The organism is Streptomyces sp. NPDC088097, from assembly GCF_044741845.1.
Classification (GTDB): Bacteria; Actinomycetota; Actinomycetes; order Streptomycetales; family Streptomycetaceae; genus Streptomyces.
The window spans coordinates 284,375-399,717 of the sequence record NZ_JBIUTJ010000002.1 but is presented as its reverse complement, the minus strand read 5'-3'; the positions used below and the strand labels follow the sequence as shown (position 1 = coordinate 399,717).

Here is a 115,343-nt window from a genome sequence, read left to right as displayed (position 1 = left end):
TCCGCTCATGCCGACCGCTCCCCCGCCGTGACGCCCGCCGCGCTGCCGGCGTCGCTGCCCGTCGTGCCGCCCGCCGCCTGCGCCGCGTCCGCCGCGTCGGCCGCCGCGCGGACCTCCGTGCGCCAGTCGCATCCGGTCAGTGCCGGCACCGTACGGATGACCAGGTGGGCGGCCGCGTACCGCTCCAGCGGGCGGACGTCGCAGAGCGCGAGGAGTCGGTAGAGGGCGTTGGTGCAGGCCCGGTGGATCAGGTAGTCGGGGCGGCTCCACATGGTCCCGCGCGGGTCGGAGCGGCTCAGCAGGCGGTGGAACTCGCTGTAGCGGGTGCGCAGTTCGGGATCCCAGCGGGCGGTGGCCGCCGGGTCCCCGGTGGCGGCCGCCCGGTCCCGGTACGCGGCGGGTTGCCCGTGGAGGTCCGCGCCCGCCTCGTGCCGGGACCGGGTCAGGCGCCAGGCCCGCGCCGAGTAGGCCGCCCAGGCCCGCTCCCCGTCCCGCGCGCCGCCCTCGGCGATCCGTCCGACGAGGGCGGTCGTCGCGTCGCCGGAGCGCTCCCACTGGCGGTCGAAGGCGGCGCGCAGCCTGCCGTCCGGGTCCTCGTGGACGAGGAAGTCCTCCAGGTGGGAGACGTACGAGTAGTGGCCGCCCGCGAGGCCGCCCGGGTGGGCGGCGGCGTGCGCGGCGAGGGCGGTCACCGCGAGGCGCAGCCGGGCGGGCGCGCCGTCTCCACGCTCCCCGAGGAAGTCGGCCCCGGCCCGCAGGGCGTCGAGCCCGGCGCGCAGGAGGTCCTCGCGCAGGACCGCGCCGCTCTCCCCGAGCAGTTCGCGCAGGGAGCCGCGGTCGACGGGCTCGACGCGGACGCTGTTGTCCGGGGCGATCGGCCCGTAGGGCGGGGGGACGAGTTCGGCGCGGCCGGCCTCGGCGGCCCGCTCCAGCAGTTGGGATGCGGTGAGGTCGTCGCGCGAGGGGTGGGCGCGCAGCCAGTCCCGGATCCGGGTCGCGGCGGACTCGGCGACGTCGTGCACCCGCTCGGGCGGCCCTTGGAGGCGCAGCCGCAGGTGCGGGCCGTGCAGCCAGTGCCGTTCGAGGTGGGCGGCCACTCCGGCGGCGGCGCCGGCGGCGGCGAGCGGAAGCATGATCCCGCGCAGCAGGGGGGCCTTGACGGGGTCCCGGTAGTAGGCGATGACGTCCAGGGCTCCGGCGTCGCGGGCGTCCCCGTCCGCCGCCACCGCCCCTGCCACCCCCGCTGTCTCCCGGGCTCCGACGTCGTGCGCGTGCGGTGCTGTCACGGCCTCTGCCTCCGTCCGTCTCTTCGTGCTGCGGTGTGGTGTCTCGGGGTGCGGTGTCGTGGGTGTGGTGTCTCGGAGTGCGGTGTCTCGGGGTGCGGGAGCCGGGCGGTCACCGGTGGCGGCCGGCCCGGTAGACCTCCAGGACCAGCTCGACCGCGTGGGTCGGGGAGTCCAGGCCGCCGGGTGCGGGCAGCGCCTCCTCCAGGACCGCGCCGTCGGCGTGCCGGGAGAGCCACTTGGCGAGGCAGCGAAGGTGGAGCGCGTTGCCGAGGTCCACGAACTGCGGCTTGGGCCGGCCGAGGGCGTGGAGGAAGTCCTCGGCGGGCCGTCCCGCGGGCGCGGACGCGGCGGGGTGCAGGAACACCTGCTCGGGCAGGTCCAGCAGGACCCGCCATCGGGCCGCGGCCCGCGCCGGTACGGGGCCACCCGCGAGGAGGTCGGCCCGCAGCTCCCGCACCACCGCGGGAGGCAGCGTCCAGCGGCGGCGGCGGAGCACCACGTGGCGGTGGCGCAGCCGGGGCGTGAGGGCCACCCGGCCGCCGGGCGCGGGGAGGTGGCGGTGGGGGGTGAGCGGCCGGAGGTCGACGGCCCCGTGGGGCTGGTCGCACAGGTGGGCGCCGATGCGGCGGGGCAACAGGACGGGGGCGAGGAAGCCCGGGTAGAGCACGTCGAGGAGTTCGCCGCTCTCGCGCACCCGGAAGCGCACCTGGTCGGAGCCCTCGTCGTGGACGAGGTCGAGGTCGCTCTCGGAGAGGGAGGTCCGGGTGCGGTCGGGGCCGATCTCGTCCGGTACGAGGAGGGGGTGGAGGTTGGCGTTGAACCCGCCGACAGGGCGGATCTGCGCGGCCCGCGCGCCGGGGGCGAGGCCGGAGCGGACCTGCCGGGACACGGCGGCGGCCGCGCGGGGGTCCAGTGAGTCCAGGAAGCGGCTGGTGAAGCGGCCCCAGCCGCCGTACACGTGGTTCACGCAGAGCAGGCCCCGGTCGGGGTCGCGCTGGAGGAAGTAGGCATAGCTGAGGGGGCGTTCGACGGACCAGTCCGGCAGCCGGTCCCCGAGGGTCCGTACGAGGTCGGGCGGCAGGACGATCTCGTCCCGGTCGGCACCCTCCCCGGCGCCGGCCTCCCGTACGGCCTCGGCGACGTCGGCCCGCAGGGCGGCCCACCGCGCGACTGCGGTCGGCAGCGCGGCGGGGTCGCGGAAGTCGAGGCGGCCCGCGCTCTCCCAGGCCTCGGTGACCTCGGCTCCGAACTCCCACGGGCGCGGGCAGGTCCCGCCGGGACCGTAGCGCTCGACGAAGCGGTCGCGGACGACGCGGCGTACGAGGTGGCCGAGGTCGTGGAGCTCGGCCAGCGCCGTGGCCTCGCCGAGCGCCTCGTGGTCGGCGGGGCCGAGGAACCCGTCGAGCGACAACGGCTCGGGGGCGACGACGTCCTCGGAGAGCACCGACAGGGGCGCGGACACGGCCGGTACGGGGCGCCCGGCGGCGGCCAGTTCCTCGGACCAGCGCTGCGAGAGCCCGGCGAGCAGCGCGGGGCGCCGCGCGGCGGGCGCGTCCGCGAAGGCGGCGGTGGCCCGCCCGAGCGCGGCGATCCGGTCGGCGCGGGCCGCGTCGTGATCGGCGGGGCGATCGGGGTCCTCAGAGCCGACAGAGCCGACAGGCCCGCCAGGGCCGACGGTGCGCAGCCAGGCGGCGAGGGCGCCCAGGGGGTCGCCGGCCTGGGCCGGTACGGGTTCGCGGGGTACCAGGAGGCCGTTGTCCACGAGTCGGTCGAGGAACCCGGCGGCCGCGTCCCGGCCGGCGCCGTCGCGAGTCGCCGCGCCCCGGGCCTCGTTCAGCAGCGCGGCCAACTCGACCAGCGGGAGCGGGTCCTCGGCGTACCGGGTGACGAGGGAGAGGGGACCACCGAGGGCCAGTTCGACCTCGTCCTCCTCCGGGACGAGATAGCGGCCCCCCGCGAAGGCGGCGCGTTCCCGGACGTACGCGGCCCGCGCGCCCTCGATCCGGGCGGTGCTGGTGATGCGGTGCGGGAGGGCGGCGCGCCGGTGCGGGGCGTCCAGGAGGGCGAGGGTGAGGGCGGCCGTCAGGGTGCGGTTGACCTTGACCACGGCGCGCGGCGGCGTCGGGAAGAGCGGCGGGGCGCCCCAGACGGCGTCGGCGCGGGTCGACCCCTCGGGCAGGACGCCCCAGCCGACGGCGGTGAACCAGGACAGCGGGCTGGTCTTGGTGCTGGCCCGCAGGGCGTAGCGCAGGACGGTGGGTTCCTCCTTGCGCGCCTTGCGGTCGGACGGGCCCGAGCCCGCGCGTTCCACACCGCGCAGCAGGTCGGCGCTGGTCAGGGCGACGGCCTTGGCGAGGGCCGGTTCGCGGCACAGGGCGGACAGGGCGGCTCGTTCGGCGGTGAGGGCCGGCTCGACGAGCGCCTCGATCAGGGGGAGGAGCGCGGCCCGGCGCTCGCGCAGGTCCAGCCAGCCGGCGAGCCGGGGCGCGCGGGCGGGCAGGTCGCCGAGTCGGGTGAGGAGCGCGGGGCGGGGTTCGCGCCCGTTGTGCAGGGCGCGGCGCAGCGGGAGGACGACCTCGCGGTGGAAGGCGGCCGGGTGCCCCTCGCGGCTGTCGTGCAGCTCGTCGCAGAGGGGGTCGGTGGCGCGGGCCAGCTCGGCGTTGATCCCGTGCAGGCGCGCGAGCAGGGAGCGGAACGCGGCGGGGGCCGGCCGCTGCGCCGGGTGGGCGAGGACGGTGGCGCGGACCAGCGCGTAGGGCGCGGAGCGGACCCGGTACCCGTCGCCGCCCTCTCCGGGCGGCAGCGGAGTCGCCGGTGGCTGCGGCATCGGCCTCGTCTGCGGCATGGCGGTCCGTCCCCGTCCGTGTGGGTGGTGGCGCGGCGCCCCTCCCGCCGCACGCGGGGTGCGGCGGGAGGGGCCGGTGTGCGGCGTACGGGTGAGGGCGTTACAGCGTCGGAAGGTCCGTCGTCGGCTGCGCGCAGGAGGAGGAGCCCTGGCAGGAGCAGGAGCCCCAGGACGCCCCGCCCTCGGGCAGCGCGGCGGTGTCCCGCATCGAGGTGACGGTCAGGTCGCCCAGGTCGAGCGCCAGGTCGTCGAGGTCGAAGGCGGAGGTGGTTTCGGGTCGGGTCATGGGTGTCTCCTCTTGAGGGGCGTACGGGGTGTACGGATCTAGGGGGTGTACGGAGCAAGCGGGCGCACGGCCCGTGCGGAGCCGGCGGGCGTACGGGGCGTGGGCCCCGCAGGCCTAGAACCCGCCCGTCTCCAGCGCCGGCTTGGCGCAGGAGGAGGAGCCCTGGCAGGAGCAGGAGCCCCAGGACGCCCCGCCCTCGGGCAGGGCGGCGGTGTCCCGCATCGAGGTGACGGTCAGGTCGCCCAGGTCGAGCGCCAGGTCGTCGAGGTCGAAGGCGGAGGTACGTGCTTCGTCGGACATGCGTGTCTCCCGGAAGTGGAAGCGATAGCCGAATGTGCACCGGACGGAAAACGACAGGACCCGAATGCCGAATGACCCGCATTCGGGGCGATGCCTCCGTCGGGACGCCCCGGAGGGTGAAAGCGATATCTTTCGATCGTCCCGGATCCGCACTTTATCCACCCGTACGCGGGGACCGCAAGGATCCTCTGATGCACCCCCCTTGCACCGTCACTCCAGGGCAGCCCATCGCAGCAGCTCAGGGCGCACGCGAAGGGCGGCGACCCCACCCGACGAAATACTGCCGTAAAACAATTTGCGAGAGAAAGTCAGACGCGGGTCATCGGCCGGTCAGCAAGGGGTCAGCATTCGGTCAGCCCCGCACTTGAATTCGTTGGGATGAAATCCGCCTCGAAGGGTCCGGAAAATGTCCTGCCGGTGAATTCACGCATCCCCTCGCCCCCTCCTCGCCCCGCCACCGGCGGCGCACCGCGCCCCGGCGACGCGCCGCCCGCGCGCACGGGCGGGGGTTCGGCGCGCCGACTCCGTACGGTCGTACCGCACGCACTCCCACCCGCCCCGAGCGGAGATCCGCACCGATGACTTCCCCCCTCCTCCTGAAGCCCGGCACGGCCTGGTCGGACGCCTGGCAGCGCGCGCTCGCCGTCGCGCCCGAGGCGTTCCGCGACGATCACGCACTCAACCTGTGGGCGGGCTCCTGGCAGCCCGGCGGTCGCACCCTGCCCGCGACCAGCCCCGTGGACGGCAGTGCCGTCACGGGGCCTCCCCGGCTGGACTCCGACACCGCGACCGCCGCCGTGCGCGCGGCGCTCGACCAGCACCGCGCGTGGCGCGAGGTGCCACCGGCCGAACGGGGCGCCCGGGTCGGCGCCGCGCTGGACGCGCTCGACGAGCACCGGGACCTGTTGGCCCTGCTGCTGGTGTGGGAGATCGGCAAGCCGTGGCGGCTGGCCCGGGCGGACGTGGACCGCGCCGTGGAGGGCGTCCGCTGGTACGTGGAGAACATCGGGCCGATGCTGGAGGGCCGCTCGCCGCTGGACGGGCCCGTCTCCAACATCGCCAGTTGGAACTACCCCATGTCCGTGCTGGTGCACGCCATGCTCGTCCAGGTCCTGGCGGGCAACGCGGTCATCGCGAAGACCCCCACCGACGGGGGCCTGGCCTGCCTCACCCTCGCGTGCGCGCTCGTCCGGCGCGCGGGCCTCCCGGTCACCCTCGTCAGCGGCGGCGGAGCGGACCTCTCGCAGGCCCTCGTGCGCTCACCGGAGATCGGCTGCGTGTCCTTCGTGGGGGGCCGCTATACGGGCGCGCGGATCGCGACCGAGGTCGCCGACCTCGGCAAGCGGCACATCCTGGAGCAGGAGGGCCTCAACACGTGGGGGGTGTGGGAACACACCGACTGGGACGCGCTGGGGGCGGCCATCCCCAAGCTCTTCGACTACGGCAAGCAACGCTGTACGGCCTACCCCCGGTTCGTCGTCCAGCGCTCGGCCTTCGACGCCTTCCTGAGCGCCTATCTCCCGGCCGTACGGGCCGTCCGCACCGGTCATCCGCTCGCGGTCGCGCACCCCGACGACCCCCTGCCCGACCTGGACTTCGGCCCGCTGATCAACGCTGCCAAGGCCCGCGAGCTGGCGGAGCAGACCTCCGAGGCGGTCGCACACGGCGCGGTGCCCCTGTTCCGGGGAGTCCTGGACCCGGCCCGGTTCCTGCCGGGTCAGGACACGGGCGCGTACCTGGCGCCGGTCACGCTGCTCAGCCCGCCCGCGTCCTCACCGCTCTACCACGCGGAGCCGTTCGGCCCGGTGGACACCGTCGTGCTCGTGGACACCGAGGCGGAGCTGCTGGCGGCGATGAACGCGTCCAACGGGGCGCTGGTGGCGACCCTGTCCACCGACGACCCGGGCACCTTCGACCGTCTCGCCCCGCAGATCCGCGCCTTCAAGCTCGGCCACGGCAAGCCCCGCTCCCGAGGGGACCGGGAGGAGCTGTTCGGCGGGCTCGGCGCGTCCTGGCGCGGCGCGTTCGTCGGTGGGGAGCTGCTGGTGCGGGCCGTGACGCGGGGGCGGCCCGACGAGCGCCTGCCGGGCAACTTCCCGGACTACCAGCTCCTGCCCTGACCACTGCTCCCGCCCTGATCCGACGGGCGACGCGCGACGGGCGACGCAGAGGGCCCGGAACGCGGGCTGCCCCCGCCCGGAGGCGGGGGCAGGCACCTACGACTGCGGCAGGCACCCGGCGGGCAGGCCCGCGCGAGCCACCAGTAGTCGCTTGCTACCAATAGTGTCGTCTGCCGCCGACCGCGTGCCCGACGGAGCCCAGGATCCACAGGATCGCGCCCACGACGAGCAAGATGATGCCGATGGTCCAGAGGATGGAGATTCCGGTGAGCCAGCCGATGATCAGGAGAATGACTCCGAGGATGAGCATGGCGCTCCTCGTTCCCGTGGAGGAATGCGGCGGAACGATGGATCCGCTGCACTGAAGCAAAGGACTTATACCCGCAAATATGATCCCCATTACATCCGGGATCCGGCGGCCGGTCGCCCGGTCCGCTCAGCCTCGGAAGCCGCCGCCGAAGGGGCCGACGAAGCCGTAGTAGACGCCGATCTCCTCGCGGTAGCGCCGGTCGTCGAGGTGGACGTCCCGGACGAATTCCGGCGCCTGCTTGATCTGCTCCCTGGTGCGAGACACGTAGATCTTCCGCTCCTCGTGATCGACACGGGTCACCGTGCCCGCCGGCAGCAGGACCTCCTTGCCGAAGATCCACATACCGGTGTCGACGACCAGGTAGGCGTCGCCCATCTCGTACGAGTGCTTGTCGACCTTGCCGATGGCACCGTCGGTCGCCTCGACCTTGAAGCCGGTCGGATCGATCCCGTCCAGGTGTCCCGATCCCGGAGCGTAACTCCACATCTGCTCGGTCATGTGCGTCGAACTCCTCTGTTGGCAAGAGGTGGTGCTTCCTCACGGATGCTCCGGACGCCGCCCTCGGCGGGCGACCCCGCAGCGCTCTTGCCCGCGTCGCTCCACTCCATGCCTGCCGACCGGACCCCTCGCGGGGGGTCAGTTCGACGGGGGTTCGGCGCCGGCCGGGACCTCCCGGATGGCGCCGTCGACGCCCGCCCGGTAGAGGCGGCCCGCCGCGAACCCGCGCTCCCCCCTTCCGTAGGTGAACTGGGTCGACAGGTGGAGGCCCGATTCCACCGCGCACAGCCGCCCGCCCTCGGCCCGCCAGAGCTGCCCTGAGGCGTGGGTGGCGATCAGCGGGCGGCCCGCGCCGTCGAGGGCGAGTCCGTCGGGGAGGGCCAACGCGTCGAGGAGCGGGGCGGGGATCCAGAGCCGCGGGTGCGCCGGGTCGGCGACGGGGATCCGGTACAGCCCGGGGGCGACGGTGGTCTGCACGACGTACACCTCGGAGCCGTCCGGTGAGACGGCGATCCCGTTGGGCTGCGGCACGCGCGCCCAGGCGGGGTCGACCCGGCCGTCCGGGGTGACGCGGCCGATGTTCCGGCCGCCGAGGGTGGTGGTGTAGACGGTCCCGTCGGGCGCGAGGGCCACGCCGTCGATGCCGCCGAGCCCGGAGGCGTAGGTGGCGACGGCGCCCGACTCCGGGTCCACGTCCAGGAGGCGCGACACGGGGAAGAGGTCCCCGGTGAGGGAGTGCGCGAGGTCGTTGCCGGTGCCGACGAGGAGCCGGCCGTCGGCACGGACGACGATCCCGCCGTTGGCGCCGATGTCACCGGTGAGGGCCACGGGGGCGCTGCCCGGGGCGTCGATGCGGTAGACGCGTCCGCCGAAGTAGCCGGTGGCGAACATCCGGCCCCGCCGGTCGACGGCGATCGACTCGGCCCAGTCGGGCAGTTGCGCCACCCGCACCGGCGGGGGCGCCGCGCGGCCGGCGCCGCAGGGGGGCGCCGCCCGCGCGGGTGCGGGGGCGGCGACGAGCAGCCCCGCGGCCACGGCCAGGGCGGCCACCGCCACCAGGGCGCGACGCGGAACGCGCCGGGCGGGGCGGAGCAGGTCGGTCGGCCTCATCGTTTCCCCCCGTGACACGGCGTCGGGCCGGTGCGCCCAGGCGAAGTATCGGCACGGGGCAGCCCGTTGAACAGGGCGCGGTCGTACTCCCGGACCGATCCCGCCGGGTCCGAGCGGCTGGAAATACGCCGGCCGGAAATACCCGCGAGGACCGGCCAACATATTCGGCCACCGGAATTGCGTTCAGGCGCAGGCCGGACACAGTCCGCGATAGGTGACCTCGACCCCGGACAGTGTGAAACCGAATCGGTCCTCCGTCGAAAGACCGCCCATCGGGTCCCCCGTGGGATGGACGTCCCGGATCAGTCCGCACCGGACGCACACCAGGTGCTGGTGGGGGTGGTGCGCGTTGGGGTCGTACCGTTTGGCCCGGCCGTCGGTGGCGACCTCGGCGATCTCACCGAGGGAGACCAGTTCCCCCAAGGCGTTGTAGACGGTGGCCCGCGAGATCTCGGGCAACCGCCGCACCGCCAGGGCGTGCACCTCGTCGGCCGTGAGGTGGACGTGGTCGCCGTCCAGGACCTCCGCGACGACCCGCCGCTGGGAGGTCAGCCTCCAGCCGCGCCCCCTCAATCGTTCCAGCAGGTCACTCATGTCGGGTCACCCATTCGCGAGCGGTCGGACACCGAAGATTGCAGATGAACGTCCGGAATCCGAGGAGGTAGTGGTTTGGTGTTCTTCTTGACTTGGATTCGGTCCATCGTAGGATCGGTTTCGTAGATAGCCAAGCGACAGGATGACTCCAGAACGGCACGAGGGAACACCACCGTCCGCCGTCCTGAGCACCAGGACCCGCCCGGTCCGGAAGGATTCCGATGTCTGAGAACCACGATGCGATCGTCACGGACGACAAGCCGGAGGAGGGCGCAGGCGGCTGCCCCGTCGCTCACGGGCGCGCCGCTCACCCCACGCAGGGCGGTGGAAACCAGCAGTGGTGGCCGAATCGCCTCAACCTGAAGATCCTCGCCAAGAACCCCGCCGTGGCCAATCCCCTCGGTGAGGAGTTCGACTACGCGGCGGCCTTCAACACCCTTGACCTGCCCGCCGTCAAGCGCGACATCACCGAGGTGCTGACCACCTCGCAGGACTGGTGGCCCGCCGACTTCGGCCACTACGGCCCCTTCATGATCCGGATGGCCTGGCACAGCGCCGGCACCTACCGCATCAGCGACGGCCGCGGTGGCGCCGGCGCCGGTCAGCAGCGCTTCGCGCCGCTGAACAGCTGGCCGGACAACGCGAACCTCGACAAGGCGCGCCGGCTGCTGTGGCCCGTCAAGAAGAAGTACGGCCAGAACCTCTCCTGGGCCGACCTCCTCGTCCTGACCGGCAACGTCGCCCTGGAGACCATGGGCTTCGAGACCTTCGGCTTCGGCGGCGGTCGCGCGGACGTCTGGGAGCCCGACGAGGACGTCTACTGGGGTCCCGAGAGCATCTGGCTGGGCGACGAGCGCTACACCGGCGACCGTGAGCTGGAGAACCCCCTCGGCGCGGTCCAGATGGGCCTCATCTACGTCAACCCCGAGGGCCCGAACGGCAATCCGGACCCGATCGCCGCGGCCCGCGACATCCGCGAGACGTTCCACCGCATGGCGATGAACGACGAGGAGACCGTCGCCCTGATCGCGGGCGGCCACACCTTCGGCAAGACCCACGGCGCGGGCCCGTCGGAGAGCGTCGACGTCGACCCCGAGGCCGCGCCCCTGGAGCTCCAGGGACTGGGCTGGGCCAACTCCTTCGGTTCCGGCAAGGGTGGCGACGCGATCACCAGTGGCCTGGAGGGCATCTGGACCGACACCCCGATCGCCTGGGACAACAGCTTCTTCGACATCCTCTTCGGCTACGAGTGGGAGCTGTTCAAGAGCCCCGCGGGCGCGCACCAGTGGCGCCCCAAGGAGGGTGCGGGCGCCGGGACGGTACCGGACGCCCACGACGCGTCCAAGAGCCACGCTCCGACGATGCTCACCACCGACCTGTCGCTGCGGTTCGACCCTGCCTACGAGCAGATCTCGCGGCGCTTCCACGAGAGCCCGGCCGCCTTCGCCGACGCCTTCGCGCGCGCCTGGTACAAGCTGACCCACCGTGACATGGGCCCGGTCGTGCGCTACCTCGGCCCCGAGGTCCCGTCCGAGACGCTGCTGTGGCAGGACCCGCTGCCCGAGGCGACGCACGAGCCGATCGGCGCGGCCGAGATCGCCTCCCTCAAGGAGAAGGTCCTCGCCTCGGGCCTGCCGGTCTCCGACCTCGTGTCCGCGGCCTGGGCCTCGGCCTCCTCCTTCCGCGGCAGCGACAAGCGCGGTGGCGCCAACGGCGGTCGTATCCGCCTCCAGCCGCAGAGCGGCTGGGAGGCCAACGAGCCCGACCGGCTCGCCTCGGTGCTGCGCACCCTGACCGGCATCCAGGAGTCCTTCAACTCCACCCAGACCGACGGCAAGCAGGTCTCGATCGCGGACCTGATCGTGCTCGCGGGCTCCGCGGCGGTCGAGAAGGCCGCGAAGGACGCGGGCCACGACATCCTGGTCCCCTTCACCCCGGGCCGCGTGGACGCCTCGCAGGAGCAGACGGACGTGGAGTCGTTCGCCGCGCTGGAGCCGGTCGCCGACGGGTTCCGCAACCACCTCGGCAAGGGCAACCGCCTGCCGGCCGAGTACCTGCTGGTCGACAAGGCGAACCTGCTCAACCTGAGCGCCCCCGAGCTGACCGTCCTCGTCGGCGGCCTGCGCGTCCTCGGCGCGAACCACCAGGGGTCGCAGCACGGCGTGTTCACCACCGCGCCCGGCACACTGACCAACGACTTCTTCGTCAACCTGCTCGACCTGGGCACGACGTGGAAGTCGGCCTCCGGGGACCAGAACACCTTCGAGGGACGCGACGCCAAGGGCGAGGTCCGCTGGACCGGCACCCGTGCCGACCTCGTCTTCGGGTCCAACTCGGAGCTGCGCGCCCTCGCCGAGGTCTACGCGAGCGACGACGCCAAGGAGAAGTTCGTGAAGGACTTCGTCGCGGCCTGGGACAAGGTCATGAACCTCGACCGGTTCGACCTCGTCTGACGGTTCGACCTCCCCCGAGGTTCGACCCGTCCCACCCGTCCGATCGACACTGCCCGGTCCGGCCCACGCCGGACCGGGCGGTGTCGTGTCCAGGCGGTGTCGTGTCCGGGCGGTGTCGTGACCGGGCGGTGTCGTGACCGGGCGGTGTCGTGTCCAAGCTCCGCGCGCCGAAAGGGTTTTCTACAAACTGTTGACGCGCCTCTATGCGAACGGCCCTTGCCTGCCCCACGCTTGCGCTATCTTGCCCGCTTTCACCTGACGCCCCGTCGGCGCGTCCCCGCGGCAAGGCAGCTCGCGATCCCATCCGTGTCAGTCGGGAGGCAATCGCCATGGACCAGCTCACCGAATGTCCCGCCCCCGCTCCGCAGCCCCCCAGCCGTCGCGGTGTCCTCGTCGGCCTGGGGGCGGTCGCGGCCGCCCCCTTCGCCCTCGGCTCCGCCCCGAGCGCGCCCGCGTCGCGCGCCGCGGCGCCGGACGCGGGGAACACCGTGCTCAGGAACGCCTCGCTCGTGCTCACCATGGACCCCGCGCTCGGCGACGGCCCCCTCGGTACGGTCGAGGGCGCGGACGTCCTGATGCGCGACGGGAAGATCGCGGCGGTCGGCGCCCGGTTACCCGCGCCCCGCGGCACCCGGGTGATCGACGCGTCCGGAAAGCTCGTGATGCCGGGCTTCGTCGACATCCACACCCACCTGTGGCAGTCCTCGATCCGCGGGGGCTGCGCCGACCGCGACCTGTACGGCTGGCTGGCCGACTGCAACGCGCCGACGATCGCGCGGCTCACCCCGACGGACATCTACCGGTTCGTACGGCTGGGCGCCCTCGACTCCGTACAGGCCGGCGTGACCACGCTCGTGGACTGGGTGGACTCCCTCCCCTTCGACACGACGGCCGAGTACGTCCGGGCCCTGGACGACACGGGGGTGCGCTTCACCTACGCGATGTTCCAGCAGGAGGCCGGAGTCGGTCTCCTCCCCCGGGTGAAGCGGGAGCTGATCGACCCGCTGCCGCTGGCCTCGGCGCAGATCGCCACCCATGCGGCCCGGGACGTGGAGCGACTGAACCGGCTCCACTGGGAAGCCGCCCAGGACCTCGGGATCATGCTCAACAGCCATGTGCTCGAACGCCCCGCGTCCCCCGGCTACGAACCGCTGGAGACCCTCGCGGACATCGGCGCACTGGGACCGCGGCTGCTGATGAACCACGCGATCCACCTGGACGACACGCAGATCGCCACGCTCGCGGAGCGCGACGTGCGGGTCGCGCACTGCCCGCTCAGCAACATGCGCCTCGCCTCCGGGATCATGCGGCTGCCGGACCTCGGCCGGCGCGGGGTCCGGATCGGGCTCGGCCAGGACGGCGGCACCAACGACACCTCGGACTTCTTCGCCCTCATGAAGGCGGCCATCGGCCTGCAACGGGCCAGGTCGCTGGACGCCTCGGTGTTCCCCCAGGTCCATGACGTACTGCGGATGGCCACGCTCGGCGGCGCGGAGGCGATCGGCACGGCCGACACGGTGGGCTCGCTGACGCCCGGCAAGCGGGCCGACGTCATCGTGATCGACCCGGCCGCGCTGAACTTCGCCCCGCACGTCGACTGGGTGAACCAGATCGTCTTCAACGGGCGCCCCGAGAACGTCGACGCGGTCTTCGTCGACGGCCGGGCGCTCAAGCTCGACGGGCGCCTGGTGGGCGTCGACCCGACCCGCGTCGTGCGCGAGGCCGAGGTGTCGGCCGCCCGACTGCGCGCCGCCGCCTGAGGCCGCGCCGCCCACTCCCCCGCGGGCCGGACCCCGAACGGCCTTCCTCCCGCTGTCCGGGTGCTACTTCTGCAGCGCCCGGACGGCCTGTCCCTCCAGGTCCACGCAGCGGTCCACCCGCTCCGCGCACGCCTCGAAGAGCGCCCGGCGCCCCTCGGCGTCGGCCTCCGGGTCGGCGGCCAGGGCGAGCGCGGCCAGCTCCGACCAGTACCGGGCGGACTCCCGGAACAGACCGGCCGCCTCCGGGCGCCCGACGAGGTCCAGGAAGTCCGCGTACAGCGGCCGGGTCGCGCCGGGGGCCGTCCACTCCTCTTCCAGGCAGGCGTACAGCCGCCCGGTGCCGGCGCGGAAGGCCTCGGGGGATCCGCCGAAGCGGTGCTCCCAGCCCACCTGTGTGGTCCGGTCGCGCAGTTGTGCGGCGAACTTCTCCATCCCGGAGAAGCCGAAGTTCACGTCGAACTCGTTCCCCAGCACCGGACCCGTGAGGTGGGTGACGGTGGAGGCCACGGCCCCGTCCACGTCCGGCTCGCCCTCGGCCGGCCCGGTGGGGACGATCAGCTGGTGGCGGCCCTTGCGGTGCGCGGTCCAGGCGGTCCCGAACTCCTCGCGGTCGATCCGGTACGGGGTCTCGGCCCCGTCCTCGATCAGCAGGTCGTCGCCGTCGTAGCCGGCGATGACGACCGTGTACGGGTCGGCGCCGGTCCTCTCGGCGTCCGGGTCGCCGTCGTGCCAGGGCAGGGAGGAGCGGTCGACGACGCAGAAGGCGGGCTGCCCCTCGTCGAGCGCGGCGCGCACCCGGCCCCAGCGCGGCTTCATCGCGCGCGTGGCGTCGTACGGGATCCGCAGCCGGCCGAGCGCGACCTGCACCCAGGGCTCGGGGTGGGACTGGGCCACGATCGTGGGGATGGGCGTGCGGCCCGCGTACTCGAAGACGAAGTACATGAAGCCGATCCCCCCGGCCAGGCCGGCGACGAGTTCCTCGTCGTGGGCGCTGCCCAGGGCGTGCCGGATCAGGGAGGCCTCACGGTGGCGTCCGGTGCCGAAGTCTTCGTACACGAGCACAGTCATACGGTCAGCCTAGCCGCACCGCCGACGCCTCCCGGGCCGCCGGCGGGCGGCCCGGGTGGCCGGGTGGGTCAGGGGGCGACGGGGAGCTGCCGCTTGTGCTCGGTGAGGCGGTAGCGGCGCACGATCGTGGCGAAGGCCTCCTCGCCGACCGGCTTGCCCTCCAGGAAGTCGTCGATCTCGTCGTAGGTGACGCCGAGCGCGTCCTCGTCGGCCTTGCCCGGGTCGAGGGTCTCCAGGTCCGCCGTGGGCACCTTCCAGACCAGCGCGGCGGGGGCGCCCAGCGCGTCGGCGACGGCCCGCACCCGGCGCTTGGTGAGGCCGGTCAGCGGGACCAGGTCCGCGGCGCCGTCGCCGAACTTGGTGAAGAAGCCGGACACCGCCTCCGCCGCGTGGTCGGTGCCGACGACCAGGCCGTCGTGCGCGCCGGCGACCGCGTACTGGGCGATCATCCGCTGGCGGGCCTTGATGTTGCCCTGGACGAAGTCCTGGTGGTGGTCGTCCCGGAAGACGGCGCCGCCGGCCAGGCAGGCTTCGAGGGCGGCGTCGCCGGCGGGCTTGACGTCCACGGTCAACACCCGGTCGGCGCCGATGAATCCGAGCGCGAGCTGGGCGTCCTTCTCGTCGGCCTGGACTCCGTAGGGCAGCCGCATCGCGTAGAAGGTCGCGTCGTGGCCGGCGGCGCGGGCCCGCTCCACGGCGAGCTGGCAGAGCCGGCCGGCGGTGGTGGAGTCCACGCCCCCGCTGATGCCGAGCACCAGGGAGCGCAGCCCGGTGGAGGTGAGCCGCTCGGTGAGGAAGGCCACCCGGCGCTCGATCTCCTGCTCGGCGTCGAAGGTCTGCGACACCTGGAGTTCCCGGGCGATCTCCTGCTGCAGGGCGGTGGACGCCGGCTGGCTCACGGCTGCTCCTCGTGGTCGTTCGTGGTGGGGTGCGGCGGGGCGCGTTGTCCCGCCGACCCTAGTCGAAGCGGCCGGCGGTCGACTTCCGGGGGAACGGCCGTGAGAAGGGGCCTCGGGGGAAGCCGCCGAGGTGAGGTCCGGGCAAGCCCGCCTCACCGCCCGCGGCGATCTCGGGGCAGTCCCTTGTAACCCCGTGGTGGTGCCTCCCGTCACACGGGCGCAACAGGGGCTTCCTACGTTGGCGACCACGGGGACCGACCCGCTCCGGGCCGCCGCGGCCCGCAGCGGTGGGTGTCGGCCGGTGGCGCGAGGAGGTCCGCTGTGGCGGAGGCCGGGACGGATGACGGGGTGCGTACGGTCTGCTCCTACTGCGGAGTGGGGTGCGGGATCGTGCTGGACATCGCCAGGGGCCCCGACGGCCGGCGTACGGTGGCCGGGGTCCGCGGCGACCGACGGCACCCCGCGAACGCCGGGCGCCTGTGCACCAAGGGCGCCACCCACGCCGACATGCTGGCCGCGCCCGGCCGGCTGGAGACCGCGCTGGTCCGCGCCGAGCGGGGCGCCGAGCCCGCCGCCGTCGCCGTGGAGACGGCCGTCGCCGAGACCGCGCGGCGCCTGCGCGCGATCCTCGACGCGCACGGCCCCGACGCGCTGGCCCTCTACGTCTCCGGCCAGATGTCCCTGGAGGCCCAGTACCTGGCGAACAAGCTGGCCAAGGGCTTCCTGCGGACGAAGCACATCGAGTCCAACTCGCGGCTGTGCATGGCGAGTGCGGGCAGCGGCTACAAGCTCTCGCTGGGCGCCGACGGACCGCCCGGCTCCTACGAGGACTTCGAGCGGGCGGACGCCTTCTTCGTCATCGGCGCCAACATGGCCGACTGCCACCCCATCCTCTTCCTGCGGATGATGGACCGCGTCAAGGCGTCCGGAGCCAAACTCATCGTGGTGGATCCCCGGCGCACCGCCACGGCCGACAAGGCCGACCTGTTCCTCCAGATCCGGCCCGGCACCGACCTGGCCCTCCTCAACGGCCTGCTGCACCTCCTCGTCGAGGACGGCCGGATCGACGCCGCCTTCATCGCGGAGCACACCGAGGGCTGGGAGGACATGCCCGACTTCCTCCGGGACTACACGCCCGCACGCGTCGCCGAGACCACCGGCCTGGCGGAGTCCGACATCCGGCTGGCCGCCCGCTGGATCGGCGAGGCGGGCGAATGGACGAGCTGCTGGACCATGGGCCTCAACCAGTCCACCCACGGGACCTGGAACACCAACGCCCTGGTCAACCTGCACCTGGCCACCGGCGCCATCTGCCGCCCCGGCAGCGGCCCCTTCTCCCTGACCGGTCAGCCCAACGCGATGGGCGGCCGGGAGATGGGCTACATGGGGCCCGGCCTGCCCGGCCAGCGCTCGGTCCTGGTCGAGGAGGACCGCGCCTTCGTCGAAGGGCTGTGGGGGCTGGCGGCGGGCACCCTGCGGGGCGACGTCGGAAGCGGCACCGTCGAGATGTTCGAGAAGATGGCCGCCGGCGAGATCAAGGCGTGCTGGATCATCTGCACCAACCCGGTCGCCTCCGTCGCCAACCGCAGTACGGTCATCAAGGCCCTGGAGACCGCCGAACTGGTCGTCACCCAGGACGTGTTCGCCGAGACCGAAACCAACTCCTACGCCGACATCGCGCTCCCGGCCACCCTCTGGGCCGAGGCCGACGGCGTGATGGTCAACTCCGAGCGCGACCTCACCCTGGTCCGGGCCGCCACCGACCCGCCCGGACAGGCCCTGCCCGACTGGCAGTTGATCGCCCGAGTGGCCTGCGCGATGGGATTCGCCGAGGGGTTCACGTACACGTGCGCCGAGGAGGTCTTCGAGGAGCTGCGGCAGGCCTGGAACCCGAAGACCGGCTGGGACCTGCGCGGCGTCACCTACGAGCGGCTGCGCACCGGCCCCGTCCAGTGGCCGGCCGCCCCCGGCGGTCCGGACCGCAATCCGATCCGCTACCTCAACGACGGCGTCGGCGCACCCCCGGTCGAGCGTCCGGACGGCAGCCGTCCCCGGCTGGTCTTCCCCACCCCGACGGGTCGGGCCGCCTTCTTCGCCCGGCCGCACCTGCCGACGGGCGAACTCCCGGACGACGACTACCCGTTCGTTCTCAACACCGGGCGCCTGCAACACCAGTGGCACACCCTGACCAAGACCGGCAAGGTCGCCAAGCTGAACAGGCTGGCCCCCGGTCCCTACGTGGAGATCCACCCGCAGGACGCGGCCGCCCTCGGCATCACGGAGGGCGACGGGGTGGAGGTGGCCTCGCGGCGCGGGCGGGCCGTGCTGCCCGCCGTCCTCACCGACCGGGTCCGGCCCGGGAACTGCTTCGCCCCGTTCCACTGGAACGACCTGTTCGGCGAGTACCTCAGCGTCAACGCCGTCACGGACGACGCCGTCGACCCGATCTCCTTCCAGCCCGGGTTCAAGATGTGCGCGGTGACCCTGACGAGGACACGCACCCCTGTATCCGTCTCCCCACCGGTGAACTCGCCTGCGGTGACGTCCGGTTCGGGCGGAACGAGCGCGAGCGTGAGCGCGGTCGCGAGCAGGGCGCACCCCGCGACGTCCGCGCCGGCCACGGCCCTCGCCTCCGTGTTCGGCCTGGACGGGCACGCGCCGCCCGCCCTTTCCGACGGCGAGCGCCAGTACCTCGCCGGTTTCCTCGCCGGGCTCGCCTCCGCACCGCCCGGCCCGGGCGTGCCGTCGCTGCCCGCCGACGCCCCCTTCGCGGCCGGGCACGCGCTCTGGGTCGACGGTGTCCTCGCCGGCACGTACTCCCGTACGGCCACGGCCCTCGCCGCCGCGCCGGACCGGCCGGTCACCCGGCCGACCGTGGTCCTGTGGGCCTCCCAGACGGGGAACGCCGAGGGACTCGCCGCGAGCATCGCGACCGAACTGGGCGCGCACGGCGCCCCGGTGAGCGTGCACAGCATGGCGGACCACGACCCCGCGGCCCTGACCCCCGGCACGGACCTCCTGGTCGTCACGAGCACCTTCGGCGACGGTGAGGCGCCGGACAACGGAGCCGCCTTCTGGGACTCCCTCGAAGCCGCCGACGCCCCCCGCCTCGACGACGTCCGCTACGCGGTGCTCGCGCTCGGCGACTCCGCCTACGAAGCCTTCTGCGGCCACGGCCGCCGCGTCGACCGGCGCCTCGACGAACTCGGAGCCCGACGCCTCCTGCCCCGGCTGGACTGCGAGCCCGACTACGAGGAGCCCGCCGGCCGGTGGCTGGAGCAGGTGCGCGAGGCCCTCGCGACCGCCCCCCGCCCGGCGCCGGCCGCCACCGCCCCGGCGTCCCGACCCGCTTCGGACCGGAACGCCCCGGACCGGAACGCCCCGTACACCGCGCGACTGTCCGGCAACCGGCTGCTGAGCCTTCCCGGCGCCGGCAAGGAGGTCCGCCGGTTCACCTTCGACCTGGGCGCGGACGGCCCGGCGTACGAGGCGGGCGACGCCCTCGGCGTCCGACCCGTCAACTGCCCGGACCTGGTGGCCGAATGGCTCTCCGCCACCGGGCTCGCCGCGGACGCGGAGGTCGCCGTACCCGGACACGGCCCGATGCCGTTCGCCGAGGCCCTCCACCGGCACCTGGACATCACCCGGCTCACCCCCGACCTGCTGCGCTTCGTCACCGAGCACACCGGCGACCGCGGCCTCAAACAGCTCACACGGCCCGACAACAAGGACGGCCTCGCCCGGTGGACGTGGGGGCGCCAACCCGTGGACGTCCTGACCGAGTTCCCCGTCCGCATCGGTGCCCAGGAGTGGGCCGAGCGCCTGGGGCGTCTGCGGCCGCGCCTCTACTCGATCTCCTCCAGTCCCCTCGTCGACCCGCGCGAGGTCAGCCTCACCGTCTCGGTCCTGCGCTACGAGGGCCCGACCGGCCGGCGCCGCAAGGGAGTCGCCTCCACCTTCCTCGCGGACGCCGAACCGGGCACCCCCGTACCGCTGTTCGTCCAGCGCTCGCCCCACTTCCGCCCGCCCGCCGACGGGGACACCCCGGCGGTCATGGTCGGCCCCGGGACCGGCATCGCCCCCTTCATGGCCTTCCTCGACCACCGCCGCGCCCTCGGCCACCGGGGCGACAACTGGCTCTTCTTCGGCGAACAACGCAGCGCCACCGACTTCCACTACCGCGAGGAGCTGGCGGAACTCCACCGGCACGGCACGCTGAGCCGCCTGGACCTGGCCTTCTCCCGCGACCAGCGCACCAAGGTCTACGTCCAGGACCGCATGCGCGAGCACGGCGCCCAGTTGTGGTCCTGGCTCCGGGCCGGCGCCCACTTCTACGTGTGCGGCGACGCGAGCCGCATGGCGAAGGACGTGGACCGCGCCCTGCGCGACATTGCCGTGGCCCACGGCGGCCTCGACGAGTCCGAGGCCTCGGCGTACCTGAAGCAACTCGCGACGGAGAAGCGCTACGGACGCGACGTGTACTGACCGGCGGCCCGCGTCGGTCCGGGCGGGAGGGGGCGCCCGACGGCATCGACGCCGGAGGTCCGACCACACCCGGCTCCAGATTCCCTGACGGCACCTCAAAAGAATTGCGGGCGAAGCCGTTTGCCCGTGGTCCGTCGGGATAGACGCGGGATACCGGAAGCGCTCACAGCGAGATCGAGCGGCTTTCGGAGCGGGCCCGAGCCGCGCGGCGTTCTCCCCCCTCGCCGCGTGGCCCAGGCCGCACGACGGGCTGCCGCCCGGATCCGCACGGCAGCCGAACGGCCCCGATCCCCGGCCTGCCCTCCCCCGCCGGGAACGGGTCGGTCGGCGAACCCCCGAGGACGACGCTTCAGCCGCCGCCCCCGGGCTCCGGATCCCCGACGGCAGCGGCCCGGTCCGCACGACGAAGGCGGCGGCGGGCGCGATGCGCTCCGCCGCCGCCTTCCCGGTGGCCGTGGCCTCCCGTGAACCACGCGGGTGGGGCCGCGGCCGCCGTCGTCGGGCGTCAGTCCCGTCGTTCCGCGTCCTCGTCGGACTCGTGGGACTCGTGGGACATCGCCCGTTCCTGGAGCCGCCTCAATTCCTCGGGGGTCTTGCCGGGAACCGGCCTGCTGGCCTCGGGGTGCACCGGGTCGGGACCGGGGTCCTCCGACACCTGCTCCTCGCGGCCCGTACCGGGCTCCTGCCTCTTGTGATCCATGCCCTTCACGGCCGGCTCTCCCTTCGTCGTTCGTCCGTCCCGTCGGTCCGCCGATGGTTCGACGTCCCGTCCGTGGGGCGCCTGCCCGGTCCGCCCGGCCGTAACCGGGGCCGGGGGCGTGAGGGTGGTCAGGGCCTGGGCGTGAGGTGGTAGACGGCGTAGGCCCGGTTGATGACGGGCATGGCCACGTTCCTGACGCGGACTCCGCCCGCCGTGATCCCGTGCTCGGTCCCCAGGTGCGCGTGGCCGTGGACGGCGAGGTCGGCGCCCACCTCGTCGATGGCTTCGGCGAGGAGGTGGCTGCCGAGGAAGGGGTGGATCTCGGGGGGCTCCCCCACCAGGGTGTCCGGGACGGGCGAGTAGTGGGTCAGGGCGATCCGCAGGTCGGTGTCGGCCTCGGCCAGCTCGGTCAGCGCGCGGCGCAATCCGTCCGCGCACGAGCGGGAGTGCCGCATGAAGGCCTTCATCTCGGGCTCGCCGAAGTCGCTGCCGCAGCGACCGGCGTAGCCCCCGCCGAACCCCTTGGCCCCGGCCACGCCCACGGTGGTGCCGTTGAGGTGGAGGACCGTCGACTCTCCTTCGAGGACGGTGACCCCGGCGGCCGTGAGGATGTCGGTGACCTCGCGCGGTCGGTCGTCCTGGTGGTCGTGGTTGCCGAGCACGGCCGTGACGGGCACGGGCAGGCCGGCGACTTCTCCGGCGACCACGGCCGCCTCCTGCGGGGTGCCGTGCCGGGTGAGGTCACCGGCGAGGAGCAGCAGGTCGGCGTGGTCGGCGAGGGTCTCGAAGGCCGGTCGCAGGGAGCCCTCGCTGCCGGGTCCCAGGTGGATGTCCCCCACCGCCGCGACGCGGATCACGACAGGTCCTCGGCCCGGTCGGGCGGTCCTGCGGCGACGATGGTCAGGTCGTGGCGCCAGGCCAGCGGGTGGAGGGCCTCCCCGGCGATGCGCAGCACGGTCTCGCGGCATCGCGGGTCGGCCACCGCCCCCCAGACGAGGACGGTGTCGGCCCGCACTTCGACGCGGACCCCGAGTTCGGCGATGTCCTCGTGCGCGAGCCGGTCACGCAGGTGCTGCGCCTGGTATTCGGGTGGTGTGGTCGGGGGCGGCTGTGCCGTCATGGCGGGCCTCCTTACGAGCCGGGCGGGGCCTGGCGGGCCTCTTGGTCGGGCTCCTCGCGTGGCTCGATCACCCGGAGGCGTTCGAGGAGGTAGAGGAAGGCGTCGGGTAGCGGCCGGTCGCGGTGGCGGGCGGTGAGGAGCGGCCAGTCGATGCGTTCGCGGAGCATGCGGGCCATGGGGAGCAGGTCCGCGAAGTCGCAGTAGTGCTCGCACAGCGCGTTCAGGCGACTGTCCATGAGGTCGGTGGGAGCCAGGACCGGCATGCGAACGGAGTCGACCGCGCGGACGTCCGCGCGGTCGAGGAGCTCCATGGCGACGGGCCTGCCGGCCAGTTCCACGATCAGGTCGATGTCCTCGTCGCCGTCGCGTCCCTTGACCAGCCAGTCCTCGGGGGCATCGACGATGGTGATGCCCCCGGCGGACAGGGCCTTGATGGCGATGTCGACGTCCTCGGGGCGCAGGCAGAAGTCCGTGTCGTGGCGGAAGCGTGCCGGCAGGCCGTGGGCGAACGCGGCGACGCTCCCGGTGAGTGCGAAGGGCACGTCGGCTTCCTTGAGGATCGCGCCGACGCGCTTGGTCGACTCCAGGATGGCCTGGGTGTGGTCGCGGGGCAGGACGTCGGATCCGTCGGAACCGCTCACGGTTCACCGCCTCGGGTCGGGTGCCGGACGCACCGGCCGGGTTCCGCGTCTTCCCGCGCTGCCGACCGTCAAACGGACGCCCGCCCGGCGCCCGCTCCCGCGGGGGCCAGGGGTGGGGTGTCGAGGCCGGCTCCCTCCCGGAGGCCTTCGAGGAAGGCCGCGACGGCCTCGGTGGCGGTGTGCGTCGGGACCCACCCCAGCTCGGCGCGGGCCCGGCCGGCGTCGAGCAGGGGCAGCCGCAGGACGGCGTCCAGCAGACCGGGGGCGGTCGGTACGAGGTGCATGCGCCAGGCCGCGGCGAGTGCGGCGCGGGCGGCGCCCGCCGGGAGCGGCACCGTACGGGCGTGCAGGAGCTCGGCCAGGGCCGCCGTGTCCAGCACGGGGTCGGCGACGAGGTTGAAGGGCCCGTGGACGGGACGCACGACCGCGGCCCGGTACGCGGCCGCGGCGTCGTCGGTGTGCAGGGCCTGGAAGCGGAGCCCGGTCACCGCGGGCAGCGCGGGCAGCAGGCCCGGCCGGACCAGCCGCCACGGCAGGAGCGGGCCGGCGAAGATCCGGCGCTGCTCGCTCGCGGACTCCCGCTTGAAGAGGAACCCGGGCCGCATGCGCACCACCCGCAGGTCGGGGTGGGCCGGCTGGAAGGCGTCGAGGTAGCGCTCCAGGTAGGCCTTCTCCCGGGTGTAGGCGGCGCCCGGCCAGCCGTGGGTGGGCCAGGACTCGTCGACGGGCCGCCCGTCGGAGGGGCCGGGCGAGTACGCCCCGACCGAGGAGGCGTACACGAGGGCGCGCACGCCGGCGCGGGCGCACGCCTCGAAGACCCTGATGCCGCCGAGGACGTTGGTGCGCCAGGTGGTGGCGGGGTCGTGGGTCGGCTGGAACTTCCAGGCGAGGTGGACGACGGCGTCGGCGCCCGCGAAGAGCCGGGTCAGATCGGCGTGACCGGGGTCGATGTCCGCTTCGGCCCATCGCACTCCGGGGAGGGTGAGTGCGGGGCGCCGGCGGGCGACACCGAGCACGTCGGCGATCGTGCGGTCGGCGGCCAGGGCCCGTACGACGCTGGTGCCCGCGTTGCCGGTGGCGCCGGTGACGACGACCCTCATGACGCCCACCTCGCCCGTCCCGTCGGGCCGGGCCTGTGCCTGCCGTCGGCGCCGCCCCGGCCGGCGGGTGCGGGGGCGGTCTTCGCGGAGTCCACGGAGTTCACGGCGGGGGTGAAGGTGCGCCGTGCGGCTTCTCCCCGTAGCCGCTCCACCGTGGCCGCCTGCCGCCGCGCGCGGGCCAGGAGCCGGTCGACGGCGGAGCGGTCGAGGTGGTCGGCGGCGTCGGCGAGGCTGCCGAGCGACTGCCACAGGGACGCCTTGCCCTCGATGCCGAGGCGCAGGGCTTCCAGTTCGAGGACGTCGCTCAGGGGCGAGCGGGTCACCAGGCGGCCGTTGAGCTTGATCCGGCCCGCCTTCTCGGCCAGCCGGCCCACGACGACCCTGGACCACTGGGCGGGGACGTCGAGGGCGCCCATGACCTCGCGCAGGCTCTCGCGGTCCTCGGCGATCTGCCCGGCGAGTTCGGCCAGGGGCTGGCCGGCCGGGGTGCCCCGGTGCGTCCTGGCCATGCGGCGGACGAGGTCGACTCCGCCACTGGCGCCCGCGAGGTGGTCGTTGAGGTAGATCGCGAGGAGGCGGTGGCGGTCGGCGGGGGACGGGGAACGGGATTCCGGAGCGGTGGGGCCCGCGCCGGTACGACGTGCGGTCATGACACCTTTCCTCTCGCTCGGGCCTGGGCCGTCGAAGCGTGGTGCTTGGCGTCTGACCGGCCTGCCCCGCTTCAAACCGGGTTCCCGTCACACCCCGGGCAGTGGTGTGCGCAGGGCGCTGCGGCCCCGGGCCCACGCCTCGCGGATGTGGTGCGCCAGGCGGTCCTCCAGCAGGACGGTCGCCGCGCAGCCGAAGGCGATGTCGCCTTCCAGGTCGGGTTCGTCGGCGAGGAGCCCGCCGATGACCTCGTGGCGCACGACCTGTTCGTGGACGGCGTCGGCCTCGACGTGCTCGGCGTAGAAGTGTTCGGCGGCAGGGCCGGCGCCGCAGCGCCGCATGGCCGCGGCCAGGCGCCGGGACCCGGGCGAGGAGGTGACCTCGACGCACGCGAAGTGGCCGACGAGCGCGCCCCGCAGGGCCCGGTGGAGCCCGAACAGGGACATCAGGTTCACGGTCGCGAGCAGGGGCGCCGGGGCCTGGTCCAGGTAGCGGCCGTAGGTGGGGTCCAGTGCGAGGTCGCCCATGAGGTCCGCGAACAGCTTCGCGTGGATGCGGTCGGCGCGGCCGGCGCCGAACTCGTCGTACTCGATGGCGACCATGGCGGCCTTGGCCCGGCCGGTGAGCCGGGGGACGACCCAGACGTGCGGGTCGGCCTCCTTGAGGTGGTAGAGGGAGCGCAGGGCGGCGTACTCGCGCAACTGCCAGTGCAGGCCCTCGGTTTCGAGGTGGTGGCTCAGGCTGTCGGAGAGGTCGACGGGTTCGACGAGCAGCGGGGCGAAGGCGTCCTCGACCGTGTCGGGTCCGTCGGACAGTTCGGTGCGCAGGGCGTGCACGAACCGGGCTTCCATGGCTTGGCGCAGTTCGAGGAGGTGCGGGTCCCATTCGCGTGCGTCGTGGACGCCGTCGAAGCCGCGGTAGTGCAGTTCGTAGAGCAGGTAGAGGGCGAGCTGGAGGTCTTCGCCCCACGGGTCGGCCTTCAGTACGGCGCCGGGTGCGTAGACCGGCGGCCCGCCCGTCCGCAGGGCACGCGTGACGGCTCCGGACAGCTCGCCCCTGCCGTCGACGAGCCGGGGTCGGGACGGCGAGGTCGCCGTGGTGGCGGTGGTCGCGGTGGTCGCGGTGGCTGTCGTCGCGGTGGTGGTGCTGGTCGTCGTAGCCGGGCCGGCAGCGGTCATGACGGGCTTCCCTTCTCGGGCGGCGCGGCCGCTCGCTCGCGTCTGCGGTGACTGGTGTCGCACCACGGGTAGGAACGGCTGCGGCGGCAGGTGCAGAGCGCCACCGCGAACCGGTCGGACCGGACGACCGTTCCGTCGTCCAAAACGACCTCGACCGGGCCCTCGACGAGGACCGGGCCCTGGGGCTCCATGGAGATCCGACGGGCGGGTGCGCCGGTGGGCGCGGGCGCGGTGGCCCGTCGCGGGGTGTCGTCAGAGGTGTCGGGCACGGATGACCACCAGCTCCTCGCGGTCCTCGGCCTCGGCCGCCAGTCCCCGGCGTTCCAACCAGCTCCGCCGCGAGCGCAGGACGGGACCCCACGGCACGGACGCCTTCGCCGTCACCCGCGCGGCCAGCCCGGCTCCGGCCAGCCGCTCCAGGGTCTCCTCGGCCCCGCACATCCCGCTGTGCACCATGAGGAGCACGCCTCCGGGGCGCAGCAGGGTCGGGGCCTGCGCGCAGATCCGGTCGATGACCGCGCGGCCGTCGGGGCCGGCGTCCCAGGCCCGCTCCGGTCCGCGCGTCGGAGGCCGGGTGGCCGGGGCGGGGACGTACGGCGGGTTGGAGAAGATCAGGTCGTAGCGGCGGCCGGCCACGCGCGCCGCGAAGTCCCCGTGTTCGACGCGGAGGGGAAGCCTTCGGCGCAGGGCGTTCAGGCGCGCCGTGGCCACGGCGGGCCAGGAGACGTCGACGGCCGTGACCTCTGGCCCCCTGCCGGCGGCGTACAGGGCCAGGGCTCCGGTGCCCGTACCGATCTCCAGCACGTCCCGGCAGGACTCCAGGTCCTCGTGCGCGAGCGCTTGTGCCAGGAGACGGGTGTCCGCCTGCGGCTGGTAGACGCCCGGCAGGGCGATCAGGCCGGGAGGCAGCGTGCCCAAGGTCAGAGCCGTACTGGTCACCGCGTACCTCCGGGTTCGGATACGGCCCGCGCCGGCGGACCGCTGTCGGGGACGACAGGGGGCGACTGCCCCCGCCGGCGGGCCGCATCCGGGCTTTCCGCGATCTTTGGAGGATCGACCGAGAACGCGACGGCGGCGGCGTCGGCGCGACCGTGGGCGCCCCCCGGAAGCGCGTCGTGCGACCGACGTCTCATACGCGGGGCCCGTGGCCGCCCGCTTCCTCGTCGGGTGTCTGCCAGGAGTCCCGGCGCTCCTGGGCCACGGGGTTCTGATCGGCCGGACGGGCGGGGGCCGCGCGCCGCGCGCTGCGTCGGCTGCCGTACCAGAAGGCTCCGATCAGGAGGAGGACGACGACCACTCCGGCAATGACGAGCAGGAGCGGTCCCCGGGTTTCGGCTGCGAGGATCTCGGTGGCAATCATGAAACGCCCCTACCCCCGATCGACGGTCTTACGAGGTGGCCGCGGGGAACGGCGGCACGGAACCTCCTCTTCACCCGACCGGCCCCTTCGGGTCGCGCGAACGCCCCGGGCGGGGTGGGCCGACGACCTGAGGTCGTCTTCCCACCCCGCCCGGGGCGTTTCGGTCGCGCACCGTCAGGGACGCTGCGGACCGCCGTAGTAGCCGCCGACCTGACGGTGGTAGTCGTCGTCGCCGAGGTGCTTGTCCTTGTCGAACTCGGGAGCGTTCTTGATCTGCTCCTTGGTCCGGTCCACGTAGATCTTCTCGTCCGCGCCGTCGATCCTGCTGATCGTCCCGGCCGGCAGGAGGACTTCCTTGCCGAAGATCCACGGACCCGTGTCGACCACGATCCAGGACGAGCCGACCTCGTCCGAGTGCTTGTCGACCTTGCCGATGGAGCCGTCCGTGGCCTCCACCTTGTAGCCGCTCAGGTCGGAGCCGGCCAGTCGGCCGGACGTCTCGTGGTAACCCCACACATTCGCGGACATGAAAACAACTCCTTCATTTGTCGTTTCGGCGGATGGTTTTCTCACGGCCTTCGATGCCGTCCTGATTCAGTACGCAGCCGGGGCCATTTCCGCCGCATCATCGCCTTCCCGGAAGAATTCGCCTCACACTCCGGGGTCGAACTTTCCGCTCCGACCGGCTACCAGCGGTACCAGCGGCCACTGCCACCCTTCGGCCGGGCAACAAAGCCCACGAGCCACAGAACGAGCACCGCGATGGCGACCCACCAAAGAATCTTCACCGCGAATCCGGCGCCGAAGAGAATCAGTGCGAGCAGAAGAACAAGAAGCAGGGGAACCATTGTTATCAACCTCCGAAGAGCCGTGTGCCCGACATGCCTCCGACCATGCATTCGAAATTCACGAGGCGCCGGCGCCGGGGTCCGTTCGGGGAGATTGCCGGGCCCCCTTCGGGACAGACGCACGACGTACGGGTCCCACCCCGACACCCCCTGGCCCCTGGCCCCTGAGCCGTAAGCCGTAGCACCACCTTGACCCCGGAACCGGAGGAGAACCCCGTGACGCGCACTGTCGCCCGCGTGATCGTCGACGCCCTGAAGGACCTGGGCGTCCAACAGGTGTTCGGAGTCGTCGGAGACGCGCTCAATCCGCTCACCGACGCCATCCGCACCACGGACGGACTGGACTGGATCGGCTGTCGCCACGAGGAGGCGGCCGCCTTCGCGGCCGGGGCGCAGTCCCAGCTGTCCGGCAACCTCGGCGTGTGCATGGGCACCGTCGGGCCCGGCTCCGTCCATCTCCTCAACGGCCTGTACGACGCGGCGAAGAGCCGTACCCCGGTCCTCGCCGTCTGCGGGCAGGTGCCCTTGGCCGAAGTGGGCAGCGACTACTTCCAGGAGGTCGACAACGACCTGCTCTTCCGGGACGTGGCCGTCTACCGGGCCACCGTCACCTCGCCCGAGCAGATGCCCCGGATGCTGGAGTCCGCCGTACGGGCGGCGATCGGTCAGGGCGGCGTCGCCGTACTGACCGTGCCGGGCGACCTCGGAGACCAGGAGGTGAGCGACGACCGGCCCGCCCGGTTCGCCCGCGAACGCTCCGTCACCCGCCCGGACGACCCGGCGATCGACGCGGCCGCGTCGCTCCTGGGCGCGGCGTCGAAGTGCACCCTGCTCGTCGGGCGCGGGGCCCGGGAGGCGAAGGAGGAGGTGTTCCGGCTCGCCGAGCTGCTCGCCGCGCCGATGGTGCTGACCCTCAAGGCGAAGGAGGGCTTCGAGGGGGACAACCCCTTCGAGGTCGGCCAGACCGGGCTGATCGGCAACCCGGCCGCCGTCCACGCGCTCGACGGCTGCGACACCCTGGTGATGCTGGGCACCGACTTCCCGTACCGGGACTGGTACCCGACGGGCTGCAAGGTGATCCAGATCGACACCCGGGAGGAGCACCTGGGGCGCAGGGTGCCGGTGGACGCGGGGCTGACCGGTGACGTCGGGGCCACCCTGCGGGCGCTGCTCCCCCGGCTGGAGGCGGTTTCCGACCGCGGGCACCTGGACGACTCCCGCGAACGGTTCCTGCGGTGGCAGGCGGGGCAGCAACGGCTGGCCGATCCCGGTCACGACCACCGCTGGGTCGGGAAGCTGCGGTCGGCCCTGGACAACCGGGACCACGACATCCGCCCGGAGGCCCTCGCCGCGGCGGTGGACGCGCACGCCGCGGACGACGCGGTCTTCACCTCCGACACCGGCATGGCCACCGTCTGGCTCTCCCGGTTCGTCTCCATGCGCGGCACCCGGCGGCTGATCGGCTCCTACAACCTCGGCTCCATGGCCAACGCCATGCCGCAGGCGATCGGGGCGCAGCTGTGGGCACCCGGTCGCCAGACGGTCGCGTTCTGCGGGGACGGCGGCCTGAGCATGCTGCTCGGGGACCTGATGACCATCAAGACGTACGGGCTGCCGGTCAAGCTCGTGGTCTTCGACAACCGCCGGCTGGGCATGGTCAAGCTCGAACAGGAGCAGGCGGGTCTGGAGGAGTTCGGTACGGAGCTGGACAATCCCGACTTCGCGGCCGTGGCCCGCGCGCTGGGGCTCACCGGTATCCGCGTCACCGATCCGGCCAAGCTCCACGAGAGCGTGCGCCAGGCATTCGAGACGCCGGGGCCGGTCCTGCTGGACGTCCTGACCAACCCCGAGGAGGTGGCCGTGCCGGGGAAGCCGACGGTGAGCCAGGGGTGGGGGTTCGCCGTCGCCAAGATCAAGGAGATCCTGCCGAGCCACGAGGGCTGAGGCCCTCGGGGCCGAGCCCCTCGCACGCGTGAGCGACCCCGGACACCGAGAGGTGTCCGGGGTCGCTCACCCATCCGGCACACGTCCGGTGGGATCCGAAGGGGAGGCCTACGTCGGCCAGACGCCGGTCGCGCTGCGTACCGCCACGGCTCCCGACCGTTCGACGGCGGCCTTGACGACGGCGAAGACGGCGCCCTGCAGGGCTGCCGCGATGAGGATCTCGCGCCACCGCCGATCCTCGTCCGTGGCGTTGGGCGCGTCGTCGTCGTGGCCGGCCACCTTCCAGACCTGCTTGAAGAGCATGCCCGCCAACAGTCCCGCGCCCGCTCCCAGTGCGAGCCCGACGGGCCTGTAGGCGAGCGTCGAAGCCTTCATCGCCGCCTCCCCCGCAGGCGTGCCACCACGTACACGGCGACCAGCCCCGCGGCGGCGAGGTACAGGACCCGGTGGTCGCGGCCGGCCCTGCCGAACTCCCCGGCCTTGACCCGGAGCGCGGCGGGGACCGTGTCCTGCACCAGTTGTCCGGCCTCCGCGGCCTTCTCCCGCACCTCGGCGGCCTTCTCGCGGACTTGAGCGGTCGTCTCCCGGACCTGGGCGGTGGTCTCGCTCGCCTTGGCGGCGACCAGGTCGCCGACCTCGGCGGCCTTGTGCTGCGCCCGGGCCTTCACGTCGGTCTTGGCGGCCAGCGCCTCGACGGTCTTGCCCAGCGCGTCGCGCGTGGCCTCGACGTGTTCCCTGATCTCTTCGGTGGTCCCCGCCGGCGGGCGCGGGGTCTCGGATTCGTGGCTCATCGGTGTGCCCTTTCCTTGATCTCGGCGGCGTCGGCCTTGAGGCTGTCCAGGGTCTGCTCGGGTGCGGGCGGCGTGGCCCGGTCGATCCGCCCCTTGCCGAGGCGGGCCAGGACGAAGGCGGTCAGCGCCAGCACGGCGGTGACGACGAGCGCCGCCGCCCACAGCGGCAGCAACAGGGCCAGGGCCACCACCGCGGTCGCCACGAGGGCCTGGAGCGCGAGCACCCCGACCAGCCCGGCGCCGCCGAGCAGGCCGCCGCCGATGCCGAACTGGCGTCCCTTGTCCGCCATCTCCGCGCGGGCGAGGCGCATTTCCGCCCTCACCAGCTCGGAAAGCTGCTCGGAAGCCTGCTTGACCAGCGCGCCGGTCGGGTCGTGGGGGCCGGCTGCCCCGTGCTGCTCGTGCGGCGTGACCACTGCTGCGTCCTCTCCTCGGCGTCGCGTGCCGTGCCGGAGCGGTCGGCGCGGCCCTTCGCCCCACGTCTGCCCCCCCAGGCGGGGCGCACTCCGCTGATCGGCGGGAATCGTGGCGCGGACGGCCCCCACCCCGGCGTTTGCCACGGGCCGGAGGGGACAGGCGGCGGACATGAATCCCACAACGGCTGCCGGTCACCCCGGCGAGGGCGGCAATGGAGAAGCGGCGCCGGTCGGTCCCGGCCCCGCGGTGGAACGCGACCAGCCCGACGGACCGGCGGAAATGCCGCAGAAGTCGTGGTGGGCGGTCCTGAAACGGACCGCGAAGGAGTTCCAGACGGACGAGCTGAGCGACCGGGCCGCCGCTTTGACCTACTACGCCGTCCTGGCGCTCTTCCCGGCCCTGCTGGTCCTGGTCTCCCTGCTCGGGGTGGCCGGCCGCTCCGCCAGCGACTCGGTCCTGGACGACCTCACCCGGCTGACCCCCGAATCCGCGCGGGGCATCGTCACGGACGCGGTCCGTCAGCTCCAGGACAGCGGCGGTCTGGGATCGGTCCTGGCCGTGGTGGGCGTCCTGGCCGCCGTCTGGTCGGCCTCGGGGTACGTGGCCGCGTTCATCCGGGCCGCCAACGCCGTGTACGACCTGCCCGAGGGCCGCCCCCTGTGGAAGGTGCTGCCGCTGCGGCTGGCCCTGACGGTGGGCCTGATGGTGATGGCGTCGGCGGGCGCGCTGATCGTCGTCTTCACGGGCTCGCTGGCCCGGCGGGCGGGAGAGGCCCTGGGGCTCGGGGACACCGCCGTGGCCGTGTGGTCCGTCGCCAAGTGGCCCGTGCTCGTCCTTCTCGTCACGGTCATGATCGCGCTGTTGTACTGGGCCTCCCCGAACGCCAAGGGTCGGGGCTGGCGTTGGGTGACGCCGGGCAGCTTCCTGGCGCTGGTTCTCTGGATGATCGCCTCGGCGGGCTTCGCCCTGTACGTCGCGAACTTCGCCTCCTACAACAAGACCTACGGCACGCTGGCCGGTGTGATCGTCTTCCTCATCTGGCTGTGGATCACCAACCTGGCCGTCCTCCTGGGGCTGGAGTTCGACGCCGAGCTGACCCGCGAGCGCGCCATCGTCGGCGGCATGCCCGCCGAGGACCGGCTGTACGTGGAACCGCGCGACACGCGCGAGTGGACCGACGCGGAGAAGCGACGGGTCCAGGAGAGCGGCGGGCCGGAGTGCCCCTGAGCCGTCGCGCCTCTCCTCGCGCTCCCGCCCCCGGGGCTACCGTGGGGACCGGGGGCGCGAGGAGGTTGGTAGCCGTGTCCACGTCAAGCCACGAGGTGTTCGGCGCACCCTGCTGGGTCAGCCTCATGACCAGGGAGCTGGATGCCGCCCAGGCGTTCTACGCCGGCGTGCTCGGCTGGGAGTTCCGGGCCACCCGACTGGGCGAGGGGTTCAGCGTGGCCCTGCTCGACGGGGTCCCCGTCGCGGGCATCGGCGCGCTGGCCGGGCGGCTCGGCGTCCCGGTGGCCTGGACCCCGTACTTCGCCGTCGAGGACGCTGACGTCACCTCGGCCCGGGTGCGCGAGCGCGGCGCCACGATGGCCGTCGGCCCGCTGGCGTTCGGCACCGGCAGGGCCGCGCTGGCGGCCGACCCGGACGGGGCGGTCTTCGGGTTCTGGCAGGGCGAGGTGATCCCGGACTGGAGCGGCGACCGCGAGAACGCGGCCGTCGGGATCGAGCTGCGCACCCGGGACGCGTTCGCGGCCGCGGTCTTCTACGGGGAGGTCCTCGACTGGGCCTGCGAACGGCCCGGCTGCTGCGACGTCTCCTACGAGCAGGGCCACGTCGTGGTCCGCCGGGGCCGCGGCACCGTCGCCCGGATCAACGGCGGCGCCGTCGAGGCCGCACCCGACCCTCTGGTGCGGCCTCGGTGGCACGTCCACTTCCACGTCCCCGACCTGGAGGCCGCGATCGACACGGCGGCCCGGCTCGGCGGCCGGGCCGTCTCTCCCGTGCGGACGTCCTTCGACAGCCGCGCGGTGACCCTGAGCGACCCCGACGGCGGGCTCTTCACCGCCGTCGCCCCCCAGGACCCGCCGCGCTGACGGCCGTCAGGCCGCGAACTCCTTGACGAGGGCCGCGCAGAAGGCGTCGAGGTCGTCCGGGTTCCGGCTGGTCACCAGGGTGGCCGGGGTGGCCCGGCAGACCTGGACCTCCTCGTCGACCCAGGTGCCGCCCGCGTTGCGGATGTCGGTCTTCAGGCTGGGCCACGAGGTGAGCGTCCGGCCGCGCACCACCTCGGCCTCCACCAGGGTCCAGGGGGCGTGGCAGATCGCGGCGACGGGCTTGCCCTGCTCGAAGAAGCTCCGCACGAAGCTCACGGCCCGCTCGTTCGTCCTCAGCGCGTCGGGGTTGGCCACGCCGCCGGGGAGCACCAGGGCGTCGAAGGCGTCGGCGGTCCCGCCCGCGAGGATGTGGTCCACGGTGAACCGGCCCGCCTTGTCCAGGTGGTCGTACGCCTGCACCTGTCCCGCCTCCGTCGAGACGAGCTGCGGGTTCCAGCCCGCCTTCTCGACGGCCTTCCACGGCTCGGTGAGTTCGACTTCTTCGACGCCTTCGGGCGCGGTCAGGAATGCGATGCGCACCGCGTTCACTTCCTTCTGTCGCGGGGCTCCGGCGCGATCCCCACGCGCTGCGGGGGGGCTCGGGCCGGAGCCTGGGGGTTCGTTCGGTCCCCGTGCGCCTGCCCGGCCGACCCCGTCCTAATCAGGTGATTCCGGACGCTCGGGTCAGGGGGCTCCGGCCGCGGGGGTCGCGGGCGATTCCGGCTCCGGCGCCGCTGCGGATCCGTCGGCGAGCGGGTCCTCCAGGTCCTCGTCGTGCGCGTGGGCGCGCAGGTACCCGATCACCGTGTTGGAGACGGCGACGAGCGGTACGGCGACCACGGCTCCGCCGATCCCCGCCACGGTGGCGCCGGTGGCGACGGCCAGGACCACGGCCAGGGGATGGACCCGGACGGCGCGTCCCAGGATGAAGGGCTGGAGCACGTGCCCCTCCAACTGCTGCACCAAGAGCACCAACAGCAGGACCATGAGGGCGGTGAAGACCCCCTGGGTGACCAGCGCGACGACCACGGCGAGCGCCCCGGAGGCCACCGCGCCGACCAGCGGCACGAAGGACGCCAGGAAGATCACCACACCGATGGGCACGGCGAGGGGCACGCCGAGGAAGTAGATGCCCACGCCGATGAAGAGGGCGTCGATCATGGCGACGATCATCGTGCCGCGCACGTAGGCCGTGAGCGTCCGCCAGGCCCGCGGGCCCGCACCGGCGACGCCCGGTCGGGCCGCGGCCGGGACGAGCTTGAGCGTCCACTGCCAGATGCGCTTGCCGTCGTACAGCAGGAAGAGCGTGGAGAACATCGCCAACAGCATGCCGGTGAGGGCCTCCACCAGCACGGTCACGCCCTGGAGACCCTTGGAGGTGATCTCGCTCGAACTGGTGCCGATCGAGTCGCTCAGCTTCTTCGCGACGTCGCTGATCTGCTGCTCGGTCACGTGGAACGGGCTGTTCAGGAGCCACCGCTTCAGCTCCTCGATGCCTTCCTGGAGGCGACCGGAGAGGTTGTCCAGGTTGTCGAGCACCTGCCAGACCACGAACCAGCCGACCAGCCCGAGCACCACGAACCCGCAGATCGCCGTGACGGCGGTGGCGAGCCCCTGCGACAGCCCGCTCCGGCGCAACCGGGCCACCGTGGGCTGGAGCAGCGCCGTGACCAGCAGCGCGACGGCGAAGGCCAGGACGACCAGCCGTACGGCGCCGATCACCCGCATCAGCACCCACACCGTCGCCGCGAGCACCAGGAACCGCCAGCCCGCCTCGGCCGCCACCCGCACACCCCAGGGCACCGCCCGCGACGGGTCCGGGGTCCGGGGGCGCGCCCGCCGGGCCTCGGCCGCCCGCTCCGTCTCGGCGTCCGCCGCGTCCTCCGCGTCCCTGCGGGCCTGGACCTGCGCCCGCCGTTCGCCGAGCGCCGCCGAGCCCCGCTTCGCGCGGTCGAGCCATCCGTGGATTCCGGGCATCCGGAACCTCCCTCCGTATCGTTGCCCTCCTGCCCCCGATCTCCCCGCTCAGCCCGGTGCGCCCACGTACCGTTGACGCGCGGACGGGCGGGAGATCGGTAAGGCTCAGCACATGGTGCGATGCGGACACGCGATGACGAACGAGCCGGGCCGATCGGCCGCCGACCCGCCGCGACGGTACGTCGGATGACCCCCTTCGTACCGCGGGACCCGGAGACGCTCAAACAGGTCATCGCACGCGAGGTCGACACGCTGCGCGCCGCCGCGCGGCAGGCGGCGGGGCCCCCGCGGGAGATCACGGAACCGTCCGGGGAGCCCGACGCGCCGGCGGAGGAGGCCTGCTCCTGCGGGGGCGGCGAGGGCCCCGGGCACGCCTGCGGTGAGGGCGGGGACGGCCACGACCCGTGGGCCTGTGTGTGTGCCACCCTGCCCGCCGTACCGGTGTCGGCCGCGCTGCTCGAACCGGTGCGCGACGACTCCGGGCGGGTGGTGGACTTCCGGGTCAAGGCGGGCAACCACGTGCGCTCCGCCCACTGGCTCGACGCGCCCGACCGACAGGTCGGCCGGCGGCTGCTCGACGTCCAGCCCGGAGCCGCCGCGAGCGGCCTGCTCGACGCGCTGGCGGACGTGCTCGGCAGCGGGCGGGCGCTCAAGGAGCACGCGGTCGACTACACGGAGCAGCGCCACGACGGACTGCACCGGACCACTCTCCTGTACGGCGCGGCCTCGTGCGGCGACAAGGTCCTCGCCACCTGGCGGCCCGCCCGCAACCGCAACGAGCTGCTGTCGCTCGACGCGCAGTACATCGCGTCGATGGGCTGGGGCACCTGGGACCTGCTCTCCGGTGACGTCACCTGGTCGGAGGGACTGGCCTCGATCTTCCGCACGGAACCGTCACGGCCGTTGTCCCTGGCCGATCTGAGCGACGCCGTGCTCCTGGAGGACGTCCGCCGTTTCGCCGGGCTCGTGACGGCGCTGCTCGACGGGGAGGAGCCCTCCGGGGTCGAAGTGCGCTTCAGCGTGCTCGGCGAGGTCCGCACCCTGCACCTGGTGGGCCATCCCGTGGTCGCCACGGACGGGCTGCCGTGGGCCCTGCACCTGATCGCGCGGGACCTGACGACGGAGGTCCGCAGCCGGCACCGGCTCGCGGCGACCCGGCAGCAGTCCGACCGGCTGCGTCAGGAGGCCGCCGCCGAACGGCGCGTCGCCTCCGCGCTGAGGGAGGCACTGCTCCCGACGCACTCCGCGGAGCTCGCGGAGCTGGGGGTCGCGGTGGCGGCGGCGTACGTGCCGGCCGAGGAGCAGGCCGCGGTGGGCGGGGACTGGTACAAGTGCCGGCGCCTGCCCGACGGCCGGATCCTGCTCGCCATCGGCGACGCCTGCGGCCACGGACTGGGCGCGGTCGCCCGGATGGCCCAACAGCGGCACGCCCTCGCGGGCCTGGCCCACGCCCCGCGCACCGACGCGGGCCGGCTCACCACATGGTTGAACGAGCTGCTGTGCGCGGACCCCGCCGCCCAGACGGCGACCGCCATCATCGGACACATCGAGACCGGGCCCATCGACACCGCACGGAGCTTCCGCTGGGCCTGCGCCGGCCACCCGGCGCCCATGCTGCTGCGTGACGGCACGGCCACCACCCTGGACCCGGCCCACCGGGGGCCGCTGTTCGGGCTGTTGCCCGGTCACGAGTACGCGACCGCGAGCGTCCCCCTGGAACCGGGTGACCTGCTCCTGCTCTACACCGACGGCATGGTCGAGCAGCGCGGGGAGGACATCGAGGAAGGAATCGAGGCCCTGCGGGCGACCCTGGCCCGTTGCGCGGGCCTGTCCCCCCGGGAAACCCTCGACCACATCATGGCCACGCTCGCCCCCGAGACCAGCGAGGACGACACCTGCCTGGTGGCCGTCCGCCTGGACTGACCCGCACGGTCACGGACGGCCCGCACCCACCGGGGGTTCGGGGTCGGCGTCCACGAGCTCGGGCTCCAGCCCCTGCGCGGGCGTGGTGCGGGCGCGGCCGATGTCGGTCCGCCAGGCTTCGAACGCGAGGGTGGTCGCGGTGACCACGACGAGGCCCAGCAGCCAGCCGCCCATCACGTCGCTGACCCAGTGCACGCCCAGGGCGACCCGGGTGTAGGACACCCCGAGCACCGAGACGACGGCCAGGCCCCAGGCCACCGGCCGCCAACCCCGGGGCACCAGGGGCAGCAGCACCAGCAGCAGGACGGCGCAGGAGGTCGTGGCCGTCATGGCGTGGCCGGAGGGGAAGGAGAAGCCGGGCGCGGCGGCGACGGGATCCGGCAGGTGGGGCCGGGCCCGTTCGACGGCGTTCTTCACCAGCAGCCCCGCCAGTCCTCCGGCCGTGGCGGTGACCGCGGCCCAGGCGGCCAGACGCACGGCCCGGCGCACGAGGAGCCACACGACCAGCACGGCCACCAGCAGGCGCATGGTCATCGGGCTCCACACGACGTTCGTCAGGAAGTCGAGCACCTCCACCCGGCCGGGGCTGGCGACCGCACTCGCGTGGAGCCGCTCGGCGGTGTTGCGGTCCAGCCGGCGCAGCGGCGGCCACTGGGACTGGACCAGCACCAGTGCGAGGGCGAAGGGCACCGCGACCAGAGCGGTGACGGCGGCGGTGGACACCAGCCTGACGCCGAGCCTGGCATCGGGGCCGTGGCCGCCGCGGACGAGGGTCGCGGCGAACCGCCGCAGCCAGAAGATGCGCTGTGTCATCGTCGCCGCGCTTCCATTTCTTGAGGGGGGTGCGTGAGGGGTTTCGTGAGGGGGTTCCGTGAGGGCGGTGGACGGGCGTCCTTTCGGACGCCGCGTCGGCGGACGCCGTCCGCTCAGACTCCGGGGTCCGCCAGGACCGGCTCGGCCACTCCCGCCCGGGCGGCTTCCAACTGGGCGGCGAAGGCGAGCCCGAGGAAGAGCGCGAGCGAGGTGAGGTAGGCCCACAGCAGCAGCGAGACGAACGCGCTGAGCGGTCCGTACACGCTGGTGAAGGAGCCGCTGGCGCCGACGTAGACGCTCAGCCCCCAGGTCGCCACGAGCCAGAGCACCAGGTAGACGCTGGCGCCGAAGGCGAGCCAGGTGTAGCCGGGCTGCGTACGGCGGGGCGAGCGGCGGAATATGGCGCTGGTGGCGAGCATGGCCAGCAGGACGCCGACGGGCCAGCGCAGCAGTTCCCACGCCCGGGTGGTCGTCTCGCCGAGGTGGTAGACCTCCGCCAGTGCCCGGCTCAGGTCGGCGCCGAGGACGGTGACCACGAAGCTGAGCCCGAGCGGCAGCCCGGCCAGGACCGCCATCACCAGCCCACGGGTGTACTTGCGCAGGAACGGACGGTCTCGCTCCACGCCGTAGATGCGGTTGGCCCCGCGCTCCACCTGGCACAGGCTGGTGGTGATGTTCACGATCGAGAACAACAGGCCGAACCAGAGGGCGACCTGACTGCCGTTCCCGGACCGGCTCCGGGTCTGTTCCAGGGCGTCGTCGACCACGTCCTGGCTGGGCCCGCTGGAGAGGTGTCGGATCGTCAGTTCGGCGAGTCGTCCCACGTCTTCGGTGTGCAGCACGCTGGACAGGCCGATGACGGCGATGGCCAGCGGAACGATCGAGAGGACCGTCTGCAGGGCGAGGGCCCGGGAGTGGCTGAAGCCGTCGGCGTAGCGGAACCGGACGAAGGCGTCCCGTACGAGGGTCCATCCCCCGTAGCGGCGCAGGGCGGCCCACGCGTCCTCTCCGGAGAGTTCGGTGCCCTCCATCTCCAGGTCTGCCTCCACGGCCTTGACTTCGCTGCGCTGCGGTACTCGGGTAGCGGTGCCCATGGCCCGTCCCGTCCCCCTTCTCCGTCGGTGTGTCGCGGGTGATGGGCGCTCAGGCGCCGGTGGTGGACGCGGTCTCCCGGGCCTCGCCCGGCGGGCCCTGCGCGTCGTCCACGCCATCCACGCCGTCCGCGGCCTCCGCGCCGGGCGTCGGCCGGCGGGGCAGGTACAGGCGCAGCGCGCCGGGTTCGATCTCGGCGCTCAGGCGGGTGCCGGGCGGGACGACGTCGCCGTCGAGTTCGCGCGGTTGCGGCTTGGTGAACCGTACGTCGACCCGCGCCGCGGCGAAGTACTCCAGCGCGCCCCGCGCCACCGGCCCGCCGGGCCGGGCGGACGTCGTCGAGGGGGCGCCGGGCGTCATGCGGGACAGCAGGTGCCCGGCGGCGGCCAGCCAACCGACGGGTCCCCGGGGGTCGAGCAGGACCACCTCCAGCCGTCCGCTGTCGGGCCGGGCGTCCGGCAGCAGCGGCAGGCCGCCCTGTAGGGTGCCGACGTTGCCGATGACGACCATCCGGGCCCGGCGCTCCAGCACGGGGCCGTCGTCGAGCCGGATCGTCAGTCGCATCCGGGGGTCCTGGAGGTGGCGGACCGCCGCGAGGACGTAGGCGGGCCACCCCAGCCGCTCCTTGAGCCGAGCGGAGGCGTCACCGACCATGGCGGCGTCCAGCCCGGCACCCGCCATGACAGTGAAGCGGACGGGGTCGAGCCCGTCCCCCCGCACCCGGGCCACGTCGATGCCGACGCTCTCCCCGGACAGCGCCGCGTCCAAGGCCTCGGCGGGATCGGAGGGGAGCCGCAGGTTGCGTGCGAGGAGGTTGCCGGTGCCGCAGGGGACGATCGCCAGGTGGACGCCGCCCGACGCCACCGCGTCGGCGCAGGCGCGTACGGTGCCGTCCCCTCCGCAGACCACCACCAGGTCGGGCGCCGCCGCCTCGCGCAGCCGTGCGGCGAGGCCGCCGGAGGGGTCCTCGGCGGTGGTCTCGGTCCAGACCTGGTCGGTTCGGCCCCGGGCGTCGAGTACGGCCCGCACTCGATCGGCCAACACCGCGTCACAGGACAGGGGGTGACGGACCACCAGTACCCGGCGTCCGCCCGGACGGCCGGCGTCGTGCCCCTTCGCGGTACGGGCCGCCGGGAGCCGGGTGTCGCCGCCGCTGCCGGCGCGGGGCCCCGGCGGCAGCAGCGCGCTCCCCACAAGGAGCAGGGTGCAGGCGCCGTTGAGCAGGCCGCCGATCACGTCGGAGGGGTGGTGCATGCCCCGGTACACCCGGGAGAAGGCGACGGCCACGGGGATCAGCAGCAACACGGTGACGACCGCCCGCCGTCGGGCTCCGTGCAGCCGGGCGGCCGCGAGCGTGGCCAGCCCGCCGAAGAGCGCGACCGAGGCGCCGACGTGGCCGGAGGGGAAGCTGGAGGTCGGCGGAGCCCCGTCCAGGTGGGGGACGTCGGGGCGGGGCCGCTCCACGACGAGGGTGATCAGGACGAACACGGCCGACTGGACGGCCACCGACGCGGCCAGGAACGAGGCGTGGCGGTACCGGGAGGCGTGGGGCACCAAGAGCAGGACGACCACGCACAGGACGGTCAGTGCGATCACGCTCTGCGTTCCGGCCAGCAGGGACAGCCACCGCGTGGCCTCCGAGACGGGGGCCACGCGGTGTTCGGCGAGGGTGCGGTTGACGTCGTCCTCGGCCGAAAGGGGCCACCGGTCGGCGGCGAAGCCGGTGACCAGTGACCCCAGTGCGACCATCACGGCCAGTTGCACAGGCAACAGCAGCAGGGGGCGGCCGCGTCTCGCGGCCTCGCCTCGTTCGTTCGTCATTGACGCCGTGTTCCCGTGGCGGGGACGCGGAAACGGTGTCCCCCGCCACGGTCTGCGACTACAGCGGGAGGGTCCCCGCCACGGCGCCGCCCGGGTCGGCCGGGGCCGGCGGCGGGGCGGGCCTGCCCGTGGTCAGGCGTACGGCGTCGATCTCGGCCCAGACGGCCTTGCCGGCGTCGTGCGCCTGGGCGTCCCACCGGTCCGAGAGCCGCTGGACTATGTACAGTCCGTGGCCTCCCGGCGCCCCCTTCTGCTGCTTGGGGCGGGGCTTGGGAAGCTCGGTCGTGCCGTCGAACACCTCGATGCGCAGGGTGTCCCCGGCCGCGGTGACCACGAGTTCGTGGCAGCCGCCCGCGTGCATGACCGCGTTGGTCAGGAGTTCGGAGACGACCAGCAGGACGTCCTCGGCGGTCTCCTGCGCGTCCCAACCCCAGTCCCGCAGGGCTTCCCGGGTGAAGTCGCGACCCTTGGCAACCTGGCCGCCGGTCCCGCGCAGAGCGAGGCGACGCCGTTGCGTCATGGCCCTGCCTTCCGGACGTAGCGGATCGCTGGTTTCCGGTCCGATGGACTTCACTGTGGCCTCACCCCCGTTGGCACTGGTCTGGCCTTTGATGCCGTGCTCCCGTCGCTCCGATCCGCGCGAGCGACCGCGTGGATCCTGTCGGTGTCCCGGTCGGTGTCCCGGACCCCGCACATACCCGCCATGCCCCCGGGAACACCCCGCATGTCGACGAAATGGGTCACCGCGGTGCGAGGGCGTCCGCGACCGTGCGGTCGATGGTGAAGACCCCGTCCGCGCCGGTCAGTTGCAGCAGCCTGGACAACTGCTCGGTGAGGGCGGCCAGCCGCAGGGTGACGCCCTGACGTTCGGCGTCCAGGCGCAGGCTCAGCAGCAGGTTGAGGCCGGAGGAGTCACAGAAGCCCAGCCCGGACAGATCGACCACCAGCAGCGGAGCGCCCGAGCCGAGGGCCTCGTCCAGGGTCGGCTGGACGCGCGCCAAGGCGTCCAGGTCGAGATCTCCCACGAGGGCGCACACCACGGCGCCCGTCTCGCTGCGGCGCAGTGCGGCTCCGCTGGGTCCGGGAGGCGCGTAGTCGGCGCCCACCGGCGCGTCACTGTCCCCTTGGTCGCGAGTTCCCACGTCAGCCCCTCGATATCTTCTTTTCCGCTGTCATTCTTCGCACCTGCACTCTACAGATCCCGGTCGCCATTCTTTCCCTCTTCTCCCTGGTCAGCCGAGCGCCATGTGGAGGCGCAGGGTGAGCCCGGAGTCGAGCGCCCGCACCTCCACCAGATCGCAGAGCTGATGGATCATCCACAGGCCCCGGCCGCCGTTGCCGGAGGCGAGCCCGGGGCGCCGACGCCCTGCGAGGGGGTCCGTCCACCGGCCGCCGTCGCTGATCTCCGCCACGACGTCGCCCGTCGGCGCGGTCCACAACCGCAGCGACCCCTTCCCGCCTCCGTGCGCGATCGAGTTGGCCGCCGCCTCGCTGATCGCGAGGACGAGGTCGCCGCGCCGGCCGGCGTCGAGGGCCGTGCGCCCGGCCCAGGCCTCCGCCTGCTCGCGCACGTGGGCGAGCCGGCCGCCCGCGTAGTCGACGACGAGGGTCTCGGCGGGGGGCTCGGCCAGCGGGAGGTCGCAGTCGGCGCTGACGGTCGCCGCGTCCGTGTAGGCGGGGCTCGGGAGGTCGAGACCGTTCTCGATCAGCGTGGGGTGGGTGCGTCGGGCGTCGGCCACGACCTCGGGCGTCAGCGCCGTCGTGTCGTACGGGCACAGGATGGTCGCGGACCGGCCGGCGAAGGCGGTGTTGATCAGCGCTTCGTGGCGGGTGGCTTCCAGGACCTCGGCCCGCGAGCGGCCGGCCCAGATCGGCTCCCCCACGATCCGGGCGGAACGGTCGGGATGCCGGTCGGCGAACTCCCTCAGGGCCGACAGGATGCGCCCGGGGTTGCGGCCCAGCACCGTCATGTCCACGCCTTCGATGGCGTCGGCGTCCGCACCGAGGTGGTGGCGCAGCTCCTCCAGGCGGGGGCCGGGCACGGCGACGAGGACCGGCTCGTCGGCCGCCAGCGCGGCCCGGACGAAGCCGGTCACCCCGGTGAGGTACTCCCGCTGCCCCCGGTAGAAGAGGGCGGGGTGCACGAAGCCTTCGGGGAGGGCCGCCTCGGGGGAAGTCGTGTCGATCATCCTGCGACCTCCAGCGCGGCGCATTCGTCCGGGAACATCTGCGCCACCCTGCGCAGCGAGTGGGGCGGATTGTGGAGCAGCAGCCGGCGGTCCTGTCGGTTGAGCATGACAGAGGCCTCGACGAGCAGGGCGACCGCGCCCACATCGAGGAAGGCCATGTCCGCCAGTTCGAGGTGGACGACGGTTCCGGGCATCCGGGTCACGGCGGCCAGGGTCGTGCGCAGGAGGTACCGGCCGTCCTGGTCGCCGCTGCCGGTGAGCCGTGCGCCGGCGCGGCCCCGCAGCGGGGTCGCGGCCGGCGTCGTGCGGGGGCGTTCGGCCGCGCGGGCGTCCGTGGGTCCGGCGCCGGTGTGGGCACGGGCCAGCAGGTCGGCCGCCTCGGCGGGGACGCGGCGCCGGTCGAAGAGGCACAGGCCGGTCAGGGGCAGCCGCGCGTAGACCTCCCGGTCGAGCAGCAGCTCGTACTCCAGGATCCGGTCGAGGTCGGGGACGTCCGTCGTGGACCAGCTCATCTCACCGAGCACCCGCAAGCCCCGGTGGCCCGCTGCGAGGGCCTCGGCGCATGCCGTCCGGTACGCCGAGACGACCCGGTCGGGCTCGAAGGGAGGCCGGTGCAGAAACGATCCGTCGCCGCTCGTCACGGTCAGCAGCTCCGCGTGCCGCGCCGAGTCGACGTCGACCCCGCCGCGACGCAGGGCCCCGATGACCGCGCTCGGCTCCCTGCGGTCCGCGCTGTAGAGGACGCGCTGACCATCGGCCAGGCCCGTGGTCACGAACCGTACGACGGCCCGGGCCCACTCCTCGTCGTCCTCGTACGCGAAGGACGAGTGCCCACCGACGGGGTGCGGCGGTCGGTGGTGGTGCGGGGCGGGTGAAGTCACGCTCTTCCCTCGGGGGCGAACAGGACGGACGGCGATCGGTGTACGAGGCTACCGGCGGCGGGGCCGCCGCGGCACCCGTGTTCGCGACCGGCCGCGCGCGGGACGGGGCGCCGGGCGTCAGCCGGCATCCCGTCCCGCGCGCGGGACGCGGTGGTGGTGACGGGTCAGGCGGTCAGCATGCCGGTGCGCAGTTCGGCGAGGATCCGCGACAGGAGGCGGGAGACCTGCATCTGGGAGACACCGAGTTCGGCGCCGATCTCGGCCTGGGTCTTCTCCTGGCCGAAGCGCATCGTCAGGATCAGGCGGTCGCGCTCCTTCAGCCGACCCAGCAGCGGGGCGAGGGTGTGCATGTCCTCGAAGAGCTCCACGGCGGGGTCCACCTCGCCCATGCTCTCGGCGAGCGGGCGGGTGCGGCGACCGCTCGCCGTCTGCTCCTCCGACTCGGTCCCGGCGTCGAGGGAGCCGCTGGTGTAGCCGTTGGCCGCCACCAGACCCTCGATGACCTCCTCCTCGCCGAGTTCGAGGTGCTCGGCGAGCTCCTTGACCGTCGGCGCCCGGCCCAGCACGTCGGTCAGGTCCTCCTGGCTCTTCGCGAGCTCCGTGCGCAGCTCCTGCAGGCGGCGCGGGACGTGCACGGCCCAGGTGGTGTCGCGGAAGTAGCGCTTGATCTCGCCCGTGATGTAGGGGAGGGCGAGGGTGGAGAACTCGACCTCGCGGTCGGGGTCGAAGCGGTCGATCGCCTTGATCAGGCCGATCGTGCCGACCTGGATGATGTCGTCCATCTCGACCCCGCCGCCGCCGGAGCGGACGCGGAAGCGGCGCGCGGCGAAGTGGACGAGGGAGACGTTCATCTCGATCAGGGTGTTGCGGGCGTACTGGTACTCCCGCGTCCCCTCTTCCAGGGCGCGCAGCCGGATCAGGAACATCCTCGACAGCTCGCGGGCGTCGGAGGGGGCGACCTCACGGGCGTTCGTCACGTGGGGCAGCTCGACGAAGTGCTCCCCCGCCGTGTATCCGGGCGGGCAAATGGCATCGGTGACCGACTCGGACACCTGGCTCACGACTGCGACGGACCGCGACATGGTGACGGTTCCCTCCCTGGGGCGGTTGGCTTCGTTGCCGCTCATGCCCCGACTTCCGGCCCGCACACAGCTCATGCCGCACGAGATCAAGCCAGTTTTGGCTTGATCACGTAGGTTCCGGGTCGAGAAGCCCTTCTGGCGGTAGCAAGCGGAACCGGAGGGGGCGGGAGGTAATGTTCACGTGATTTTGCGGACCGCACGATCAGGACCAAGCGGGGGACAGATGGCCAAGGCAACGGGCGGGCGCCCGGGCGTGGAGGCGAACGTGCCGGGAGTGGTGGGAGAACCCGAGCTGCGCCAGCTGCTGGCCGGGCTGACGGCCGTGCGCGACGGCGACTTCGGGACCCGCCTCCCCGACGAGGCCGACGGTCTCCTCGGGGAGATCGCGACCGTGTTCAACGGCATGGTCGACCAACTGTCCCTGTTCACCTCGGAGGTGACCCGCGTCGCCCGCGAGGTGGGCACCGAGGGAACGCTGGGCGGCCAGGCCGAGGTGCCCGGGGTCTCGGGCACGTGGGCCGACCTGACGGACTCCGTCAACGCGATGGCCGGGAACCTCACCACCCAGGTGCGCGACATCGCCCAGGTGGCGACCGCCGTGGCCCGGGGGGACCTGTCGCAGAAGATCGCGGTGGACGCCCGGGGCGAGATCCTGGAACTCAAGAACACCGTCAACACCATGGTCGACCAGCTCTCCGCCTTCGCCGACGAGGTCACCAGGATGGCCCGCGAGGTGGGCACCGAGGGCATCCTGGGCGGCCAGGCCGACGTGAAGGGCGTGTCCGGAACCTGGCGCGACCTCACCGACTCGGTCAACTTCATGGCCGGGAACCTGACCGCGCAGGTCCGGTCCATCGCCCAGGTGGCGACGGCCGTGGCCAAGGGCGATCTCTCGCAGAAGATCGCCGTGGACGCCCGGGGCGAGATCCTGGAACTCAAGAACACGATCAACACCATGGTCGACCAGCTCTCCGCCTTCGCCGACGAGGTCACCCGCGTCGCCCGCGAAGTGGGCACCGAGGGGCGCCTGGGCGGCCAGGCCGACGTGAAGGGCGTGTCCGGAACCTGGCGCGACCTCACCGACTCGGTCAACTTCATGGCCGACAACCTCACCGCGCAGGTCCGCTCGATCGCCGAGGTCACCACCGCCGTGGCCCAGGGCGACATGACCCAGAAGATCCGGGTCGACGCGCGCGGGGAGATCCTGGAGCTGAAGGAGACCATCAACACGATGGTCGACCAGCTCTCCGCCTTCGCCGACGAGGTCACCCGCGTCGCCCGCGAGGTCGGCACCGAGGGCAACCTCGGCGGCCAGGCCCAGGTCAGGGGCGTCTCGGGCACCTGGAAGGACCTCACCGACAACGTCAACGTCATGGCGTCCAACCTGACCGGCCAGGTGCGGTCCATCGCCCAGGTCGCCACCGCCGTCGCCAAGGGCGACCTCTCGCAGAAGATCACCGTCGAGGCCAAGGGCGAGGTGGCCGCGCTCGCCGGCGTGATCAACACCATGGTGGACACGCTGTCGGCCTTCGCCGACGAGGTCACCCGCGTCGCCCGCGAGGTCGGCACCGAGGGCCGCCTCGGCGGCCAGGCCCGGGTCCCCAACGTGGCGGGGACCTGGAAGGACCTCACCGACAACGTCAACTCCATGGCCAACAACCTCACCGGCCAGGTCCGCAACATCGCCCTGGTCACGACGGCGGTGGCCAACGGCGACCTGTCCAAGAAGATCGACGTGGACGCCCGGGGCGAGATCCTCGAACTCAAGACGACCATCAACACGATGGTCGACCAGCTGTCCTCCTTCGCCGCCGAGGTCACCCGCGTCGCCCGCGAGGTCGGTAGCGAGGGCCGCCTCGGCGGCCAGGCCGAGGTGGAGGGCGTCTCGGGAACCTGGAAGCGCCTGACGGAGAACGTCAACGAACTCGCCGGCAACCTCACCCGCCAGGTACGGGCCATCGCCGAGGTCGCGAGCGCGGTCGCCGAGGGGGACCTGACCCGCTCGATCACGGTCGACGCGTCCGGCGAGGTGGCCGAGCTCAAGGACAACATCAACTCGATGGTGGGCTCCCTGCGCGAGACCACCCGGGCCAATCAGGAGCAGGACTGGCTCAAGTCGAACCTGGCCCGGATCTCCGGCCTCATGCAGGGCCACCGCGACCTCTCGGTCGTCGCCGAACTCGTCATGGACGAGTTGACCCCGCTGGTGGACGCCAGCTACGGCGGCTTCTACCTGGCCGAGGAGACGAGGGGCCGGACCGAGCTGGGCCTGATCGGCTCCTACGGACGCCCCTCGGGGCAGTCCGAGGGCTCCCGCCTCGCCCTGGGCGAGACGCTGGTCGGGCAGGCCGCCCGCAGCCGCCGCATCATCGTCGCCGAGGACGTGCCGGCCGGCTACCTGATCTCCTCCGGACTGGGCCGGTCCGCGCCCGCCGCGCTGATCGTGCTGCCCATCGTCGTGGAGGACCAAGTGCTCGGCGTGATCGAGCTGGCCTCCTTCAAGGAGTTCACCGCCGTCCACCGCGACTTCCTCGGCCGCCTGATGGAGACCGTCGGCGTCAACGTCAGCACCATCGTGGCCAACGCCCGCACCGACGAACTGCTCGGCGAATCGCAGCGGTTGACGGGTGAACTCCAGGCCCGCTCCGAGGAACTCCAGGTACAGCAGGACGAGTTGCAGCGCTCGAACGCCGAACTGGAGGAGAAGGCGGCCCTCCTGGCCAGCCAGAACCGCGACATCGAGACCAAGAACCTGGAGATCGAGCAGGCCCGCCAGGAACTGGAGGACCGCGCCCAGCAGCTCTCCCTGGCGTCGAAGTACAAGTCGGAGTTCCTGGCCAACATGAGCCACGAACTGCGGACCCCGCTCAACAGCCTCCTCATCCTGGCCCAGTTGCTCGCGCAGAACCCCAGCCGCAACCTCACCCCGAAGCAGGTCGAGTACGCGGGCATCATCCACTCCGCCGGCTCGGACCTGCTCCAGCTGATCGACGACATCCTCGACCTGTCGAAGGTCGAGGCGGGCAAGATGGACGTCAACCCCGAGCGGGTCCCCCTCAAGCAGCTCCTCGACTACGTCGATGCCACCTTCAGGCCGCTGACCAGCCAGAAGAGCCTAGAATTCGAGATCACGACCGCGACCGGAGTGCCGGTCGACCTGCTGACCGACGATTCCCGGCTGCGCCAGATCCTGCGCAACCTGCTCTCCAACGCCGTCAAGTTCACCGAGCACGGACGGGTGGAGCTGCGCATCGAGCCGGCGGCCGGCGGCGACCTGCCGGCCGGGCTGAACCACGGGGGCTCGATGGTCGCCTTCCGCGTGCGGGACACCGGCATCGGCATCGCGGAACAGCAACTGGAATCGATCTTCGCCGCCTTCCAGCAGGCCGACGGAACGACGAGCCGCAAGTACGGGGGCACCGGACTCGGCCTCTCCATCACCCGGGAGATCGCCCATCTGCTCGGCGGCGCCGTCACCGCCGTCAGCACCCCGGGCGAGGGATCCGTCTTCACCCTCTTCCTGCCCGTGGCCCGGACCGACTTCGCCGAGGGCGGCCGGCCGGGTTCGAAGGGCGAGGGCGACCGGCTGCCCGCGGCCGGCGCGGGGCCGAGGACGACCCCCGCGGCCGACGCCGGACGTCACCGGCGGCTCCTCGTCATCGAGGAGCGCAGCAACGGGCTCCTCACCCTCGTGGCCCGCAGCGCCGCCGACGACCTCACCGTGGGCCGGTCGGCCTTCGCGGCCGACGACCGCGTCGAGGTGGTGACGGCCGTCAGCGCCCAGGAGGCGGCCGCGGTCCTCGCCGCCGGGCCCTTCCACTGCGTGGTCCTGGAGCTGGGTCACGACGGGGAGGCGCTGCGCTTCCTGCGCGCCCTGGCCGGGGACGCGGCGCTGGTGTCGCTGCCCGTCCTCGCGCACGACAACCGCCGGCTCGACGCCTCGCAGCAGCGGGAGTTGGACGGGCACGCGGCGGCGCAGCCCCTGGAGGTGCTGAGCAGCCTGGACGAGTTGCGCGAGCGGATCGCGCTGCACCTGTCCGCGCAGGAACCGGGCGACGTGCCGTCCCTGGTCCGTTCGCAGGATTCCGCGGCGCTTCCCCAGTTCCTCGACAACGGGCTGGCGGGTCGGTCGGTCCTGGTGGTCGACGACGACGCCCGGAACCTGTACGCGATCAGCGGCATCCTGGAACTGCACGGCATCCAGGTGGTGCACGCGGAGAACGGCCGCGCGGCCATCGACGCGCTGATCGCCCACTCGGGGATCCACCTGATCCTGATGGACGTGATGATGCCCGAGATGGACGGTTACACGGCGACCGGGGAGATCCGTCGCATGCCGGCCTACGCCGACCTGCCGATCATCTCGGTCACCGCCAAGGCCATGCCGGGCGACCGGGAGAAGAGCCTCGCGTCGGGCGCCAGCGACTACGTGACCAAGCCCGTGGACGCCGACGACCTCATGGAACGCGTACGGCACTGGCTGCTGCCGCAGGACCCCGCGAGCGTCCCCCGTGCCTGACCCTACGAATCCCCGGGAGACCGGCGCCGTGAACGGCCCGAACGGCATGAGCGGCCCCGAACCCGAGGCCGGACCCCAGGAGGGCTCCGGGTCGGTCGGCGCGGAGACCGCGGACCTGGTCGCCGCCCGGCGGGCGGCCGGGGGCGACCGCGGCGACGTGGGGCGGTTGGCCGCCACCGTGGAGCGGCTGCGCCGGGAGGTGCGCGCGGCGCAGTCGGCCGCGGACGGGCGCTCCCTGATCGAGATGGCCAAGGGCGTCCTCGTCGGCCGGTTGGGCTGTGGGCCCACCGAAGCCGCGCGGCAACTCGCCTCCCTGGCAGGGCAGTCGGGCACCAGCGTGCTCCAGCTCTCGGTGGAGATCATCAACCAGGCCGCGCGGGACCGGGTCAGCGACGTGGCGGCGGAGTTCCTCGAACGCACCGCCGCGGAGTCGGACGGTCCGGACGGCGCGGCGGCGGTCCGGCTGCGTGCGGCCGAGAGCGGCCTGTTGTCCGCCACGGACGCCCAGGCCGTGGCCGTGGCCCTGTTGGAGAACGCGCTCGCTCCGCTGGGCGCGCTCGGCGTGGCCATCTGGCTCGCGGGCTCGGACGCCTCGCTCACGCTGGCCGGGCAGGCCGGGTTCACCGAGGAGGAGGCGCGCCGCTGGCACTACGCCCCGCCCGAGGTCGCCACGTACGCCCGGCTCGCGCTCACCGAGCGGGGGCCCGTCTTCGTCTCCCGCCTGTCCGACTCCGCGATGCCCTCGATCGGGCGTCGGGAGCACCCCCACGGCGGGCGGATAGCGGTGCCCGCCGGTACGGGTGGGCGCATCCACGGCGTGCTGGAGGTGGTCTGGCCGCAGCCGCTCGCACCGCAGCCGCCGCGCATCGTCCGGCAGATCGAGGCGTTGGCCGAGCTGTGCGCGCACACGCTGGAGGAGCCCGCGGAGCGGGTCTCCCCTTCCGCGCCGGGTGCGCCGCCGCATGCGGCCGTGGCCGAACTGACCACGCTTGCCGACCAGTTGCACGACCCGGCGCTCCTCCTCACACCGATCCTCGGCCCGGGCGGAGGGCTGACGGACTTCCGGATCCACCACGTCAACGACCGCTTCACCGACCCGGCCGGCCGCTTCCGCAGTGCCGTGCGGGGCTCGTCGTTCCTGGAGGCGTACCCGCTGGCCGCCGAGGGCGACGGACTCCTGGAGAAGCTGGAGCGCGTGTACGCGACCGGGGAGGCCTTCCGAACCCGGCGGATGGCGCTGACCGCTTTCATCGACGACGTCCCGATCACCGCGGTGGCCGATGTCAGCATCACCCGGCACGGCGCCGCCCTGTTGCTGATCTGGCGGATCGAGGACGAGACGGCGCGCCTGGCCAGCCTGCTCCAGCACGCACAACGACTGGGTCGGATCGGCGGGTTCGAGGAGAACGTCACCACGGGCGAGATCACCTGGAACGGGCAGCTGTTCTCCCTCTACGGCAGGTCCGCCACCTCCTCGCCGGTGCCCTTGGAGGACCTGCCCGGCCACGCCCACCCCGATGACGTCACCTCCATCAGCCGGTTCCTGCGGACGCTGATGCACTACCAGCGCGACGCCACGGTGGCCTTCCGGCTCCAGCGGCCGGACGGGGTCACCCGGCACATCCGCATCGTCGCCGAACCGGTACTGGAGGAGGACGGGTCGCTGTACGCGGTGCGGGGCGCCTACCAGGACATCTCCGCGCAGCACTGGACCGAGGTGGCGCTCGCCGCGACCCGCGACCAACTGGCCTACAGCGAGGCCGAGTCGGCGGAACGCAGCCGGCTCGCCCTCCAGTTGCAGCACGCGATCATGCCGCCGGCGCCCGCCCCCCTGGAAGCGCCGGGCATCCGCATCGGGGTGCGTTACCGGCCGGCCGAGTCCGAGGCCCTGGTCGGCGGTGACTGGTACGACTCCGTGGTCCTGCCGAACGGGCAGGTGCTGCTGTGCGTCGGCGACGTGGCGGGCCACGGCATCGAGGCGGCCACCGGCATGGTCGTCCTGCGCAACGCCCTGCGCGGACTGGCGGTGACCGGGGCCGGCCCCGCGCAACTGCTCACCTGGCTGAACGCGGTGGCCCACCACCTGACCAGCGACCTGACGGCGACGGCGGTGTGCGGGATCTTCGACCCGGACCGGCGGGTGCTGCGCTGGGCGCGGGCCGGGCACCTGCCGCCGATCCTGGTACGGGGTGCGCGGGCGACGGCCTTCCCGCTCAGCAAGGGGCTCCTGCTGGGGGCGATCGCGAACGCGGAGTACGTGGAGGAGGAGGTCCAGCTCGAAGCCGAGGACACCGTGATGATGTACACCGACGGGCTCGTGGAGCGCCGGGACACCTCGGTGATGGAGTCGCTCACCCAGCTGATGGAGCTGGCCGGGCGCGACGCCGTGACCCTGGAGAGCCGGCTCGACCGGCTCCTGACGTACAGCAGGTCCGACACGGACGACGACACCTGCCTCGTGGGCGTGCAGGTTCGCTGATCGGCATCGGCACGTCGGGCGGTCCGCGAGTCGGCCGGTCGGCGCCTCGGGCAGTCGGTGCGGCGGGCGGTCACAGGAAGCGGCGGATGGGCAGCACCGCCGCTTCCCGGGCGCGCTGGCCCAGCGAGCGCCGCTTCCACCGGCCGGGCCGGATGCGGTCGCTGGCTTCGAGGTCCCGGTCGTAGTGGCCGTCGAGGACGGCGGTGAACTCGACGTCCATGACGGCGAGCATGACCTCCTCGTCGTGGTCGAGCGAGCGCCGGTTGAAGTTCGTCGAGCCGATCAGCGAGACGACTCCGTCCATCGTCATGACCTTGGCGTGCATCATCGTCGGCCGGTACTGGAAGATCTGGACGCCCGCCTCGACGAGGGCCTCGTAGTGGTGCTGGCCGGCCAGCTGGCACACCCGCTTGTCGGTGTGGGCGCCCGGCAGCAGGATCTGGACCTCCACGCCCCTGCGGGCCGTCGCGCACAGCAGGTCCACGAAGTAGGTGTCGGGGGCGAAGTAGGCCGTGGCCAGGCGCACCCGTTCCTCGGCCGATTCCAGGACGACGCGGATCAGGGTCTGCATGTCCTGCCAGCCGACACTGGCCGAGCCGCGGACGACCTGGACGATCGCGTCGCCGACGGGTTCGTGGTCGGTGAACCGGTCCCGTTCGTCGAAGAGTTCGTCGTGGCACTCGGCCCAGTTCTGGGCGAAGGCGGCGGCCATCCCGTCGACCGCCGGGCCCCGTACCTCGACGTGCGTGTCGCGCCACTCCCGCGGATTGCGCGCGTCGCCGCACCACTCCTCGGCGATGCCGACGCCGCCGGTGAACGCCACTTCCTCGTCCACCACCAGGACCTTGCGGTGGCAGCGGTGGTTCTGCTTCAGGGGCGAGAGGTAGAGGGGCTTGCGGAACCAGGCGATCTCGACCCCGGCGCCGCTCATCTCCTCCAGGAGCTCGCGCTCGATGAGCCGGCTCCCGAAGCCGTCCAGCAGCAGCCGTACGCGTACGCCCTTCCGGGCCCGGCCGGCGAGGGCCGCGGCGAACCGGCGGGCGATGTCGCCCTTCCAGTAGACGAAGGTCATCATGTCCACGGTGTGGCGGGCCTCGTCGATGCGCGCCAGCATCCCGGCGAATATCTCGTCGCCGTTGCGGAGCGGGAGCAGGCTGTTCCCCTCGGTGGCGGCGATGCCGATCAGCCGTTCCAGCCGTCTGCGGATACGACGTATCCGCTGGTCGGCCCGGTCCTTCGGGGTCGTCCCGGCGGATTCGCCGACGCGTGGCGCCAGATCTTGATCAGTCATGCACATGCTCCTCAAGGTCGCCTCAGTATGAGGGTGCCGGGAAACCGGCCGGCTCCCGGGTAGGGTCGCGGCCATGAGCGGCCGTGAGCGCGTGCGCACCTGGGAGGTCCTCCCCGCGCGGGGCCCCTCGACGGCGTGGGTGACACTGTCCGGGCGCGGTCTCCTCGCCCGGGGGCGGGCCGTGGGCCTGCTGCCCGAGCCGTACTGGGTCTCGTACGCGCTCCGGGCGCCGCAGGAGTACGTGACCGCGCGCCTGCGCGTGACCGTCGAGCGGGCGGGGTCGACGCGGGAGCTGGACCTGCGCAACGAGGCGGGCCGGTGGACGGTGAACGGCGAGCACCGCCCCGACCTCGACGGGGCGCTCGACTGCGACCTGGGGCTGTGCCCCCTCACGAACACCATGCCGGTGCTCCGCCACGGCCTGCACCTGGGGCCCGGCACCGGGCCGCGCCACTTCCTGATGGCCTGGGTCTCGGTGCCCGACCTGGAGGTGAGCGCGAACCGCCAGACCTACACCCACCTCGCCCCCACCGCGCACGGGGCGCGCGTGCGCTACGCGTCCGGGGACTTCCGCGGCGACGTCGAGTTCGACCGGGACGGGCTGGTCCTGGACTACCCGGGCCTGGCTACGGCCCTCACCCGCTGACCGGCGCCGCCCCTCCCGCCCGGCCTACGGGACGTGGATCGTGGTGAGGCCGGAGAGGCCGGAGATCTCCAGGACGGGGACGAGGAGGGCGGGGGCGATCACTTCGATGCGGTCGGCGTGGGAGAACAGGACGCTCAGGCCGGCGCTGTCGAGGTAGTCGACGGCCGTCAGGTCCACCACAACGTTTCCCCGGGTGTTGGCGAGCGCCTCGTGCAGGCCGTCGGTGTTGGTCATGTCGATCTCACCGACGACGGTCAACAGGGTGGTGCCGTCGGGGCGGTGGCTCGGCGTGAGCGTGAGGGGGGTGGTCATCAGGCGATCCTCGTATGCATGTCGACGGTGGTACCGACGGGGCCGGGCGTGATGGTGACCTGTTGCATCATGGCGCGCATGAGGGCGACACCCCGCCCGCGGTGGCTGTTGGCGTCGGGCCGGGGGGTCTTCCAGCGGCCGGTGTCGGCGATGGTCACGTGCAGGTGGTCGACGAGGGCTTCGGCGCGTAGGCGGACGGTTTCGCCGGGGGCGTCCCGGTGGCCGTGTTCGATGGCGTTGGCGCACGCCTCTCCGGCGGCGACCAGGACGTTCTGGGCGGTGTGGGACGGCAGGTCGCACTGTTCGAGCCAGCGACGCAGGGCCGAGCGGACCGGGGCCAGCTGGGAGGATTCGGCGGGGAAGGTCATCTCCAGTGGGGCGGGGTGGCGGTAGAGCAGCAGGGCGACGTCGTCGTCGTAGCCGTCGACGGGAACCATCCTGTCCATGATGTGGGTGGCGAGGTCGTCCACGGCGAGGTCGCGCCCGTCCTGGACGGCTTCGCTCGCCTGGTCGATGCCGACGTTCAGGGAGCGGCGCCGGCGTTCGACGAGACCGTCGGTGTAGAGCAACAGGGTGGATCGGGCCGGCATCGTGCACTGGGCTTCGGGCCGCGCGGCGCCGGGGCGGACGGCCAGGGGGGTGGAGCGTCCCTCTTCCAGGAGCCGGGTGGGGCCGGTGGGAGGGACGAGGATGCCCGGCGGGTGTCCGGCGCTGGAGTAGGACAGCCGACCCGTCTCGGGGTCCAGGACGCCGCAGAAGACGGTCGTGCACAGGGCGCCGGCGATGCCCGCGGCGAAGTGGTCCAGGGCCATGAGCACCTGGGCCGGGCTGGTGTTCTGCAGCAGCAGGGCGCGGCAGGCGCTGCGCAACTGCCCCATCACGGTGGCCGCCTGGAGTCCGCGGCCGACGCAGTCGCCGACGACGATCCCGATCCGGCCGTCGGGCAGGGTGACGGTGTCGTACCAGTCGCCGCCGACCTCCAGGGGCTGGGTGGCCGGTTCGTAGCGGACGGCGAAGCCGGCAGGGAGCCGGGAGGGGCCGAGGATGGCGCGTTGCAGGGTGATGGCGGTCTCGCGCTGCTGGTCGATCTGGTGGACGCGGGTCAGCCCCTGGGAGAGGTGGCCGGCCAGCAGGGACAGCAGGAGTTCGTCCTCGCCGGTGAAGGGGCGCTTCTCGCCGAGGTCGAGCCAGAGCACCATGGGGCCCTCGGGGTGCTCCATGACGATGCCGGTCCCGGCGTGGAGGGCGACCGGGGAGAGCGGGGGCCGGGTCCGCAGTTCGGTGAGGTCGTGGCGCAGCGCGGCGGGCAGTTCCTGCCACGTGGAGGCGTCGGTGGTGGTCAGGGCGGGTTGGTCGCCGCCCTTGAAGACGGCCGCGCGGACGCACGTGGCGCTCCACAGCTCCTTGAGTTCGCCGAGCGCTCCGGCCAGCGCCTCGGGCAGGCTGGTGGCGCGGGACAACAGGGTGCTCAGGGAGGCGAGGGCGCTCTCGCGTTGGATGACGTAGTGCTCGGCGGTCACGTCGCGGAAGGTGCCGACGACGACCCGGCGCCCGGTGTCGGGGTCGTCGACCTGGTTGAAGGTGGCCGTGGCCCACAGCCGGTGTCCGTCGCGGTGGATGACGGGAATGGTGTAGGAGCCCTTGGTGCTGCCCAGGAGGCGGCCGAAGGCGGCCGAGACCTCCTGGTGGGCCTCGGAGTCGGTGTCCGCGTCCGGCCACCAGGGGTGGACCGCCCGGTAGGGCAGGCCTTCGGGGCCGTAGCCGAGGATGTCGGTGAAGGCCGCGTTGATCTCGATGACGGCGCCGTCCTCGTCGCAGACGAAGAACGCCTCCTGCAAGGAGTCGACCAGCGCGGTGCGCCAGCGGGCGTGGTGGTTGCGCAGGCGCGCCAGTTCCACGTTCGCCCGTACGCGGGCCAGTAGTTCCGCGGCGGCGAAGGGCTTGACGAGGTAGTCGTCGGCGCCGGCCCGCAGGCCCTCGATCGACGCTTCCTGCCCGGCCCGCGCGGACAGCAACAGCACCGGTACGGAGGCGGTCCGCGGATCGGTGCGCAGCGCGCTCACCAGGGCCAGACCGTCCAGGCGGGGCATCATGACGTCGCTGACCACCAGGTCGGGCGGGTCGACGCGGACGGAGTCGAGGGCTGCCATGCCGTCGTCGACGCAGGCGACCTCGTAGCCGGCGCCGGCCAGGATGCGGGTGAGGTAGTCGCGCATGTCGGCGTTGTCGTCGGCGACCAGGACGCGGGGGGCGGTCCCCTGTGGCGTCCCCGGCCGCGTCACGGGGTGGGCCACCGGCTGTGCGCCGTCCGTCCCGGCCCGCCCGGTGGCGTGGGCGGGCAGCCAGCGCAGCGCTTCCTGCGCGTACGGTTCGGCGGTGGCGGAGACCGCGGCGCCGCCCCTGCCGTCGGTGACCGCCTCGGCGGGCAGGTGGGCGACGCCGAAGGGCAGCCGGATGGTGAAGACGGTGCCGACGCCCTCGGTGCTGTCGGCGGTGATGGTGCCGCCGTGGAGTCCGACCAGCTCCCGTACGAGTGCCAGGCCGATGCCGCTGCCCTCGTTGGAGCGGGAGCGCGCGTTCTCGATCCGGTGGAACCGCTCGAACAGCCTGGGCATTTCCGCCTCGGGCACGCCGATCCCGGTGTCGGCGACCGTGACCACGGCCCGGCCGTCCTCTTCCCGCACGCGCACGGTGACGGAGCCGTCGAAGGTGAACTTCAGGGCGTTGCCGAGCAGGTTGAGCATCACCTTCTCCCACATGCCCCGGTCGAGGTGCACCGGTCGCGCGAGCGGCGCGCAGTCGACGCGGAGCTCCAGGCCGGCCTTCTCGAGGGCGGAACGGAAGACGCCGGCCAGTTCGGTGGTCGACCGGGACAGGTCGACGGGCTCGTAGCTCGCCTGCATCCGGCCGGCTTCGATCCGGGAGAAGTCCAGCAGGCTGTTGACCAGCTTGCCCATCCTCAGGCCGTTGCGCCGGATGACGTCAAGCTGCTCGCGGACCTCGGGGCCGGCTCCTTCGAGGCGGGCCCGCAACTCCTCGACGGGCCCCATGATCAGGGTCAGGGGGGTGCGGAACTCGTGGCTGATGTTGGAGAAGAAGGCGGTCTTCGCGCGGTCGAGTTCGGCCAGCTCCTCCGCCCTTCGCTGCTGGGCCTGGTAGCTGCGGGCGGAGGCGATCCCCGCCGCCACGTGCCCGGCGACCAGCTCGACGAAGCCGCGGTAGCCCTCTTCCAGTGCCCGGAACCGGTTCAGGGCGACGACGAGGAAGCCGTACGGCGTTCCGCCCTGCATGGGCAGGGGCACGACCAGGGCCTGGGTGGGCGGCTGCGTCCAGCCGCCGGTCGGCAGATCGGGGAAGAGGCCGCCGTCGAGGTCGACCAGCACCGATTCCCCGCGGGCCGGCGCCGCCACGGGCCAGGGCGCGGCGTCCGCGTCGGCGGGCAGCAGTGCGGGGGCGGCGGCGTGCCCGTCGGCGATTCCGGTCGAGCAGGCCAGTCGCGCCGCGCCGTCGTCGCCGTAGAGGTAGGTCAGGGTGAAGGGGAGGTCACGCGGGTTGCGGCCCAGTTGTCGGGCCGTGAAGTCCAGCACCTGCCGCTCGGTGCGCGCCACGCCGGGGTCGGAGCCCAGGTCGCGCAGGGTCGCCATCCGCCGCTCGCCGATGACCCGTTCGGTCTCCTCGCTCACCACGCAGAGCATGCCGACCACCTGGCCGGCGTCGTCGCGCAGGGGACTGTAGGAGAAGGTGTGGTAGCTCTCCTCGGAGTATCCGGAGCGCTCCAGGAACAACAGCAGCGCCTCGTCCCAGGTCGCCTTCCCCGTGGCCGTCACGGCCTCGATGCGCGGGCCGATGTCGTCCCAGATCTCCGCCCACACCTCGCTCGCCGGACGGCCCAGCGCCCAGGGGTACTTCCGGCCCAGGGTGTCGCGGCGGTAGGCGTCGTTGCAGAAGAACGTCAGGTCCGGTCCCCACGCCATCCACATCGAGAACCGGGAGGAGAGCAGGATGCTCACCGCGGTGCGCAGGCTCTGCGGCCATCCCTCCGGTGGTCCCAGCGGGGTGGCCGACCAGTCCACGGGGGCGAGGTCCCTGCCGACTTCGTCGTCGGCGGCGAACAGGTCGGGGCCGACGGGCCCCGGCCGCCGCTCGTGCTCGGCATCGTGTGAAGCCATTCCCGAGGCACCCTTTCGTTCCTCAACCGAACAGGCGTCGCATACCCGGCGCCGCATGCCCTACTCCGCATGACCGCCTCGCTGTGACGCGATCCGTAGGATAAGCCAGTCGTACGCCACCCGGAGAGTCCGGACATGCTCCTGACCGAACCGGGCAGCGGAGTCAACGATGACACCTCGATGCTCGCCCTGTCCGACCGCCCGCCCGTGTCAGTTCGTCCCACAGGAGAATCGGTGACCGACCGCACTCTGACCGTCACCAGCCGAACCCACCCCCTCGGTGCCTTCGTGACACGTGTGTCCGGTGAACTGGACCACCACACCGCACCCCGTTTGCGCGAGGCCATCCAGGAGGCGCCCTTCACCTCCGGTGAACGGATGGTGCTCGACCTGACGCCGCTGGTCTACTGCGACTCGACGGGCATCACCGTGCTCATCGCGGCCTACCACCGCGCCCAGAGCACCGGCGCGCACCTGATCCTGGTGGGTCCGAGTCCCGACCTGATGCGCGTGTTCCGCGTCGTCGGGATCGATCAGCTCTTCACCTTCCGCGCGTCCGTGGAAGAGGCCCTGGACTCCTGACGGGTCCGGCCGTACGCGCGGTCCTCGCGCGCCCCACCCGGGCGGAGGCCCTCCCGCCGTCCCGGGGACGGTCAGGCGTGCCCCTGGTGTGTCGTGCTCCGCACAGGTCCGGGCGCCGCCGACCCCGGCGGCGTCCGCGTCGAGCACCGCCCTCGGGCGGCCGCGGGCCGCTCGCGTGCGGCGGTGTCTCCTCCCGCCCGGGCTCGCGGGCTGTCACGGGATCGCGGTACCGGGGATTTCTCCGAGGCGGACGGTGGTCGTCAAGAGGCGTATTGGTGGGACTTTCGAGGCCGCCCGGCGGTCACGGACAGTGGCGTCACGTCGTCGTTGATCGACCGATCCGACTGAGGAGACTGACCACCGCATGGCCACTCACGACCGCGGGCCGCTGCCCCTGACCCCGCCGCAGAACGGCGTCTGGTTCGCACAGCAGCTCGACCCCACGCGCCTCGACTACACCATCGGCGAGTACCTGGAGATCCGCGGGGCGGTGGATCCGGAGCTTCTCGCCGAGGCGGTGCGCCTGACGGTGGCCGGGACCGAGTCGCTCTGCGTCCGCTTCGCGGAGGCGGACGGGGTGGTGTGCCAGATGCCCGCCGGACCTCCGCCGGTGCGGATGGAGACGGTCGACGTCAGCGGCCGGCCCGACCCGGACGCCGAGTCCGAGCGGCTGATGCGCGCCGAACTCGCCCGGCCGACGGACCCGGCGACCGGAGACGTGTGCCGGTACCTCCTCGTCCGGACCGGGCCGAACACCCACCGCTGGATGCAGGGCTACCACCACCTCGTCGCGGACGGGGTCACCGGCTCGATGCTCGCGCGGCGGACCGCCGAGGTGTACTCGGCGCTGGTCGCGGGGGACCCCGTCCCGGCGCCCGAGGCGGCGCCCTGGGAGCGGATCGTGGCCGGTGAGGAGGAGTACGCCCGCTCCGAACGGCTCGCCGACGACCGCGCGTTCTGGCGGGCCCGGCTGGACGGCGCCCCCGAGCCCGTCTCCTTCACCGGCAGCGCGCCCGCTCCCGCGTCCGGCACGACGGTGCGGGTGAGCGGCGCACTCGATCCCGCCGACGCCCGCACCCTGCGCGAGGCCGCGCGCCGGCACGGGACGCGCTGGTCGGCGCTGGTGGGGGCCGCGTCCGCCGCCTATCTGCACCGTGCGGGCGGCACCGAGGACGTGGTCCTCGGCCTGCCGGTCACCGGCCGCACCACCCCCGACGCCCGCCGCACGCCCGGCATGTTCTCCAAGGTCCTGCCGCTGCGGCTGGCCGTCACCGGGACCACCACGGTCGGCGAGCTGGTGCGCGCCACCTCCGGCGGCATCAAGGAGGCCCTGCGCCACCAGCGCTACCGGATCGAGGAGTACGGCGTCGCCGGCGGGTCGGACGGCGCCGGGCCCCGGCTCTGGGACGCCGCGGTCAACCTGATGTCCTTCGACTACGAGCTGTCCTTCGCCGGCGCTCCCGCGACCGCGCACAACCTCGCGGTCGGTCCGGTGGAACACGTCTCCCTCAACGTCTACGACCGGGGCGGGGACAGCCCGCCGACCGTCCAGGCGGAGGGCGACGCCGCCGATGTGAACCGCGACGAACTCGACGCCCTGCGGGTGCGGTTCACCCGCTTCCTGATCGCGCTGGCCGGAGCCGACGCCGAGGCCCCGGTCGACTCGCTGCCGTTCCTGACCGCCGCGGACGAGGAGCGCCTCGCCGCCTTCGGCGAGGGCGTCGTGGACCCCGCTCCCCGGGGCGGGCTGTTGCACACGCTCTTCGAGGAGGCGGCGGCGCGCACCCCCGACGCCGTCGCCGTGGTCTGCGACGGCCGGGAGGTCTCCTACCGACAACTGGACGCCTGGGCCCAGGACATCGCGGACCGGCTCGCACCGGAGGTGGAGGTCGGTACCCCGGTCGGCGTGTGCGTCGAGCGCTCACCCGCGATGGTGGCGGCGCTGCTCGGCGTCCTGAAGGCGGGCGGCTGCTACGTGCCGTTGGATCCCGGGCTGCCGCCGGAGCGGATCGCGTACGTGGTGCGCGACGCCGGGCTGCGTACGGTCGTCGCCGGGCCCGCCACCAGCGACCGGCTGCCGCTCGACCTGACGTCCGCGGTGGACCCGGGCCGGGCGCCCGACGGCGTCCGTGACGAGCGGGAGATCGGCGACGCGCGGGAGATCGGCGACGTCCGCGAACCCCTCGACGTCCGTGAGGCCCGTGAGGCCCGTGAGGGCGTGCGCGTGCCGGCCGCTTCGGCCGCCTACCTGCTGTACACCTCGGGCAGCACGGGCGAACCCAAGGGCGTGGTGGTCCCGCACGAGGCGGCCGTCGACTTCGTCCGCGCTCACCTGGCCCTGTGCGGCCTCGGCGGCGACCGCGGGTCCGCCGCCGCCGAGCGGTTCCTCGGCTTCGCCTCACTGTCCTTCGACGTGTCGGTGCTGGACGTCTTCGGCGCCCTGCTGAGCGGATCCACCCTGGTCCTCGCCACCGACGCCGAGCGGGTCGACGTCGACCGGCTCCAGGCGCTGCTCGCCGGGCACGCGGTGACGGTCGCCGACCTGCCGCCGGCGCTCCTGCCGCTGCTGGACCCGGCCGGCCTGCCCGCGCTGCGCTTCCTGTCCACAGGCGGCGAAGCTCCCTCGGGGGACGCCGTCGACCGCTGGGCGACGGGGGGCCGCGAGGTGTGGAACGCGTACGGGCCCACCGAGGCCGCGGTGTCCGTCACCATGCACCGGGTCTCGCCGCCCTCGCACGGCCGGATCCCCCCGATCGGGCGGCCGATGGCCAACCACCGCGCCTACGTGGTGGACCGGGGCCTGCGGCTGCTGCCGCCGGGAGCGACGGGCGAGCTGTGCGTGGCCGGCGCCGGACTGGCCCGGGGGTACGCGGGGCGCGCCGCCATGACGGCCGACCGCTTCGTGCCCGACCCCTTCCACGGTGTGCCGGGCGCCCGGATGTACCGGACGGGCGACCTCGTGCGCTGGTCGGCGCGGGGCGAACTGGAGTTCGTCGGGCGGGTCGACCGACAGGTCAAGATCAACGGTCACCGGATCGAGTTGGGCGAGATCGAGGCGGTGCTCGGCCGGCTGCCCTCGGTGGGACAGGCCGCGGTCGTCGTGCACGCGCCGGCGGGCGGAACGCGACGGCTGGTCGCCTTCGTGGCCCCGCCGAACGGCGGCACCGCGCCCGAACCGGGTCTGCTGGCGGCCGAGTTGGGCAGGCTGCTGCCGGGGTACATGGTGCCCCGGACCTTCGTGACGCTGGAGCGGCTGCCGCTCACCGCGGGCGGCAAGGTGGACCGCGCCCGGTTGTCCGTACCCGAGGCCGCGGCCCGTCCGCAGCACCCCGAGCGGCCGTACACCGCCGCCGAGCGGGCCCTCGCGGCGCTCTTCTCCGAGGCCCTCGGGGTCACCGCCGGGCCGGACGACAACTTCTTCGAGCTGGGCGGCGACAGCATCACCGCCCTGACCCTCACCAGCCGGGCGCGGGCGCGCGGCTTCTCCTTCACCCTGCGCGAGGTGTTCGCGCACAAGACGGCCGCCGCGCTCGCCGCGGCCGTCGGCGAGCCGGGCCGTACCGCGTCCGAGGTCGCCGGTCCGAGCGTCGAGGAGTGCGGGCCGCTCCCCGCGACGCCGATCATGCGGTGGCTCCTGGACGGCCCGGGCCCGATCGGCCGGTTCAGCCAGTCCATGGTGCTGGCGCTGCCGGTCGGCGCGGACGACGCGACGGTCGTACGCGTCCTGCAGTCGGTCGTGGACCGGCACGGGGCGCTCCGCCTCGGTGTGGTCGCCGGTGACGGGGGCCCGCTGTGCGCGGTCGGCGAGCCCGGCTCGGTCGACGTGTCCCGGCTGTACCGCACCGTCGGGGTGGCGGGCCTGGACGAGGCCGCCCGGACCGCCGTCGTGGACCGGGCGACGCGGGAGGCGGCCGGGCAGCTCGATCCCGCCGCCTCGGTGATGCTGCGGGCGGTGCGCTTCGACGCCGGTGGCGGTACGCCGGACCGACTGCTGCTGTGCGTGCACCACTTGGCCGTGGACGGGGTGTCCTGGCGGATCCTGACGGCCGACCTGGCCGCGACCTGGGAGGCCCTGACGGCCGGGCGACCGGCGCCGACCGCGGACGGAACGGTGTCCTTCCGCGCCTGGGCGCACCACCTCGAACTCCAGGCCCGCTCCCCCGAGGTGCTCGCCGAACTCCCCTTCTGGCAGGCCGCGCTGGAGCCCCTCGGCGCCGGGCCGGCGGCGCGGGCGCCGTGGAACCGGGTCCCGGATCCGGCACGGGACACCGCCGGTGCCACCCGTACGCTGACCCTCGACCTGCCCGTCGAGGTGGCGGGCCCGCTGCTGGCCCGGGTGCCCGGCGCGCTGCGCACCGGACCGGCCGAGGTGCTGCTCGCGGGCCTGGTCCTCGCGGCGCACCGGGTCCGCTCCCCCGGTACCTCCGCCGGACCGCTGCTGGTCGACCTGGAGGGTCACGGCCGCGCCGATCGCGACGGCCGTCACGACCTGGCGCGCACCGTGGGCTGGTTCACCACCCAGTACCCGGTCCGTTTCGACCTGGACGGCCTCGACCTGGACGCGGCGGCCCGGGGCGGCGAGGCCCTCGCCGAGCTGGTCGGGCGGATCCACTCCGCCGTCGCCTCGGTGCCGGACCACGGCACGGGCTTCGGGCTGCTGAGCCGGCTCAACCCGGACACCGCCGCCGTACTGGCCGAACCGGCCCGGCCCCGGCTGCTGTTCAACTACCTGGGCCGGTTCTCCGGCGCTGACGGGGTCGCCTGGGGTCCCGCCCCCGAGGCCGGCGGTCTGCGGGCCGAGGTGGATCCGGCGATGCCCGTCGAGCACGCCCTACAGATCGACGCCATGGCCGTGGACGGCGCCGACGGTCCCTCGTTCACCGCGGTGGTCACCCATCCCCGCGAGCTCCTCGACGCCGCCGAGGCGGACGCCCTCGTCGAGGCCTGGGGCGAGGCGCTGCGGCTGCTGGCGACCTGGACGGGCGCCGCCCGCCCGCGCCGTCTCACCCCCCGCGACCTGCCGCTGGTCGAGCTGACCCGGGCCGAGACGGACGCGCTGGGCGCCCGCCACACCGGGCTCGCGGACGTGCTGCCGCTCTCCCCGCTCCAGGAGGGCCTGTTCTTCCACTCCGCCTTCGACACGGGCGCGATGGACGCCTACACGGGCCAGATCGTCCTGACGCTGGACGGCCCGCTGGACGCGGGCACCCTGCGGACAGCGTGCGAGCGGCTGCTGCGCCGCCACCCGGCGCTGCGCTCCGCCTTCACCGACCAGGGGCTGGACGGCCCCGTACAGGTGGTCGTCGAATCCGTCGCGGCACCGTGGGAGGCGGTGGACCTGAGCGGTCTCGGGTCGGCCGACCGGCAGCGGGAGTGGGAGCGGCTCCTCGCCGTCGACCGGGCCCTCCGCTTCGACCTGGAGCGACCGCCGCTGGTGCGCTTCACCCTGGTGCGCTTGGACGGGACGCGGCACCGGCTGGTCATGACGAACCACCACATCGTGTGGGACGGCTGGTCCTCGGCGGTGCTGCTGCGCGACCTGCTGACCGGGTACGCCGAGTGCGCCGGCCCCGGGCAGCCCGGTCCGGTCGTGGAGGGGGTCGCGCACCGCTCGCACCTCGACTGGCTGTCCCGCCGGGACCACGTGGCCGCCGCGGCGGCGTGGAGCGCCGCGCTGGCCGGTCTGGCGGAGCCGACCCTGCTGGGCGCGGCCGACCCGAACCGGATCGACGCGCTTCCCGAGCGGGCCTCGGTGGAGCTGTCGGCGGAGCTGACGGCGCGGCTGACCGCGCGGGCCCGCACCGCCGGAGTGACCCTCAACAGCGTCGTCCAGGGCGTCTGGGCGGTCCTGCTGGGCCGGGTGACCGGGCGCGACGACGTGGTGTTCGGCGGGACCGTCTCCGGGCGGACGGCGGACGTCGCGGGCATCGAGGAGATGGTGGGGCTGTTGATCAACACCCTGCCCGTGCGGTTCCGGATCCGGGAGGGCGAGCCGCTGTTGGCCGCGCTCGCCCGGTTCCAGGACGAGCAGGCGGAGCTGATGGACCACCAGCACACCGGGCTCGCCGGCATCCAGCGGGCGGCGGGGCTGGGCACCCTCTTCGACACCACCGTCGTCGTGGAGAACTACCCGCTCGACCTGGAGTCGATGCGGGACCTGGCGGGCGGACCCCGGCTGACCGGGGTGGAGGGCGCGGACGCCACCCACTACACCGTCAACCTGATCGTGCTGCCCGGGGAGCGGCTGCGGCTGCACCTCGACCACCGTGCGGACGTCCTCGACGCGCGGACGGCGCGCAGCCTGGGCGAGGCGCTGGAGCGGCTGCTGACGGCCGTCGCGGACGCCCCCTCCACCCCGGTCGGGGAGGTGGACCTGCTCTCCGAGGAGCAGCACCGCCTGATCCGGGAGTGGAACGACACCAGCGTGCCGGTGCCCGACACGACGCTTGTGGAACTGTTCGAGCGACAGGCGGCCCGGACGCCCGACGCCCCGGCGACCGTCTTCCGGGGCGAGCGCCTGACGTACGCCGAACTCGACGCCCGCGCTGAGCGGCTGGCCGGGGAGCTGCGGGCCCGGGGCGCCGGTCCGGAGCGGATCGTCGCGGTGGCCCTGCACCGCTCCGCGGAGATGGTGGTCTCGCTGCTGGCCGTGCTGAAGTCGGGCGCCGCCTACCTGCCGGTGGATCCCTCGCTCCCGGCGGAGCGGATCGCCTACCTGCTGTCCGACGCCGAGCCCGTGCTGCTCCTCGCCGGCGAGGACGTGGCACGGTCCCTGCCGGCCGCCGAGGGCCTGCCCCGGCTGGACCCGGCGGCCGACCACGGTGGGGGCGCCGGTGCGGTGGGGCCGGCGCCGCTGCCCTCGCACCCCGCGTACGTGATCTACACGTCCGGGTCGACGGGGCGGCCCAAGGCCGTCGTCGTGGAGCACGCGGCCATCGTCAACCGGCTGCTGTGGATGCAGGACCGGTACGGGCTGGGCGCGGACGACCGGGTGCTCCAGAAGACCCCGTTCGGCTTCGACGTGTCGGTGTGGGAGTTCTTCTGGCCGCTGCTCACCGGCGCGACCCTGGTGGTCGCCGAACCGGGCGGCCACAAGGACCCCGCCTACCTCACCCGGGTGATCCGGGAGGAGGAGGTGACCACGGTCCACTTCGTCCCGTCGATGCTGGCGGCGTTCGTGGAGGACCCGGGGGCGGCCGGCTGCCGGTCGCTGCGCCGGGTCGTGTGCAGCGGCGAGGCCCTGCCGGAGGAGCTGAAGAACCGGTTCCTCGATGTGCTCGACGTGCCCCTGCACAACCTGTACGGGCCCACGGAGGCGGCCGTCGACGTCACGCACTGGGACTGCCGGCGCGAGGACGGCGGGCCCGTCCCGATCGGCCGCCCGATCTGGAACACCTCCCTGTACGTGCTCGACCCGCGGGGACGGCCCGTCCTGGTGGGCGTGACCGGGGAACTGTTCCTGGCGGGCGCCGGCCTGGCCCGCGGCTACCTGCGGCGCCCCGCGCTGACCGCCGAGCGCTTCCCGCTCGACCCGTTCGGCCCGCCGGGCTCGCGCATGTACCGGACCGGTGACCTGGCCCGCCACCGGGCCGACGGCTCGGTGGAGTACCTGGGCCGCACCGACGACCAGGTGAAGATCCACGGCTTCCGGATCGAACTCGGCGAGATCGAGACGGCCCTCGGCCGCCTCCACGGCGTCGGGCGCGCCGCGGTCGTCGTCCGCGAGGACGTCCCGGGCGAGCGCAGGCTCGTCGGGTACGTCGTCCCGGAGGCCGGGGCCGCGCCGGACCCGGAGGCGATGCGCGCCGAGCTGGCCCGCTCCCTCCCGGAGTACATGGTGCCGGTGCTGGTGGTCGTCGACGGCCTGCCCGTGACGGCCAACGGCAAGCTCGACCGCAGGGCTCTGCCGGCGCCCGCCTCGGCGCCGGCCGCCGGCTACGAGCCGCCCCTCGGGGAGACCGAGGAACTGGTGGCCGTCGTATGGGCCTCGGTGTTGGACGCGCCGCGGATCGGCCGCCACGACGACTTCTTCGTCCTCAGGGGGCACTCGCTGAGCGCCACCCGGGTCGCGGCCCGGCTGCGCCAGTCCCTGGGCCTGGACCTGCCCCTGCACACCCTCTTCGAAGAGCGGACCGTCGCCGCCCTGGCCGTCGCCGTCGAAACGGCCCTGCTGGCCGAACTGGAGTCCGAGCAGGACCCGTTCGGCGAGGACGCCGCCGGCATCGACCCGCCCGCGGGCACCGACCTGCCGGCCGGCGCCGACCCGACCGAACGCTCCGCCCCCTCCCCCGCGTCCGATGACGCCGTTCCCTCACTCGTACTTCAGGAGACCTCGTGACCACCCAGGAGAGCCTGCCGGCCGGCGTGGACAGCAAGTTGGCCGCCGCCCGCGAGCTGCTGCGCCGCCGGGTGCGCGCCGCGCTGGACGACTCGGCCGCCTCGACCGACACCACCGACACCACCGCCGGCGGGCCGGACGCCGAACCCGTCGCCTCGTTCGCCCAGGAGCGGATGTGGCTGGTGGACCGCATGGCGGACGGCACCCCCGGTTACGCGATCCCCGAGGTCGTACGGCTGCGCGGCCCCGTCCGGGCGGACCTGCTGCGCCGGAGCCTGACGGCCGTCGTGGCCCGCCACGCACCGCTGCGCACCGTCTTCGAGGAGCGCGACGGAGCCCCGCACCCGGTGGTGCTGCCCGCGCCGACGGCCGTCGCGCTGCCGCTGTTGGACCTGGGCGGCGGCCCCCTCGCCGAGTTGGAGGAGCGGGCCCACGGCCTGGCCCGCGAGGAGGTCCGCAAGCCCTTCGACCTGGCCGGCGGCCCGCTGCTGCGCGCCCTGCTGATCAGACTCGGCGCCGAGGACCACCTGTTGGTGCTGGTGGTCCACCACATCGCCACCGACGGCTGGTCCATGGGCCTGCTCTGGCAGGAGCTGTCCGAGGGCTACGCGGCCCTCCTCGCGGACCGGCCCCCCACCCGGGCGCCGCTCCCGCTCGACTACCAGACGTACGCCCGCACCCAGCGCGACCGCTTCGCCTCCGGTGCGATGGACGGACAGCTGCGCTGGTGGGAGAAGTCCCTCGCGGGACTGGAGCCGCTCGAACTGCCCGCCGACCGACCCCGCCCCACCCGGCGCAGCGGCGACGGCGCGAGCCTGGACTTCACCCTCGACGCGCGCCTCACGGCCCGGCTGCGGCGGATCGCCGAGGGCGGCGGCGCCACCCTCTTCATGACGCTCCTGGCCGGATTCCAGGCCACCCTGGCCCGCTACTCCGGCGCCACGGACGTCGCCGTCGGCACCCCGGTGGCCGGGCGCGACCGGGTGGAGCTGGAGCCCCTCGTCGGGTTCTTCGTCAACACCGTGGTGCTGCGGGCCGACCTGTCGGGCGAGGTGGGCTTCCGCGAGCTGTTGGGCCGGGTCCGCCGGACGACGGTCGACGCGTACGACCACCAGGAGGTGCCCTTCGACCGGCTGGTGGAGCACCTGCGTCCCGAGCGCGTCGGAGACCGCAACCCCCTCGTGCAGGTGATGTTCGCTTCGGCGCAGGACGAGACGGCCGCGCTGCGGCTGCCGGGCCTGGAGGCGCGGGCCGTGCGGACCGACTTCGGCGGTTCCCTGTTCGACCTGAGCGTCTTCGTCTCCGAGGGCGCCGACGCCTGCTCCGGTTCCCTCGTCTTCGACACCGACCTCTTCGACCGGGCCACGGCCCAACTGCTCCTGGGCCACTACCTGGAGCTGCTGGCGTCCGCCGCCGAGGAGCCCGACCGCCCGCTGGCCGAGCTGCTGCCCTCCGGCCGGACGGCGGCCCGGCTCACGGCCGAGGGCCACGGCGCGGTCCGCCCGGACCTCGCCCCGGCCACCCTGGTGGACCTGTTCGCCGAGCAGGTGCGGAGCGCCCCCGGCGCCGAGGCCGTGGTCTGCGGCGAGGAGCGCCTCACCTACGCCGAACTCGACGCCCGTTCCGCCGCGTTGGCGGCCCGGCTGATCGATGCCGGGGTGGTCCGCGAATCCCCCGTCGCCCTGCTGATGGAGCGCTCGGTCCACCTCCCGGTGGCGATCCTGGCCGTCCTGCGGGCCGGCGGGCTCTACGTGCCCCTCGGCGAGGGGTTCCCCGTCGCCCGGCTGCACTGGATGGTGGAGCGGACCGGCGCCCTGCTGCTGCTGACCGACCCGGCGACCGCCGGCCACGAGGCCGTCCGCACCTCGCCCGTCCCGGTGCTCGACGCGACCGCCCCGGTCGAGGCCCCCGCCGACGGCGCCCCGGCGGCCGTGCCCTGCGCGCCGGAGCAGTTGGCGTACGTGATGTACACCTCCGGCTCCACCGGCGAGCCGAAGGGCATCGGCGTCACGCACGCCAACGTCGCGGCGCTCGCCCGGGACGCCGCCTTCGGCGCCGCGCACCGGCGGGTGCTGGCCCACTCCCCGCTGTCCTTCGACGCCTCCACCTACGAGCTGTGGGTGCCGCTGCTCTCCGGCGGCCAGGTGGTCATGGCGCAGCCCGGCCGGATCGACACGGCGGCGCTGACCCGCCTGGTCGACGAGCACCGGATCACCTCGCTCTTCCTCACGGCCGCCCTGTTCAACCTGGTGGTCGAGGAGTGCGTGGAGCTCCTGACCCGGGTGCGGGAGGTGTGGACGGGCGGCGAGGCCGCCTCCCCGCACTCCTTCGGCCGGGCCCTGGAGCAGGCCCCCGACACCGTCCTGGTCAACGTCTACGGGCCGACCGAGACGACCACCTTCGCCACCCGCCACCGGCTCGACCCCCGTACGGGCGCCGTCGTGGACGGCCGCGTCCCCATCGGCGCCGCCCTGGACGACACCCGCCTGTATGTCCTGGACCCGCTCGGGCGCCCGGTGCCGGAGGGCGCCGTCGGCGAGCTGTGCGTGGGCGGCACCGGCGTGGCCCGGGGCTACCTCGGCCGACCCGGGCTGACCGCGCAGCAGTTCACCGCCGACCCGTACGGCGCGCCGGGCGCCCGGATGTACCGGACGGGCGACCTGGCCCGCCGACGCCCCGACGGCGCCGTCGACTACCTCGGCCGCGCCGACCAGCAGGTCAAGATCCGCGGTCACCGCATCGAACCCGGCGAGATCGAGGCCGAGTTGGCCCGACTCCCGCAAATCGGGCACGCCACCGTGGTGGTCCGCGAGGACACCCCCGGCGAGCAGCGCCTCGTGGCCTACGTGGTGGCCGCCGACGGCCTCCTCGCGGAACCGGCCGAGCTGCGGCGGGCCCTCGCCGCGCGGCTGCCCGCGTACATGCTGCCCTCGGCGATCGTCGCGCTCGACGCGCTGCCGGTGACCCCGAACGGCAAGCTGGACCGGCGGGCGCTGCCCGCTCCGCCCGAGGAGGGGGTGAGCCGGGCCGAGTTCACCGCACCGGCGACCGCGGCGGAGGAACTCGCCGCGACCGTGTGGAGCGAGGTGCTGGGCACCGGCCGGATCGGCCGCCACGACGACTTCTTCGCCCTCGGCGGGCACTCCCTGCGGGCCACCCGCGCCGTCTCCCGGCTCGGCGCCCGCCTGGGCACGGGGGTGCCGCTGCGGCTGCTGTTCGAGCACCCCACGCTGGAGCGGTTCGCGGCGGCGCTGGACGCCCTGCGCGCCGACGGCGCGGACGGCACGGCCCGCGCGACGGAACTCGCCGCGATCGGCGCCCGCCCGGCCGGAGCGGACGCTCCGCTGTCCTTCGCGCAGCAGCGGCTGTGGTTCCTGGACCAGCTCCAGCCCGGCCGGCCCGACTACAACATCCCCGTCGCCGCCCGCCTGCGGGGTCCGCTCGACGCCGACGCGCTGGCCGCCGCGCTGTGTGCGGTGGTGACCCGGCACGAGGTGCTGCGCTCGCGCGTCGTCGAGGGCCCGGAGGGTCCCGTACAGACCGTGGAGGCGCCGGAGGCCTTCGCGCCCCTGCGCACCGACCTGGGGGACCTGCCCCGCGCGGAGGCCCGCTCGCGGGCGCTGGGCCTGGCCCACGCGGACGCCGCCGCCCCCTTCGACCTCGCGACCGCGCCCCTGATGCGGGCCCGCGTGGTGCGGGTCACGGACGAGGAGCACCTCCTCGTGCTGGTGCTGCACCACACCGTCGGCGACGGCTGGTCGATGCCGGTGCTGTGGCGGGAGCTGTCCGGGGCCTACGCGGCGCTGCGCCGCGGCCGACGCCCCGAGCTTCCCGAACTGCCCGTCCAGTACGGCGACTTCGCGTACTGGCAGCAGCGCCGTCTGGCCGACGGCGGGGCCGACGCCGGGATCGCGTACTGGCGCGGCGCCCTGGGCGGGCTGCCGGCGCTGGAGCTGCCCACCGACCGGCCCCGGCCGCAGGTGCGCTCCGGCGCGGGCGACGCCTTCGTCTTCGAGGTCCCGGCGGAGCTGGCACAGCGCCTCGGCGCTCTGGCCCGCGAGCGCGGGGCGACCCTGTTCATGGTGCTCCTTGCCGGCTTCCAGGCCCTCCTGGCCCGCTACACGAGCCAGGTCGACATCGCGGTGGGCTCCCCCATCGCGGGCCGCGACCGCACCGAACTGGAGCCGCTCATCGGCTTCTTCGTCAACACCCTCGTCCTGCGCACCGACCTGTCCGGCGACCCGGACTTCGACGAACTGCTGGGGCGGGTGCGCCGCACGGCGCTGGCGGCGTACGAGCACCAGGACGTCCCCTTCGACCGACTGGTGGAGGAGCTGCGGCCGGAGCGCGACCTCAGCCGCAATCCGCTCTTCGACGTGCTGTTCCAGCTCCACCCCGAGCAGCTCGACTCCCTGCCGCTGGACGGAGTGGAGGTCGAGAGCCTCGACACCTCCAACGGGACGGCCAAGTTCGACCTCAGCCTCGCGATGACGGAACACCCCGGCGGGCTGACCGGCACCGTGCAGTACGCGACCGACCTCTTCGACCGGGCCACGGTCGAGCGGTTCGGCGCGCACTACCTGCGGCTGCTGGCCGGCGCGGCCGAGACCCCCGACGCGCCGCTGTCACGGCTGGACGTGCTGTCCCCGGAGGAGCACGCCGCCCTCCTCGGGGAGGAGCCGGCGCCCCGGGCGGACCGGCCCGCCGCCCGGACCCTGCACTCCCTGGTGGCGGAGCAGGCCCGGCTGCGGCCGGACGCCCCCGCCGTGACTTGCGAGGGCCGCTCCACCACCTACGCGGAGCTCGACGCGGCCGCCAACCGGCTGGCCCACCGGCTGCGCCGCGCGGGGACCGGCCCGGAGACCACCGTGGCCGTCATGGCGGGCCGCGACCCGCGCATGCTGCTCTGCGTCCTGGCCGTGCTCAAGGCCGGTGGCGCCTATGTCCCCGTCGACGCGGGGCACCCGGCCGACCGGGTCCGCACCGTCCTCGCCGACAGCGGCGCCCACCTGGTGCTGACGGCGGGCCTGCCCGGCGGACTGACGGCGGGCCTGGCCGGTTCCCTGCCGGTCCTGGACCTGGACGCCGAGCGGCACCTGATCGACGCCGAGCCCGCGACGGAGCCGGCCGCCCCCGCCTCGCCGGCGCACCTCGCCTACCTGCTCTACACCTCCGGGTCCACCGGCCGCCCCAAGGGCGTGGCGGTGTCGCACGCGGCGATCACCGGCTACCTGGCGGCCCTGACCTCCACCTTCGACCTCGGCCCGGACGACGCCGTGCTCGCCCGTACGGCGTTGACCTTCGACCCTTCGGTGCGCGACCTGTTCGCCCCGCTGACCACCGGCGGGCGGATCGTACTGGCCTCGCAGGACGAGGCCGGGGACCCCGACGCGCTGGCCCGGCTGTTGCACGGGGAGGGCGTGACGGCGCTGCTGTCGATCGTCCCGTCCATGCTGGAGCCGCTGGTCGCCGCCGCCCCGGGGCCCGCCCCGGCGCTGCGGCTGGTGATGACCACCGGCGAGGCGCTGACGGCCGGCCTGGCCCGCGCCGCGCACACCCTGGGCACGCCCGGCCGGCTGCGGCTGGTCAACCAGTACGGCCCGACGGAGTGCACCAACACGACCACCTACCACGTGGTGACGGACGCCGACATCGAGGCGGGCCGCATCCCCATCGGGCGACCGCTGCCCGGCGCCCGGGTGCTCGTGCTCGGCGAACACCTCGAACCGCTGCCCCGGGGCGCGGTCGGCGAGCTGTTCATCGCCGGACGCGGGGTGGCCCGCGGCTACCTCGGCGATCCGGCCCGCACCGCCGAGGCCTACCCGCCGGACCCCTACGGTCCGCCCGGCTCGCGCATGTACCGCACCGGCGACCTCGCGCGGCTGCGCTCCGACGGGGTGCTGGAGTTCCACGGCCGCCGCGACAACCAGGTCAAGGTGCGCGGCCACCGGATCGAACTCGGCGAGGTCGAGGCGGCGTTGCTGCGCCATCCCGATGTCGCACGGGCCGTCGCCGCCGCGCACGGCGAGGGCGCCGACCGGCTGCTCGCCGGGTACGTGGTGTGGCGGGACGGGAGCGGAGATCCGGCCGCCGTCCTGGACTTCGTACGCGCCGCCCTGCCGGCGGCGATGGTGCCCTCCGCGCTGGTGGTGCTGGACGCGCTGCCGCTGACCCCGAACGGGAAGACCGACCGCAGGGCCCTGCCCGCGCCGGGCCCCGGCACGGGCGGCGGACTCCGGGCCCACGTGGCCCCGCGCACCCCGCTGGAGCGGACGGTCGCCGAGGTCTGGGAAGAGGTGCTCGGCGAAGGCCCCATCGGCGCCCGGGACCACTTCTTCGAACGCGGCGGACACTCCCTGCGCGCCACCCGGGTCGTCTCCCGGCTCCGCGCCCTGTTGGGGCTGGACATTCCGATGCAGCTGCTCTTCCGCCACCCGGTGGCCGAGGACCTCGCCCGGGCGCTCGCCGCCCTGGGCGCGGCCGGGACGGGGGCGGGCGCGACGATCCCCGCACTGCCCGAGGGACCCGGCCCGCTGTCCTTCGGACAGCAGCGGCTGTGGCTGCTGGACCGGCTCCAGCCGGGCCGGCCCGACTACAACATGCCCGGAGCGGTACGGCTGGAGGGGGAACTCGACGCCGCCGCGGCGCTGGGCGCCTTGGAGGACGTCGTCGCCCGGCACGAGGTGCTGCGCTCACGGATCGAGGAGAACGGGGAGGAGAACGGCGACGGGACCGGCGCGAGGGGCCGCTCGGGAATCGGCGCGGACCTCGGCTCGGACCTCGGCGCGGCCCGCGTCGTGCCCGGTCCGGCCGGGATGTTCGCCCCCGCGTTCACCGACCTGTCGCACCTGCCGGCCGACACCGCCGGACAGCGGGCCCTGGAGCTCGCGGCCGAGGACGCCGCGCTGCCCTTCGACCTGGCGGCCGCGGGCCCGATGCGGGCGCGGCTGGTGCGGATCGCGGCGCGGGAGCACCTCCTCGTCATCGTCGCCCACCACATCGCCTTCGACGGGTGGTCGGTGGGCGTGTTCTGGCGGGAGTTCTTCGCCGCCTACCGGACGCGCACCGTCGACGGCGCCGAACCCCTCCCCGAACTCGCCGTTTCGTACCGCGAGTTCGCCGCCTGGCAGCGCGATCGGCTCGGCGGTGACGCGCTCGGCGACACCCTGGCCTACTGGCGCGAGCGGCTCGGCGGGCTCGCCCCGCTGGACCTGCCCACCGACCGGCCCCGGCCGGCCGGCCCCTCGGGACGCGGCGAACAGTTCCCCTTCGTCCTGCCCGAGCCCCTGCTGCGCGGCCTGCGCGACCTGGGACGACGGCACGACGCGACCCTCTTCATGGTGCTCCTGGCCGGCTTCCAGGCCCTCCTGGCCCGCTGGTCGGGTACCGAGGACGTGGCGGTGGGATCGCCCATCGCGGGCCGCGACCGGGCCGAACTGGAGCCGCTCATCGGCTTCTTCGTCAACAACCTGGTGCTGCGCACCGACCTGTCCGGGGATCCCGGCTTCGGCGAGCTGCTGGGGCGGGCCCGCGAGACGGCCCTGGGGGCGTACGCCCACCAGGAGGTGCCGTTCGAGCGGCTGGTGGAGGAGGTCCGGCCGGAGCGCGACCTGAGCCGCAACCCGCTGTTCCAGGTGATGCTGGTGCTCGACGAGGAGGCAGGCGCGCCGCCCGCGCCGGCCGGGTTGGCCGTCGAACCGCTCTCGCTGGCCAGCGGAGCGTCGAAGTTCGACCTCTCCCTCTACTTCGTCGAGGAGGCGGGCGCACTGCGCGGCGAGGCCGTGTTCGCCACCGACCTCTTCGACCGGGAGACCGTCGAGCGGATGACCTCCGCCCTGACCGAACTGCTCACGGCCGCGGTGGCCGACCCCACGACCCCGCTGCGCGCACTGCCCCTGATGGGCGCGGCCGAGGAGCGGCGGATCCTGCGCGCGGGCAACGGCGTCGCCGAGCCGGCGGCGGAGCGGCCCCTGCACCTGCTCGTCGGCGAGCAGACCGCCCGTACCCCCCGGGCCACGGCCGTGGACGACGGGACGCGCGTCCTGACGTACGCCGGGCTGTGGGAGGTGTCGGGCCGGCTGGCCGGGCAGCTCGCCCGGCTGGGCGTGGGCCCGGACACGGCGGTGGCCGTCTGCGCGGAACGCTCCGTGCTGCTGCCGGCCGCGCTGCTCGGCGTACTGCGCTCCGGCGGCCTGTACGTGCCCGTCGACCCCGGCTACCCGGCCGACCGGATCGGCTACATGCTCGCGGACAGCGGTGCCCGGGTGCTGGTGGTGTCGGGCGCGCCCGACACCGTGCGGGCACCGGACGGGGTCACCGTGCTGGACCTCGACGCCCTGGCCGAGGACGCGCTGCCCGAGAACGCTCGGCCCGAGGACGCCCCGCGCGGGCACGCGACCGGAGGCGGCGCCGACTTCACACCCGTGCGCCTGGACCCGGAGCACCTGGCGTACGCCCTCTACACCTCGGGCTCGACGGGGCGCCCGAAGGGGGTCACCGTCCCGCACCGGGCGCTGGCCAACTTCGCCCGGGACATGGTGCGCAGGCTGGAGCTGACGGCCGGTGACACGGTCGCGGCGCTCACCACCGCCTCCTTCGACATCGCGGTGCTGGAGCTGCTGGTCCCGCTCGTGTGCGGGGCCACCGTGCGGGTCGTCGACCGGGAGACCGCGCGGGACGGCGCCCTGCTCGCGAAGGAGCTGGACTCGGCGGCCGTCACGGTGGTGCAGGCCACCCCGGCCACCTGGCACCAGCTGATGGAGTCCGGCTGGCAGGCGCCCCACCTCCGGGCGCTGTGCGGCGGCGAGGCGCTGCCGGCCGCCCTGGCGGAGCGACTGCGCACGGCGCTGGGCACCGTGTGGAACGTGTACGGGCCCACCGAGACCACGGTGTGGTCCACGGCGCACGCGCTGTCCGCTCCCGTCGGCGAAGGGCCGGTGCCCATCGGCTCGGCGCTGGCCAACACCCGGCTGCACGTGTTGGACCCGGGCCTGCGCCCGGTGCCCGTCGGCGTGTTCGGCGAGCTGTTCATCGGCGGTGACGGGGTGGCCCGCGGCTACCACGGCAGGCCCGCGCTGACCGCCGACCGGTTCGTGCCCGACCCGTACACGGCGGGCGGACGTCTGTACCGCACCGGTGACCTCGTACGACGCCTCGCGGACGGCACCCTGGAGTACCGAGGTCGGGCCGACGGCCAGGTGAAGGTGCGCGGCCACCGGATGGAGCTCGGCGAGATCGAGGCCGCGCTCGGCCGTCACCCACGGGTGCTGGCGGCGGCGGTGGCCGTCCACGGCACGGGGGTGGATGCCGTCCTGGCCGGCTACGTGACCTGGCGCGACGAGGAGGGGGACCTGCGGGAGCTCGGCGACTTCCTGCGCCGGGACCTGCCCGAATACATGGTCCCGGCCGTCCTCTCCGCGCTGGAACGGCTCCCGCTCACCCCGAACGGCAAGCTCGACCGCAAGGCGCTGCCCGCTCCCTCGGCGGACGCGGCACGCGGCGACGGAGCCGGGCGGGTCGCCCCGCGCGACACGACCGAGCTGCGGATGGCGCGGCTGTGGGAACAAACCCTCGGAACGGCCCCGATCGGGGTCCGCGACGACTTCTTCTCCCTCGGCGGGCACTCGCTGAAGGCGTTCGCGCTGATGGCGGCCGTGCGCCGGGAGTTCGGGGTGGAGCTGCCGCTGAACATGGTGTTCCGCCGGCGCACCGTGGAGCTGCTGTGCGAGGCGTTGCCGGAGGCCGGGGCGATCGCCGCGAGACTGCTGGTCCCGCTGGCCGACGGCGACCCGTCCCGGCCGCCGCTGGTCCTCGTCCACCCGCGGGGCGGCGACGTCGTCTGCTACCGCGACCTGGTGCGGGACCTGGCCGCCCGGACCGGGGGCGCCCGACGGGTCCTCGGCCTGGAGTCGGTGGGCTACAACACCGACGAGACCCCGCTGGAGCGGGTGCCCGAGATGGCCGAGCGCTATCTGGCGGCCCTGCGCGAGGAGCAGCCGCACGGCCCGTACCTGCTGGCCGGCTGGTCCTTCGGCGGTACGGTCGCCTACGAGATGGCCGCCCGGTTGGAGGCCGTCGGTGAGGAGGTCGCCTTCCTCGGCCTGATCGACGCCGCCGCGCCGGGCACGACCCCCGCCACCGCCGGTCCCGACGCGGCCCCGGGGCCGGTCGATCCGGACCTGCTGCGGTACGGCATCGCCGCCGGGCTCGACGCGGGCGCGGCCCGCGAACTGGACGAGGAGGAGCTGCTCGACGTCCTGGTGCGCCGGGGCCGCGAGGAGGGCAGCCTCCCCCGCACCTCCCCCACGGAGGCCCTGCGCAGGCTGCTGCGGGTCGCCGAGGCGAACGGGACGGCCTCCGCCGTCTACCGCACCGACGCCGTACTCGGTGTCGACCTGCACCTGTTCACCGTCGACGAGCGCCACCTCGAGCTGGCGACGCCGCTGGTGGACCCGGAGCGGTGGCGGCCGCGCACGGCGGGCGCCGTCGTACGGGCCGCGGCCCCGGGCAACCACCACGACCTGGTGGACCCCCCGCACAGCGCCGCCCTGGCGGAGCTGCTCGCGGCGGCCCTGCCCTCCTGATCCCTCCGCATCCCTTTACGCATCCCCTTCCGCATCCATCGAGGAGAACACCGTGAACGACTCGTCCCCGCAGCAGTACCTGGTCGTGGCCAACGCCGAGGAGCAGTACTCCCTCTGGGAGGCCGGCCGGCCCGTCCCGCTGGGCTGGACCGAGCAGGGCCCGAGCGGAACCAAGGAGGAGTGCCTCGCGCACATCGAGCGGGTCTGGACCGACATGCGCCCGCTCAGCCTCCGCGTGAGCATGGCCGGCTGACCCGACGATCCCGGGCACCCCGCCGCCCGGCAGCCCGCACGCGCGGGCTGCCGGGCGGCGCGGCGGTGCCGGAAGGAACCCCGCATGACCAGCTCGTACACCGGCGGCTCCACCTCGCCGCGCCGCATCACCCCGTTGGCCGCCCTGGTGGCGGTCTCCGGGATCTCCTCGCTCGGCATGGCGATGACCCTGGTCGCCGTGCCCTGGTTCGTCCTCCACAGCACCGGCAGCGGCACCCGGACCGGACTCGTCGCCGCCGCCGAGGTGGTGGGTCTGCTGTGCTCGGCCGTGCTCGCGGGCCCGGTGGTCGACCGGCTGCCCGTCCGCGCGGCGAGCATCGGGGCCGACCTGTTGACGGCCGCGGCGATCAGCCTGGTCCCGCTGCTGCACGCCTGGGACGCCCTGCCCCTGCCCGTCCTGATCGTCCTGGTCTTCCTGGTGGGGGCCGCCCGGGGGCCGGCCGACACCTCCAAGCAGCTGCTGCTGAGCGGCGCGATGGAGCAGGCCGGAGTCACGGCGGAACGGGCCACGGGCTGTGTCGAGGGGGCCCGCAGGATCGGCATGATGACGGGGGCGCCGCTGGCCGGCCTGCTCATCGCGACCGTCGGCCCCGTGCGGACCCTGTGCGCGGACATGGCGGCGATGCTGCTGTGCGCCGTCCTCGTGACGGCCCTGGTCCCGGCGGCCCCGCCGCACGCCCGACCGGCCGAGGGCGGACCGCGGCCCGGTTCCTACGTCGAGGAACTGCGGACCGGCTTGCGCCAGTTGCGATGCGACCGGCTACTGGGGGCGATGGCGGCGGTCCTGCTGCTGACCAACGCCCTGGACGGGGCGCTGAACGGGGTGCTCTATCCGGCGTACGGCACGCAGGTGCTGCGCAGCAGCGCCCTGTTCGGGGCGATGGTGACCGCCGTCGGGGCCGGGGCCCTGCTCGGGGCGGCGCTGTACGGCTGGGCGGGACACCGGATGCCGCGCCGGGCGGTCTTCGTGGGGGCCTTCGTCCTGGTCGGGGCGGTGCGGTGCGCCGCGTTGGCCGCCGAGCCCCGGGTGCCGGTGCTGCTGGCGGCGCTGGCCCTGTCCGGCATCGGGTCGGGGATCGTGGGCCCGTTGATGATGTCGGTGGCCTTCCAGCGGGTGCCCGAGGAGGTCCGGGGGCGGGTGTTCGGCCTGCTGGTCGCCGCCGCGCTGGCGGCGACGCCCCTGGGGATGCTCGGCGCCGGACTGTTCCTGGACGCCCGGGGGTTGGTGCCGGCGCTGCTGGGCACCGGGGCGCTCTACCTCGTGGTCACGCTCACCCCGCTCGTGTTCCCCGTATGGCGCGAACTCGACGTCCGGGGCGCGACGGATCCCGCGAAGTCCGCGGCGACGAAGCCGACTTCCGAGGAGCCTGCGGGGCGGGAGTACGCGCCGCTGGTCGCTTCGGGAGCGGGAACTCGGTCCGAATAAGCGCCACTTATGCGCATTTGCCGCCCCTCACCTTAGCGCCAGGCAGTTTGATGAGCAGCCGGATTCGCCGCCGGAACACCCCGTGCACGGCAAGGTTGGTCATGCACCGACCAGGCGCGGACGGCCCACGAAGCGGTCCGCGTCCGCACCAGACCACTCGCATACCTGGGGAACCCATGCTCAAGCGATACGTGATCGCCCTGTCCGTCACCGCGTCCGTCCTGCTGCTGCCGGCCGCCGGCGCCGCTCAGGCCGCCGACGACACCACGGCCGCTCCGGCCGCGACCACCGCGACGGCCACTGCCGGGGGGCAGACCACCACCACGGCCCAGACGCCGCGCCAGATACGTACGCCCAACGGCGCCGTGGTGACGGTCGGCACGACGTCGAGCACCCACCGGGTGAGCGACCCGACCGACAGCTCCTGGGGCGGCTGACCACGCCGGCCCGGAAGGGCCCGGTCAAAAGGGGGGAGGGAGGCTCGCGGACGCGAGCCTCCCTCCCCCCTTTGTTGCCCCCCCCGGCGCGGTCAGCCCTCCCGGCTCAGCAGGGAGATGACGGCGTAGCGGGCCCGTGGCGTGCACGCGGCGCGGCGCGACCAACGGGCCGGGACGTACAGCACCTCGCCGGGCAACAGGCGACACTGGAAGGAACGCGGCAGGCCGTCCTCGCCCGGACCGGCCAGCTGCCAGGTCACGGCGCCGGCGATCTGGTGGATCAGCAGGTGTTCCCGGCCGTCGGCCCGTTCGGCGGCTGCCACCCAGGCGCCGTCGGGCGCCGCGTCCGGTCCGCCCGGCGCGGCGCCGGCGCCCTCCACCCGGTCCAGTCGGACCGACAGCCCGGTCAGGGAGCCGAGTTCGCCGGTGAACCGCTCCACCTGCGCCCGGCGCACGTCGTCGCCGCCCGGCGTCGTGTCGGCTTCCGCAGCGGATTCCGCTTCCGACTCCGCTTCGGGCTCCGCGCGGAGGTCCGAGTCGGAATCCGGGTCGGCTTCCGCGTCGGATTCCGCGTCGTCGCCGAACGCCGGGTTGTCGTACTCGGGCCACAGGACACCGGGTGCCCGGTCCAGGTGGACCGAGAGGAACAGGGCGATCTCCCGCAGGTGCGGGGCCTCCTGCTCACGGCCTTCGTCCGGCATGTCCATTACGCGCCCCTCTTGCTCCGCCGACTGTCTGCCGGGCCGCGCCGCGCACGCGCCGGGCTGCGGCACGTTCGCGGCGGGGCCCCACAGCTCCCATCGCAGCAGCATGCGACACGTTCCCCGTCTGACGACAGACACGAGAACGCGTGACAGGCGCCACGGGATCAGCCGACGTCGGGCTCCCCCTCGCGATCGGCGGCGGAATCGACCTCGGAACCGGCCTCGGCCTCCAGGTCCAGCAGGCCGCGCGCCGCGGCGGCCACGCCCGCCTGGAAGCGGCTGCCCGCGCCCAACTCCTGCATGATGTCGGCGATGTGCCGCCGGGCCGTGCGCAGCGACATCCCCAGGCGCCGGGCGATGGCCTCGTCCTTCAACCCGGCCGCGAGCAGCCGGATGATCGTCTCGTGGATCTCCCGGGCCACCTCTTCGAGCCCCTGGCCCGCGGCGGCCGAGAACGGCGAGGCCAGGTCCCAGGTCTGGTCGAAGATGTCGCAGAGGTAGGCGACCGTCGAGGGTTCGCGCACCACCACGGCGCCCCAGCTGCCGTCGGCGACGGGTATGAAGGCCAGTTCGCGGTCGAAGGCGATGAGCCGGCCGAAGAGCTCGTGCGCCGTACGGTACTGGGCCCCCAGGGCGGAGGCGGCCGCCACGTACGCCTGGCTCGGTCCGTTGAAGCGGGCCGTGTGGTGGTAGAGGGTCCGGATGGAGATCCCCCGCTGGAGCATGGCCTCGTCCCGCCTCAGCGCCTCCTGCATCGCCTCCGGGACCCGGCTGCCACCCCCGGGCTGCGAGCTGAGCATCTCGGTCGTGCAGGCGAGGGAGGCCCGGTTGAGCGCCCCGCGCACCTCCTCCAGGTTCTCCAGGACCTCCAGCGAATCCCCCGCCGAGCGACGACCCAGGTAGTGGGGCAGGAAGCGCCCCAGGTCCTCGCGGATCCCACTGATCGCCCGCTGCTGCTCGCGGATCTGCGCCTCCAGGGGCGCGACGAGCTGCTCGGCGGCGGTGTCCGGGGCCACCGCGAAGGCCACCGACGGATCCCCCGGACTCACGTGCAGCAGGCGGGCGGCGCGCAGCCGCGCCACGCTGCGCCGCACCTCTTCGGCTTCGCGCCCCGTACCGGCTGCCACCGCGTCCACGTTCACCGTGCGGTGTTCGAGGACCCAGCCGTAGACATCGATGTCGACGTCGACATCATTCGGATCGGACACCACGTCAGATGTTTGCATTGGCCCACTTCGCCCTTTTCGCCCCCGGTCGCTTTACTGCCAGGCACTTTGGTGAGGTGCCCGCCCCCTGGCGTCAGGATATGCAGGACGAAAGTCTGTACCTGACGAACGACAGTCGATGCCCGGCCACTTCAGGTCCCCCAACGGCCGAAACGGCGCGATCCCGCCGAGCGGGATCACGCCGTCTGCCGGTCGGGGCGCCGCGGCCCGACGTCCACCCCTCATCATCGATCAGGAAAACGGAGCCCCCCATGCTCGACACCACGCTCATCGCCCCCGCGCCGGAGCTGCCCACCCTGACCCCCCGCGAGCAGGAGGTGCTCGCCTACCTCGCGCAGGGCGACACGTACCGGATGATCGCCCGCCGGATGGGGCTGAGCCCGCACACGGTCGACACCTACCTCCGTCGGCTGCGCAGCAAGACCGGCACGGTCAACCGCACCCAGCTCACCCACATCGCCTTCCGGCTCGGCTACTGAGCCGGCCCGGGGGTCGCGGTCAGCGGGTCCGGGGCCGCGTCCTCGAAGTCACGCATCCGGCGCAGCGGGGAGCAGAGCAGAACCAGCGGGGCGGCCGACAGGGCGGCGGCGCACAGCCACAGCGCGTCGCGCACGCCCAGGAGTTCACCGAGGACGCCCGCCAGCAGGCCGCTCAGCGGCAGGACGCCCCACACCAGGAAGCGCATGGTGGCGGTCATCCGGCCCAGCAGGTGCGGCGGGCAGACCGTCTGCCGGTAGGTGACCTGGCAGATGTTGTACACGGTCACGCCGGCCGACTGGACCAGTGACCCGAGCACGAACAGGCCGATGCGCCAGTCGTCGTCGGCCAGCGGCAGCAGCAGCCCGAAGGGCATGGTCAGCAGCAGGGACAGCCAGGTGAGGCGCGCCGCGCCGACGGCCCGGGTCAGCCGGTCCGCGGCCGTGGCCGCGAGCACCGAGCCGATCGTGGCCGTCGTCAGGACCCAGCCGACGGCGGCGGGCGCCAGCCCCACCGTCCGGGTCAGGAAGAGCACCTCGATGGCCATCACGGCGCTGAGGAACAGGTTGACGGCGGCCGTGTTCAGGGCGATCAGCCGCAGGATCCGGTGGCCCAGGACGTAGGCGAGCCCCTCGCGGATGTCGCGCAGCAGGTGCTTGGGCGGGGCGGGCGCCGGCTTCTCCTCGCGGGCCTCGATCCGGCCGAGCAGCACCACGGAGACCAGCGAGGTGACGGCCTGGCCGGCCAGGGTCCCGGCGGCGCCGAACAGTTGCACCAGGAAGCCGGCGATGCCGGGGCCGGCGAACTCCGCCCCGGAACGCACGGTCTCCAGCTTGGAGTTGCCCGCGATCAGGGTGTCCCGGCCGATGAGGGTCGGCAGGTAGCTCTGGTCGGCGACGTCGCCGAACAGCCGGGCGCACCCGAGGAGCAGGGCGCCCACGTACAGCAGCGTCATGGAGTGCAGGTCGAGCAGGTAGGCCACGGGCAGCGCGGTCAGCAGGACCGTGCGGGCCAGGTCGGCGGCCATCATCACGCGTCGTCTGCGCATGCGGTCGACCCAGGCCCCGGCGGGCAGGCCGAGCAGCAGGAACGCCGCGTGTTCCGCGGCGGCCAGCAGGCCCGCCTGCATCGCCGAGGCGTTCAGGGTGAGCACGGCCATCAGCGGCAGGGCGACGTAGGTGATGCTGCCGCCCAGCTCGTTGCAGATGTGCGAGGACATGAAGAGGCGGAAGTCCCGGCGCTGTCGGCGCTCCGGGGCCGCCCCGGCCGCCGTGTCCGCCGGAGCGGCGGGTTCGGGGGCGGGGGCGGACTCGTCGGTGGTGACGGACACGGGTGCGTTCCTTGTCTGGTCGCGGACGGGGTCCGCGGGCTGCCGGCTCATCGGGGTTCGGGGGCGGGGAGCGCCCGGGGGTCGAGCTTGCCACCGGGGGTCCGCGGCAGCCGGTCCATCAGCGTCACCGTGGCCGGTACGAGGTATCCGGGCACGCGGGCCAGGAGGTGGCGGCGCAGCTCCTCGGAGGTGAGGGGGCTGCCGGGGGCGACGGCGGCCCAGGCGGCCACCTGCCGGCCGCCGGGCGCGGTGACGGCGCGGGCCACGACGTCGAGGACGTCGGGGTGGGCCGCCACGGCCGCCTCGACCTCCTTGAGCTCGACGCGGTGGCCCCGGATCTTGACCTGGTCGTCGGCGCGGCCGAGGAAGACGAGCGGGCCGCCGGCCGTGCGCGTGACCCGGTCGCCCGTGCGGTACATGCGCTCGCCGGGTCCCTCGGCGAAGGGGTCGGCGACGAACCGTTCGGAGGTCAGCGCCGGCCGGCCGTGGTAGCCGCGCGCCAGGCAGGCCCCGGCGAGGTACAGCTCGCCCGCCGCGCCGGGGGGCGTCTCGCGCAGCTCCTCGTCCAGGACGTAGGCGCGTACGCCGGCGAGGGGTTCACCGAGCGGGATCACCTCGTCGCCCGCGAAGCCGGCCAGTTCCGGCGGCGCCGGCTCGTACGAGGTGGCGGTGATCGTGGACTCCGTGAGGCCGTAGCAGCTGATCACGGGCGGGCCGCCGGCGGCGTTCCAGCGGACCAGGTCGGCGGTCCGGCCGGCGTCGCTGCCGATCACCACAAGGCGCAGGGCCCCGGGCAGCGGGCGCGGGGCGCGCTCCACGTCCTTGGCCCACTGCGCCCAGTAGGGGGTGGGGAGGTTGACGACGCTGACCCCGTGCTCGGTGAGGAACGGCTCCAGTTCGGCGGGCGAGAGGACGTTGTCCCGGACGAAGACGGCCGTGCCGCCCGTGCACCAGGTGGGCAGGGCCTCCTCCAGACAGACGTCGAAGGCGGGCGCGGCGAACTGCAGGATCCGGTCCCCGGCGGTCAGCCCGTAGCGTCCCGCCAGGCTGTGGACCTGCGCGGCGAGTCCGGCGTGGCCGACCGCGACGGGTTTGGGCTGCCCGGTGGAGCCGGAGGTGAAGAGCACGTAGGCCAGGGAACCCGGGGCGACGTGGACCGGCGGTTCCGGCGCCCCGGCGGGCGCGGTCGACGGCGTGGAGCCCGTCGCAGCCGTCGCCGCCGTCGCCGCCCAGAACAGCTCGGTCCCCGTGCGGCGTTGCAGCGCCGCCGCCGCGTACGTGTCCGGGGCCACCGCGTGCCGGGTTCCCGCGGCGCGCAGCAGGGTGCGCAGCCGCTCGTCGGGGGCGTCGAGGTCCACCAGCAGGGGGGCCGCGCCCGCGTACCAGATGCCCAGCAGCCCCACCGCCCAGTGGATCCCCCGACGCGCCCCCAGGAGCACGGTGTCCTCCGGTCCGGCGCCGGCGGCGCGCAGCTCCCGGGCCACCGCGCGGGCCCGCCGGTCGAACTGGCGGTACGTCAGTTCCCCCTCGGGGGCCAGGACCGCCGTGGCGCAGGGCGTGAGTGCGGCCCGCTGCGCGATGCGCAGGGGTACGGGGGTGTCGGTGCGGGTCATCGTGCTGGTCTCTCCTCGGTGGTGCGGGCGGGCGCTGCGCGGGGGCGCGGCGGGGTCAGTCCCGGTCACGGGAGCGGGGGCGCAGGGCGGGGCGGGCGGGTGCGGCGGCCTCGGACGCGGGGGCGGCCAGGCGGGCGGCGACTCCCGCAGGGGTGGGGGTCTCGAAGAGGTCGCGGATGTTCAGCCGGACGCCGAGGTCGGTGGTGATGCGGCCGGTCAGCCGGGTGGCGAGGAGGGAGTGGCCGCCGTGGGCGAAGAAGTCGTCGTCCATGCCCGCCTCCTGGAGGCCGAGGACGGCGGCGAAGATCTCGCAGACCGCCTTCTCGGCGGGGGTGGAGGGCAGCCGTCCGGCCGGGCGGTGCACGGTGGCCGGGTCGGGGAGCGCCTTGCGGTCGAGCTTGCCGTTGACCGTGAGGGGGAACTCCGGCAGGTGCAGGAACAGCGACGGGACCATGTAGTTGGGCAGGGTCCGGCCGAGTTCGGCGCGGACCTCGTCGGTGGTGGGGGTCCCGGTGAAGTAGCAGACGAGCCGCTGTTGGCCCGCGTGGTCCCGGTCGACGGCGACGACGGCCTCACCGACGCCGGGCACGGCGCGCAGCGCGGTCTCCACCTCGCCGAGTTCGATGCGGTTGCCCCGGATCTTGACCTGGTGGTCCTGGCGGCCGAGGAAGTCGAGCTGGCCGTCGGCCCGCATCCGGGCGAGGTCGCCGGTGCGGTACATGCGGCTGCCGGGCTCGGCGGTGAAGGGGTCGGGGACGTAGCGCTCGCTGGTGCGGCGGGGGTCGCGCAGGTATCCGGGGCCGACGCCGGTGCCGCCGATGAAGAGTTCGCCGGGCACGCCGGGCGGTACGGGGGCGAGCGCGGCGTCGAGGAGGTAGAGGGTGTTGTTGCGCAGCGGCCGGCCGACGGGCAGCCGGCCGTGTTCCAGCTGGGCGTGGACGTCGGGGCCGATGAAGGCGTGGGTGTTGTCGTCGGAGCACTCGGTGAGGCCGTAGGCGTTGACGATCGCCGCGGCCGGGTGGCGCGCGTACCAGCGGGTGCACAGTTCGGGCGGCAGGACCTCGCCGTTGACGATGAACCAGCGCAGCTCGGGCAGGGCCGGGGGTTGGACGCCGGTGTCCCACAGGTCGACGGCGGCGCGGACGAAGGAGGGGACCGTCTCCAGGACGGTGATCCCCCGGCGGGCGGCGTCGTCGAACAGGGCGGCGGGGTCGCGGGCCGTGTCGCGGGTGACGAGGTGGACCTGTCCGCCGGTGATCAGCGGGGCGAGGATCTGCCACACGGAGATGTCGAAGGTGAGCGGGGCGTTCATGACGACGCGGTCGCCGTCCCCGAGGTCGAGGTCCTCGACCTTGGCCAGGAGGTGGTTGTTCATGCCCCGGCGGTGGACCATGGCGCCCTTGGGCTTGCCCGTGGAGCCGGAGGTGAAGCAGACGTAGGCGAGCGCGTCGGGTCCGCCGGCCGGCGCGGGGCGCCCGGTCGGGGCGGCGGCCGTGTCGTCGAGGACGAGGACGGGCAGGCCGCCGGGGACGGCGGCGGCGATCTCCTCGGCGCGGGCGCGCTGTTCGGGGGCGGCCAGCAGCCGGGCGATCCCGCCGGTGGCGAGCAGCTCGGCGGTACGGGTGACCGGTCCCTCGGGGTCGAGGGGGACGTAGGCCGCTCCGGAGGCCAGGATGCCGAGCATCGCGACGGGGACGCGGGCGGTGGGCTCGCTGAGCACGGCCACCAGGTCGCCGGGGCGGACGCCGTCGGCGAGCAGGATCGGGGCCAGGGCGTCGGCGCGGGCGACGAGGGTCGCGTAGCTCAGCTCGCGGCCGGTGTCGTCGGTGACGGCGACGGCGTCGGGGCGGCGCTCGGCCTGCCGCCGGACGCGGTCGACGACCTCCGCGTAGCGCTCGTCGCGGGCGGTGTCGTTCCATTCGACCAGGACGCGGTGGCGTTCGGCGGGCGAGAGCAGGTCCACGGCGCCCGCCGGGCAGGACGGGTCCTCCGCGACGGCTTCCAGCAGCCGGGCGAGGCGCTCCAGCAGGGCTTGGGCGGTGTCCCGCTCGAAGACGTCGGGCCGGTAGTCGATCTGGAGGCGCAGCCGGGTGCCGGGGATGGCGGTGAGCGAGAGCGGGTAGTGGGCGGCGTCGTGGGGGTCCACGCCGGTGACTTCGAGCCCGCCCGCGCCGAGGGCGGCGAGCCCGGCGGCGTCCACCGGGTAGTTCTGGAAGGCGACGCAGGAGTCGAAGAGTTCCCCGGCGCCGGCCAGCCGCTGGATCTCGACGAGACCCAGGTGGTGGTGGTCGATCAGCCGCGCCTGCTCGTCCTGGAGCCGCTCGAACAGGGCGATGAGGGGTTCGGCGGGGTCGATCCGCACGCGGACCGGCACGGTGTTGATGCACAGGCCCACGATGTCCGCGACGCCGGCCAGTTCGGGGTCGCGTCCGCTGACGACGGCGCCGAAGACCACGTCCTCGGAGCGGACCTGTCGGCCCAGCAGGACCGCCCAGGCTCCCTGGAGGAGGGTTCCGGGGGTGATCCGGTGCTCGCGCGCGAGGGCGGTGAGGCGTTCGGTCAGGGTCTGCGGCAGGTACGTCTCGACGCGGTCGGGCAGGACCGGGGCGGGCGGCGGGGACACGGGCGCGGTGCGGGTCCCGCCCGCCAGGCCGTCCAGGGCGCGGGTCCAGGCGTCCTGGGCGGCAGCCGTGTCGCGGCTGTGGAGCCGGTTCAGGAAGGAGGAGTAGGGGGTGACCGGGCCGAGGGGGGCGTCGTCGGCGTCGTGCAGGGCAAGGAGTTCGCGCACGAGGACGGGCCAGGACCAACCGTCCATCAGGATGTGGTGGTAGGTCAGCAGCAGCCGGTGGGACAGCGGGCCGGTGCGGACGAGGGTGAAGCGCAGCAGGGGCGGTCGGGCGAGGTCGAAGCGCTCGGCCCGGTCCGCCTCCAGCAGGGTCAGGGTGGCGGCGGCGCGGTCGGCCTCGGAGTGCCCGGACAGGTCCGCCTCCCGCCAGGGGGCGCGTACGCCGCGCTGGACGACCTGGGCGGGTTCGCCGGTGGCGCGGCGCAGGAAGCCGGCGCGGAGGTTGGCGTGCCGTTCCAGCACGGTGTCGGCGGCGGCGCGCAGCCGGATCGCGTCGAGGGGGCCGGAGAGGTCCAGGAGCAGTTGGGCGACGTAGACGTCGCGGGCCTCCTCGTCGAAGAGGGCGTGGAAGAGGATGCCGTCCTGGAGCGGGGACAGCGGCAGGACGTCTTCGACGAGGGAGCGGGTGGCGGGGGCGGACGGCGGCTGGTTCACGGGGTGTTCCTTCTGTGGTCAGGCGGACTGGGTGCGGCGGGCGCGGCGGACGATCGGCGGCTCCTGCGCGGCGGCGTCGATCGCGCCGTCGGCCCGGGCGGCGGTCAGCGCGGCGGCCAGTCCGGCGACGGTGGGGTCGGTGAAGAAGCTGCGGATGCCGACGACGGCGCCGAACCGGGCCCGGACCTCCGCGAGCAGTCGGGTGGCGAGCAGGGAGTGCCCGCCGAGGTCGAAGAAGCCGTCGTGCACGCCGACGCCCTCCTGGCCCAGGAGCCGCTCCCAGATCGCGCACAGGGCGCGTTCCTCGTCGGTGCGCGGGTCCTGGTGGGTGCCCGCGCCACCCGTCGTCGCCGGGTCCGGGGCGGGCAGGGCGACCGTGTCGGTCTTGCCGTTGGCCGTGACGGGGAAGGCGTCGAGCAGGGTGATCGTGGTGGGCACCATGTAGTCGGGCAGCCGGGTGCGCAGGTGCTCGCGCAGTGCGTGCGCGGTGGGTGCGGGGGCGCCCTCGGCGGGGACCGCGTAGCCCGCCAGCGCGGGACCGGCAGCCGTGTCCACGACGGTGACGGCGGCCTGGCCCACGGCCGGGTGGGCGGCGAGGGCGTGCTCGATCTCGCCGGGCTCGATGCGCAGTCCGCGGATCTTGACCTGGCGGTCGGCGCGGCCGAGGTACTCGACCCGTCCGTCGGTGTTCCAGCGGGCGAGGTCGCCGGTGCGGTACATGCGGGCGCCCGGGGGGCCATACGGGCAGGCCACGAAGCGTTCCGCGGTCAGCGCGGCGCGGTCGACGTAGCCCCGCGCGAGTCCGGCGCCCGCGATGTACAGCTCGCCGGTGACCCCGGGCGCCACGAGGCCGAGCCGCTCGTCGAGGACGTGCAGGCGCGTGCCGTCGAGCGGGCGGCCGATCGGGACCGACCCCTGGGGTGCCCGCGCGCCGGGCGCGAGGGCGTGGGTCGCGGCGAAGGTGGTGGTCTCGGTGGGGCCGTAGGCGTTGGTGACCGTGGTGTCGGGGCAGGCCTCGCGAACCCGGCGGACCATGGACGGGGAGGCGGCCTCCCCACCGGTCATCACCTCGCGCAGCGAGCCGAGTTCGGCCGGGTGGCGGTCGGCGAGGACGTTGAAGAGGGTGGCGGTCAGGAAGGTGCCGGTGACCCCTTCCTCGGCCATCAGCCGGGCCAGCCCCTCGACGTCGAGGTCGCCGGGCGGGGCCACGACGACGAGGCCGCCGTTCAGGAGCGGCACCCACATTTCGTACGTGGAGGCGTCGAAGGCGTGCGGGGAGCGGAACAGGACCCGCTCGTGCGCGCCGCCCCGCCAGCGCCGGTCGGTGGCGAGGGCGACGACCTCGCGGTGGGCCACGGCCACGCCCTTGGGGGCGCCGGTGGAGCCGGAGGTGTACATCAGGTAGGCGAGCGCGTCCGGGTGCCCCGCCGGGGCGGCCGCCGTGGTGGGCGCGTCGGGCGCGGTCGGGTCGGCGGGCGCGGTGGGGTCGGCGTCGTCCGGGCGCAGGACGTGGCGCGGGCCCGCCGGCAGGGGCTCCGCTTCGGGGGCGTCGGTGACGAGGACCGCCGCCCCGGCTCCGGCGATCACGGCCTCGGTACGGGCGCGGGGGGCGCGGGCGTCCAGCGGCAGGTAGGCGGCGCCGGCCTTGAGGATGCCCAGGCAGGCGGCGACGAGGTCGGCCGAGCGGTCCATCCGTACGGCGACGACCTCGCCCGGGCGCACGCCGAGGGTCCGCAGCCGCCCGGCGATCCGGTCGGCCCGGGCGTCGAGTTCGGCGTACGTGGTCTCGTGGCCCGCGCAGCGCACGGCGGGCCGGTCGGGGTGGGCGGCGGCCCGCTCCGCGAACGCCTCGTGGACGGTGCGGGTGTCGGCGTCGACGGGGGCGCCCTGCCAGTGCTCCAGGAGGTCGGCGCGCTCGCCGGGCAGCAGGACGTCGAGCGCGGCGATCGGGGTGTGGGGGGCGCGGACGACGGCGCCGATCAGGTGGACGAGCCGGTCCAGCAGGCGCCGGGCCGTGGCCCCGTCGAACAGGTCGCTCGCGTACTCCAGGCCGAGGGCCAGGCCCCCGGGCTCGCCGGTGACCGGGTCGTGGAGCTCCTCGACCTCCAGGGTGAGGTCGAACTTGGCGGTGTCGGTGCGCACCGCTTCCAGCCGCGCCCGCAGCCCCGTGAAGGAGGGTGCGTCGGTCTCCGCGCGCTGGGCGGAGACGGCGACCTGGAAGAGCGGGTGGCGGGAGGGCGAGCGGGCCGGGTTGAGGCGTTCGACCAGGGATTCGAAGGGCAGCTCCTGGTGGGCGTACGTGTCCAGGGCGGCGGAGCGCACCCGGGCGAGCACCTCCGTGAAGGTGGGGTCTCCCGAGGTGTCGGCGCGCACGATCAGGGTGTTGACGAAGAGGCCGACGAGGTCGGTGAGGGCTTCGTCCTCGCGCCCGTCGACGGGGCAGCCGAGCGGCAGGTCGGTGCCGGCGCCGAGGCGGGTGAGCAGGGTCGCGAAGGCGGCCTGGACGGCCATGAACGGGGTGGCCCGGGCGCCCCGGGCCAGCGCGGCGAGGCCGGCGTGGACGGCGGCGTCGGTGCGGGTCTCCACCAGGGCGCCCCGGTGCCCGGCGACGGCCGGGCGGGGCCGGTCGGCGGGCAGCGCCAACTCCTCGGGCAGGCCGTCGAGGACCTCCGCCCAGTGGCCGAGCAACCGCGCGTGCAGCGAGTCGGGGTCCTGGGCCCGGCCGAGGACCTCGCGCTGCCACAGGGCGTAGTCCGGGTACTGGACGGTCAGTTCGGGCCACCGGGGCGGCAGGCCGGAGAGCCGGGCCGTGTAGGCGGCGGCGAGGTCGCGGACCAGGACGTTCAGGGAGTGGCCGTCGCCCGCGATGTGGTGCAGGACCAGGAGCAGGTAGTGGTCCTGGTCGCCGTCGGTGAAGAGGGCGGCGCGCAGGGGCGGTTCGGCGGCCAGGTCGAAGGGGCGGGCGGCGGCCTCCGCGGCCCGCGCGGCGCGTTCGTCGGGCGGGCAGGTGGTGACGGTGAGCGGGGGGACGGCGTCGGCGGCGTCCAGTACCCGCTGGTGGGGGCTGCCCGCCTCCTCCGGGAAGACGGTGCGCAAGGCTTCGTGGCGCCCGCTCACGTCCGCGAGGGCGGCGGCGAGTGCGGGTCGGTCGAGGACTCCGTGCAGGCTCAGTCCGGCGGGGATGTGGTAGAGCGCGCCGTCGGCTCCGTCGCGGGCGTGGAACCACAGCCGCTGCTGGGCGTGGGAGAGAGGGATCACAGCAGGGCTCCGAGCTGGGATTCGAAGGTGTCGAGGTCGGCCTGGCTGACCTGGGTGAGGGATACGTCGGAGGGGGTCAGTCCGCCCGCGTCCGGGCGTGCGGCGTGCAGGGCGACGGCGCGCAGCATGGTGAACCACTCGTGCGCGAGGTCGCGTACGCGCTCGGCCGGGAAGGCGTTGCCGGCCCAGGTCCAGGTCGCGCTGAGGGTGAGGCCGTCCGGGCCCTCGTGGGCGGCCGCGTTGACCTCGACGGCGTGGGCCATCGGGAGTCCTTCGTCGGCGTCGTCGAGGGCGAAGGCGTGCCCGGGTGCGGCGTCCCAGGGGGCGTCGCCGCCCATGGGGAACCGGCCGAGGTAGTTGAAGCCGATCTCGGGGACGCCGCGCGCGGCGAGGTCGGCCGCGGTGCGGGAGTTGAGGTGGCGCAGCAGTCCGAAGCCGATCCCCTTGTCCGGTACGGCGCGCAGTTCCTCCTTGACCAGGCGCAGGGCGGCGCCGACGGCGGGTCCGCCGGCGCGGGCCTCGTCGAGGTCGGGGCGGCCGAGGGCGAGGCGGACGGGGAAGACGGTGGTGAACCAGCCGACGGTGCGCGACAGGTCCAGGCCGTCGACGACGTCCTCCCGGCCGTGGCCCTCGACGTCGACGAGGACGGCGCCCTCCTCGTCCGTGCCCGCCTTCCCGTCCGCGCGGCGCCGGCCGAGCACGGCCAGGGCGAGGGCGGTCAGCAGGACGTCGTTGACAGTGCCGTTGACGAGGCCGGGCGCGGTGGTGAGCAGGGGGCCCGTCACCTCGGGACCCAGGGTGAGGGTGAGGGTGTTGTCCGCGCTCTCGGGGTCGAGGCCGCCGGGCGCCCGCACTCCGGCCAGCGGGTACGGGGCCGCGCGCAGGGCGGCGGCCCAGCGGCCCGCCTCGGCGGTGCGGCGGCCGGAGGTGGCCTCGGCGCGCAGCAGGTCGGCCCAGTGCGCGAAGGGGGTGTGGGCCGGTTCCAGCGCGGGTTCGCGGCCCTCGGCGAGCGCCGTCCAGCAGGCCCGCAGGTCGTCCTGGAGGATCCGCCAGGAGACGCCGTCCACGACGAGGTGGTGGACGACGAGCGCGAGCCGGCCCTGTCGCCCGGCTCCCCGGTCGAGGTGTACGGCGCGCAGCACGCGGCCGTCGCGGGGCGAGAGGAGCCGACGGGCCGCGCGCATCCGCTCCCGGGCCAGGGCCGGCAGTTCCTCGTCGTCGACCCCGTGGGCGTCGACGTGTTCCAGCAGCTCCGCCGCGGTCACGGAGCCGGCGGGCGGGACGAAGGCCTCGGCGCCGGGCGCGCCGATGCCGTCGGGCAGCCTCAGGCGGAGCGCCTCGTGGGTGTCGAGCAGGGCCTGGACGGTGCGTTCGGCCGCCGCGGCCCCGAAGCCGGGCGGGGTGCGCAGGACGAGCGACTGGTTGTACGTGTCGACGGGGCCGCCGAGTTCGCCGAGCCAGCCCATGATGGGCGTGGGCGCCAGCGGGCCGAGGCGGCGCGGGGGCGCGAGCGGTCCGGCGCCGTCCCGCACCCGGGCCTGGGCGAGGGCGGCGGCGGCGAGCGCGTGCACGCTCTCGGCGCGGAGCACGTCGCGGGTGCTGACGGCGAGTCCGGCCGTGCGGGCCCGACTGACGACCTGGATCGCCTGGATGCTGTCCCCGCCCAGCCCGGTGAAGCTGTGGGCCGGATCGACGTCGGTGAGGCCGAGGACGTCGGCGAAGAGGGCGCGCAGGGTCCGTACGGGGTCGACGTCGGCCGCGCGCCCGGTCCCGGCCGCGTGCCCGGTCTCGTCGGAGGGCTCGGAGCGGCGGGGGTGGTCAGCCACGGGGCGCGGTCCCGGCGAGGGCGGCCACCAGGGACGCGGGGCGCATGTCGGTCCAGACCCGCTCGACGTGGTCCAGGCAGGCCTGGCGGCCGTCGGGGCCGTGCACGACGCTCCAGCCGGCCGGGACGGCGTTGCCGGCGGGCCACAGGGAGTGCTGGAGCTCGTCGTTGCGGACCACGACGTAGGCGGCGTCGTCGTTCTCGAAGGGGTTGCTCATGGTGGGTCACCTCACGGGTCGGGGTGCGGCCGTACGGTCGTACGGCCACGTGATCGGTGGCGGGTTCGGTGGCGGGTTCGGTGGCGCGGGTCAGGCGCGGGACGGGGCCTCGACGTCGAGGCGGACCAGGGCGCGGGCCGCGTCGAGGGCCGCGTGCACCCCCTCGGGGTCCGGGTGGCGGGCGATCACGTGCCCGAGCCGGTCGGAGGCGCTGCGGGGCCTGCGGACGGAGGCGCCGGGGGCGGCGGTGACCAGCACCGACTCGACTCCGGCGACGGCGGCGGCGTCCCGGACGCCGTGGGCGGCCGTGAGGACTCCGTCGGCGTCGGCGAGGAGGAACTGGATCCCGGCGTGGCCGCCCGGCTCGGGCTTGAGGTCCGAAGGCAGGTCGAGGGCGGCGCGGAGCTGCTCCCCGAGGAGGTCGACCCCGGTGGCGAGCCGGATCAGTTCGGGGATCATGCCGCCGGCCGGGCGGGGGTTGATCTCGATGAGGGAGGGCCCGTCGGCGGTCAGCTTGACCTCGGTGTGGGTGGCCCCCAGCCGGATTCCGGCCGCGTCCAGGGCCGCCGTCACCGTCTCGGTGATCCGTTGGGCGGTGGCGGTCGGCAACGGCGCGGGGAACAGGTGGCGGTGCTCGACGAAGTACGGGGTCGCGGTCACCGACTTGGCGGTGATGCCGACGCACTCGGCGTGCCCGTCCCGGCTGAACATCTCGACGCTGTACTCCGGGGCGTCCAGGTACTCCTCGACCAGGACGGTGCGGGCCGTCGGCATCCCCCGCACGTTGGTGTCGATCGCGAGGATCCGCTCCGCGTGGGCCCGCGCCTGCGCCTCGTCGGCGCAGAGCAGGACGTTGGTGGACCCGGAGTCGTCGGCCGGCTTGACCACGCAGGGCAGTCCGGTGCGGGCGACGGCGTCCGCGACCTCGGCCGGGTCGCGGACGAGGGCGTACCGGGGCTGGCGGACCCCCGCGGCCCGCAGGGTCTCGCGCAGGGCGGACTTGTCGCGGCAGACGGTCACCGCCTCGGGCGGGTTGCCGGGCAGGACGAGCCACCGGGCCAGGCGGGCGGCGGCCGGTACGTAGAAGTCGCTGGTGGTGGTGACGCCCGCGATCTCCTCGCGGCGGAACCGCTCCTGGACGGCGGCGCGCAGGGCGGCGTCGGAGTTGGTGTCGCAGCGCACGACCTCGGCGCCGGTGGCCTCCAGCCCCCGGTAGCGGTCGGGGTCTCCGGTCAACAGGACGGGCACGACGCCCAGTTCGCGGGCGCCCTCCAGGGCGAGCATCCCGGTGCCGGTGGTGTTGGACTCCACGAACAGCAGGTGCCTGCGGATCCCGGCGGGCGGGCTGTAGGCGAGGCTGGACCAGGTCCGGGCGGTCCCGTCGGGGCCGAGGTCGGCCGGGGCGCTCGCGGTGGGCACCTCGCGCAGGGAGTGCGCGTCCCAGTGCTCCTCGTTGTAGACGGTGTCGGCGTAGCGGTCGCCGCGGTCGGGCAGGATGCCGACGATCCGGGTGCCGGGTTCGGCGCGCTCGGCGAGGTCGGTGAGGACCCGGTAGACGGAGCCCGAGGTGTTGCCGCCGAAGATCTGCTGCTCGCGGGCGAGGTCCCAGGTCGCGGCGAACGCCTCGTGGTCGTTGAGCCAGTGCACCTCGTCGACGAGGGTGCGGTCCAGGTTCTTGGGCAGCAGGCTGTTGCCCAGCCCGCTCTGCAGCCTTTGCGGTACGTCGGGTTGGCCGAAGAGGGCGCTGCCCACGCAGTCGACGCCGACCACGTGCAGGGCCGGCAGGCTCTCGCGCAGCGCTCGGGCGGTCCCGCACAGGGAGCCGCCGCTGCCGACGGCGCCGACCAGGGTGTCGAACCGGCCCAGGTCGTCGAGGAGTTCACCGGCGAGGGTGCGGTAGGCGCCGGGGTTGTCCGGGTTGGTGTACTGCTGCGGCCAGAAGGCGCCGGGCAGTTCTTCGAGGAGTTCGGCGAGCCGCTCCAGTCGGGCGCTCTGCCAGCCGTGGCTGGTCATGGCCTGGACGACGTGCACCCGGCAGCCCAGGGCGCGGAGTTTGGCGAGGGTGACGGGGTCGATGCGCGGGTCGGTGACGATGTGGACCTCGTGGCCCAGTGAGCGCCCGACGAGGGCGACGCCGAGGGCCATGGTCCCCGAGGAACTCTCGATGACGGGCGCGCCCGGACGCAGGGTGCCCAGCCGTCGGGCCTCCATCAGGATGTTGCGGGCGACGCGGTCCTTCATGGCGAAGAGGTTCTGCAACTCCAGCTTGGCGTACACCTCCACGCCGCGGGCCTCGCCCAGGCGCAGCCGGACCAGCGGGGTCGCGCCGATCGCGTCCGTCACGGTGTCGAACAGCATGGTCAGATCTCCAAGTCGAGGGGACGGACGGGCGCGACCTGGGGGCTCCAGCTGTCGCCGGCGCCCAGGGAGCGGTGGACGGAGACCTCGCCGCCGAGGGCGGCGCAGCCGGCCCGGATGTGCTCGGTCTTGCCGGCCAGGGCCGGGTCGTGGGCCTCCAGGAGGACGCCGAGCATGGTGCCGCTGTGGGCGAGCACCAGGCCCAGGCCGTCGACCTCGCGGCACAGGGCGCGCAGTTCGGCGAACCCGGCGCGCCGCCGGCGGTGGGCGTTCATCTCGGCGCTGCGGGTGGAGACGGCGCCGACCCCGTGGAGGTCGCCGAGGGCCACGGCCTCGGTGAGGCGCTCCAGCAGGAGCGCGTACTCCTCCCGGGCCTCGGCGTCGATGGTCCGGGCACCCCGGTTGTGCGCGACGGTGTCCACCTGGCCGCCCTCGTCGTGGGCGACGACGGCGAGCGGGGGCAGCACGCCGAGGCGGCGGCCCAGGCGGACGTCCCGGTGGTGGAAGGCGACGATCTCGTCGTACATGACCCCGTCGGCCGGTTCGATGCCCCGCAGGAAGTCCTCCGTCTCGGCCGGGGTGAAGGCCCGGCCGTGGGCGGCTCCCACGGCCCGTACGGTGGCGACGAGGTCGGCGGAGGAGCTGGCGAGGCCCTTGCCCTCGGGCAGGTCCCCGGCCACCTCCAGCAGCCCGCCGTCCGGAGCGCCGAGGGCGGCCAGTACGGCTTCGGCCACGCGGCGGGACTTGGCCTTGTGGGCGGGCCGCACCCGGACGTCCCGGCGTCCGGGCATGGGGTGGAACACGGCGGTGGCCCAGCGGGCGAGGGGGAAGGTGACCAGGAAGTCCCCCTGCGGGTGGGGCAGGGCGCCCTGGAGCAGCTCGCCGAAGGTCCCGAAGGCGCTGCCGGAGGCGGGTGCGCCGACCGGCGCGCCGTCAGTGCGCGTGCTGTACGCGGGTGCGGGCGCCATCGCCGTCCTCCCCCTCGGTCTCGGTCCGGCCGCCGGTACCGGCACGGCCGGTGGCGGGCCCGCCGGACAGGGCGCGGTCGCCCTCCTCGGCTCCCGCGCGGATCGTCGCGGCACGCGACTCCCAGTCGGCGGCGAGCTGTTCGTACGCCTCCCGCTGCGTGTTCAGGAGCGCGCGCACGGCGTCGGGGCGGGCCGAACCGGCGGACACCATGCGCTCCAGGCCCCGGTCGACGTCGAAGGCCTCGGCGAGGAGTCGGGCGGGGTCGGTGAGGGTGATGCCGTGGCCGGCGGCGGCCTGCGCCAGCAGGGCGGGCTCGCCCGGCGCGGGGGCGGCGTCGGCCGCCGCCGCCAGGACGACGTACTTGCCCGCGATGACCTGGGCGGTGCGCCAGGGCACCTCCTCGGTCAGGCAGAGGGCGTTGGCGAGGCTGAAGCCTCCGAGGAACTCGCGGGCGCAGACCCGGCGCATGCGGTCGGCGCGGAAGGTCAGGCGGCGCAGCACCTCGGTGAGGAGGCGGACGGTGCCGTGGGCCGAGTCGAAGGCGTTCAGCAGGTGGGTGCCGGCCTCCTTGGACACCTCGACGAGGTTGCAGAAGGGGGTGTTTCGCTGGCCGAGGAGCACGTCGAAGTGGAAGGCCGTGAGGTGCGCGGTGCGGCCCCGGATCCGTTCCAGGACGGGGTAGTTCTTCTTCTGCGGCATCGCGGAGGAGATGCCGGACAGCTCGTCGGGCAGTTCGATGAAGCCGTACTCGCTGCCGCCCCAGGTCAGGAGGTCGGTGGTGAACCGGCTCAGGGTGGTGCCCAGCAGGCTCAGCTCCGCGGTGAGTTCGGCGCTCCAGCGGCGCGAGGCCACGGCGGTCAGGGCGTGCGGCTGGGGCCGGGAGAAGCCGAGCAGGCGCGCCATCCGGTCGCGGTCCCAGGGCAGTTCCTGTCCGGCCATGGCTCCGGCGCCGAGCGGGCAGGTGTCGATGCCGTCGTAGGCGTGCAGCAACCGGGCCTGGGTGTGCAGCAGGTGCTCGGAGAGCGCGGCGAGGTGGAAGCCGGGGGTGATGACCTGGGCGGCCTGGAAGTGGGTGTAGCCGGGCATGGGCAGGTCGCAGGTCTCCTCGGCCAACCGGTGCACGACGCGGCCCAGTTCGAGGAGCGCCCCGGCGAAGCGGGTGAGCTGATCGCGTCCGTACATCACCTGGGCGCAGGCCTGGAGGTCGTTGCGGCTGCGGTCGACGTGCCAGTGCGTGACCGGGTGCGGCAGGCCCGCCTCGACGTGCCGTTCGAGGGCGAAGGCGATGTCCGACATGTTGGCGCCGGGCTGCGCGCTGAGGGTGTCGGGCCCGACGGAGTCCAGCAGGGCGGCGATGCGGTGGGCCTCCTGGGCGGTGATCAGGTCCATGCGGACGTACTCGGCGGCCAGGGTCTTCTCGATGGAGACGTAGTGGCGCAGCAGGTGACGGGACTCGAACCTGAACTGCGGGGCGAGCACCTCGTCGTGGAGGAGTTCGTCGGGGCCGCCGCGGATGCGGCCGCTGAGCTCGGGGGCGGGCCCCGGGGTGTCGCTCGTCACGTGGTGTTCCGTTCCTGTTCTGGTGCGGGGTGCGTCGGCGCACGCCTCGTCGACGCGCGGCGCGGGAAGGGGAGGGGCGCTGCGGGCGCCGCGGGCGCCCCGGTCCGGGGCGTCCGTCTCAGCGGTGGTCGGCCGCGGCGAGGCGGGCGCTCAGGAGGGCGGCGGCCCCGGTGGTGTGCGGCGGTCGCATCAGGCCGTAGTGGTCGGTGGCGACGTCGTGGCGGGTGAGGCCGGCGCCGGCCCGCGCCGCCCAGCGGTCGGCGGCGTGTTCCCGCGCCCCGGTCTCGCTCTGGAGGAACAGGACCGGGCAGGGGGCCGTGGAGGGCTCGTACGCGGCGGCCGCGCGGATCCCGGTGCGGAACACCGCGTAGTGCCGGGCGAGGTCGAGGGGGTCCAGTCCGGGGGCGAACCCGTCGTGTTCCACCCGCTCGGCGAGGACGGCGAGCCTCGACGGGGTGTCGCCCGCCGCCCGCAGGGCGCTCCGCAGGGCCGACGTGGCCTCCGGTGACGGGTCGAAGCCGGCGGAGCGGGCCAGGTCCTCGTGGAACCACGCCGGCAGGGCGCACTCGTCGGCGGGGACCCCGTCGGACTCCGGGTAGCCGGTGTCCAGCAGGGTGAGGGTGGCCACCTCCTCGCCGGCGGCCCGCAGTCGGACCGCCATCTCCCAGGCGAGGAGGCCGCCGAAGGACCAGCCGGCCAGGTGGTAGGGGCCGGCCGGGCGGATCCGGCGCAGGGCTTCCAGGTGGGCGGCGGCCAGCTCCTCCACGGTGGCGTCGGACGCCGGGTCGGGCGCGGTCAGCCCCGGCGCCGTTAGCCCGAACACCGGTCGCCCTGAGTCCAGTTCGGCGGCCAGGCTCCGGTAGCAGAAGACGTTCCCGCCGATCGGGTGCACGAGGAAGAGCGGGTCGAGCGTGCCCTCGGGCCGGATGCGGACCACCGGGTCCGGGGCCGTCCCCGCGTGGCGGGTGCGCAGCACGGCGGCCTGCCGGGCGACGGTCGGGTGTTCCATGACGGCCGATACCGCGAGGCGTTCGTCGAAGGCCAGGTTGATCCTGCCGATCAGGCGCAGGGCGTCGATGGAGTGTCCGCCGGACGCGAAGAAGTCGTCGTGGACGCCGACCGGGCCGGCGCCGAGGAGCTGCTCCCAGATCCCGGCGAGGCGGGATTCGAGGCCGTCACGGGGCGGCGTCGGTGCGACCCCGCCGCGCAGGTCCGTCGGGTCCGGGTCGGGCAGGGCGGCGCGGTCCAGTTTGCCGTTGGCGGTCAGCGGCAGGGCTTCCAGGCGCACCCAGGCGGAGGGGACCATGTACTCGGGGAGCCGCTCCCTCGCGTGGCGGGCCAGCTCGGCCGGTTCCGGTCCGCCGAAGCCCTCGGGCCCGGCGGCGTGCCCGGCGTCCCGGCCGGCCGGGACGGGGACGACGTAGCCGACGAGGCGTTCGCCCCGGGGCAGGACCGCGCAGTCGCGTACGCCGGGGTGTTCGGCGAGGACCGCTTCGATCTCCCCGGGCTCGACTCGGAACCCGCGGATCTTGAGCTGGTGGTCGGTGCGGCCCGCGTACTCCAGGGCCCCGTCGAGACGGTGGCGGGCGAGATCGCCGGTCCGGTAGAGGCGGCGGGTGACGCCGTCGTGTCCGGTGTGCTCGACGAACCGCTCGGCCGTCAGTTCGGGCCGGCCGTGGTAGCCGTCGGCGAGGCCGACGCCTTCGAGGAACAGTTCCCCGGTCACGCCCAGGGGGACCTCCGCCAGGCGCCGGTCCAGCACGTGGGTGCGCATGTTGGCGATGGGCCTGCCGATGGGCACGGTGTCGCCGGCGTCGGGCCGGCACCGCCAGTACGTGACGTCGACGGCCGCCTCGGTGGGCCCGTAGAGGTTGTGCAGTTCGACGCCGGGCAGGCGCTCGAAGAACCTGCGCTGGACCTCGTACGGCAGGGCCTCGCCACTGCACACCACCCGGGTGAGGCCGCTCGCCCGGACCGGGGCCGAGGGGTCTTCGAGGAACACGCTGAGCATGGACGGGACGAAGTGGACCGTGGTGACGCCCTCGTCGTGGATCAGGTCGGCGAGGTAGCCGGGGTCGCGCTGGCCGCCGGGGCGGGCGAGGACCAGGGTGGCGCCGGTGAGCAGGGGCCAGAACAGCTCCCACACGGAGACGTCGAAGGTGTAGGGCGTCTTGTGCAGCACCCGCTCCCCGGGGGTCAGCCCGTACTCCTCCTGCATCCACAGCAGCCGGTTGGCGATGGCGCGGTGCGACACCACGACGCCCTTGGGCTTGCCGGTGGATCCCGAGGTGAAGATCATGTAGGCCGGATCGGCGGGCGCGGGGCCCGGGGCGGGGCCCGTGGGGCCGGTCGCGGTGGCAGCGGGGCGCACGACCGTGATCTCGGAGCCCTCCAGCCGCTGCGCCCACGCGCCGTCGGCCACCACCAGGGCGATGCCGGACTCCGCCAGCAGGGACCGTACGCGCGGCTCCGGGTGCTCGGGGTCCAGCGGTACGTAGGCGGCGCCGGACTTCAGGACGGCCAGCAGGACGACGGGCAGGTCCAGGGAGCGTTCCAGCAGCAGTCCGACGAAGGTCCCCGGGGCGGCGCCCCGTTCCCGCAGCGCCGCGCACAGCCGCTCGGCCCCGGCGTCGAGTTCGCGGTAGGTCAGCTCCGCGCCCTCGAAGCGGACGGCGGGGGCGTCGGGGGTCCGGTCGCGCCGGGCGTCGATCAGCCGGGTCAGGACGTGGTCCTGCGGATAGTCGACGTCGGTCCGGTTCCACTCGGCGTAGCGGCGGTGTTCGGCCTCGGGCAGCAGGTCGGCGGCCGTGCAGTCGCGGTCGGGGGTCTCGACCAGGTCGCCCAGGGCGGCCGTGTAGGAGGCGTGCGCCGTCTCCATCTGCCCGGTGGAGAACTGGGCCGCGTCGAAGCGCAGTCCGAGTTCGAGGAGGGCTCCGTCGGGGCTGCGGGAGAACTCCGCCCCGAAGGCGAAGTCGGTGCCGGCCTCGCCGGTCTCCTCCAGCACCGTGAAGGCGCCTGCGGGCGGTCCGTCCCGCTCGACGTGGAAGTGGGTGTAGTTGAAGAAGGTCTCGAAGAGCGGGCCGCCCCCGGACAGGCGTTGGATCTCGGCGAGGGGGAAGCGGCGGTGGGCGTGCAGTTCCGCCTCCAGGTCGGCGACGTGCGCGACGAGCGCGCGCCAGCTGAGTCCGGTGACGGCGACGCGCAACGGGAGGGTGTTCAGGAAGGCCCCGACGACCTTGTCCCCGTCGGTCTCCTCGGTCCGGCCGTTGTGGACCACTCCGGTGGTGACCTCGTCCGTGCCGCCCAGCAGGGCCGTGACCCGCAGGTGGGCGGCGAGCAGCACGGTGCGCAGCGGTACGCCGCACTCGGCGGCCAGCGCGGCGAGCCGGGCGTGCAGCCCCTCGGGCAGCGGTGCGAGGTGCCAGGACATCAGGGCGGGGCCGCCGGTCGCCGCCGGGCGCGGCAGCCGGGTCGCGGGGGCGTCGGCGGTCCGGCCGGTCCAGTAGGCGCGCTGGTCGGGATCGGCCAGGGCGGCCTGTTCGAGGGCGACGAAGGAGGCGAACCGGGAGCGGGGGCCGGCGTCCGGGGAGGGCCCGTCCGCGGGGGTCGGGGCGGCGAGCGCCTCGGTGTAGCAGGAGGCCAGTTCGGTGAGGAGGGAGCGTTCGCTCCAGCCGTCGAGGACGGCGTGGTGTTCGGAGACGAAGAGCTGGAGCCGTGTGTCGGAGAGCCGCTGGACGTGGAAGCGGATCAGCGGGGGTCGGTCCCAGGCGAAGGGGCGTTCGCGCTCGGCGGCGTAGCGGGCGGCGACGGCGGTGCGCCGGGCCTCGGGATCGAGCCCGTGGAGGTCCTCGAAGGTGATCTCCGGACGGGCGCCGCGGTGGACGAGCTGGAGGGGCTCGGTGAACCCGTGGGGATCGAAGGAGGTGCGCAGCATCTCGTGCCGGGCCGCGAGGACGTCGACGGTGGTCCGCCAGGCGTCCTGCGAGAAGGGCGCCTCGACCAGGTAGGAGGCCACGTTGTGGTAGACGCGGCCACCGGCCGACGGGAGGTCGCTGTGGTAGAGCATCCCGGCCTGGAGCCGGGTCATCGGGTAGGCGTCCTCCAGGCCTTCGGGCAGCGCGGCGCGGTCCTCGGGGACGAGCAGCGAGAAGGGCTCGTAGGCCGGTCGCCGTCCGGTCGGGTCGAACGGTACGACCGCCGGGGCGAGGGCGCGGGCCGTCTGGCGGCGCATGAGGTCGGCGACGGTGAGGTCCAGGCCGCGTTCGCGGGCCCGGGCCAGCACCTGGAGGGAGCGGATGGAGTCCCCGCCGAGCGCGAACCAGTTGTCCAGGGCGCCGACCCGCTCGTGTCCGAGCACCTGCCCGAAGACCTCGGCGAGGGCGGTCTCGACCGGCCCTCGGGGGGCTTCGTAGGCGGCGGTGGGCGTACGGGCGGACGTGCCCGGGGCGGGCAGGCGGCGGCGGTCGGTCTTGCCGTTGGCGGTCAGCGGGAAGGCGGGGAGGGTGACGAAGGCGCCGGGGATCATGTAGCCGGGCAGCCGCAGCGCGAGGTGGGCGCGCATCTCCTCCACGGTGGGGCCCGCGCCGTCCTCGGCCCCCGTGACGGCCAGGTAGCCGACGAGGACGTCCAGGCCCGCGGGGTCCGGTGCGACCAGCGCGACCGCGGCGTCGACGAGGGGGTGGGCGGCGAGGGCCGCCTCGACCTCGCCCAGTTCTATCCGGAAGCCGCGCAGCTTGACCTGGTGGTCGATGCGGCCGAGGTACTCGAGGTCGCCGTCGGGCAGCGCCCGCGCCAAGTCGCCGGTGCGGTACAGCCGCTCGCCGCCGGGGGCGGCGGCCGGCGCGTCGGCGAGCGGGTCGGGGGTGAGGACGGGGAAGCGCTCGGCGGTGAGTTCGGGCCGGCGAAGGTAGCCGCGGGCCAGGCCCGCTCCGCCCACGTACAGCTCCCCCACGGCTCCGCGCGGGACGGTCCGGCCCCGGGCGTCGAGGAGGTGCAGGCGCAGGTCGGGGATGGGGACGCCGATGACGCTGCCCCGGCCCTCCTCCGCGTCGCGGGCGCTCAGCGGCCGGTAGGTGACGTGCACGGTGGTCTCGGTGATGCCGTACATGTTGACGAGGCGGGGCGCGGTGTCGCCGTGCCGGGCGAACCAGCCGGCGAGGGCGGCGACGTCGAGGGCCTCGCCGCCGAAGACCACGTGGCGCAGGCTCGGCAGGGACCCGGCCGGACCGGCCTCCCGGTGGTGTTCCTCGTCGGCGCGGGCCAACTGGTAGAAGGCGGAGGGGGTCTGGTTGAGGACGGTGACCCGCTCGGCGCGCAGCAGCCGGTGAAACTCCTCGGGTGAGCGGCTCGTCGCGTACGGCACGACGACGAGGCGTCCGCCGTGGGCGAGTGCTCCCCAGAGTTCCCAGACGGAGAAGTCGAAGGCGATGGAGTGGAAGAGGGTCCACACGTCCCGGGGGCCGAAGCCGAACCAGTGGTCGGTGGCGGAGAACAGTCGGGTGACGTTGGAGTGGGGCACGAGGGTGCCCTTGGGGAGGCCGGTGGAGCCGGAGGTGTAGATGGCGTAGGCCAGGTGGTCCGGGCTCACGCCGGACTCGGGGGCGGTGTCCGGCTCGGCGGCGAGCAGCTCGGCGTCGGCGAGCAGGTCGACGGTGTGCGGGGCGGGCGCGGCCGGATCGGCGGCGTCCGGGTCGGCGGTGTGTGCCTCGGGCGCGTCCCACAGGGACCGGGTGGCGGTCGTGGCCACGACGTGCCGCAGTCGGGCGTCGCCGATGATGTGGCGCAGCCGCTCGGGCGGGTTGTCGGGGTCGAGGGGGAGATACGCGCCGCCCGCCTTCAGGATGCCGAGCAGGCCGACGACGAGGTCGGCGGAGCGGGGCAGGCAGAGTCCGACGAGGGTGTCGGGGCCCACGCCGAGGGCGCGCAGCCGGTGGGCGAGCCGGTTCGCCCGCGTGTCGAGCTCGCGGTAGGTGAGGGAGGTTCCCTCGTGGACGAGGGCGACCGCCTCGGGGGTGCGGGCGGCGTGGCCGGCGAAGGCCTCGTGTACGCAGCCGGCCGGCCCGGACTCCTGCGCAAGGGCGGTGCGGGGCGGGAGCGGGGAGCCGATGCCGCCGCGCTCCTCGGTCGACAGCATCGGCAGTGCGCTCAGGGGCAGTTCGGGGTCGGCTGTGGCGGCGTCCAGCAGGCGCGCGAAGTGCCGGCCGAACCGCTCGACGGTGGCCGCGTCGAAGAGGTCGGCCCGGTACTCCAGCCGGCAGCCCAGTGCGCCGTCGCCACGTACGACGTCGAAGGTCAGGTCGAACTTGGCCGTTCCGGCGGGCCCTTCGAGCAGTCGGGCGCGCGGGCCGGGCAGGCCGGCGGTCATGTCGTCCTCGTCGTGCAGGCCGAACATGACCCGGAAGAGGGACGCGTCCTCGCCGGTGCGCCCCGGGGTGAGGCGGTCGACGATCCGCTCGAAGGGCAGGTCCTGGTGGTCCTGCGCATCGAGCACGGTGTCCCGTACGCGTTCCAGGTGGACCCGGAAGGCGGGGTCGTCGGACAGGTCGGCGCGGATCACCAGGGTGTTGACGAACAGGCCGACGGTGTCGTGGAACTCCTTGCGGTTCCGGTTGGCCACCGGCGTCCCGACCAGGACGTCCTCGGTGCCCGTGTAGCGGCCCAGGACGATCTGGAAGGCGGCCAGCATCACCGTGTAGGGGGTGCTGTGGGTGTCGCGGCACAGCCGCTCGATCCGGGCGAGCACCGGGGCGGGCACCTCGAAGGAGTGCAGCGCGGCCGCGCCGCGGGCCGCTCCGGCCCCGGGACGGCCGTCCCGGGGCAGCGGAGCGTCGGGCAGCTCCCCGCCCAACCGCGATTCCCAGTATGCGAGTTGCCGCGCGGCGACCGCGCCCTCCAGCCACTCCCCCTGCCATTCGGAGAAGTCGGCGTACTGGTAGTCCGGGGCCTCCTCGAAGGCGGCCGGCCCCGGCGCGTCGGTGTAACGCGCGTAGGAGGCGAGGAGTTCACGGAGGAGGATCCCGACGGACCAGCCGTCGGCGACGATGTGGTGCATGGCGAGCGCGAGGACGGCGCCCTCGGCCGTGTGCAGCAGGGCCACCCGGAAGAGCGGGCCGGACTCCAGGTCGAAGGTCCGGTGGTGTTCCGCGGCCGTCCACTCCTCGACGTCCCGCTGTCCGCGCGCCGTGCCGGAGGACCAGGCGAGCGCGGCCTCCGTGTCGATGTGCTGCCACAGTTCGCCGTCCCGCAGGACGAACCGGGTGCGCAACGCCTCGTGCCGGTCGAGCAGCCCCTGGGCGCACGCGCGGAGCGCGGTCTCGTCCACGGGTCCTTCGAGGCTGTGGAAGACCGGCATGTGGTAGGTCGGCCTGCCCTCCTCCATCTGCTGGAGGAAGTACATCCGCTGCTGGGCTCCCGACGCGCGGAACGCGCTGTACGACGGCTCCGCAGGGCGTTCGATCGGATCGTGACTGGCCAAGACGACTCCCTCGACGCCGCACCGGTCTCCGGTACACGGCGCATGCTCCCGCTTGCTTGCCATCCCACCCTAGGAACGACATGAATCCGGGTGAAGTCACCTGTTTTCGGTCCCGAACTCACGTGACGGGAGCATCGACGGGGGCGCATTGGGGGAGCATCCCGACCGCGACGGTCCCGGGCTGGGGTCGGGGCGGGTCCGGGGCGGGGCCGGGGCTGGGCCGGAGCTGGGCCGGGGCGGGGTCAGCGGTCCCGGGCCGGGGTCTGTTCGCGCAGGGCCCAGGGGGAGCCGTACGCGGTGAGGAGGTCGAGGAACGGCCGCGGGGGCAGGGCCTCGGGGCCCAGCACGCCGGCCCCGGACCAGACGCCGGTGGCGAGCAGTTCGAGGGCCACCACGGGGTTGACGGCGGTCTGCCAGACGACGGCCTGGGAGCCGTACTCGCGCATCGACCACTGGTTGTCGACCACGTGGTAGAGGTAGACCTCGCGGGGCCGGCCGTCCTTGGTGCCCGTGACCCAGGTGCCGGCGCAGGTCTTCCCGGTCATCCGCTCCCCCAGCGTCGCCGGGTCGGGCAGGCAGGCGGCGACCACGTCGCGGGGCGAGACGCGGACGGGGCCGTCCTCGCCGCGGACCGTGACGGGGACGGTGGAGTCCAGGCCCAGGGCGTGCAGGGTCTTGAGCTTGCCGATGAAGTCGTCGCCGAGACCGTACTTGAAGGTGACGCGGCGGGCTCCGACCCAGCGCGGGACCAACAGGACCTCCTCGTGTTCGACGTTGACGCACTCCACGGGGCCTATGCCCTCGGGGAAGTCGAAGACCTCCGGCTCGCTGAACGGCTCGGTGGTGAACCAGCCGCGCTCGCGCTCGTAGACGACCGGCGGGTTGAGGCACTCCTCGATCGTCGTCCAGATGTTGAAGGAGGGGGCGAAGTCATGGCCCTCGACGGTCAGGTTCGCGCCGTCGCGGATGCCGATCTCCTCGATCTCGTCGAAGAGTTCGTCGGCCGCGTAGCGGGCGAAGACGTCCGAGAGTCCGGGCTCGACACCCATGCCGACGAGCGCGAGGCGGCCCGACTCCTCCCACTGCGCGGCCCGTTCGAACTGCTCGTCGCCCAGCTTCACCCCGCACGCGCGGTGCGGGTCGTCGGGGTGCGGACGGGAGAGCGACATGGCCATGTCGAGGTAGTGGCTGCCGGCCGCCAGCGCCGCGTTGAACAGGGGCATCACGAAGCGGGGGTCGGTGGCGTTCATCAGGACGTCGCACCCGCGCTCGGTGAGCAGCCGGGTGACCGCCTCCTCGTCGGAGGCGTCGACGGCGCAGGCGCTGAACCGTCGCTCCTCGTCGCCCAGGGCCGCCACGGCGGCCCGCGCCCGGGCCGGGTCGTAGTCGGCGACGACGAAGTGGTCGAAGAAGTCACGGCGGGCGGCGATCTTGGTGATCGCGCTCCCGACACCGCCGGCACCCACAAGCAGAACACGCATGGCGAGGTCCTTTCTCGGTGAGGCGTGCGCCTCAGGGGGCTGATGGAACCCTCCGCTCCGAGTTAAGGTCAATGGTGTTGGCATAAGACGACGGGCCGGGAGGACCGGCGTGAGGAGCAGTGGTGATGGCCAAGGACGTGGTTCCCGAGGAGGCCCGCCGGCGGCGACGGCCGACCCGGCGGGGAACGGTGCTCTCGGAGCGCCTGATCGTCGAGACGGCACTGCGGATGGTGGCCGAGCACGGCAGCGCCGGCCTGTCGGCCCGGCGCCTCGGTGCCGCGCTGGGCGCGGACCCCAGCACCCTGTACCGGTACTTCGACGGCATGGACGGCCTCACCCTGGCGATCGGCGAGGAGCTGATCGGCCGGGCGCTCGCGGGCTGGGTCCCGACCGGTCGGTGGCGCGAGGACCTGCGCCGCCTCGGGCTCCGCATCCACGGCGCCTACCTCGCCCACCCGCAGGCCGCCGTGCTGACCGCGAGCCGGGTGACCGGCCGGCCCCGCGAGATCGCGGCCGACGAGGCGATCCTCGGCTGCCTGCGCGGGGCGGGGTTCGCGGACGTGGACGCCGTACGCGTCTACCACGCCTACATCGACCAGTGCCTGGCCTTCGCGGCGCTCGACGCGGGGTCCCTCGCGCTGACGGCGAAGGCGCGCGCGTCGGACGAGGAGCGGTGGGGGTCGACGTACGCGCGACTGCCGGCCGACGCGTACCCGCACATCGCCGCCACCGCCGGACTGCTGGCCGCCCGCATGCCCCACAGCGCCTACCCGGTCGCCCTGGACATGCTGCTGGACACCGCCGAACGCCAACTGACCGACTCCGCGCGGGAGTCGACGCACGACTGAGGGGCGCGGTGGTCGGCCGGTCCCGCGGTCGGCCCTCCGGTCGATCCTGCGGTCGGTCCTGCGGTCAGTCCTCGTAGACCAGCACGAAGCGGTCGTAGGCGTGGGTCCCCCCGCGCCCGGCCGTCTCGTCCAGCGCGCGGCGCAGGGCGCGCACGTCCTCGACGGCGAGTGGGAGCGGGGGCTCGTCCGGCTGGTGGGTGGTGCCGCGCGGGTAGTCCCGGCCCGGTGTGGTGGTCATCTCGATGTGGCAGCCGAGGACGTGGCGGACCGGACGGGCGGCGCAGAAGTCCAGCAGACGGTCCACGGTGGCCGAGTACGCCGCGCGGTCCTCGACGTAGAGCCGGCCCGGGTAGAGGGAGTCTCCGGTCAGCAGCAGCCCGGTGTGGCGGTCGTGGAGGACCAGCGCGGCCCGCTGGTGTCCGGGGCCGGGGATCAGGTCGACGACCCGGCCGCCCAGGTCGAGCGTGCCGAGGTCGTGCGGCCAGTTCGTCAGCCCGAAGTGGGCCGTGACCTCCTCCAGGCTGGCGCCGACGACCGTGGTGAGGGGCCGGTCCGCGAACTGTCCGTCCGCCGCGACGTGGTCGCCGTGCCCGTGGGTGTGGGCGACGAGCAGCCCGTACCCGGGCGCCCCGGGCCGCGGGTGGCGGGCCAGCCAGTCGTCGACGAGGCGGTCGACGGTCTCCCTCAGCGGGAAGTGGGCGGCGTCGGCGCTCGCCCCGGTGTCGAGCAGCAGGGCGCGCTCGTCTCCGAAGAGGAGGAAGAGGAAGGGCGCCTCGTAGTGCACGGATTTGTTCTGCCGCAGGATCACCGTGTGTTCGGTGTACGCGTGGACCTGGATCTCCGGGGCGGGGTCGCGCTTCGGGAAGGGCCACCCCGCGTGCCACACGACGTCGAGGTCGCCCTCGATCGGAGCGCCCCGCAGAAAGTCGATCACCCGACCAACCTACCCCGCCCGGTCGGCCCGTCGGCGGAACCGATGGAGCCCGACGCGGTGCGGGACCTCCACACCGGCGCACCCTCGGTGAACGGGGCGCCGCCGGATACGCTCAACGGGCCGCTGCCACAGGGCACATGAGACACAGGGGGATCGCGCACGCCCGGGGAAGACCACCCCCGGGGCCGCGTACGCACCACACACCACAGGGGGACTCGCATCGTGAACCACACACCCGTGAGAAGCGGCGTGCGCCTGGCCGCCGCCGTCGTCGTCCTGGCAGGAGTCGTCACCACGGCGGGCCCGGCCTCGGCCGCCGCCGGCTGCGCGCCCAAGATCCAGGTACTGGGCTCGCTCGGCACCTCCGCCTACGACCCGGGCAACCCGCAGACCGAGGGCGTCCTCGCCCTCGGCGCGGGCAGGCTCTCCGTGGGCGTCTCCGGTGCGCGGCCCGTGTTCTGGACCGGCGCCACGCTCCACAGGGTCCCGCTGCCCACGGCCGACGCCCGGGGCGAGCTGGTCGCCGCGAACAAGGGCGGCCTGATGGTGGGCCGGGTGCTTGGCGCCGACGGGTACGTGTTCACCTACCGGGCGGGCGCCCCGGCGATCACCCGGCTGCCGGGGAGCGACTACGCGTACGGTGACGCCGACGTCAACGACGCCGGGTACGTCGTCTCGCGCGACCGGGCGGGCGTGGGCCTCGTCTGGAAGGACGGCCTCAGGGTGCGCGAGCTGCCGCTCCCGGGGGACGCCGGGCCGGGCACCCGCCTCGATCTGGTCACCGCCGTCAACAACGGGGGCGACGTCCTGGGCATGGCCCGGCAGGACTACGAGGACCCCGAGACCGGCGCGCACCACCAGGGCACGTACCCGGTGATCTGGCCCGGCGACGGCGGACCGGCCAAGCCGCTGGCCCCGACCGACCAGGAGAGCCGCGTACAGGACCTCGACGAGGCCGGACGCGTCGTGGGCTACGACCGGTACGGCCCCGGCTACCGGTTCACGCCGTGGACCTGGGCTCCCCCGTACAGCGCGCCCGGCACCTCCCCCGGCGTGCTGAACACCCACCCGTACGGGACCTTCGAGGCGATCGGCCCGAACAGCGGCGTCTCCGTCGGCACCGCCAGGTTCCACCCGGAGGAGCAGGCCGTTCCGGACCAGGCGCAGCTCTGGCCGGGAACCGGCCCGGTGCTCGCCCTGCCGCGACTCTCCCCGAACCGGGCGAGCACGGCCGCGTCGGTCGCCGATGACGGCCGGGTCGGCGGAGCGGCCGTCAACGCGAAGGGCACGTTGAAGCCGGTGATCTGGACCTGCGCGACCCGGCAGGCCTACCTGCCACAGCCGTAGCCGTAGCCGTAGCTCTGGCCGCCCGGGCCGGCCGCCACCCGTCACGTCGCGGGCGGGGCGGTGGGGCTGGGCGGTGGGCGGCCCGGCTTTCTATCTCCAACCTGCGCTGTTCCTAGAATGGCCGGGTGGAGGACATCGATGTGATCGCGGCGTTGCAGGACCCCGTCCGGCGCCGCCTGTACGAGTACGTGGCGGCCCAGGGCCGCGAGGTCGGCCGCAACGAGGCCGCGGAGGCGGTCGGGGTGACGCGGACACTCGCCGCGCACCATCTGGACAAACTGACCGAGGTCGGTCTCCTGGAGAGCGGCAGCCGCCGCCTGACGGGCCGCTCGGGCCCGGGCGCCGGCCGCCCCGCCAAGGTGTACACGCGGACCCGGGCCGAGTGGGCGGTGTCGCTGCCCGCCCGCGACTACCGCACCGCCGCCGAACTGCTCGCCGAGGCCGCCGAGCAGGCCGGCCTCGACGCCGGACTCCGCGCCGCCGCGCGCCGCCGGGGCGAGGAACTGCGCGGCTCGGCGGAGCCCTGCGGCGGGCTCGAAGAGGCCATGGAGATGCTGACCGCCCGCGGCTACGAACCCCACCTGGAGGCCGCCGAGGGAACGGACGGGGCGGGCCGGGGGGACGAGGCGATCGAGTCGGCCGGACCGGCCGAACCGGCCGAACCGGCCGCTCGGATCGTCCGTATGCACAACTGCCCCTTCCACGCCGTCGCCGAACTGTTCCCGCCACTGGTCTGCGGCATGAACCTCGCCCTGCTGGAGGGGATGCTCGGCGCGGACGGCTCCGTCCGCGCCCGCATGGACGCCCGCCCGGGCCAGTGCTGCGTGGTGCTGGAGAGTTCTAAAAACAATGAGCATTGACATAGAAAACCCGCACGTGTTGGGATGAGGCCATGACCGCATCCACGCACGCCGTCCCACGCCCTCTCCCCCTGCCTCCCCGTCTCGCCCAGCTGAACGTCGCCACGCTCCTCCACCCCCTCGACGACCCGCGCATGGCGCCGTTCGTCGAGATGCTCGACCCGGTCAACGCGGCTGCCGACGGCGCGCCCGGTTTCGTGTGGCGGCTGGTGGAGGAGGGGGCGGCCGATGCCACCGGCCTGCGCCCGGCGGGGGAGAACGTGATCGTGACCCTGTCGGTGTGGGAGTCCCGGGAGGCCCTGTGGGACTTCGCCTACCGCAGCGGGCACCTGGAGGCGATGCGGCGCCGACGCGAATGGTTCGAGCGGCACGTCGAGGCGCACTTGGTGCTCTGGTGGGTCCCCGCCGGGCACCTCCCGACCGCCGCCGAGGGCCTGGAACGCTTGTCGGACCTACGGGCCCACGGACCGTCCCCGCGCGCGTTCACCTTCGTCTCCTCCTACAGCGCCCCCGAGGCCGCCGCAGACCCTCGGGCCCTGCCGCCGTCACGGCCGGCGCGGGCCGCACACGACGCGCGGGCGACGCCGTCCGGGGACTCGGCGCCGGTCTGACCCGCCGGGCCCCTCATGTGCCGCCCCGGGCCAAGGCCCTCCTGCCCCGGTCAGGCGGGTGCGGGAGCAGGGGCGGGCAGGAGGGTCGCGGTGATGTGCTTGCCCGCCGCGTGCAGCGTCACCGTGACATGGCTGGCGAGGGTGTGGACCAGCCGCCACCCGTAGCCGCCGACGCATCCGACGGTCGGGCCGACCCGGGTGACGGGCGGATCGGGATTCCGGTCGGCCACCAGTACGCGGAAGGCTCCGTCGCGGACCTCGGCCCGGAAGGCGGTCAGGCCTCCCCCATGGCGTATGGCGTTGGTGACCAGCTCGGAGGTGACCAGCAGGGCGTCCGCCACGAGGCGGTCGCCGGGTGAGAGGCCGGAGTCCTCCAGGATCCCGGCCGCCACCTCGCGGGCGCGGGCGACGGTCCCGGGCGGAGGGAACGCGGAGAGGGGCGGCCCGGGCGGGCCGGCATCGACCGACCGAGCACCGCATTTTGCTGTGAGTGTCATTTCTGCCTGCCTAACCACCACACGCCGAACCCGGGGCGGGTCCTCCCGGCACACCCCGACGAGTCGGCCTTCGGATACGACCTACGGCTTACACTGCCGCGCCTACCCACTCGTGCCGGATACACCCGGCCCCTCCCGGACCGCCACGGCCGCGCCCACCGGATCCGGGCTCTCGCCGCCCTCGGGTCAGGCGGGCTGCCACAGCTCGACCCGATGGCCCTCGGGGTCGGTGACCCAGCCGAATCGGCCGACCCCCTCCATGTCCTGCGTCCCCTCGGCGACGTCCGCCCCCTTGGCCCGCAGCTGCGCCAGCATCGCGTCCAGATCCCGGACCCGGAAGTTGAGCATGGTCTGCTGGGCGCGGGAGCCGAAGTAGTCCGTCCCGGACTCGAACGTCGCGAACACCGTCGGCCCGGCCTCCTGCCGCCACAGGCCGTACTCGTCCGCGTCGAGTCCCAGGCAATCCCGGTACCAGGCGCTCAGGGCCGCCGGATCGGCGGCCCGCATGAAGTGTCCACCGATCCCCAGCACACGTTCCATCCCCCCATCCTGCCGGCCCACCCCCCACCCCCGAGCCAGACGCACCCGTGACCTCACGTCAGCCTCCCCTCAACAGGACCGTGTTGTCAGTGCCGGAGGTTAGGTTCGGGGTGTTGTGTGGGGCGTTTTCGACGAGGGGTGGACGATGACCGCGAGCAGTGCGCAGCCCGGGCTCAGGGTGGTGCTGACCGACGTCAACGAGCGTGTGGTGGAGGCGTGGCGGGCGGCGTTCGCGGACACCCCCGGCATCGAGATCCACAGGGGTTCGATCCTCGACGAGGACGTCGACGCCTGGGTCACCCCGACCAACTCCCGGGGCCGGATGGACGGCGGGGTCGACGCCGTCATCAAGCGGCACCTCGGATCCGGCATCCAGCTGCGCGTTCAGCGCGCGATCCGCGATCGGTTCGCCGGCGCCCTCCCGGTGGGCAGCGCCGTCTGTGTCCCGTCGGGAGCGGGCGTTCCCCGGTACCTGATCTCGACGCCGACGATGGTCGGCTCCTCGCAGAACGTGAGCGCCACGCTGAACGTGGCCCTGTCCTGCGCCGCCGCCTTCCAGGCCGTGCACCGACAGAACCGGAAGGTTCCGGGCAGCATCCGCTCGGTGGCGCTGGTGGGCATGGGCGCGCAGACCGGCCGGGTCCCGGCCCGGGTGTGCGCCAACCTGATGTGGACCGGCTACACGCTCTTCCACGACCACTGGTTCGAGGACGACGACGAGCTGCGCGCCACGATCCTCGCGCAGCTCAGCGGCATCGAGAACGCGCCGGTCGAGGAGCGGGTGCGCATCGTGCCGCCGAAGGCCGCGATGCCGGCCGAGCCCGCCGACCATCCCGCCCAGCAGGTGCCTTCCCCGACGACCACGGTCACGATGACGACCACGACGACGACCACGACGATCGGAAGCACTCCTCACATGACCGACGCCACCGACCCCCTCGCCCTCACCGAGCTGTTCCACGGCGGCGGGGAGCCCTGGCTCCCGCTGCTGAAGCCGGTCATCGAGGCGCAGCCGAACGCCGGCGGGTTCATCGGGAAGGGGCGCGGCTCCGAGGTCGTGCCGGTCCGTGAGCTGACCTTCCAGGCGCTCAAGCCCCATCCCCCGCACAAGTGGAAGGTCGTCGTCTTCGGCCAGAACCCGTACCCGCGCCAGGAGAGCGCGACGGGCATAGCCATGTTCGACAACACCTTCATCGACTGGAAGGACAGCCAGTTCGGCAGGGTCGTCAGCATCCGCTGCGTCATCAAGGCCGCGGCGATGTGGAAGTACGGCATCGTCAAGAAGACGCCCATCGCCGACGTCCGTGCGCTGTTGAAAGAGCGGGACACCGTCCAACCGCCGGAGTGGTTCCAGGCGATGCTGACGCAGGGCGTGCTGCTGCTGAACGCCTCGCTCACCGCCAGTGGCGACGGGGCGATGGGTGCCGACCGGCACACGGCGTTCTGGCGGCCCGTGGCCGAACGGATCGTCGAGGAGATCCTCAAGTCGAAGCAGGACGCCGACGAGGAGGACCGCGGCGTGGTGTTCGCCTGGTGGGGGGCGCACGCGCGCAGCCTGAAGAGGGTCGTCCTGCGGCTCCAGGAGAAGTACCCGGACGTCGAGGTCCGGCACATCGACCACGCGAACCCGGCGGCGCAGGGCGACATCTTCTGCGAGGGCGACCACTTCGCCCAGGTGAACGAGGCCCTCGCGTCATTGGGCGCCGACGGCATCGACTGGCTGCCGAGCAAGGGCTGGAACGAGGGGGCTGTCGGCGGCGGCTCGGACGGCGGCGTCGCGGCGCGCATGGGCGCCTTCATCGAGTCGACCATGAACCTGCACCAGATGTACCTGGAGCGCCTCACCAGCGTCAAGGACGAGGGTCTGGTCCTCCCCGCGATCACCGGTGTGTTCGACACTCCGCTGATGGACTTCCGGGACGCCGTCGCGCCCGTAGCCGAGACGCTGGCCGGGCTCGCGGGGCACATCGACCGGTCCCGCGACTTCGGCAGGCGGCGGGCGGACGGGGTGGTCGGCGGGCCGTCCGCCGACGCGGTCTCGGCGTTGTACCTCTACACCTGCGAGTCCGCCTTCTACCGCGAGATCAACGCCGTCCTCCGCTCCCCGGACCGCACCAGGATCACGCCCTACCTGCCGTACCTGCGGCTGCTGTTCTCGGCGATCTCGGAACTGCCCGCCCACACCCAACCGCTGTGGCGCGGCGTGTCGTTGGACCTGCGGGCGCAGTACCCGGTGGGTCGGACGGTGA

Annotated in this window: 78 protein-coding genes (2 of these 78 running past the window's edge); 23 read left to right on the top strand and 55 right to left on the bottom strand. The window is 74.0% G+C overall.

Annotated elements, in window-relative coordinates:
- The 5 genes from ACIOD1_RS07730 to ACIOD1_RS07710 form a co-directional block, all read right to left on the bottom strand.
- A protein-coding gene (locus ACIOD1_RS07730; protein WP_401900894.1) for a hypothetical protein crosses the window boundary here: on the bottom strand, positions 1-9 show its start. The gene continues 1,794 nt to the left of window position 1, outside the view; the window shows 9 of its 1,803 coding nt (coding positions 1-9); the start codon lies at positions 7-9; its stop codon lies beyond the left edge, outside the window.
- Positions 6-1,286 carry a lantibiotic dehydratase C-terminal domain-containing protein gene (locus ACIOD1_RS07725; RefSeq protein ID WP_401900892.1) on the bottom strand — a complete coding sequence of 427 codons (1,281 nt, stop codon included), beginning with the start codon at positions 1,284-1,286 and terminating at the stop codon, positions 6-8. The genes ACIOD1_RS07730 and ACIOD1_RS07725 overlap by 4 nt, the downstream gene beginning before the upstream one ends.
- Before the next feature lie 109 nt (positions 1,287-1,395).
- On the bottom strand, positions 1,396-4,131 hold the full coding sequence (locus ACIOD1_RS07720; protein ID WP_365617347.1) for a lantibiotic dehydratase: 2,736 nt from the start codon (positions 4,129-4,131) through the stop codon (positions 1,396-1,398).
- A 100-nt stretch (positions 4,132-4,231) separates the two neighbouring features.
- Positions 4,232-4,417: a thiazolylpeptide-type bacteriocin gene (locus ACIOD1_RS07715; protein WP_365617349.1), complete on the bottom strand. Its 186-nt coding sequence runs from the start codon at positions 4,415-4,417 to the stop codon at positions 4,232-4,234.
- Positions 4,418-4,531: 114 nt separating this feature from the next.
- Entirely contained in the window at positions 4,532-4,717 is a 186-nt protein-coding gene (locus ACIOD1_RS07710; protein WP_365617351.1) for a thiazolylpeptide-type bacteriocin, read from the bottom strand.
- A gap of 578 nt (positions 4,718-5,295) precedes the next feature.
- Between ACIOD1_RS07710 and ACIOD1_RS07705 the strand changes: the two genes are divergently transcribed.
- Positions 5,296-6,837, top strand: coding sequence for an aldehyde dehydrogenase family protein (locus tag ACIOD1_RS07705; protein WP_365617352.1), 1,542 nt, complete (start codon positions 5,296-5,298; stop codon positions 6,835-6,837).
- Between the two features lie 154 nt (positions 6,838-6,991).
- Here the strand turns inward: ACIOD1_RS07705 and ACIOD1_RS07700 are convergent, their stop codons facing one another.
- The 4 genes from ACIOD1_RS07700 to ACIOD1_RS07685 all read right to left on the bottom strand — a co-directional run bounded on the left by ACIOD1_RS07700 (position 6,992) and on the right by ACIOD1_RS07685 (position 9,349).
- Positions 6,992-7,147, bottom strand: a complete 156-nt coding sequence (locus tag ACIOD1_RS07700) for a DUF6131 family protein (protein ID WP_365617353.1) — start codon at positions 7,145-7,147, stop codon at positions 6,992-6,994.
- Between the two features lie 126 nt (positions 7,148-7,273).
- Positions 7,274-7,645: a PRC-barrel domain containing protein gene (locus ACIOD1_RS07695; protein ID WP_365617355.1), complete on the bottom strand. Its 372-nt coding sequence runs from the start codon at positions 7,643-7,645 to the stop codon at positions 7,274-7,276.
- A 138-nt stretch (positions 7,646-7,783) separates the two neighbouring features.
- Positions 7,784-8,755 carry an SMP-30/gluconolactonase/LRE family protein gene (locus ACIOD1_RS07690; RefSeq protein ID WP_401900888.1) on the bottom strand — a complete coding sequence of 324 codons (972 nt, stop codon included), beginning with the start codon at positions 8,753-8,755 and terminating at the stop codon, positions 7,784-7,786.
- Positions 8,756-8,938: 183 nt separating this feature from the next.
- Entirely contained in the window at positions 8,939-9,349 is a 411-nt protein-coding gene (locus tag ACIOD1_RS07685) for a Fur family transcriptional regulator (RefSeq protein WP_365617358.1), read from the bottom strand.
- 221 nt (positions 9,350-9,570) lie between these two features.
- On the opposite strand from ACIOD1_RS07685, the gene katG reads away from it, so the two are divergent.
- Positions 9,571-11,802 (top strand): catalase/peroxidase HPI, encoded by a 2,232-nt coding sequence (gene katG / locus ACIOD1_RS07680; protein WP_365617360.1) that lies wholly within the window; start codon positions 9,571-9,573, stop codon positions 11,800-11,802.
- A 329-nt stretch (positions 11,803-12,131) separates the two neighbouring features.
- On the top strand, positions 12,132-13,562 hold the full coding sequence (locus ACIOD1_RS07675; RefSeq protein WP_365617361.1) for an amidohydrolase family protein: 1,431 nt from the start codon (positions 12,132-12,134) through the stop codon (positions 13,560-13,562).
- Positions 13,563-13,625: 63 nt separating this feature from the next.
- Here the strand turns inward: ACIOD1_RS07675 and ACIOD1_RS07670 are convergent, their stop codons facing one another.
- Together ACIOD1_RS07670 and nadE are read right to left on the bottom strand one after the other, a co-directional pair.
- A complete protein-coding gene (locus ACIOD1_RS07670; RefSeq protein WP_365617363.1) occupies positions 13,626-14,630 on the bottom strand; it encodes a BtrH N-terminal domain-containing protein in 1,005 nt (334 codons plus the stop codon).
- Positions 14,631-14,698: 68 nt separating this feature from the next.
- Positions 14,699-15,529, bottom strand: coding sequence for an ammonia-dependent NAD(+) synthetase (gene nadE, locus ACIOD1_RS07665; protein ID WP_401900884.1), 831 nt, complete (start codon positions 15,527-15,529; stop codon positions 14,699-14,701).
- 321 nt (positions 15,530-15,850) lie between these two features.
- Between nadE and ACIOD1_RS07660 the strand changes: the two genes are divergently transcribed.
- Complete coding sequence (locus ACIOD1_RS07660) at positions 15,851-20,014, top strand: molybdopterin-dependent oxidoreductase (RefSeq protein ID WP_401900881.1); 4,164 nt, start codon at positions 15,851-15,853, stop codon at positions 20,012-20,014.
- 505 nt (positions 20,015-20,519) lie between these two features.
- Here the strand turns inward: ACIOD1_RS07660 and ACIOD1_RS07655 are convergent.
- The 12 genes from ACIOD1_RS07655 to ACIOD1_RS07600 form a co-directional block, all read right to left on the bottom strand.
- Positions 20,520-20,714: a hypothetical protein gene (locus tag ACIOD1_RS07655; protein WP_401901390.1), complete on the bottom strand. Its 195-nt coding sequence runs from the start codon at positions 20,712-20,714 to the stop codon at positions 20,520-20,522.
- A 128-nt stretch (positions 20,715-20,842) separates the two neighbouring features.
- Positions 20,843-21,571 carry a metallophosphoesterase gene (locus tag ACIOD1_RS07650; RefSeq protein ID WP_365617369.1) on the bottom strand — a complete coding sequence of 243 codons (729 nt, stop codon included), beginning with the start codon at positions 21,569-21,571 and terminating at the stop codon, positions 20,843-20,845.
- Positions 21,568-21,834, bottom strand: a complete 267-nt coding sequence (locus ACIOD1_RS07645; RefSeq protein WP_365617371.1) for a hypothetical protein — start codon at positions 21,832-21,834, stop codon at positions 21,568-21,570. Before ACIOD1_RS07645 ends, ACIOD1_RS07650 begins: the two co-directional genes overlap by 4 nt.
- Positions 21,835-21,845: 11 nt before the next feature.
- A complete protein-coding gene (locus tag ACIOD1_RS07640; RefSeq protein WP_365617373.1) occupies positions 21,846-22,475 on the bottom strand; it encodes a hypothetical protein in 630 nt (209 codons plus the stop codon).
- Between the two features lie 68 nt (positions 22,476-22,543).
- Complete coding sequence (locus ACIOD1_RS07635) at positions 22,544-23,575, bottom strand: NAD-dependent epimerase/dehydratase family protein (protein WP_365617375.1); 1,032 nt, start codon at positions 23,573-23,575, stop codon at positions 22,544-22,546.
- Entirely contained in the window at positions 23,572-24,225 is a 654-nt protein-coding gene (locus ACIOD1_RS07630) for a hypothetical protein (protein WP_401900876.1), read from the bottom strand. Before ACIOD1_RS07630 ends, ACIOD1_RS07635 begins: the two co-directional genes overlap by 4 nt.
- 87 nt (positions 24,226-24,312) lie before the next feature.
- The gene (locus ACIOD1_RS07625; RefSeq protein WP_401900874.1) at positions 24,313-25,401 is read right to left on the bottom strand and encodes an iron-containing redox enzyme family protein; all 1,089 of its coding nucleotides are present in this window, start codon (positions 25,399-25,401) and stop codon (positions 24,313-24,315) included.
- Complete coding sequence (locus ACIOD1_RS07620) at positions 25,398-25,592, bottom strand: CDGSH iron-sulfur domain-containing protein (RefSeq protein ID WP_365617545.1); 195 nt, start codon at positions 25,590-25,592, stop codon at positions 25,398-25,400. Before ACIOD1_RS07620 ends, ACIOD1_RS07625 begins: the two co-directional genes overlap by 4 nt.
- Positions 25,593-25,653: 61 nt before the next feature.
- Positions 25,654-26,325: a HemK2/MTQ2 family protein methyltransferase gene (locus ACIOD1_RS07615; protein WP_401901388.1), complete on the bottom strand. Its 672-nt coding sequence runs from the start codon at positions 26,323-26,325 to the stop codon at positions 25,654-25,656.
- A 205-nt stretch (positions 26,326-26,530) separates the two neighbouring features.
- Complete coding sequence (locus ACIOD1_RS07610; protein ID WP_365617382.1) at positions 26,531-26,761, bottom strand: DUF6479 family protein; 231 nt, start codon at positions 26,759-26,761, stop codon at positions 26,531-26,533.
- Between the two features lie 174 nt (positions 26,762-26,935).
- Positions 26,936-27,289 carry a PRC-barrel domain-containing protein gene (locus ACIOD1_RS07605; RefSeq protein WP_365617384.1) on the bottom strand — a complete coding sequence of 118 codons (354 nt, stop codon included), beginning with the start codon at positions 27,287-27,289 and terminating at the stop codon, positions 26,936-26,938.
- 158 nt (positions 27,290-27,447) lie between these two features.
- Positions 27,448-27,609 carry a hypothetical protein gene (locus tag ACIOD1_RS07600; protein ID WP_053676175.1) on the bottom strand — a complete coding sequence of 54 codons (162 nt, stop codon included), beginning with the start codon at positions 27,607-27,609 and terminating at the stop codon, positions 27,448-27,450.
- A gap of 216 nt (positions 27,610-27,825) precedes the next feature.
- Here ACIOD1_RS07600 and ACIOD1_RS07595 point away from each other — a divergent pair, with 216 nt between their 5' ends.
- A complete protein-coding gene (locus ACIOD1_RS07595; protein ID WP_401900871.1) occupies positions 27,826-29,553 on the top strand; it encodes a thiamine pyrophosphate-dependent enzyme in 1,728 nt (575 codons plus the stop codon).
- A gap of 108 nt (positions 29,554-29,661) precedes the next feature.
- On the opposite strand, the gene ACIOD1_RS07590 is transcribed toward ACIOD1_RS07595, so the two are convergent.
- The 3 genes from ACIOD1_RS07590 to ACIOD1_RS07580 are packed head-to-tail and all read right to left on the bottom strand — an operon-like array spanning position 29,662 to position 30,760.
- Positions 29,662-29,928, bottom strand: coding sequence for a DUF4235 domain-containing protein (locus ACIOD1_RS07590; RefSeq protein WP_365617388.1), 267 nt, complete (start codon positions 29,926-29,928; stop codon positions 29,662-29,664).
- Positions 29,925-30,344, bottom strand: a complete 420-nt coding sequence (locus ACIOD1_RS07585) for a DUF3618 domain-containing protein (RefSeq protein ID WP_365617390.1) — start codon at positions 30,342-30,344, stop codon at positions 29,925-29,927. Before ACIOD1_RS07585 ends, ACIOD1_RS07590 begins: the two co-directional genes overlap by 4 nt.
- Positions 30,341-30,760, bottom strand: coding sequence for a phage holin family protein (locus ACIOD1_RS07580; RefSeq protein WP_401900869.1), 420 nt, complete (start codon positions 30,758-30,760; stop codon positions 30,341-30,343). Before ACIOD1_RS07580 ends, ACIOD1_RS07585 begins: the two co-directional genes overlap by 4 nt.
- 169 nt (positions 30,761-30,929) lie before the next feature.
- Between ACIOD1_RS07580 and ACIOD1_RS07575 the strand changes: the two genes are divergently transcribed.
- Together ACIOD1_RS07575 and ACIOD1_RS07570 are read left to right on the top strand one after the other, a co-directional pair.
- A complete protein-coding gene (locus ACIOD1_RS07575) occupies positions 30,930-31,988 on the top strand; it encodes a YihY/virulence factor BrkB family protein (RefSeq protein ID WP_401900866.1) in 1,059 nt (352 codons plus the stop codon).
- Positions 31,989-32,113: 125 nt separating this feature from the next.
- Positions 32,114-32,851, top strand: coding sequence for a VOC family protein (locus tag ACIOD1_RS07570; RefSeq protein WP_365617547.1), 738 nt, complete (start codon positions 32,114-32,116; stop codon positions 32,849-32,851).
- Positions 32,852-32,857: 6 nt separating this feature from the next.
- Here the strand turns inward: ACIOD1_RS07570 and ACIOD1_RS07565 are convergent, their stop codons facing one another.
- Both ACIOD1_RS07565 and ACIOD1_RS07560 read right to left on the bottom strand, forming a co-directional pair.
- Positions 32,858-33,391, bottom strand: a complete 534-nt coding sequence (locus ACIOD1_RS07565; protein ID WP_365617396.1) for a type 1 glutamine amidotransferase domain-containing protein — start codon at positions 33,389-33,391, stop codon at positions 32,858-32,860.
- A gap of 144 nt (positions 33,392-33,535) precedes the next feature.
- Positions 33,536-34,828 carry an AI-2E family transporter gene (locus tag ACIOD1_RS07560; protein WP_401900863.1) on the bottom strand — a complete coding sequence of 431 codons (1,293 nt, stop codon included), beginning with the start codon at positions 34,826-34,828 and terminating at the stop codon, positions 33,536-33,538.
- 186 nt (positions 34,829-35,014) lie between these two features.
- Here ACIOD1_RS07560 and ACIOD1_RS07555 point away from each other — a divergent pair, with 186 nt between their 5' ends.
- Positions 35,015-36,751 carry a PP2C family protein-serine/threonine phosphatase gene (locus tag ACIOD1_RS07555; protein ID WP_401900860.1) on the top strand — a complete coding sequence of 579 codons (1,737 nt, stop codon included), beginning with the start codon at positions 35,015-35,017 and terminating at the stop codon, positions 36,749-36,751.
- A 9-nt stretch (positions 36,752-36,760) separates the two neighbouring features.
- Here ACIOD1_RS07555 and ACIOD1_RS07550 read toward each other — a convergent pair whose 3' ends face one another.
- From ACIOD1_RS07550 to ACIOD1_RS07515, 8 genes are all read right to left on the bottom strand, one after another.
- Positions 36,761-37,564 (bottom strand): phosphatase PAP2 family protein, encoded by an 804-nt coding sequence (locus ACIOD1_RS07550; RefSeq protein WP_401900858.1) that lies wholly within the window; start codon positions 37,562-37,564, stop codon positions 36,761-36,763.
- A gap of 113 nt (positions 37,565-37,677) precedes the next feature.
- Positions 37,678-38,658 (bottom strand): YihY/virulence factor BrkB family protein, encoded by a 981-nt coding sequence (locus ACIOD1_RS07545; RefSeq protein WP_365617403.1) that lies wholly within the window; start codon positions 38,656-38,658, stop codon positions 37,678-37,680.
- Between the two features lie 49 nt (positions 38,659-38,707).
- Positions 38,708-40,477, bottom strand: coding sequence for a diacylglycerol kinase family protein (locus ACIOD1_RS07540; protein WP_401900856.1), 1,770 nt, complete (start codon positions 40,475-40,477; stop codon positions 38,708-38,710).
- 58 nt (positions 40,478-40,535) lie between these two features.
- On the bottom strand, positions 40,536-40,997 hold the full coding sequence (locus ACIOD1_RS07535) for an ATP-binding protein (RefSeq protein WP_365617407.1): 462 nt from the start codon (positions 40,995-40,997) through the stop codon (positions 40,536-40,538).
- 220 nt (positions 40,998-41,217) lie between these two features.
- Positions 41,218-41,619 carry an STAS domain-containing protein gene (locus ACIOD1_RS07530; RefSeq protein WP_365617409.1) on the bottom strand — a complete coding sequence of 134 codons (402 nt, stop codon included), beginning with the start codon at positions 41,617-41,619 and terminating at the stop codon, positions 41,218-41,220.
- A gap of 90 nt (positions 41,620-41,709) precedes the next feature.
- On the bottom strand, positions 41,710-42,666 hold the full coding sequence (locus ACIOD1_RS07525; RefSeq protein ID WP_365617411.1) for a sensor histidine kinase: 957 nt from the start codon (positions 42,664-42,666) through the stop codon (positions 41,710-41,712).
- Positions 42,663-43,547 carry an MEDS domain-containing protein gene (locus tag ACIOD1_RS07520; protein WP_365617412.1) on the bottom strand — a complete coding sequence of 295 codons (885 nt, stop codon included), beginning with the start codon at positions 43,545-43,547 and terminating at the stop codon, positions 42,663-42,665. The genes ACIOD1_RS07525 and ACIOD1_RS07520 overlap by 4 nt, the downstream gene beginning before the upstream one ends.
- Positions 43,548-43,711: 164 nt before the next feature.
- Complete coding sequence (locus ACIOD1_RS07515) at positions 43,712-44,674, bottom strand: SigB/SigF/SigG family RNA polymerase sigma factor (RefSeq protein ID WP_365617414.1); 963 nt, start codon at positions 44,672-44,674, stop codon at positions 43,712-43,714.
- Positions 44,675-44,852: 178 nt separating this feature from the next.
- On the opposite strand from ACIOD1_RS07515, the gene ACIOD1_RS07510 reads away from it, so the two are divergent.
- On the top strand, positions 44,853-49,148 hold the full coding sequence (locus tag ACIOD1_RS07510; RefSeq protein ID WP_401900854.1) for a HAMP domain-containing protein: 4,296 nt from the start codon (positions 44,853-44,855) through the stop codon (positions 49,146-49,148).
- Between the two features lie 46 nt (positions 49,149-49,194).
- Complete coding sequence (locus tag ACIOD1_RS07505; protein WP_401901386.1) at positions 49,195-51,627, top strand: SpoIIE family protein phosphatase; 2,433 nt, start codon at positions 49,195-49,197, stop codon at positions 51,625-51,627.
- A gap of 70 nt (positions 51,628-51,697) precedes the next feature.
- Here ACIOD1_RS07505 and ACIOD1_RS07500 read toward each other — a convergent pair whose 3' ends face one another.
- Positions 51,698-52,918, bottom strand: a complete 1,221-nt coding sequence (locus tag ACIOD1_RS07500) for a phospholipase D-like domain-containing protein (protein ID WP_365617418.1) — start codon at positions 52,916-52,918, stop codon at positions 51,698-51,700.
- 73 nt (positions 52,919-52,991) lie between these two features.
- On the opposite strand from ACIOD1_RS07500, the gene ACIOD1_RS07495 reads away from it, so the two are divergent.
- Positions 52,992-53,564 carry a putative glycolipid-binding domain-containing protein gene (locus ACIOD1_RS07495; protein WP_365617419.1) on the top strand — a complete coding sequence of 191 codons (573 nt, stop codon included), beginning with the start codon at positions 52,992-52,994 and terminating at the stop codon, positions 53,562-53,564.
- A gap of 24 nt (positions 53,565-53,588) precedes the next feature.
- Here the strand turns inward: ACIOD1_RS07495 and ACIOD1_RS07490 are convergent, their stop codons facing one another.
- Entirely contained in the window at positions 53,589-53,876 is a 288-nt protein-coding gene (locus tag ACIOD1_RS07490; RefSeq protein WP_365617421.1) for an STAS domain-containing protein, read from the bottom strand.
- Positions 53,876-58,045 (bottom strand): SpoIIE family protein phosphatase, encoded by a 4,170-nt coding sequence (locus ACIOD1_RS07485; protein WP_365617423.1) that lies wholly within the window; start codon positions 58,043-58,045, stop codon positions 53,876-53,878. The genes ACIOD1_RS07490 and ACIOD1_RS07485 overlap by 1 nt, the downstream gene beginning before the upstream one ends.
- 234 nt (positions 58,046-58,279) lie before the next feature.
- Here ACIOD1_RS07485 and ACIOD1_RS07480 point away from each other — a divergent pair, with 234 nt between their 5' ends.
- The 6 genes from ACIOD1_RS07480 to ACIOD1_RS07455 all read left to right on the top strand — a co-directional run bounded on the left by ACIOD1_RS07480 (position 58,280) and on the right by ACIOD1_RS07455 (position 79,684).
- A complete protein-coding gene (locus ACIOD1_RS07480; RefSeq protein ID WP_365617425.1) occupies positions 58,280-58,627 on the top strand; it encodes an STAS domain-containing protein in 348 nt (115 codons plus the stop codon).
- Positions 58,628-58,991: 364 nt separating this feature from the next.
- Positions 58,992-66,965: an amino acid adenylation domain-containing protein gene (locus ACIOD1_RS07475; RefSeq protein ID WP_401900850.1), complete on the top strand. Its 7,974-nt coding sequence runs from the start codon at positions 58,992-58,994 to the stop codon at positions 66,963-66,965.
- Positions 66,962-77,548 (top strand): amino acid adenylation domain-containing protein, encoded by a 10,587-nt coding sequence (locus ACIOD1_RS07470; RefSeq protein ID WP_401900848.1) that lies wholly within the window; start codon positions 66,962-66,964, stop codon positions 77,546-77,548. The genes ACIOD1_RS07475 and ACIOD1_RS07470 overlap by 4 nt, the downstream gene beginning before the upstream one ends.
- 52 nt (positions 77,549-77,600) lie before the next feature.
- Positions 77,601-77,801 (top strand): MbtH family NRPS accessory protein, encoded by a 201-nt coding sequence (locus ACIOD1_RS07465; RefSeq protein ID WP_365617430.1) that lies wholly within the window; start codon positions 77,601-77,603, stop codon positions 77,799-77,801.
- 84 nt (positions 77,802-77,885) lie between these two features.
- On the top strand, positions 77,886-79,247 hold the full coding sequence (locus ACIOD1_RS07460; RefSeq protein WP_401900846.1) for an MFS transporter: 1,362 nt from the start codon (positions 77,886-77,888) through the stop codon (positions 79,245-79,247).
- 176 nt (positions 79,248-79,423) lie between these two features.
- Entirely contained in the window at positions 79,424-79,684 is a 261-nt protein-coding gene (locus ACIOD1_RS07455) for a hypothetical protein (RefSeq protein WP_365617432.1), read from the top strand.
- A gap of 92 nt (positions 79,685-79,776) precedes the next feature.
- Here ACIOD1_RS07455 and ACIOD1_RS07450 read toward each other — a convergent pair whose 3' ends face one another.
- Both ACIOD1_RS07450 and ACIOD1_RS07445 read right to left on the bottom strand, forming a co-directional pair.
- Positions 79,777-80,496 (bottom strand): hypothetical protein, encoded by a 720-nt coding sequence (locus ACIOD1_RS07450; RefSeq protein ID WP_401900844.1) that lies wholly within the window; start codon positions 80,494-80,496, stop codon positions 79,777-79,779.
- A gap of 56 nt (positions 80,497-80,552) precedes the next feature.
- Positions 80,553-81,596: a LuxR C-terminal-related transcriptional regulator gene (locus ACIOD1_RS07445; RefSeq protein WP_401900842.1), complete on the bottom strand. Its 1,044-nt coding sequence runs from the start codon at positions 81,594-81,596 to the stop codon at positions 80,553-80,555.
- 269 nt (positions 81,597-81,865) lie between these two features.
- Here ACIOD1_RS07445 and ACIOD1_RS07440 point away from each other — a divergent pair, with 269 nt between their 5' ends.
- Positions 81,866-82,093 carry a helix-turn-helix transcriptional regulator gene (locus tag ACIOD1_RS07440; RefSeq protein WP_365617438.1) on the top strand — a complete coding sequence of 76 codons (228 nt, stop codon included), beginning with the start codon at positions 81,866-81,868 and terminating at the stop codon, positions 82,091-82,093.
- On the opposite strand, the gene ACIOD1_RS07435 is transcribed toward ACIOD1_RS07440, so the two are convergent.
- From ACIOD1_RS07435 to ACIOD1_RS07385, 11 genes are all read right to left on the bottom strand, one after another.
- Entirely contained in the window at positions 82,087-83,421 is a 1,335-nt protein-coding gene (locus ACIOD1_RS07435) for an MFS transporter (RefSeq protein ID WP_401900840.1), read from the bottom strand. The two genes, ACIOD1_RS07440 and ACIOD1_RS07435, sit on opposite strands and share 7 nt — an antisense overlap.
- Positions 83,422-83,468: 47 nt before the next feature.
- On the bottom strand, positions 83,469-85,034 hold the full coding sequence (locus ACIOD1_RS07430; protein ID WP_401900838.1) for an amino acid adenylation domain-containing protein: 1,566 nt from the start codon (positions 85,032-85,034) through the stop codon (positions 83,469-83,471).
- A 55-nt stretch (positions 85,035-85,089) separates the two neighbouring features.
- Positions 85,090-88,314: an amino acid adenylation domain-containing protein gene (locus ACIOD1_RS07425; protein WP_365617444.1), complete on the bottom strand. Its 3,225-nt coding sequence runs from the start codon at positions 88,312-88,314 to the stop codon at positions 85,090-85,092.
- 18 nt (positions 88,315-88,332) lie between these two features.
- A complete protein-coding gene (locus ACIOD1_RS07420; RefSeq protein WP_401900837.1) occupies positions 88,333-91,572 on the bottom strand; it encodes an amino acid adenylation domain-containing protein in 3,240 nt (1,079 codons plus the stop codon).
- Positions 91,569-93,398: a condensation domain-containing protein gene (locus ACIOD1_RS07415; protein ID WP_401900836.1), complete on the bottom strand. Its 1,830-nt coding sequence runs from the start codon at positions 93,396-93,398 to the stop codon at positions 91,569-91,571. The genes ACIOD1_RS07420 and ACIOD1_RS07415 overlap by 4 nt, the downstream gene beginning before the upstream one ends.
- Entirely contained in the window at positions 93,391-93,615 is a 225-nt protein-coding gene (locus ACIOD1_RS07410) for an MbtH family protein (protein ID WP_365617450.1), read from the bottom strand. Before ACIOD1_RS07410 ends, ACIOD1_RS07415 begins: the two co-directional genes overlap by 8 nt.
- A gap of 90 nt (positions 93,616-93,705) precedes the next feature.
- Positions 93,706-95,973: a pyridoxal-phosphate dependent enzyme gene (locus tag ACIOD1_RS07405; RefSeq protein WP_365617452.1), complete on the bottom strand. Its 2,268-nt coding sequence runs from the start codon at positions 95,971-95,973 to the stop codon at positions 93,706-93,708.
- 2 nt (positions 95,974-95,975) lie between these two features.
- Positions 95,976-96,941, bottom strand: coding sequence for a kinase (locus tag ACIOD1_RS07400; protein WP_365617454.1), 966 nt, complete (start codon positions 96,939-96,941; stop codon positions 95,976-95,978).
- Positions 96,907-98,502: a lyase family protein gene (locus ACIOD1_RS07395; protein ID WP_365617455.1), complete on the bottom strand. Its 1,596-nt coding sequence runs from the start codon at positions 98,500-98,502 to the stop codon at positions 96,907-96,909. The genes ACIOD1_RS07400 and ACIOD1_RS07395 overlap by 35 nt, the downstream gene beginning before the upstream one ends.
- 118 nt (positions 98,503-98,620) lie before the next feature.
- Complete coding sequence (locus tag ACIOD1_RS07390; protein WP_401900833.1) at positions 98,621-105,976, bottom strand: amino acid adenylation domain-containing protein; 7,356 nt, start codon at positions 105,974-105,976, stop codon at positions 98,621-98,623.
- 242 nt (positions 105,977-106,218) lie between these two features.
- Entirely contained in the window at positions 106,219-107,457 is a 1,239-nt protein-coding gene (locus ACIOD1_RS07385) for a saccharopine dehydrogenase family protein (RefSeq protein WP_401900831.1), read from the bottom strand.
- Between the two features lie 125 nt (positions 107,458-107,582).
- Between ACIOD1_RS07385 and ACIOD1_RS07380 the strand changes: the two genes are divergently transcribed.
- The gene (locus tag ACIOD1_RS07380) at positions 107,583-108,305 is read left to right on the top strand and encodes a TetR/AcrR family transcriptional regulator (protein ID WP_365617459.1); all 723 of its coding nucleotides are present in this window, start codon (positions 107,583-107,585) and stop codon (positions 108,303-108,305) included.
- 64 nt (positions 108,306-108,369) lie between these two features.
- On the opposite strand, the gene ACIOD1_RS07375 is transcribed toward ACIOD1_RS07380, so the two are convergent.
- Positions 108,370-109,239, bottom strand: a complete 870-nt coding sequence (locus tag ACIOD1_RS07375; RefSeq protein ID WP_401900828.1) for an MBL fold metallo-hydrolase — start codon at positions 109,237-109,239, stop codon at positions 108,370-108,372.
- A gap of 237 nt (positions 109,240-109,476) precedes the next feature.
- Between ACIOD1_RS07375 and ACIOD1_RS07370 the strand changes: the two genes are divergently transcribed.
- From ACIOD1_RS07370 to ACIOD1_RS07360, 3 genes are all read left to right on the top strand, one after another.
- Positions 109,477-110,586 (top strand): hypothetical protein, encoded by a 1,110-nt coding sequence (locus ACIOD1_RS07370; RefSeq protein ID WP_401900826.1) that lies wholly within the window; start codon positions 109,477-109,479, stop codon positions 110,584-110,586.
- A gap of 125 nt (positions 110,587-110,711) precedes the next feature.
- Positions 110,712-111,446, top strand: a complete 735-nt coding sequence (locus ACIOD1_RS07365; RefSeq protein WP_401900824.1) for a helix-turn-helix transcriptional regulator — start codon at positions 110,712-110,714, stop codon at positions 111,444-111,446.
- A 32-nt stretch (positions 111,447-111,478) separates the two neighbouring features.
- Positions 111,479-112,057: a DUF3291 domain-containing protein gene (locus ACIOD1_RS07360; RefSeq protein WP_401900821.1), complete on the top strand. Its 579-nt coding sequence runs from the start codon at positions 111,479-111,481 to the stop codon at positions 112,055-112,057.
- Positions 112,058-112,107: 50 nt separating this feature from the next.
- Here the strand turns inward: ACIOD1_RS07360 and ACIOD1_RS07355 are convergent, their stop codons facing one another.
- Both ACIOD1_RS07355 and ACIOD1_RS07350 read right to left on the bottom strand, forming a co-directional pair.
- A complete protein-coding gene (locus tag ACIOD1_RS07355) occupies positions 112,108-112,554 on the bottom strand; it encodes an ATP-binding protein (RefSeq protein ID WP_401900819.1) in 447 nt (148 codons plus the stop codon).
- Between the two features lie 186 nt (positions 112,555-112,740).
- Positions 112,741-113,094: a VOC family protein gene (locus ACIOD1_RS07350; protein WP_365617469.1), complete on the bottom strand. Its 354-nt coding sequence runs from the start codon at positions 113,092-113,094 to the stop codon at positions 112,741-112,743.
- A gap of 145 nt (positions 113,095-113,239) precedes the next feature.
- Between ACIOD1_RS07350 and ACIOD1_RS07345 the strand changes: the two genes are divergently transcribed.
- On the top strand, positions 113,240-115,343 hold the 5' portion of the coding sequence (locus tag ACIOD1_RS07345) for an ADP-ribosyltransferase domain-containing protein (protein WP_365617470.1). It continues 257 nt past the right edge of the window; 2,104 of the gene's 2,361 nt are visible here — the first part of the coding sequence; its start codon is at positions 113,240-113,242; its stop codon lies beyond the right edge, outside the window.

Bases quoted from the DNA above. Each gene is read 5' to 3' on its own strand.
- ACIOD1_RS07405 (WP_365617452.1), bottom strand. From the start codon at position 95,973: ATGCTGTTCGACACCGTGACGGACGCGATCGGCGCGACCCCGCTGGTC.
- ACIOD1_RS07585 (WP_365617390.1), bottom strand. From the start codon at position 30,344: ATGAGCCACGAATCCGAGACCCCGCGCCCGCCGGCGGGGACCACCGAA.
- ACIOD1_RS07550 (WP_401900858.1), bottom strand. From the start codon at position 37,564: ATGACACAGCGCATCTTCTGGCTGCGGCGGTTCGCCGCGACCCTCGTC.
- ACIOD1_RS07670 (WP_365617363.1), bottom strand. From the start codon at position 14,630: ATGACTGTGCTCGTGTACGAAGACTTCGGCACCGGACGCCACCGTGAG.
- ACIOD1_RS07620 (WP_365617545.1), bottom strand. From the start codon at position 25,592: ATGGAGCCCCAGGGCCCGGTCCTCGTCGAGGGCCCGGTCGAGGTCGTT.
- ACIOD1_RS07715 (WP_365617349.1), bottom strand. From the start codon at position 4,417: ATGACCCGACCCGAAACCACCTCCGCCTTCGACCTCGACGACCTGGCG.
- ACIOD1_RS07675 (WP_365617361.1), top strand. From the start codon at position 12,132: ATGGACCAGCTCACCGAATGTCCCGCCCCCGCTCCGCAGCCCCCCAGC.
- ACIOD1_RS07535 (WP_365617407.1), bottom strand. From the start codon at position 40,997: ATGACGCAACGGCGTCGCCTCGCTCTGCGCGGGACCGGCGGCCAGGTT.
- ACIOD1_RS07625 (WP_401900874.1), bottom strand. From the start codon at position 25,401: ATGACCGCTGCCGGCCCGGCTACGACGACCAGCACCACCACCGCGACG.
- ACIOD1_RS07360 (WP_401900821.1), top strand. From the start codon at position 111,479: ATGACCGCATCCACGCACGCCGTCCCACGCCCTCTCCCCCTGCCTCCC.
- ACIOD1_RS07500 (WP_365617418.1), bottom strand. From the start codon at position 52,918: ATGACTGATCAAGATCTGGCGCCACGCGTCGGCGAATCCGCCGGGACG.
- ACIOD1_RS07645 (WP_365617371.1), bottom strand. From the start codon at position 21,834: ATGACGGCACAGCCGCCCCCGACCACACCACCCGAATACCAGGCGCAG.
- ACIOD1_RS07410 (WP_365617450.1), bottom strand. From the start codon at position 93,615: ATGAGCAACCCCTTCGAGAACGACGACGCCGCCTACGTCGTGGTCCGC.
- ACIOD1_RS07440 (WP_365617438.1), top strand. From the start codon at position 81,866: ATGCTCGACACCACGCTCATCGCCCCCGCGCCGGAGCTGCCCACCCTG.
- ACIOD1_RS07460 (WP_401900846.1), top strand. From the start codon at position 77,886: ATGACCAGCTCGTACACCGGCGGCTCCACCTCGCCGCGCCGCATCACC.
- ACIOD1_RS07575 (WP_401900866.1), top strand. From the start codon at position 30,930: ATGAATCCCACAACGGCTGCCGGTCACCCCGGCGAGGGCGGCAATGGA.
- ACIOD1_RS07635 (WP_365617375.1), bottom strand. From the start codon at position 23,575: ATGAGGGTCGTCGTCACCGGCGCCACCGGCAACGCGGGCACCAGCGTC.
- ACIOD1_RS07350 (WP_365617469.1), bottom strand. From the start codon at position 113,094: ATGGAACGTGTGCTGGGGATCGGTGGACACTTCATGCGGGCCGCCGAT.
- ACIOD1_RS07495 (WP_365617419.1), top strand. From the start codon at position 52,992: ATGAGCGGCCGTGAGCGCGTGCGCACCTGGGAGGTCCTCCCCGCGCGG.
- ACIOD1_RS07455 (WP_365617432.1), top strand. From the start codon at position 79,424: ATGCTCAAGCGATACGTGATCGCCCTGTCCGTCACCGCGTCCGTCCTG.
- ACIOD1_RS07450 (WP_401900844.1), bottom strand. From the start codon at position 80,496: ATGCTGCTGCGATGGGAGCTGTGGGGCCCCGCCGCGAACGTGCCGCAG.
- ACIOD1_RS07655 (WP_401901390.1), bottom strand. From the start codon at position 20,714: ATGGATCACAAGAGGCAGGAGCCCGGTACGGGCCGCGAGGAGCAGGTG.
- ACIOD1_RS07560 (WP_401900863.1), bottom strand. From the start codon at position 34,828: ATGCCCGGAATCCACGGATGGCTCGACCGCGCGAAGCGGGGCTCGGCG.
- ACIOD1_RS07610 (WP_365617382.1), bottom strand. From the start codon at position 26,761: ATGATTGCCACCGAGATCCTCGCAGCCGAAACCCGGGGACCGCTCCTG.
- ACIOD1_RS07525 (WP_365617411.1), bottom strand. From the start codon at position 42,666: ATGATCGACACGACTTCCCCCGAGGCGGCCCTCCCCGAAGGCTTCGTG.
- ACIOD1_RS07430 (WP_401900838.1), bottom strand. From the start codon at position 85,034: ATGACCCGCACCGACACCCCCGTACCCCTGCGCATCGCGCAGCGGGCC.
- ACIOD1_RS07485 (WP_365617423.1), bottom strand. From the start codon at position 58,045: ATGGCTTCACACGATGCCGAGCACGAGCGGCGGCCGGGGCCCGTCGGC.
- ACIOD1_RS07490 (WP_365617421.1), bottom strand. From the start codon at position 53,876: ATGACCACCCCCCTCACGCTCACGCCGAGCCACCGCCCCGACGGCACC.
- ACIOD1_RS07690 (WP_401900888.1), bottom strand. From the start codon at position 8,755: ATGAGGCCGACCGACCTGCTCCGCCCCGCCCGGCGCGTTCCGCGTCGC.
- ACIOD1_RS07545 (WP_365617403.1), bottom strand. From the start codon at position 38,658: ATGGGCACCGCTACCCGAGTACCGCAGCGCAGCGAAGTCAAGGCCGTG.
- ACIOD1_RS07355 (WP_401900819.1), bottom strand. From the start codon at position 112,554: ATGACACTCACAGCAAAATGCGGTGCTCGGTCGGTCGATGCCGGCCCG.
- ACIOD1_RS07695 (WP_365617355.1), bottom strand. From the start codon at position 7,645: ATGACCGAGCAGATGTGGAGTTACGCTCCGGGATCGGGACACCTGGAC.
- ACIOD1_RS07555 (WP_401900860.1), top strand. From the start codon at position 35,015: ATGACCCCCTTCGTACCGCGGGACCCGGAGACGCTCAAACAGGTCATC.
- ACIOD1_RS07515 (WP_365617414.1), bottom strand. From the start codon at position 44,674: ATGAGCGGCAACGAAGCCAACCGCCCCAGGGAGGGAACCGTCACCATG.
- ACIOD1_RS07400 (WP_365617454.1), bottom strand. From the start codon at position 96,941: ATGGCGCCCGCACCCGCGTACAGCACGCGCACTGACGGCGCGCCGGTC.
- ACIOD1_RS07685 (WP_365617358.1), bottom strand. From the start codon at position 9,349: ATGAGTGACCTGCTGGAACGATTGAGGGGGCGCGGCTGGAGGCTGACC.
- ACIOD1_RS07510 (WP_401900854.1), top strand. From the start codon at position 44,853: ATGGCCAAGGCAACGGGCGGGCGCCCGGGCGTGGAGGCGAACGTGCCG.
- katG (WP_365617360.1), top strand. From the start codon at position 9,571: ATGTCTGAGAACCACGATGCGATCGTCACGGACGACAAGCCGGAGGAG.
- ACIOD1_RS07570 (WP_365617547.1), top strand. From the start codon at position 32,114: ATGACCAGGGAGCTGGATGCCGCCCAGGCGTTCTACGCCGGCGTGCTC.
- ACIOD1_RS07590 (WP_365617388.1), bottom strand. From the start codon at position 29,928: ATGAAGGCTTCGACGCTCGCCTACAGGCCCGTCGGGCTCGCACTGGGA.
- ACIOD1_RS07630 (WP_401900876.1), bottom strand. From the start codon at position 24,225: ATGACCGCACGTCGTACCGGCGCGGGCCCCACCGCTCCGGAATCCCGT.
- ACIOD1_RS07380 (WP_365617459.1), top strand. From the start codon at position 107,583: ATGGCCAAGGACGTGGTTCCCGAGGAGGCCCGCCGGCGGCGACGGCCG.
- ACIOD1_RS07605 (WP_365617384.1), bottom strand. From the start codon at position 27,289: ATGTCCGCGAATGTGTGGGGTTACCACGAGACGTCCGGCCGACTGGCC.
- ACIOD1_RS07700 (WP_365617353.1), bottom strand. From the start codon at position 7,147: ATGCTCATCCTCGGAGTCATTCTCCTGATCATCGGCTGGCTCACCGGA.
- ACIOD1_RS07710 (WP_365617351.1), bottom strand. From the start codon at position 4,717: ATGTCCGACGAAGCACGTACCTCCGCCTTCGACCTCGACGACCTGGCG.
- ACIOD1_RS07505 (WP_401901386.1), top strand. From the start codon at position 49,195: ATGAGCGGCCCCGAACCCGAGGCCGGACCCCAGGAGGGCTCCGGGTCG.
- ACIOD1_RS07600 (WP_053676175.1), bottom strand. From the start codon at position 27,609: ATGGTTCCCCTGCTTCTTGTTCTTCTGCTCGCACTGATTCTCTTCGGC.
- ACIOD1_RS07720 (WP_365617347.1), bottom strand. From the start codon at position 4,131: ATGCCGCAGACGAGGCCGATGCCGCAGCCACCGGCGACTCCGCTGCCG.
- ACIOD1_RS07475 (WP_401900850.1), top strand. From the start codon at position 58,992: ATGGCCACTCACGACCGCGGGCCGCTGCCCCTGACCCCGCCGCAGAAC.
- ACIOD1_RS07540 (WP_401900856.1), bottom strand. From the start codon at position 40,477: ATGACGAACGAACGAGGCGAGGCCGCGAGACGCGGCCGCCCCCTGCTG.
- ACIOD1_RS07705 (WP_365617352.1), top strand. From the start codon at position 5,296: ATGACTTCCCCCCTCCTCCTGAAGCCCGGCACGGCCTGGTCGGACGCC.
- ACIOD1_RS07385 (WP_401900831.1), bottom strand. From the start codon at position 107,457: ATGCGTGTTCTGCTTGTGGGTGCCGGCGGTGTCGGGAGCGCGATCACC.